At 53.5% G+C, this 113,809-nt stretch carries 110 protein-coding genes, 4 tRNA genes, 1 pseudogene and 1 riboswitch (2 of these 116 cut by a window edge); of the genes and pseudogenes, 92 read left to right on the top strand and 23 right to left on the bottom strand.

The window, feature by feature from the left end; genetic code table 11:
• Together CHB83_RS06925 and CHB83_RS06920 are read right to left on the bottom strand one after the other, a co-directional pair.
• Window positions 1-686, bottom strand: the 5' portion of a protein-coding gene (locus CHB83_RS06925) for a YncE family protein (RefSeq protein WP_045688419.1). 406 nt of this gene lie to the left of the window's left edge; the window shows 686 of its 1,092 coding nt (coding positions 1-686); its start codon is at window positions 684-686; the stop codon falls past the left edge of the window.
• A 31-nt stretch (window positions 687-717) separates the two neighbouring features.
• On the bottom strand, window positions 718-2,694 hold the full coding sequence (locus CHB83_RS06920; RefSeq protein ID WP_089332094.1) for a TonB-dependent receptor: 1,977 nt from the start codon (window positions 2,692-2,694) through the stop codon (window positions 718-720).
• 161 nt (window positions 2,695-2,855) lie between these two features.
• Window positions 2,856-3,082, bottom strand: a riboswitch (cobalamin riboswitch).
• Between the two features lie 102 nt (window positions 3,083-3,184).
• On the opposite strand from CHB83_RS06920, the gene CHB83_RS06915 reads away from it, so the two are divergent.
• A complete protein-coding gene (locus CHB83_RS06915) occupies window positions 3,185-3,784 on the top strand; it encodes a DNA-3-methyladenine glycosylase (RefSeq protein ID WP_089332093.1) in 600 nt (199 codons plus the stop codon).
• 69 nt (window positions 3,785-3,853) lie between these two features.
• Here CHB83_RS06915 and CHB83_RS06910 read toward each other — a convergent pair whose 3' ends face one another.
• Together CHB83_RS06910 and CHB83_RS06905 are read right to left on the bottom strand one after the other, a co-directional pair.
• Window positions 3,854-5,041 carry a class I SAM-dependent methyltransferase gene (locus CHB83_RS06910; RefSeq protein ID WP_089332092.1) on the bottom strand — a complete coding sequence of 396 codons (1,188 nt, stop codon included), beginning with the start codon at window positions 5,039-5,041 and terminating at the stop codon, window positions 3,854-3,856.
• A gap of 154 nt (window positions 5,042-5,195) precedes the next feature.
• Entirely contained in the window at window positions 5,196-5,822 is a 627-nt protein-coding gene (locus CHB83_RS06905; protein WP_143437022.1) for a hypothetical protein, read from the bottom strand.
• 165 nt (window positions 5,823-5,987) lie between these two features.
• Between CHB83_RS06905 and CHB83_RS06900 the strand changes: the two genes are divergently transcribed.
• Both CHB83_RS06900 and ahcY read left to right on the top strand, forming a co-directional pair.
• Window positions 5,988-6,707, top strand: a complete 720-nt coding sequence (locus CHB83_RS06900; RefSeq protein ID WP_089332091.1) for a DUF4397 domain-containing protein — start codon at window positions 5,988-5,990, stop codon at window positions 6,705-6,707.
• Window positions 6,708-6,857: 150 nt separating this feature from the next.
• Window positions 6,858-8,177 carry an adenosylhomocysteinase gene (gene ahcY, locus CHB83_RS06895; RefSeq protein ID WP_089332090.1) on the top strand — a complete coding sequence of 440 codons (1,320 nt, stop codon included), beginning with the start codon at window positions 6,858-6,860 and terminating at the stop codon, window positions 8,175-8,177.
• 128 nt (window positions 8,178-8,305) lie between these two features.
• On the opposite strand, the gene CHB83_RS06890 is transcribed toward ahcY, so the two are convergent.
• Together CHB83_RS06890 and CHB83_RS06885 are read right to left on the bottom strand one after the other, a co-directional pair.
• Window positions 8,306-9,349, bottom strand: coding sequence for an LLM class flavin-dependent oxidoreductase (locus CHB83_RS06890; protein ID WP_089332089.1), 1,044 nt, complete (start codon window positions 9,347-9,349; stop codon window positions 8,306-8,308).
• Between the two features lie 226 nt (window positions 9,350-9,575).
• Complete coding sequence (locus CHB83_RS06885; RefSeq protein WP_089332088.1) at window positions 9,576-10,448, bottom strand: SDR family oxidoreductase; 873 nt, start codon at window positions 10,446-10,448, stop codon at window positions 9,576-9,578.
• Between the two features lie 128 nt (window positions 10,449-10,576).
• On the opposite strand from CHB83_RS06885, the gene CHB83_RS06880 reads away from it, so the two are divergent.
• Genes CHB83_RS06880 through nadD form a run of 7 tightly spaced genes read left to right on the top strand, consistent with a single transcriptional unit; the run spans window position 10,577 to window position 15,967 of the window.
• Window positions 10,577-11,344, top strand: coding sequence for a glycosyltransferase family 2 protein (locus CHB83_RS06880; protein WP_089332087.1), 768 nt, complete (start codon window positions 10,577-10,579; stop codon window positions 11,342-11,344).
• Between the two features lie 51 nt (window positions 11,345-11,395).
• On the top strand, window positions 11,396-12,436 hold the full coding sequence (locus CHB83_RS06875; RefSeq protein WP_089332086.1) for a glycosyltransferase family 9 protein: 1,041 nt from the start codon (window positions 11,396-11,398) through the stop codon (window positions 12,434-12,436).
• Between the two features lie 16 nt (window positions 12,437-12,452).
• Window positions 12,453-13,775: an O-antigen ligase family protein gene (locus tag CHB83_RS24290; RefSeq protein ID WP_089332085.1), complete on the top strand. Its 1,323-nt coding sequence runs from the start codon at window positions 12,453-12,455 to the stop codon at window positions 13,773-13,775.
• Between the two features lie 59 nt (window positions 13,776-13,834).
• On the top strand, window positions 13,835-14,476 hold the full coding sequence (locus tag CHB83_RS06865; RefSeq protein WP_045688432.1) for a sigma-70 family RNA polymerase sigma factor: 642 nt from the start codon (window positions 13,835-13,837) through the stop codon (window positions 14,474-14,476).
• A 19-nt stretch (window positions 14,477-14,495) separates the two neighbouring features.
• Window positions 14,496-14,783: a hypothetical protein gene (locus tag CHB83_RS06860; protein WP_045688433.1), complete on the top strand. Its 288-nt coding sequence runs from the start codon at window positions 14,496-14,498 to the stop codon at window positions 14,781-14,783.
• A gap of 9 nt (window positions 14,784-14,792) precedes the next feature.
• A complete protein-coding gene (gene gmk, locus CHB83_RS06855; RefSeq protein WP_045688434.1) occupies window positions 14,793-15,377 on the top strand; it encodes a guanylate kinase in 585 nt (194 codons plus the stop codon).
• Window positions 15,374-15,967 (top strand): nicotinate (nicotinamide) nucleotide adenylyltransferase, encoded by a 594-nt coding sequence (nadD, locus tag CHB83_RS06850; RefSeq protein WP_089332083.1) that lies wholly within the window; start codon window positions 15,374-15,376, stop codon window positions 15,965-15,967. Before gmk ends, nadD begins: the two co-directional genes overlap by 4 nt.
• Before the next feature lie 75 nt (window positions 15,968-16,042).
• Here the strand turns inward: nadD and frr are convergent, their stop codons facing one another.
• The 3 genes from frr to CHB83_RS06835 form a co-directional block, all read right to left on the bottom strand.
• Window positions 16,043-16,606, bottom strand: a complete 564-nt coding sequence (frr, locus tag CHB83_RS06845; protein WP_045688436.1) for a ribosome recycling factor — start codon at window positions 16,604-16,606, stop codon at window positions 16,043-16,045.
• 111 nt (window positions 16,607-16,717) lie between these two features.
• Window positions 16,718-17,503, bottom strand: coding sequence for a UMP kinase (gene pyrH, locus CHB83_RS06840; RefSeq protein WP_045688437.1), 786 nt, complete (start codon window positions 17,501-17,503; stop codon window positions 16,718-16,720).
• A 96-nt stretch (window positions 17,504-17,599) separates the two neighbouring features.
• Window positions 17,600-18,103: a biotin/lipoyl-containing protein gene (locus CHB83_RS06835; protein ID WP_089332082.1), complete on the bottom strand. Its 504-nt coding sequence runs from the start codon at window positions 18,101-18,103 to the stop codon at window positions 17,600-17,602.
• A 99-nt stretch (window positions 18,104-18,202) separates the two neighbouring features.
• On the opposite strand from CHB83_RS06835, the gene CHB83_RS06830 reads away from it, so the two are divergent.
• The 53 genes and pseudogenes from CHB83_RS06830 (at window position 18,203) to CHB83_RS06570 (ending at window position 63,302) form a co-directional block, all read left to right on the top strand.
• Window positions 18,203-20,788 (top strand): M1 family metallopeptidase, encoded by a 2,586-nt coding sequence (locus CHB83_RS06830; protein WP_089332081.1) that lies wholly within the window; start codon window positions 18,203-18,205, stop codon window positions 20,786-20,788.
• A 254-nt stretch (window positions 20,789-21,042) separates the two neighbouring features.
• Window positions 21,043-21,125: transfer RNA gene (locus CHB83_RS06825), tRNA-Tyr, on the top strand.
• Between the two features lie 71 nt (window positions 21,126-21,196).
• A tRNA-Gly gene (locus CHB83_RS06820) sits at window positions 21,197-21,269 on the top strand.
• Between the two features lie 87 nt (window positions 21,270-21,356).
• Window positions 21,357-21,428: transfer RNA gene (locus CHB83_RS06815), tRNA-Thr, on the top strand.
• A gap of 168 nt (window positions 21,429-21,596) precedes the next feature.
• Window positions 21,597-22,784 carry an elongation factor Tu gene (gene tuf, locus CHB83_RS06810; protein WP_045688439.1) on the top strand — a complete coding sequence of 396 codons (1,188 nt, stop codon included), beginning with the start codon at window positions 21,597-21,599 and terminating at the stop codon, window positions 22,782-22,784.
• A gap of 128 nt (window positions 22,785-22,912) precedes the next feature.
• Window positions 22,913-22,986: transfer RNA gene (locus CHB83_RS06805), tRNA-Trp, on the top strand.
• 59 nt (window positions 22,987-23,045) lie between these two features.
• The gene (gene secE / locus CHB83_RS06800) at window positions 23,046-23,240 is read left to right on the top strand and encodes a preprotein translocase subunit SecE (protein ID WP_045688506.1); all 195 of its coding nucleotides are present in this window, start codon (window positions 23,046-23,048) and stop codon (window positions 23,238-23,240) included.
• A 21-nt stretch (window positions 23,241-23,261) separates the two neighbouring features.
• Window positions 23,262-23,828 (top strand): transcription termination/antitermination protein NusG, encoded by a 567-nt coding sequence (gene nusG, locus CHB83_RS06795; RefSeq protein WP_045688440.1) that lies wholly within the window; start codon window positions 23,262-23,264, stop codon window positions 23,826-23,828.
• 116 nt (window positions 23,829-23,944) lie between these two features.
• Window positions 23,945-24,388: a 50S ribosomal protein L11 gene (gene rplK, locus CHB83_RS06790; RefSeq protein WP_045688441.1), complete on the top strand. Its 444-nt coding sequence runs from the start codon at window positions 23,945-23,947 to the stop codon at window positions 24,386-24,388.
• Between the two features lie 20 nt (window positions 24,389-24,408).
• Window positions 24,409-25,104 (top strand): 50S ribosomal protein L1, encoded by a 696-nt coding sequence (gene rplA, locus CHB83_RS06785; RefSeq protein WP_045688442.1) that lies wholly within the window; start codon window positions 24,409-24,411, stop codon window positions 25,102-25,104.
• A gap of 20 nt (window positions 25,105-25,124) precedes the next feature.
• Entirely contained in the window at window positions 25,125-25,679 is a 555-nt protein-coding gene (gene rplJ, locus CHB83_RS06780) for a 50S ribosomal protein L10 (protein ID WP_045688443.1), read from the top strand.
• A 67-nt stretch (window positions 25,680-25,746) separates the two neighbouring features.
• On the top strand, window positions 25,747-26,127 hold the full coding sequence (gene rplL / locus CHB83_RS06775; RefSeq protein ID WP_045688444.1) for a 50S ribosomal protein L7/L12: 381 nt from the start codon (window positions 25,747-25,749) through the stop codon (window positions 26,125-26,127).
• A gap of 287 nt (window positions 26,128-26,414) precedes the next feature.
• Complete coding sequence (rpoB, locus tag CHB83_RS06770; protein ID WP_179225478.1) at window positions 26,415-30,290, top strand: DNA-directed RNA polymerase subunit beta; 3,876 nt, start codon at window positions 26,415-26,417, stop codon at window positions 30,288-30,290.
• 343 nt (window positions 30,291-30,633) lie between these two features.
• On the top strand, window positions 30,634-34,986 hold the full coding sequence (rpoC, locus tag CHB83_RS06765; protein ID WP_089332080.1) for a DNA-directed RNA polymerase subunit beta': 4,353 nt from the start codon (window positions 30,634-30,636) through the stop codon (window positions 34,984-34,986).
• A 116-nt stretch (window positions 34,987-35,102) separates the two neighbouring features.
• Window positions 35,103-35,447 carry a DUF3467 domain-containing protein gene (locus tag CHB83_RS06760; protein WP_045688445.1) on the top strand — a complete coding sequence of 115 codons (345 nt, stop codon included), beginning with the start codon at window positions 35,103-35,105 and terminating at the stop codon, window positions 35,445-35,447.
• 323 nt (window positions 35,448-35,770) lie between these two features.
• Window positions 35,771-36,199, top strand: a complete 429-nt coding sequence (gene rpsL, locus CHB83_RS06755) for a 30S ribosomal protein S12 (RefSeq protein ID WP_045688446.1) — start codon at window positions 35,771-35,773, stop codon at window positions 36,197-36,199.
• A gap of 85 nt (window positions 36,200-36,284) precedes the next feature.
• The gene (gene rpsG, locus CHB83_RS06750; RefSeq protein WP_045688447.1) at window positions 36,285-36,752 is read left to right on the top strand and encodes a 30S ribosomal protein S7; all 468 of its coding nucleotides are present in this window, start codon (window positions 36,285-36,287) and stop codon (window positions 36,750-36,752) included.
• 106 nt (window positions 36,753-36,858) lie between these two features.
• The gene (gene fusA / locus CHB83_RS06745) at window positions 36,859-39,000 is read left to right on the top strand and encodes an elongation factor G (RefSeq protein WP_045688448.1); all 2,142 of its coding nucleotides are present in this window, start codon (window positions 36,859-36,861) and stop codon (window positions 38,998-39,000) included.
• A 21-nt stretch (window positions 39,001-39,021) separates the two neighbouring features.
• Window positions 39,022-39,327, top strand: coding sequence for a 30S ribosomal protein S10 (rpsJ, locus tag CHB83_RS06740; protein WP_022822123.1), 306 nt, complete (start codon window positions 39,022-39,024; stop codon window positions 39,325-39,327).
• Window positions 39,328-39,544: 217 nt separating this feature from the next.
• Complete coding sequence (locus CHB83_RS06735) at window positions 39,545-40,783, top strand: O-antigen ligase family protein (RefSeq protein ID WP_179225472.1); 1,239 nt, start codon at window positions 39,545-39,547, stop codon at window positions 40,781-40,783.
• 258 nt (window positions 40,784-41,041) lie between these two features.
• Window positions 41,042-41,662: a 50S ribosomal protein L3 gene (rplC, locus tag CHB83_RS06730; protein ID WP_045688450.1), complete on the top strand. Its 621-nt coding sequence runs from the start codon at window positions 41,042-41,044 to the stop codon at window positions 41,660-41,662.
• Window positions 41,663-41,670: 8 nt separating this feature from the next.
• Window positions 41,671-42,309 (top strand): 50S ribosomal protein L4, encoded by a 639-nt coding sequence (gene rplD, locus CHB83_RS06725; RefSeq protein WP_045688451.1) that lies wholly within the window; start codon window positions 41,671-41,673, stop codon window positions 42,307-42,309.
• Entirely contained in the window at window positions 42,309-42,596 is a 288-nt protein-coding gene (rplW, locus tag CHB83_RS06720; protein WP_045688452.1) for a 50S ribosomal protein L23, read from the top strand. Before rplD ends, rplW begins: the two co-directional genes overlap by 1 nt.
• Window positions 42,597-42,635: 39 nt before the next feature.
• Window positions 42,636-43,463 (top strand): 50S ribosomal protein L2, encoded by an 828-nt coding sequence (gene rplB, locus CHB83_RS06715; RefSeq protein WP_089332078.1) that lies wholly within the window; start codon window positions 42,636-42,638, stop codon window positions 43,461-43,463.
• Between the two features lie 3 nt (window positions 43,464-43,466).
• Window positions 43,467-43,745, top strand: coding sequence for a 30S ribosomal protein S19 (gene rpsS / locus CHB83_RS06710; RefSeq protein WP_044003251.1), 279 nt, complete (start codon window positions 43,467-43,469; stop codon window positions 43,743-43,745).
• 1 nt (window position 43,746) lies between these two features.
• Entirely contained in the window at window positions 43,747-44,229 is a 483-nt protein-coding gene (rplV, locus tag CHB83_RS06705) for a 50S ribosomal protein L22 (protein WP_045688454.1), read from the top strand.
• A gap of 5 nt (window positions 44,230-44,234) precedes the next feature.
• Window positions 44,235-45,107: a 30S ribosomal protein S3 gene (gene rpsC, locus CHB83_RS06700; protein WP_089332077.1), complete on the top strand. Its 873-nt coding sequence runs from the start codon at window positions 44,235-44,237 to the stop codon at window positions 45,105-45,107.
• 39 nt (window positions 45,108-45,146) lie between these two features.
• Window positions 45,147-45,569, top strand: a complete 423-nt coding sequence (rplP, locus tag CHB83_RS06695; RefSeq protein ID WP_045688456.1) for a 50S ribosomal protein L16 — start codon at window positions 45,147-45,149, stop codon at window positions 45,567-45,569.
• 5 nt (window positions 45,570-45,574) lie between these two features.
• Complete coding sequence (rpmC, locus tag CHB83_RS06690) at window positions 45,575-45,787, top strand: 50S ribosomal protein L29 (protein ID WP_045688457.1); 213 nt, start codon at window positions 45,575-45,577, stop codon at window positions 45,785-45,787.
• 2 nt (window positions 45,788-45,789) lie between these two features.
• The gene (rpsQ, locus tag CHB83_RS06685; protein WP_045688458.1) at window positions 45,790-46,080 is read left to right on the top strand and encodes a 30S ribosomal protein S17; all 291 of its coding nucleotides are present in this window, start codon (window positions 45,790-45,792) and stop codon (window positions 46,078-46,080) included.
• 1 nt (window position 46,081) lies between these two features.
• Window positions 46,082-46,450, top strand: a complete 369-nt coding sequence (rplN, locus tag CHB83_RS06680; protein ID WP_045688459.1) for a 50S ribosomal protein L14 — start codon at window positions 46,082-46,084, stop codon at window positions 46,448-46,450.
• A 3-nt stretch (window positions 46,451-46,453) separates the two neighbouring features.
• Window positions 46,454-46,702, top strand: a pseudogene (gene rplX, locus CHB83_RS06675) (50S ribosomal protein L24); the annotation flags it as partial.
• Window positions 46,703-46,731: 29 nt separating this feature from the next.
• On the top strand, window positions 46,732-47,292 hold the full coding sequence (gene rplE / locus CHB83_RS06670; RefSeq protein ID WP_045688461.1) for a 50S ribosomal protein L5: 561 nt from the start codon (window positions 46,732-46,734) through the stop codon (window positions 47,290-47,292).
• Window positions 47,285-47,554 carry a 30S ribosomal protein S14 gene (rpsN, locus tag CHB83_RS06665; RefSeq protein ID WP_045688462.1) on the top strand — a complete coding sequence of 90 codons (270 nt, stop codon included), beginning with the start codon at window positions 47,285-47,287 and terminating at the stop codon, window positions 47,552-47,554. Before rplE ends, rpsN begins: the two co-directional genes overlap by 8 nt.
• Before the next feature lie 348 nt (window positions 47,555-47,902).
• Window positions 47,903-48,301, top strand: a complete 399-nt coding sequence (rpsH, locus tag CHB83_RS06660) for a 30S ribosomal protein S8 (RefSeq protein ID WP_045688463.1) — start codon at window positions 47,903-47,905, stop codon at window positions 48,299-48,301.
• 20 nt (window positions 48,302-48,321) lie between these two features.
• Entirely contained in the window at window positions 48,322-48,876 is a 555-nt protein-coding gene (rplF, locus tag CHB83_RS06655) for a 50S ribosomal protein L6 (RefSeq protein ID WP_045688464.1), read from the top strand.
• 9 nt (window positions 48,877-48,885) lie between these two features.
• Window positions 48,886-49,236: a 50S ribosomal protein L18 gene (gene rplR, locus CHB83_RS06650; protein ID WP_045688465.1), complete on the top strand. Its 351-nt coding sequence runs from the start codon at window positions 48,886-48,888 to the stop codon at window positions 49,234-49,236.
• A gap of 6 nt (window positions 49,237-49,242) precedes the next feature.
• A complete protein-coding gene (rpsE, locus tag CHB83_RS06645; RefSeq protein ID WP_236704977.1) occupies window positions 49,243-49,848 on the top strand; it encodes a 30S ribosomal protein S5 in 606 nt (201 codons plus the stop codon).
• 6 nt (window positions 49,849-49,854) lie between these two features.
• Complete coding sequence (rpmD, locus tag CHB83_RS06640) at window positions 49,855-50,034, top strand: 50S ribosomal protein L30 (RefSeq protein WP_089332076.1); 180 nt, start codon at window positions 49,855-49,857, stop codon at window positions 50,032-50,034.
• Between the two features lie 13 nt (window positions 50,035-50,047).
• On the top strand, window positions 50,048-50,491 hold the full coding sequence (rplO, locus tag CHB83_RS06635) for a 50S ribosomal protein L15 (protein WP_045688467.1): 444 nt from the start codon (window positions 50,048-50,050) through the stop codon (window positions 50,489-50,491).
• A gap of 13 nt (window positions 50,492-50,504) precedes the next feature.
• The gene (gene secY / locus CHB83_RS06630; RefSeq protein ID WP_089332075.1) at window positions 50,505-51,818 is read left to right on the top strand and encodes a preprotein translocase subunit SecY; all 1,314 of its coding nucleotides are present in this window, start codon (window positions 50,505-50,507) and stop codon (window positions 51,816-51,818) included.
• Between the two features lie 3 nt (window positions 51,819-51,821).
• Complete coding sequence (map, locus tag CHB83_RS06625; protein ID WP_045688469.1) at window positions 51,822-52,592, top strand: type I methionyl aminopeptidase; 771 nt, start codon at window positions 51,822-51,824, stop codon at window positions 52,590-52,592.
• Between the two features lie 4 nt (window positions 52,593-52,596).
• Window positions 52,597-52,815, top strand: a complete 219-nt coding sequence (infA, locus tag CHB83_RS06620; RefSeq protein WP_022822146.1) for a translation initiation factor IF-1 — start codon at window positions 52,597-52,599, stop codon at window positions 52,813-52,815.
• A 9-nt stretch (window positions 52,816-52,824) separates the two neighbouring features.
• Entirely contained in the window at window positions 52,825-52,941 is a 117-nt protein-coding gene (gene rpmJ, locus CHB83_RS06615; protein ID WP_045688470.1) for a 50S ribosomal protein L36, read from the top strand.
• Window positions 52,942-52,967: 26 nt separating this feature from the next.
• Window positions 52,968-53,345: a 30S ribosomal protein S13 gene (gene rpsM, locus CHB83_RS06610; protein ID WP_045688471.1), complete on the top strand. Its 378-nt coding sequence runs from the start codon at window positions 52,968-52,970 to the stop codon at window positions 53,343-53,345.
• A gap of 76 nt (window positions 53,346-53,421) precedes the next feature.
• Entirely contained in the window at window positions 53,422-53,814 is a 393-nt protein-coding gene (rpsK, locus tag CHB83_RS06605; RefSeq protein ID WP_045688472.1) for a 30S ribosomal protein S11, read from the top strand.
• A 128-nt stretch (window positions 53,815-53,942) separates the two neighbouring features.
• Window positions 53,943-54,548, top strand: a complete 606-nt coding sequence (rpsD, locus tag CHB83_RS06600) for a 30S ribosomal protein S4 (RefSeq protein ID WP_045688473.1) — start codon at window positions 53,943-53,945, stop codon at window positions 54,546-54,548.
• A 147-nt stretch (window positions 54,549-54,695) separates the two neighbouring features.
• Entirely contained in the window at window positions 54,696-55,685 is a 990-nt protein-coding gene (locus CHB83_RS06595; RefSeq protein WP_089332074.1) for a DNA-directed RNA polymerase subunit alpha, read from the top strand.
• Window positions 55,686-55,901: 216 nt separating this feature from the next.
• Window positions 55,902-56,483 (top strand): 50S ribosomal protein L17, encoded by a 582-nt coding sequence (gene rplQ, locus CHB83_RS06590; protein WP_045688475.1) that lies wholly within the window; start codon window positions 55,902-55,904, stop codon window positions 56,481-56,483.
• A gap of 309 nt (window positions 56,484-56,792) precedes the next feature.
• Window positions 56,793-58,064: a phosphopyruvate hydratase gene (eno, locus tag CHB83_RS06585; RefSeq protein WP_045688476.1), complete on the top strand. Its 1,272-nt coding sequence runs from the start codon at window positions 56,793-56,795 to the stop codon at window positions 58,062-58,064.
• A gap of 506 nt (window positions 58,065-58,570) precedes the next feature.
• On the top strand, window positions 58,571-62,170 hold the full coding sequence (locus CHB83_RS06580) for a CARDB domain-containing protein (RefSeq protein ID WP_179225471.1): 3,600 nt from the start codon (window positions 58,571-58,573) through the stop codon (window positions 62,168-62,170).
• 159 nt (window positions 62,171-62,329) lie between these two features.
• On the top strand, window positions 62,330-62,647 hold the full coding sequence (locus CHB83_RS06575) for an FtsB family cell division protein (protein WP_089332072.1): 318 nt from the start codon (window positions 62,330-62,332) through the stop codon (window positions 62,645-62,647).
• 151 nt (window positions 62,648-62,798) lie between these two features.
• Window positions 62,799-63,302 (top strand): hypothetical protein, encoded by a 504-nt coding sequence (locus CHB83_RS06570; protein ID WP_089332071.1) that lies wholly within the window; start codon window positions 62,799-62,801, stop codon window positions 63,300-63,302.
• A 50-nt stretch (window positions 63,303-63,352) separates the two neighbouring features.
• Here CHB83_RS06570 and CHB83_RS06565 read toward each other — a convergent pair whose 3' ends face one another.
• From CHB83_RS06565 to hscA, 4 genes are all read right to left on the bottom strand, one after another.
• Window positions 63,353-64,684 carry a RagB/SusD family nutrient uptake outer membrane protein gene (locus CHB83_RS06565; RefSeq protein ID WP_089332146.1) on the bottom strand — a complete coding sequence of 444 codons (1,332 nt, stop codon included), beginning with the start codon at window positions 64,682-64,684 and terminating at the stop codon, window positions 63,353-63,355.
• Window positions 64,685-64,710: 26 nt separating this feature from the next.
• Entirely contained in the window at window positions 64,711-67,764 is a 3,054-nt protein-coding gene (locus CHB83_RS06560; RefSeq protein WP_089332070.1) for a SusC/RagA family TonB-linked outer membrane protein, read from the bottom strand.
• 121 nt (window positions 67,765-67,885) lie between these two features.
• On the bottom strand, window positions 67,886-69,094 hold the full coding sequence (locus tag CHB83_RS06555; RefSeq protein ID WP_089332069.1) for an anhydro-N-acetylmuramic acid kinase: 1,209 nt from the start codon (window positions 69,092-69,094) through the stop codon (window positions 67,886-67,888).
• A gap of 206 nt (window positions 69,095-69,300) precedes the next feature.
• Entirely contained in the window at window positions 69,301-71,157 is a 1,857-nt protein-coding gene (hscA, locus tag CHB83_RS06550; RefSeq protein ID WP_089332068.1) for a Fe-S protein assembly chaperone HscA, read from the bottom strand.
• Between the two features lie 353 nt (window positions 71,158-71,510).
• Here hscA and CHB83_RS06545 point away from each other — a divergent pair, with 353 nt between their 5' ends.
• From CHB83_RS06545 to CHB83_RS06515, 7 genes are all read left to right on the top strand, one after another.
• On the top strand, window positions 71,511-72,389 hold the full coding sequence (locus tag CHB83_RS06545; RefSeq protein WP_089332067.1) for a murein L,D-transpeptidase catalytic domain family protein: 879 nt from the start codon (window positions 71,511-71,513) through the stop codon (window positions 72,387-72,389).
• A gap of 763 nt (window positions 72,390-73,152) precedes the next feature.
• Window positions 73,153-73,524, top strand: coding sequence for a hypothetical protein (locus tag CHB83_RS06540; RefSeq protein WP_089332066.1), 372 nt, complete (start codon window positions 73,153-73,155; stop codon window positions 73,522-73,524).
• Window positions 73,525-73,530: 6 nt separating this feature from the next.
• Window positions 73,531-74,121, top strand: a complete 591-nt coding sequence (locus tag CHB83_RS06535; RefSeq protein ID WP_045688483.1) for a YceI family protein — start codon at window positions 73,531-73,533, stop codon at window positions 74,119-74,121.
• 66 nt (window positions 74,122-74,187) lie between these two features.
• Complete coding sequence (locus tag CHB83_RS06530) at window positions 74,188-75,111, top strand: DUF5777 family beta-barrel protein (protein WP_055562438.1); 924 nt, start codon at window positions 74,188-74,190, stop codon at window positions 75,109-75,111.
• 40 nt (window positions 75,112-75,151) lie between these two features.
• The gene (locus CHB83_RS06525) at window positions 75,152-75,598 is read left to right on the top strand and encodes a CHRD domain-containing protein (RefSeq protein ID WP_052695195.1); all 447 of its coding nucleotides are present in this window, start codon (window positions 75,152-75,154) and stop codon (window positions 75,596-75,598) included.
• A gap of 34 nt (window positions 75,599-75,632) precedes the next feature.
• Window positions 75,633-76,076, top strand: a complete 444-nt coding sequence (locus CHB83_RS06520; RefSeq protein ID WP_089332065.1) for a heavy-metal-associated domain-containing protein — start codon at window positions 75,633-75,635, stop codon at window positions 76,074-76,076.
• Between the two features lie 78 nt (window positions 76,077-76,154).
• The gene (locus tag CHB83_RS06515; RefSeq protein ID WP_045688486.1) at window positions 76,155-76,649 is read left to right on the top strand and encodes a globin domain-containing protein; all 495 of its coding nucleotides are present in this window, start codon (window positions 76,155-76,157) and stop codon (window positions 76,647-76,649) included.
• A gap of 86 nt (window positions 76,650-76,735) precedes the next feature.
• On the opposite strand, the gene CHB83_RS06510 is transcribed toward CHB83_RS06515, so the two are convergent.
• Window positions 76,736-79,099: an alpha-amylase family glycosyl hydrolase gene (locus CHB83_RS06510; RefSeq protein ID WP_089332064.1), complete on the bottom strand. Its 2,364-nt coding sequence runs from the start codon at window positions 79,097-79,099 to the stop codon at window positions 76,736-76,738.
• Window positions 79,100-79,431: 332 nt separating this feature from the next.
• Between CHB83_RS06510 and CHB83_RS06505 the strand changes: the two genes are divergently transcribed.
• On the top strand, window positions 79,432-80,256 hold the full coding sequence (locus CHB83_RS06505) for a murein L,D-transpeptidase catalytic domain family protein (protein WP_089332063.1): 825 nt from the start codon (window positions 79,432-79,434) through the stop codon (window positions 80,254-80,256).
• Window positions 80,257-80,425: 169 nt separating this feature from the next.
• Here CHB83_RS06505 and CHB83_RS06500 read toward each other — a convergent pair whose 3' ends face one another.
• The 4 genes from CHB83_RS06500 to CHB83_RS06485 form a co-directional block, all read right to left on the bottom strand.
• A complete protein-coding gene (locus CHB83_RS06500) occupies window positions 80,426-81,493 on the bottom strand; it encodes an Ldh family oxidoreductase (protein ID WP_089332062.1) in 1,068 nt (355 codons plus the stop codon).
• A gap of 96 nt (window positions 81,494-81,589) precedes the next feature.
• Window positions 81,590-82,564 carry a transglutaminase family protein gene (locus CHB83_RS06495; RefSeq protein WP_045688490.1) on the bottom strand — a complete coding sequence of 325 codons (975 nt, stop codon included), beginning with the start codon at window positions 82,562-82,564 and terminating at the stop codon, window positions 81,590-81,592.
• A gap of 11 nt (window positions 82,565-82,575) precedes the next feature.
• Window positions 82,576-83,511 (bottom strand): alpha-E domain-containing protein, encoded by a 936-nt coding sequence (locus CHB83_RS06490; protein WP_045688491.1) that lies wholly within the window; start codon window positions 83,509-83,511, stop codon window positions 82,576-82,578.
• Window positions 83,512-83,598: 87 nt separating this feature from the next.
• Window positions 83,599-85,056, bottom strand: a complete 1,458-nt coding sequence (locus tag CHB83_RS06485) for a circularly permuted type 2 ATP-grasp protein (protein ID WP_089332061.1) — start codon at window positions 85,054-85,056, stop codon at window positions 83,599-83,601.
• Window positions 85,057-85,365: 309 nt separating this feature from the next.
• Between CHB83_RS06485 and CHB83_RS06480 the strand changes: the two genes are divergently transcribed.
• Window positions 85,366-86,463, top strand: coding sequence for a zinc-binding metallopeptidase family protein (locus CHB83_RS06480; RefSeq protein WP_089332060.1), 1,098 nt, complete (start codon window positions 85,366-85,368; stop codon window positions 86,461-86,463).
• Window positions 86,464-86,493: 30 nt separating this feature from the next.
• Here CHB83_RS06480 and CHB83_RS06475 read toward each other — a convergent pair whose 3' ends face one another.
• Together CHB83_RS06475 and CHB83_RS06470 are read right to left on the bottom strand one after the other, a co-directional pair.
• Window positions 86,494-87,447, bottom strand: a complete 954-nt coding sequence (locus CHB83_RS06475) for a Ppx/GppA phosphatase family protein (RefSeq protein ID WP_089332059.1) — start codon at window positions 87,445-87,447, stop codon at window positions 86,494-86,496.
• Window positions 87,448-87,576: 129 nt separating this feature from the next.
• Complete coding sequence (locus CHB83_RS06470; protein ID WP_089332058.1) at window positions 87,577-88,461, bottom strand: class I SAM-dependent methyltransferase; 885 nt, start codon at window positions 88,459-88,461, stop codon at window positions 87,577-87,579.
• A 100-nt stretch (window positions 88,462-88,561) separates the two neighbouring features.
• Here CHB83_RS06470 and CHB83_RS06465 point away from each other — a divergent pair, with 100 nt between their 5' ends.
• Both CHB83_RS06465 and dapF read left to right on the top strand, forming a co-directional pair.
• Complete coding sequence (locus CHB83_RS06465; RefSeq protein WP_089332057.1) at window positions 88,562-89,050, top strand: DinB family protein; 489 nt, start codon at window positions 88,562-88,564, stop codon at window positions 89,048-89,050.
• Window positions 89,051-89,121: 71 nt separating this feature from the next.
• A complete protein-coding gene (gene dapF, locus CHB83_RS06460; protein ID WP_089332056.1) occupies window positions 89,122-89,919 on the top strand; it encodes a diaminopimelate epimerase in 798 nt (265 codons plus the stop codon).
• A 94-nt stretch (window positions 89,920-90,013) separates the two neighbouring features.
• Here the strand turns inward: dapF and CHB83_RS06455 are convergent, their stop codons facing one another.
• Complete coding sequence (locus CHB83_RS06455; protein ID WP_089332055.1) at window positions 90,014-91,033, bottom strand: aldo/keto reductase; 1,020 nt, start codon at window positions 91,031-91,033, stop codon at window positions 90,014-90,016.
• 94 nt (window positions 91,034-91,127) lie between these two features.
• On the opposite strand from CHB83_RS06455, the gene CHB83_RS06450 reads away from it, so the two are divergent.
• The 13 genes from CHB83_RS06450 to CHB83_RS06395 all read left to right on the top strand — a co-directional run bounded on the left by CHB83_RS06450 (window position 91,128) and on the right by CHB83_RS06395 (window position 107,594).
• Window positions 91,128-91,643, top strand: coding sequence for a GNAT family N-acetyltransferase (locus CHB83_RS06450; RefSeq protein WP_045688497.1), 516 nt, complete (start codon window positions 91,128-91,130; stop codon window positions 91,641-91,643).
• A gap of 157 nt (window positions 91,644-91,800) precedes the next feature.
• Window positions 91,801-93,030 carry a glycosyltransferase family 1 protein gene (locus CHB83_RS06445; protein ID WP_143437021.1) on the top strand — a complete coding sequence of 410 codons (1,230 nt, stop codon included), beginning with the start codon at window positions 91,801-91,803 and terminating at the stop codon, window positions 93,028-93,030.
• Between the two features lie 61 nt (window positions 93,031-93,091).
• Window positions 93,092-94,276 (top strand): UDP-galactopyranose mutase, encoded by a 1,185-nt coding sequence (gene glf, locus CHB83_RS06440; protein ID WP_055562709.1) that lies wholly within the window; start codon window positions 93,092-93,094, stop codon window positions 94,274-94,276.
• A gap of 207 nt (window positions 94,277-94,483) precedes the next feature.
• On the top strand, window positions 94,484-95,767 hold the full coding sequence (locus tag CHB83_RS24070) for a family 1 glycosylhydrolase (protein ID WP_245855293.1): 1,284 nt from the start codon (window positions 94,484-94,486) through the stop codon (window positions 95,765-95,767).
• A gap of 3 nt (window positions 95,768-95,770) precedes the next feature.
• Complete coding sequence (locus CHB83_RS24065; RefSeq protein WP_245855292.1) at window positions 95,771-96,718, top strand: SDR family oxidoreductase; 948 nt, start codon at window positions 95,771-95,773, stop codon at window positions 96,716-96,718.
• 122 nt (window positions 96,719-96,840) lie between these two features.
• Window positions 96,841-97,887 (top strand): acyltransferase family protein, encoded by a 1,047-nt coding sequence (locus CHB83_RS06430; RefSeq protein WP_089332054.1) that lies wholly within the window; start codon window positions 96,841-96,843, stop codon window positions 97,885-97,887.
• Between the two features lie 154 nt (window positions 97,888-98,041).
• On the top strand, window positions 98,042-101,443 hold the full coding sequence (gene secA, locus CHB83_RS06425) for a preprotein translocase subunit SecA (RefSeq protein ID WP_045688499.1): 3,402 nt from the start codon (window positions 98,042-98,044) through the stop codon (window positions 101,441-101,443).
• Between the two features lie 162 nt (window positions 101,444-101,605).
• Window positions 101,606-102,277 (top strand): deoxyribose-phosphate aldolase, encoded by a 672-nt coding sequence (gene deoC, locus CHB83_RS06420; protein ID WP_045688500.1) that lies wholly within the window; start codon window positions 101,606-101,608, stop codon window positions 102,275-102,277.
• A complete protein-coding gene (locus CHB83_RS06415) occupies window positions 102,258-102,815 on the top strand; it encodes a hypothetical protein (RefSeq protein ID WP_089332053.1) in 558 nt (185 codons plus the stop codon). Before deoC ends, CHB83_RS06415 begins: the two co-directional genes overlap by 20 nt.
• 139 nt (window positions 102,816-102,954) lie before the next feature.
• Complete coding sequence (locus CHB83_RS06410) at window positions 102,955-104,154, top strand: M20 metallopeptidase family protein (protein ID WP_045688513.1); 1,200 nt, start codon at window positions 102,955-102,957, stop codon at window positions 104,152-104,154.
• A 33-nt stretch (window positions 104,155-104,187) separates the two neighbouring features.
• Window positions 104,188-105,006 carry a hypothetical protein gene (locus tag CHB83_RS06405; RefSeq protein ID WP_089332052.1) on the top strand — a complete coding sequence of 273 codons (819 nt, stop codon included), beginning with the start codon at window positions 104,188-104,190 and terminating at the stop codon, window positions 105,004-105,006.
• Between the two features lie 365 nt (window positions 105,007-105,371).
• Complete coding sequence (locus CHB83_RS06400; RefSeq protein WP_089332051.1) at window positions 105,372-105,815, top strand: Hsp20/alpha crystallin family protein; 444 nt, start codon at window positions 105,372-105,374, stop codon at window positions 105,813-105,815.
• A gap of 276 nt (window positions 105,816-106,091) precedes the next feature.
• The gene (locus CHB83_RS06395; RefSeq protein ID WP_045688307.1) at window positions 106,092-107,594 is read left to right on the top strand and encodes a Do family serine endopeptidase; all 1,503 of its coding nucleotides are present in this window, start codon (window positions 106,092-106,094) and stop codon (window positions 107,592-107,594) included.
• An 84-nt stretch (window positions 107,595-107,678) separates the two neighbouring features.
• Here CHB83_RS06395 and CHB83_RS06390 read toward each other — a convergent pair whose 3' ends face one another.
• A complete protein-coding gene (locus CHB83_RS06390; RefSeq protein WP_045688306.1) occupies window positions 107,679-108,086 on the bottom strand; it encodes a hypothetical protein in 408 nt (135 codons plus the stop codon).
• A gap of 307 nt (window positions 108,087-108,393) precedes the next feature.
• Here CHB83_RS06390 and amaB point away from each other — a divergent pair, with 307 nt between their 5' ends.
• A complete protein-coding gene (amaB, locus tag CHB83_RS06385; RefSeq protein WP_082455658.1) occupies window positions 108,394-109,992 on the top strand; it encodes an L-piperidine-6-carboxylate dehydrogenase in 1,599 nt (532 codons plus the stop codon).
• Window positions 109,993-110,123: 131 nt separating this feature from the next.
• On the opposite strand, the gene CHB83_RS06380 is transcribed toward amaB, so the two are convergent.
• The gene (locus tag CHB83_RS06380; RefSeq protein WP_089332050.1) at window positions 110,124-110,666 is read right to left on the bottom strand and encodes a hypothetical protein; all 543 of its coding nucleotides are present in this window, start codon (window positions 110,664-110,666) and stop codon (window positions 110,124-110,126) included.
• 207 nt (window positions 110,667-110,873) lie between these two features.
• Between CHB83_RS06380 and CHB83_RS06375 the strand changes: the two genes are divergently transcribed.
• From CHB83_RS06375 to CHB83_RS06360, 4 genes are all read left to right on the top strand, one after another.
• Window positions 110,874-111,437 carry an RNA polymerase sigma factor gene (locus CHB83_RS06375; protein ID WP_045688314.1) on the top strand — a complete coding sequence of 188 codons (564 nt, stop codon included), beginning with the start codon at window positions 110,874-110,876 and terminating at the stop codon, window positions 111,435-111,437.
• A 110-nt stretch (window positions 111,438-111,547) separates the two neighbouring features.
• Window positions 111,548-112,300 (top strand): hypothetical protein, encoded by a 753-nt coding sequence (locus tag CHB83_RS06370; RefSeq protein WP_045688304.1) that lies wholly within the window; start codon window positions 111,548-111,550, stop codon window positions 112,298-112,300.
• A gap of 2 nt (window positions 112,301-112,302) precedes the next feature.
• Window positions 112,303-113,556, top strand: coding sequence for a hypothetical protein (locus tag CHB83_RS06365; RefSeq protein ID WP_089332049.1), 1,254 nt, complete (start codon window positions 112,303-112,305; stop codon window positions 113,554-113,556).
• 79 nt (window positions 113,557-113,635) lie between these two features.
• Window positions 113,636-113,809 carry the start of a PPC domain-containing DNA-binding protein gene (locus CHB83_RS06360; protein WP_089332048.1) on the top strand. The gene runs 372 nt beyond the window's last position, so only the first 174 of its 546 coding nucleotides appear in the window; the start codon lies at window positions 113,636-113,638; its stop codon lies off the right edge, out of view.

Here is a 113,809-nt window from a genome sequence, read left to right as displayed (position 1 = left end):
AGCACCCAGATGGTGCCAGCCTGGTCTTGCACAAGGCTGCTCGGTCCGTCTTGTACTGTTATAGTAGCTTCTACCGCGTCGGTGCTGGGGTTGATAACGCTGACGGTATTCTCGTCGGAGTTAGCCACGTATACTTTGCCACCAGCTAGCAACAGCTGCTCGGGCTGGCGCCCAACGGCAATGGTCTTGGTAATGATGTTCGTGCGGGTGTCGAGGACTGAAACGCGCCCGGCGCCGCCTAGGCTCACCCACTCGCTGATATACACTTTATTGGTGGCCGCAGCCACAGCATAGCGCGGCTGTTCCAAGCCGTTTACGGTAGCTACCGAAGCAAACGTCTTCAGATTTACTACTTCTACTTTCTTGCTGTTGTTGAGTACGATATAGCCTTGCTCACCTACCACCAGCATAGACTGCACCACGTCACCCAGGTCGCGTTGGTTTACCGTATGAAATGTGCTGTTGTCGAGAAGGGTACGGCTGGATTTGCTGAATAAGCTTACTTCCCCGTTGGGGGTACCATATTGGCCTTCGTTCAGCACAAATACGTTGCTGCCGTCTTTGTTAAGGTTATACTTGGGGCTCGACTCATTGTCGTTCGAGTCGCAGCTGGCGAAAGCCAAGGCCCCGAAGCTAGCAACGAGAAGGGTAGTAAGTCGTGGGAAAGCGCGATATGCGTGTAGCATGAGAAAAAGGTTGAAAAAGAAAAAGTCGAGGTTAGTGCCAAGTCAGGCGCAGGCTAAGGCTGCCCCACCGTGGGGGCATAGCACGCGCTTCGTATACTTGGTACACGCGGTTGGTGAGGTTAAATCCCTGCGCCGCTACTAAGAGCCCAAAGGTTTGGCTGAGCTTGACGGAGTAGCCTAGGGTAGCATTCAGCAGGAGGTAGGCCGGCAAGTACTGCCCATTAGCCGAGTAGATATAGCGGTGACCAGTGTAGCGCAGAGCCGTTGTGAGTAGCCAGTTGTGCCAGGCATGATCAGTAGTGAAAGCAGCCGTGTGCAAAGGCACATAGGCGAGTTGTTTGCCCGGTGCTAGCTGGTCGGCGGCTTCTCCCTTTGTCTTCTCCGATTGTGTGAGGGCATAGCTGACACGGGCGTTGAGCCGGTAGTCTGCATGCTTCCAAACTGCCTGAGAACTGGCCTCTATGCCTTGCGCGCGCACTTGGCGTAGGTTGCGGGGCGTGGTGTAGCCGGTGCGTGGGTCAGAGGTCCATTCCACCCAGTTGTCTACCAGTTGATGATAAGCCGTCAGCTCAGAGGTCAGAGCCAGCGATGAGGTAGGAATAAAGGAGTGTTGCACCCCGCCTTCGTACCCATAGCCGCTTTCGGGCCGCAGGTTTGGGTCGCCTCCTTGGGGCCAGAACCGTTCGTTTAGGGTAGGGGCCCGGTAGCTGCGGGAAGTGCTGGCCTTGAGAGTAAGCTGCTGGACCGAGGTTTGCCACACTTGCCACTCAGCCCCCAGGGTAGGTGTGAGCGGCACCCGGCGGCCGGGGAGCACCGCCTGACGCACGTTAGCCGACAGATGCACGGTCGGGCGCGGGTCGTAGCGTAGCAGCACGTAGCCCGCGAAACGGTTTTCGGTTACTTCCCGTCGGTAAAGCTCCGGCGCCACGGCAAAATGCTGGGCTTCTACTCCTGCCCGCAGGCTGGCCCGGCTGCCAAAGTTTCGGGTATGGTCGGCTTGGGCCTGGGTGGTGCGCACCGTCGAGTTGCTAGTGGTGGCATCGTTGCGGTAGTTGAGTATATCCTCAAACCACGCCACGCGCACCCCAGTCTCATGACGGCTAGTTACGTGCCGGTAGCCAGCCAGCAGGCGGCGGCTTTTATCCTGCTCGCGTGCATGCGTATTGGCCGAGCCAATGGAAGGTTGAATTTGACGGTCGGCGTCTGTTAGCCACGCCGAAGCCTGCACTTCGCCTCGCTGGCCTACCCGCAACGTCACGTCCTGCGCTAGGCTCCATTGGCGTTGCGCGGCATTTTCCTGGCGGCGGCTTACCAGCCCCGTTATTTCACGGGTGGAATAGAGGAAGTCATTATCGGCTGTGCGGTAGGAAGCCGCCGTGCGTACGGCCAGGCGCTGGTTGCTAAAGCTTCCTTCTACACTACCTGCCCGCAGTCCAAAGCTGCCAGCATCTGACTGCACGGTGCCGCGCAAGCCTGCTCCCCACACCACCGGCGACGACAGAAGCACGGTGCCCCCTACTGCGCCCGTGCCGTAGGTAGCGCCTGCCGGGCCGTGTTGCACGTCGGCGCGGGTGTTGCCACTAAGGGGTAGAAGGGAAAAGTCGCTTTGGCCCAGGGTGGGCAGCATAACGTTGAAGCCATTCCACAACACTGCCGTGTGCTGAGCCGAAGTGCCACGAATGGAAATAGAAGCCAATTGTCCCGGTCCGTATTCCTTCAGGTACAAGGGGGTGCGGGCAGCCAATGCCTCGGCCAAGGTGCTACCCGTCGGGAGAATAGTAGTCGAATCGAGAACAGTAGTGACGCGGCTTCCCACGGCAAAGCGGCTTGGACGCACACCCTGTACCCGAACAGTGGGTAAGCTCTGAATAGAATCGGTGAGGCGGGCGGGAGCGCGCTGAGCCACTACTGTGCTACTCGCCAGCATGCTGCCGCTTAGCCATAGTAGGCACCACCCGGCCCGTAGTACGGTAGCCGTGGGTAGTTGTCCTGCGCAAAACTCAATCATCCGAACCAAAATTTCCGGGGTAGGAAACGTCAGTTCAAAACTTCAACCGTGGATTCCGAAACCGGAGCCCAAAGCCAAAGCCGAGGCCGAAAACAGAAAAATCAACTGCCCGCGGGGGGTAGCCACTGCATTCGTTCTCCGCCCTTCCTCCGAAGGCGCTGAACATGGGAATTGCAAAGGCAGGTCTCCTGGCTTGCTTCTGATGCGCCGCCTTCCCATTCCTCCAGTTTCTTTCAACTAGAAAGAAACCATCATCGAAACAGTGGCAGCTGAGGCGCACCAACTTCTGAAGCGTACAGTTGCGGGGACAGCTCCGGCTTCTAACCGGATTCCCTTTTCAGCCGCGCCCCACAATCGGGGTCTGGCCACCTCTACGTTAGCAAAGATACACAATGTCGCCTATGCTTCAAGCTAGTCCGTAGGTAGGAGTAGCTTTTGCCCTTGGGGCACGAGCTACCACCATCCATTACCGATTTGCTTAACTGCTCCCATGAAAATCCCCATAGAGTTCTACCGCCGCCCTGACCCCGTTCAGATTGCCCGCGACTTGCTAGGTAAGTATCTATTCACACGCATCGACGGGGTGCTTACGGGCGGTAGAATTGTTGAAACGGAAGCATACGCCCATATTAACGACCAAGCGTGTCATTCGCACTTGGGCCGCTACACGTCCCGCACTCAGGTGATGTATGAGCCTGGCGGAGTGGCTTACGCTTACCTTATTTACGGCCGTTACACCCTCTTTAACATTATCACCAACGAAGCCAGTAAAGCTGATGCTGTACTCATTCGGGGGCTGGAGCCTACGGAGGGTATTCCGGAAATGCTGCTGCGGCGGGGCGTGGCTTCTGTGCAGCGTAATCTGACGGGTGGGCCGGGGCTCCTGACCCAGGCGCTAGGCATCACTACTGCCCTCTATGGCACCAGCCTTACCAGCGACGTTGTGTGGCTGGAAGACCGAGGGGCTCCCGTACCTGACACTGAGATTAGAGCCTCTCCCCGAGTAGGAATAGACTACGCCGGTACCGACGCGGCCCTTCCGTGGCGCTTCCGAATTATAGGTAGCCCCTGGACGAGCCCTGCCAAATAAAAAATAGACTGGGTCGAGGTGCTGCCAGTAGGTAGCGCCTCGACCCAGTCTATAAAGTGATGATGCTGTTTACAGCTTCTCGCAAACCAGTGTCATCAGCTTTCCTTCCAGGTTGGTGGTAGCAAAGATGTACAACTCGCCGCCCTCCCGAATACCCGTGCGGTGCCGGAATTCGGCCACGGTATCAGGAAAGTTGCGGGTAGTTACGTGGGCGCGCACCTCCGGTCCTAAGTGGGTACGTAATGCTTGCGCGTCGTACCGCTCCACGGCCCGAATGCGGAAAATACGGCCGGGAAACTCGGGCCGGAGCGTGTCGGAGGTGTAGAGGTGGCTATGCTGGTGCAGCTTTAAAAGCTCGAAGGCAGTGCCTACACTACGGAAGCCACCTGCTTTCAGAATTGCTACGTTTGGTTCGTAGAGATACTGTTGGGGCTCAGCGTAGCGGGCAATGGCTCGGCCTTCGCGGGCCCGGTTCAGACGAAACTCCTGCTGCGTGCCATCCCGACGCAGGTTTATGGTGAAGCGCTCCGGGTCAACGGCTGGTTCGGCCCCGAGTTCGTAAAGCACTTCCTTGCACTCATTGTCAACGGCTACTACCCACAGGCGGCGCACCTGGCGCAATTCGTGCAGCGCTTGCTCAATATCAAGCATGGGCGACGTCTTGAGTAGCACGCTCCGGCTCTTGTGCAAGAGCAGTGGCAGCAAGCGTAGAACATCGGGCTCACAATCTTGCAGACGGAAAATCTTACGAGCGGCGGTGTCGCGACGAGCAGGGTCTAGGTACAGCCAATCAAAGGTGTCAGGAGTGCTCTTTAAAAACGCTACCGCATCCTCGGCGTGGCACTGCACATTCTGTATGCCCAGTTGCTCCAAGTTGTAGCGGACTACGTTTGCCAGCGCCGCGTTACGCTCCACATAGTGCACTTCGGGGATAGTGGCAGCAAAGTGCGCGGCATCTACGCCAAAGCCCCCAGTGAGGTCGGCCAGGCGCTGCCCCTGCACGAGGCTGGCTTTAAAGGCCGCCGTACGCGCCGAAGAGGCTTGCTCAACCGACAATGTTGGCGGAAAAATGAGGTCCGGATTATCGGCCCAGGTAGGCACTTTGGGGCGTGCCTTCTGGCGTGCCTGAATCTGCCGTACTAGGTCGGGTACGGGCAAGCCAGGATAGCGGCGAGCTTGCAGCGCCAGTTTAGCGGGGTCGTCGTGCAGATGCTCAACAACATATTGTCGAGCCGCTGCCGGCAGCGGGTATTCCATGTAGGTTTCCTACGAAAGTGCGTCGGCCCTGGTCAATGAACCACGGCGAAAATACTACCAAACGTAAGGAGGAATCCACCAAGTGCCTCGCGCCGGGCGAAGTACTTAGTGGATTCCTCCTTATTAGGTAGTGTAGTAGGAAACGCCGAATAGCCTAGCGTAGGTTCCAGGTTAGGGCAAGTAGCGGCTGGCCACTTGGTGCGGCGGCTATGCCCATAGCCGAAGGGCGCAGGCGCTGCAAGGCACCCATACGAGCGGCTGGCATACCAGCATTATACGCATCTACTGCCCGCTGGAAGTGCACGCTGGTGTTGCGTGTAATCAGCACATTACTCAGTAGGCTAGCCATGGCCACGCCGGCGGCTACCCTCTGCGTGCTGTTGAAATACTGCTGCTCTGAGTCCTTGGCTAATACTTGTTGCCCGTACACGCCAATGGCGCTAACGAACGTCAGGCGCTCGGCCAGAAACAACCATTTCTGCCGGCGGTACCGGTTCAGGTTATCCAAGGCTTCTTGGTTGCCAGCTAAGTAAGGACGGAGGCCCTGACCAAAGAAACCAGCATTCTGATACTCTTTCTCTGTAGTGCCTTGGCCGGTAGTGAAAAAGAAGTTTTTCTGAATTCCGTTGTGACCGCGCTCCTTATCCTCTGGGCTGAGTTGGATGGCGGTGGGCACCTGCTGAGCCCGAACGGCGCTACCCCCTAAGAGAAGCACAAATAACAAGGTAATCCGGCGTACGGCGGCGGAAAATGCAACGGCTGTCATATTATCAAAATGCATACAGTGCAAAGCTACTAGTCTGATTTGCCACTTACTAAGTGATCCACCGAGAAAAAAGTGCAATTCACCGAGAGAAAATTTTTCGACCCAACTCAACAAAAAGCAGTACCGCTTCGTTGAGCCGGCAACTTTCTGGACTTTTCCATTCCTAATTTTTTGCAGCCTATGAAAACCTTGGTTCCCCTGCTTCGCCGCGCTGCGTTGTTTGCGGCTCTGCCAGCCGCCGTGGCCTTCTCTTCCTGCTCCGATGACGATGATAGCCCGGCAACTCCCGATCAAGCTCGGATAATGGCTGTGCACGTAGCACCCAATGCCAACGTGAAAGTGTCAGTGCTGGCCGATGATGCCGCCATTAAAGAGTTGAACTACGGCGAGAGCACCGGCTACCAACCGCTTACTACCGGCAGCCGGGTGTTCAAGGTAAACGTGACGGGTACGACCACTACCGTGGCTACTACTACCCAAACTATCAGCAAGGACAAGAACTACTCCCTGTTTGCGTATAGTCCTTCCAATACCGCCAACTCCATAGGGCCACTGTGGGTAGAGGACGATTTGACGGCTCCCGCCAGCGGCAAAGCTAAAATCCGGGTAATGCACCTGGGCTTAGGTGCTGCATCTCCACTCACGCTGTATCGTACCGAATCTACGGGAACGGCTACGCTGCTGCTGCCTAATATCTCGTTCGGCAATGCTTCGGCATTCACTGAGATAGATGCCACAACCAGCAACCTGTACTTGGCTAATTCTAGCAATGTGCCTGTTATCCTGATTAACAGCAAGGCCCTGACGGCTGGTAAAATCTACACACTGCTCATTCGTGGCTCGGCATCGGGCCTGACTTCTGATCTGCAGATCAAAGCAGATTTCATTGAGAACAAATAAGCATTCTGATCTTGAGTGCATTACAACCCGCTCTGGCTCCGGCTAGGGCGGGTTGTGTGCTTTAGGGCGAGGGCTAATATCATGCAACAAGAGAGGAGAACAAATCACGTACCTTTGCAGTTGAAACACGACACGCATTCTTCTACCACTATGGTTGAGACTAAGACGACGGCCTACGTTCCGTACAAAGTAAAAGATATGAGCCTCGCCGAGTGGGGCCGCAAAGAAATCCGCTTGGCCGAGGCCGAGATGCCCGGTCTGATGGCCCTGCGCGAAGAGTACGGCGCTAGCAAGCCTTTGAAAGGTGCGCGCATTGCTGGCTGCTTGCACATGACGATTCAAACGGCAGTGCTCATTGAAACCCTCATTGAGCTGGGCGCTGATGTTACCTGGTCGTCGTGTAACATCTTTTCTACCCAAGACCACGCGGCGGCCGCTATTGCGGCGGCTGGTATTCCCGTATATGCTTGGAAAGGCATGAATGAGGAAGAGTTCAACTGGTGCATTGAGCAGACACTGTTCTTCGGTGAGAAGCGCGAGCCCCTGAACATGATTCTGGACGACGGTGGCGACCTGACCAACATGGTGCTGAACCAGTTCCCCGAGTTGGCAGCAGGCATCAAGGGCATTTCGGAGGAAACGACCACGGGTGTTCTGCGTCTTCTGGAGCGCGTGAAAGCCAGTACCTTACCCATGCCTGCTTTCAACATCAACGATTCTGTAACGAAGTCGAAGTTCGACAACAAGTACGGCTGCAAAGAGTCGGCCGTAGATGCTATTCGCCGCGCCACCGACGTGATGATGGCTGGCAAGATTGCCGTAGTAGCTGGCTACGGCGACGTAGGAAAGGGTACTGCTGCTTCGTTGCGTGGTGCTGGCGCCCGCGTTATCGTAACGGAAATTGACCCCATCTGCGCCCTGCAAGCTGCCATGGACGGCTACGCAGTGAAGAAGATGGAAAATGCTATCAAGGAAGCTGACATCGTAGTAACCGCTACCGGCAACTGCGACATCATCACCGAAAGCGCCTTCCGTGCCCTCAAGGACAAGGCTATTGTCTGCAACATCGGTCACTTCGACGATGAGATTGACATGGCGTGGTTAAACAAAAACTACGGCCACACCAAGGATACCGTGAAGCCTCAGGTTGACCTCTACAACATCGACGGTAAAGAGGTAATTATCCTTGCCGAGGGTCGTTTGGTAAACTTGGGCTGCGCCACTGGTCATCCCTCATTCGTGATGTCGAACTCGTTCACCAACCAGACGCTAGCGCAGCTAGAGCTGTGGCAAAACGCCGATAAGTACGAAAACAAAGTGTACACCTTGCCCAAGCACCTCGATGAGAAGGTAGCTCGCCTGCACCTCGCCAAAATTGGCGTTGAGTTGGATGAGTTGAAGCCGAAGCAAGCAGAGTACATCGGCGTAACGGTAGAAGGCCCCTTCAAATCGGACCTGTACCGCTATTAAGCAATTTTAAAATATTGCATAGAAAAGCCCGCCCGGCATTGCGCCAGGCGGGCTTTTCTTTTAGTCGGTGCTAGCTGTAGCGGAAACTATGCCGCCTTGCATTGGGTATGGTATAGCTAAGCAGAGTGCTACACTACTGCCACCCCAATAGCAGCTCGCACGGCGGGCGCTACTTCCTGCCCGAAAAGCTCAATGGCACGCAGTACGCTCTGGTGCGAAATACCTTCAATCACTAGTTGGGCTAGAAACCGGGTATTGTTGAACAGTCTTTTCTGGTACAGCAGCTTATCGATAATATCCTGGGGGCTACCCACCAGCAAAGGCCCTTCGGGCCCACACAGGTAGTCGAACTGCCGGCGCGACATTGGTGACCAGCCCCGTTCGCGGCCAATACGGTTCATAAGCTGCGAGTAAGGTGGAAAAAACTCGTCGGCTGCCTGCTTAGCTGTTTCAGCCACGTGGAAATGGCAGTTGATGGCTAGTTGTAGTTGAGCAGCATCGTGGCCCGCTTGGCCATAGGTCTGGCGGTAAAGGTCGGTGAAGGACACATACTGGGCCGGGGCGCCGCCTAATATGGCAATGGTAAGCGGTAGACCTAGCTGGGCGGCTCGCACTACCGAAGCAGGAGTGCCACCAACACCAATCCATACGGGCAGCTTGTCTTGCACCGGGCGAGGGTACACACCTTTGCCAGCAATACTGGGGCGGTGCTTGCCTTGCCAGTTAATTACCTCTTCTGAGTTGACTTTCAAAAGCAGATTGAGCTTCTCCACAAACAGGGCATCGTAGTCCTGCAGGTTGTAACCAAATAGTGGAAACGACTCGATAAAAGACCCACGGCCCGCCAGAATCTCAGCCCGGCCTCCAGAAATCAAGTCGACGGTGGCAAAGTTCTGGAACGTTCGCACGGGGTCGGCCGAACTGAGTACCGTAACGGCACTCGACAAGCGGATGCGCTTCGTAACGGCCGCCGCCGCACCCAGTATTACCTCCGGGGAGGAGATGATAAAGTCGGGGCGGTGGTGCTCACCCAAGGCAAGTACATCTAACCCTACCTCGTCGGCAAGTTTGGCCATGGCCAGCAGTTCTTGCATGCGGGTGGCCGCTGCTTGGTCGCGCCCAGCTACGTGTGCGGGAGCTACTTCGCCAAAGGAGCTAATACCTAGTTCCATGAAATCAAGTAAACCAGTTGAATAAGTGGAGGAAGCACCAAGGTCACAAATTGTTTCAGAAATAGCACGGGTGCTTCTCGTAGATATGAACTCCGAGTTACTCTACAAGTACAACTAGCGCCACAGCAGTCAAGCATTGATAAACAGTGCTGTATCCCTGAAACTACAGCCCTACCATGCCGATGGATCCGTAGCAGGCTGCCACGCGCTTATCAGAGTTCAAGCGCTAGTGTTGAAAAAAGTTATGTTGCACGAGGCGCTCGGTTTCCTGCCACAGCGCCTGAGCATTCTCTGGCGTATTGAATGAGTGCTTTACGGCCTTGGCTTGCTTCTTCTCAAAGTAGCCGCCGCTGATTTCGGCGCCAATGGGTTCGGAGGCTAGAAAGATACTAGTAGCTGCACCTTGCTCTACCGATAGCATAAAGGGCCGGAAGAGCTGAGTGAGCGTGGAAAGCCAGCCGCTGGAACTGTCGCCGAAGTTGCTGGCTACAGCGCCGGGGTGTACCGCATTAACGGTTACGTTGCGTATGCCACGTGCGCGCATCTGCCGAGCTAGCTCCTGAGTGAACATGATATTGTAAAGCTTGGTGTTGCTATATACCCGCAACGGGCTATACTGGCGCTCCGACTGAAAATCGTTCAGATCAGGCTTGGCAAACCGGTAGGCTTCGGAAGCTACGTTTACGATGCGGCCTGCTGAGCTCTTTTGAAGCTCGTCCAGTAATAGGCTTGTAAGGAGAAATGGGCCGAGATGGTTGGTTGCGACGCCCATTTCATAGCCGTCGGCTGATACGTTGCGGGACTGACCAAATAGCAAACCCGCATTGTTCACCAGCACATCGAGGCGGGGATACGTGCGCTGAAAGGCTTCGGCGGCATGGTGCACCTGTTTCAAGTCGGAGAGGTCACAGAGCAGCACGCCTACCAGGTCATGGCCTGCGGCAGCTACTATTTCCCGGCGGGTAGCTTCCGCCTTTTCTGCGTTGCGTGCTAGCAGCACCACGTAGGCGCCTTGCTTGGCCAGTTCAAGCGCAGTGACTTTACCGATACCCGATGTGGCACCCGTAACAAGGATAATTTGGTCTTTTAGGTTGGGCATAGGAGCGCGCAAAAAGGTGACAATTGATAAGTACCTATACGCAGGCAAACGCGTGAAGCTGAACTTTACTTGAAGTGGCCGAGCAGCTTTGAACTGACTGCGCCGCCAAAATCCGGATATTTGTCCCTATGCGTGCCGTTCCACTATCTGTTGTTATCATCACCTTCAACGAAGAAGCTAACATTGCTCGTTGCCTGGAAGCCGTGCGCGGCATAGCAGACGAGGTAGTAGTGATAGACAGTTTCTCTACCGACCGCACCGTGGAAATCTGCCGGGAACATGGAGCCCAGGTAGTGCAGCATGCTTTTGCAGGATACGTCCAGCAGAAAAACTTTGCTACCGCCCAAGCCCAGCATGACTATGTTCTTCAACTAGATGCTGACGAAGTGCTGACGGAGGAACTTCGCCAGAGCATCTTGGCGGCTAAGCAAAATTGGCGGGGTAGCGGCTATACAATGGCTCGCCTTACCAACTATTGCGGTACGTGGGTTCGCCACGGCGGCTGGTACCCCGACCGTAAGTTGCGTCTCTACGACCGGCGTCAGGGCCAATGGATGGGTCTGCTCCTGCACGAGCGGTATGAGGTGTCGTCGGGGGAGCCTGTTGGGATGTTGGCGGGTGATGCCTTGCACTACTCTTACAACTCAGTGGAGCAGCACGTGGCGCAACTCAACCGCTTCACAAGTATTGCTGCCGAGGAACTGTGGATACGGGGCAAGCGCAATGTATCCCTCTTTCAACTGGTGGTGAAGCCTTGGTGGAAGTTCGTTCATGGGTACTTCTTTCGGCTGGGTATGCTCGATGGTTTTGCAGGCCTTAGCATTGCTACCATTTCAGCCTGGGGCGTTTTCCTGAAATTTGCCAAGCTAAAAACCAAAAACAGCGGGGCAAAATAATGTCAAAGCCTGCTCCTCCTACCTATTAGTATCTGCTACCCCAGCCTTTGCATGAAAACCTTCCTTGTAAGTCGTACCGATGCTATTGGCGACGTAGTTCTGACATTGCCCGTGTGCGGGCAACTCAAGCAGCTATTTCCGGAATGCCACGTGGTATTGCTAGGGCGCACATACACGCAAGCCGTAGCTGAAGCCTGCCCGTGGGTAGACGCTTTTCTGAATTACGACGAGCTCAAGCAGCTAGCAGCCAAGGACCAAGTAGAAGCCGTTCGTGCCGTTCAGGCAGATGTAGTACTGCACATTTTTCCTAACAAGCACATTGCGCAGCTAGCTCAGCAGGCTGGTATAGCCTTGCGTATTGGCACCCGCAACCGGTGGTTTCACTGGCTAACTTGTAATCGTTTGATAAGTCTGAGCCGGAAGAACTCTCCTTTGCACGAAGCGCAACTGAATATGTCGTTGCTTCAACCCTTGGGAGCCCCCAAAGGAATGACGTTGTCTGAGGTAGCGCGCTTGGTGCAGCTACTTCCTACCGTTCCAGTACCTCCCAGCATACAAGTACCACTTGCCACCCAACAGCTAGGGCAACTGCGCGTAATCTTGCATCCCCGCAGCCGAGGCAGCGCGCGGGAGTGGGGGCTACCCAACTTTGGCGAATTGGCAAAGCTTCTGCACCAAGCAGGACATTATGTTTTTGTTACAGGCACGGCTGCTGAAGGGGAGGAACTGCGCGAGTGGTTACAGGAGTATCAGCCCTACATAGCCGCCGATCTAACCGGTAAGCTCAGCTTGCCAGAACTCCTAGCTTTTATTGCCACTACCGACGGGCTAGTGGCGGGTAGCACGGGCCCCTTGCACTTGGCAGCAGCATTGGGCCGTTATGCGTTAGGCCTCTATCCACCCATCCGTCCTATGCACCCCGGCCGTTGGGCCCCGCTAGGTCCCCACGCCGAGTATATAGTCTTCGACAAACCGGGGTGTGAGGACTGCCGATCGGAGCCGGCTGCTTGTTCGTGTATGAAAGCCTTGTCGCCCGTACTCGCTTTTACCCAGATTCAAGGCTGGCAGCCGTTGCCTTCGGTCGCCTCCTGATCTACTTGCTCGCGTAATGGCCTTCACCACATCGTTCCTACATCCTACTGGTTTTCAATCTCGCTGGCGGCACTGGTGGGCTAGCGGAAAGCTTTCCCAGTATTTGCTTTTGCTAGCTAGTGTGGCAGGCGTAACGGGTCTGCTTGCCTCCCGGGCCCTGGTAGCATTGTGCCCAATTGTAGGTGTACTAGCCGCTGCCACTAATCCACAAATACGCCGCACCCTCCCTCAGTGGATACGCCTACAAAGCGTTTGGGCGCCCGCGTTGCTATATGCAGTGCTCTTGGTAAGTTGTCTGTATACCGATGATTGGCCTGTCTGGCGGCATGAGGTATACCGGCAGCTGCCTTGGTTGGCCGTGCCCTTCACCTTTGCCGTGGCCGCACCGCTAAGTGAGCGGCAGCGCTGCGCAGTGGGATCTTTGTATGTAGTTGGTACTGCCCTGGTCGGAATGGCAACGTTGGGAGTATATTTTCTCGACGCTGCCGCCGCAAATGTTGCTTTCGGGTTAGGTCAGAGTTTACCCTCCGTAACAGGTATATTTCATATTCACTTTGGGCTGATGCTTGCCTTAGCGGCCTTTTTAGGGCTTTTGCTTCGGCGCAATTCCTATACCCCGCCGCCTGTACGTTGGGCGTTGGTAGTATCAGTTATACTAGCAGTTCTCACGCTTCATCTGTTAGCTTACCGTACGGGATTATTAGCCTTCTACGTCATGCTAGTAGTAGAAGCAGTCCGGCTACTATTGCGACGGCGTGTCCTCGGCGGAGTAGCGTTACTGTGCGCGCTGAGTGTTGTTCCCTGGCTAGCGTATCAAACCCTGGAACCAGTGCAGCAGCGCATGCACGCTACCATTTGGGACGTTCAACAGTTTCAGCAAGAACATGATATCAACCAGTATTCCTTGTCGCGGCGCTTTGCGGCATGGAAAACAGCCGTCATCGTTGCGCAGCAGCATCCGTGGCTAGGCGTGGGCCCGGCCGATGCCTATCAGGCCATGATGCGTCAGTACGAATGGCAGAGCTTCGGCCTCGAACCCGAGAACCGCGTGATGGTTCACAATCAGTATTTACACCAGCTTGTGGCCGCCGGTGTGGTAGGCTTGAGCCTATGGTTGCTGGTACTCTTTGGGCCTTTAATGAAACCCGCCCTGCGGCAGAATGCGTACGTGTATCGGTTCCTGTTGATACAGGCCACTGCTATGCTGGTAGATTCTCTTCTTCAGTTGCAGATTGGGTTCAACCTTTTCGTGTTTTTCTACGGCTTCCTAGTGGTAGCCAACGAGCGCCGCGCTGCTTGTACCTCAGTGGGCAAACCTTCCGTTTGTCCCACGGTATAAAGCATATATTTGTCTGTCAGCGGTATTCTTTTATTATTCAGCCGCAATTTTTTCCGTCCATGAGCGACTCTCCCGAACGGGTTCCGAAACTGAGCAAAGAAGAAAAAGATCGGCGTTTCCAGGCCGAACTCATGCCTGTGCTCGATCCACTGTACAACTTCGCCTTCCGGCTTACGCTTGATGAAGATGATGCAAATGACTTAGTACAGGAAACTTATCTGAAAGCATATCGCTTCTTTGAGTACTTCGAGCCGGGAACAAACGCCAAAGCGTGGCTGTTTCGCATCCTGAAAAATTCGTTCATCAACGATTTCCGCAAGAAAAGTAAGCAGCCAGCTAAGGTTGACTACAGCGAAATCGAAGGGTACTACAACTCGGAAGATGTAGAGGCCGACGGCGACGCCGGCAGCACATCAACCGATATGCGGCAGCAGGCCGTGCGCGACCTCATCGGCGACGAAGTGGCCAGCGCTTTGAACTCGCTGCCGGTGGATTTCCGCACGGTTATTATCCTCTGCGACCTGGAAGGTTTCACGTATGAGGAAATGGCAAAAGTGCTGGATATCCCTATCGGGACGGTGCGCTCTCGCTTGCACCGGGCACGTAATTTCTTGAAGGACAAATTGGAAAAATACGCCAAATCAATGGGCTATGGCTCAGAGAATGGCGACGATGACCTAGCGCTAGACGAAAATGAATAACTCACTGCCAACCCCCATTATGAAAGCTACCTCTACAAAGCAAACCAACCAGAGCGAGGCCGCCACGTCCGGACCCGACTGTGAACGTGTGAATACAATCCTTGATCAAATCATTGTTGGGCAGGAGCCCACGGCAGAAGACGAAGATTACTTCGTAAACCACGCCGAAGATTGCTCTCCTTGCTTCGATAGCATTGACAAGCAGCGTCTATTTGTTGACTTTTTGTCGCAGCATGTAGGCCGTAAGGGTGTGCCTTCTTCGCTGTCAAACACAATTCTTGCTCGCGTTAAGGCAGAAATGGCCTAATTTTACCCCATGCAGGGTAAAATCATCGCTTTCTCGGCTCCTTCGGGAGCTGGTAAAACCACTATTGTCCACCGGTTGCTTGAGCGCATACCGGAGCTAAGCTTCTCGATATCAGCGTGTACACGTGATAAGCGTGGGCGCACAGAAGCTAACGGTAAGGACTACTACTTCATCTCCGTTCAGGAATTTCAGGAGAAAATCCGCCAAGATGCTTTTGTGGAGTGGGAAGAAGTATACGAAGGTGCGTTTTATGGTACGCTCAAATCTGAAATTGAGCGCATCTGGGAAGGTGGTGAACATGCTGTTCTCGACGTTGACGTTAAAGGAGGCCTCAGCATAAAGGAGTTTTACAAAGAGCGGGCACTAGCCATTTTTGTAAAGCCACCTTCGCTAGAAGTCCTAGAGCAACGCCTACGTAACCGAGCAACTGATTCCGCCGCTAGTATTTCAGCACGCATCTATAAGGCAAACTTCGAACTTACCTTCGAAGACCGCTTTGATGTGACTATTGTCAATGATGATTTAGACAAGGCCATTGACCAGGCTGAAAAACTAGTACGTGACTTTATTGCCCCCGAGCCAGCCGTTGTGTGAGTACGCCGTCTAATGCCGTCAAAATAGGTTTACTGTTTGGTTCATTCAACCCGATCCATACAGGACACCTAATCTTGGCTAACTTCATGGCTACTCATACTGATTTAGACGCAGTATGGCTAGTTGTATCGCCGCAGAGTCCCTTCAAAGTAGGGCATGAGCTCCTAGCTGAGGAACATCGCTATGAGCTTGTGCGGCTAGCTATTGAGGGAAATGCGCAGCTACGAGCACTCGATATAGAGTTTCGGATGCCTAAGCCTAGTTACACAATCGATACGCTTGATGAGTTGCGGCGCCAGCATCCAGCGCATCATTTTGTATTGCTGATGGGCGAAGACAACCTTCCCGGTTTACCTAAGTGGAAGGAAGCTGAGCGTATTCTGGCTGAACACGAAGTGTACGTATATCCAAGGCCGGACGTAGCTGCCACAGATGTGTATAGGCGCCCGGGAGTGAAAGTTGTAGAAGCTCCTTTGTTAGACATTTCAGCCACGTTTATTCGTGATTGTGTGCGCGCTGGCAAGTCTATCCGCTATTTAGTGCCTGAAACTGTTGAAGCTCGCATTCTGCAAGCTGACTACTGGCACTAAGTATACATTAACTAAAAAAGCCCCCTCGCCTGACTATGCAAGCAAGGGGGCTTTTTTAGTTAAGTAGGCTACAAATCAGATGGTCATAATTTCTGATTCCTTCTTGCTTAGCAAGTCATCAACACGGCTGATGTAGCTATCTGTTGCCTTTTGCACTTTCGCTTCAGCATCTTTGATAGCATCTTCAGAAGCGCCTTCTTTAAGCAGTTTGCGAAGGGCATCATTCACATCCTTGCGAATGCCGCGAATGCGCACTTTGCCGCTTTCTGATTCGTTTTTAGCCTGCTTTACCAGCTCCCGCCGACGTTCTTCTGTCATAGCAGGAATGTTCAAGCGTACCCCTTCAGCATCTGACTGAGGATTAAGGCCTAGGTCACTATTCTTAATGGCCTTAGCAATTTCGCTGATCATGTTTTTCTCCCATGGCTTAATGAACAACGTACGAGCATCGGGAGCTGCAACGTTGGCCACCTGACCAATAGGAGTGGGGGTACCATAATAGTCAACTCGCAGTGAGTCGAGCATAGCTGGTGATGCCTTACCTGCCCGAATTCGTGTCATCTCTACGCCAGTGTGTTGCAGGGCTTTTCCCATTGACTCTTCGGCCTCGTCCAGGTAAAACTTTATTTCTTCGTCCATTGTGTGAAAGGAAAGAATTAGAGATAAGATCTGTAAGCAGAAGGGAAGCTGTCGATTAGCGCTGTGCAATGTATTCTGCTTGACGCTCCTTCTACCTCCTGATCAGGTGATTTAGTTAGTTAGAGGATGCTCGGTAGTAGGCTGTAAGCTGCTATGCTTAGCATCAAGCGTAGCGCTAGTGGTAGAACCGAGCATACTTACGCGAGTACCTACTGTTTCTCCCTCGATAAGACGTTGCAAGTTGCCTTCCTTGTTCATATCAAATACGATGATAGGAAGGTTGTTTTCCTTGCACAGGGTAAAGGCTGTCATGTCCATTACGTTGAGGTTCTTCTCCATTACCTCGTCGAACGTGATTTCGGAGTAGCGAACAGCCGTTGGGTCTTTTTCTGGATCGGCAGTGTAGATGCCATCTACCCGCGTACCCTTCAGCACTACGTCTGCTTCAATCTCGATAGCGCGTAGTGAAGCAGCAGAGTCGGTAGTGAAGTAAGGAGAGCCAATGCCTGCTCCGAAAATAACTACTCGTCCTTTCTCCAAGTGACGTAATGCCCGGCGTCGGATGTACGGCTCACATACGCGCTGAATTGTAACACCCGAGAGCAACCGGGTAGGAATGCCCAACTTTTCTAGTGCGCTTTGCAGCGCCATGGAGTTAATTACAGTTGCCAACATACCCATGTAGTCGCCCTGTACGCGGTCTAGGCCAAAAGCTTCGGCCTGCACACCACGGAAAATGTTGCCGCCCCCAATAACGACGGCAACCTGCGTGCCCGTCGCAGCTACAGCTTTGATTTCTTCAGCGTATTGCATCAGGCGCTCGGCATCAATGCCGTACTGTTGCTGACCCATTAGGGCCTCGCCGCTTAGTTTCAGCAGGATTCTGTTGTATTTCAAAGTACGGGGGGTTAAGCGTAAGACGCGTTTATACTTGGTGAGAGTAGGCAAGCTACTAGAAATAGAGAGCAGAAGGATACGTACGCGAAAAGTGGGTTAGCTGAACTGAATCAACACTTGGCCCTTATTCACGTTGTCGCGCAAGCCAACTTTGATGCCCGTCACGGTACCGTCGCCAGGTGCTTTCAGAATGTTCTCCATTTTCATGGCCTCCAGCACTAGCAACGGGTCGCCCTTCTGTACACTTTGTCCAGGTTCAACCCGAATAGCGACAATCAGACCTGGCATTGGTGCTTTCAGCTCATTTACTTTGCTGACTGCCGCATTGCTCATACCCAGCTTATCAAGAAGCAAATCGAAGCGGTCTTTAGCTTGCAGCTCTAGGCGCTGTCCGTTAAGCTGCAGTACAAACGCTTTAGTAGCATAGTCAGCAGAAACTAGCTCCGCAGAATAAGACCGGCCCTCATGTAGCAAATGGTAACGCCCGTTTCCAAGAGGAATTAGGTCCCAAGTGAATGGTTGCCCATTCACAGTAATAGGTCCTCCAGAAGTGTAATCGATGTCCCAGAGTTGATCGGGGCTGGTGCGTACTTGTAGCATGTAAGGAGGGCGAAAGTGGGGCGGAAATGGGCATAAAGATAGGTCAAATCTGAAATAAATTCGGAACTTGACCCTTCATTCCCCCTATTGCCTTTCAGCATGAAATACCCGGTTCTTGGCATTATTGGCCTACTTCTGACTTGCCACATGGTGGCACCGGCTCAGGCAGTAAAGCCAGCCAAACCTGCTGCAACTCGCAAGAAAGTATCAGCTCCTGCTGAAGCTGCTACAACAACTTTGCCGGCACCCGCTCCTGTACCCAACTGGTTGCCCCCTACAGCTCCCGTTCAGCCAGCAGCTACTATTGTACATGATTTGCTTGATACGAAGCTGGATGTGCGGTTTGATTGGGCCAAGCAGTGGTTACTAGGTAGCGCGCTCCTCACCGTGCGCCCTCACTTCTACCCACAAACTCAACTAGTGCTCGATGCCAAAGGCTTCGACGTGAGGAGTGTGGAAATGGTAGCTAATGGTAAGAAGGGTAAAGACCTTAAATTCAGCTACGACAAGAAAAAGCTTACAATTACCCTCGACCGATCTTACACGCGTACTGAGCAGTACCAGGTACGAGTGCAGTATACAGCAAAACCAAACGAGCTACCTAAAGGCGGTGGTAGTGAGGCTATTACCGATGATAAAGGGCTTTACTTTATTAATCCTTTGGGCACGGAGAAAGGTAAGCCACGTCAGGTCTGGACCCAGGGAGAGACAGAAGGAAGTTCCTGCTGGTTTCCAACCATTGATAAGCCTAACCAGCGCATGACGCAGGAAATCAGCATTACAGTGGAAAACGGGTTAAAAACTCTTTCCAATGGCTTGCTTATTTCCACCAAGCGAAATCCAGATGGCACCCGTACCGATGTATGGAAGCAGAGCCTACCGGCTGCGCCGTACCTTACGATGCTTGCCGTTGGCACTTTCTCTGTAATTACGGATACGTGGCGTGGCAAGCCAATTGAGTACTACGTTGACCCAGAGTTCCAGCACACGGCCAAACAAGTTTTTGGCAACACCCCCGAGATGCTGGAATTTTATTCTAAAAAACTTGGCGTAGAGTTTCCGTGGGAGAAATACAGCCAGGTGGCTGTACACGACTTTGTGTCGGGGGCTATGGAGAATACCACCGCTACTACTATCCAACAGCAGCTAGTGCAGTTCTCAAACCGGGAACTGCCAGATATAGGTTACGAGTCGGAAGCAGTCATTACGCATGAGCTTTTCCATCAGTGGTTTGGCGACTATGTCACTACAGAATCATGGTCGAATTTGCCTTTAAACGAATCCTTCGCCGACTATTCTGAACTGCTGTGGGCCGAGTATAAATACGGTGCTGATGCCGCTGCATTTGTCCAGCAAACAAAGCTGAACAACTACTTGCAAGAGGCTCAAACGAAGCGTGAGCCGTTGATCCGGTATCAATACTTGAACCGGGAGGACATGTTCGACCGACACTCCTACGACAAAGGAGGACGAGTTTTGCATATGCTACGCAAGTACGTGGGCGATGAAGCCTTTTTCGTGGCCCTCAATCGCTACCTCACTCAAAACAAGTTTGCCTCCACCGAAATTGCCAAGCTGCGGATAGCATTTGAGGAAACGACAGGGGAGGACCTGATGTGGTTCTTTGACCAGTGGTTTATGCAGCGGGGCCACCCTGAACTGCGTATTACCCACAGCTACGAAAACGGTCAAGTTGCGCTCCGGGTGCAGCAAGCGCAGGATACCTTGTTTCAGCCAGTTTACCGTTTGCCAGTCACGGTTACCACGTGGTCTGGAAACCAGGCTACTGATCATCGGATTATCGTCACCAAAGCCAATCAGACGTTTCGCTTGCCCATAGCGCAGCGTCCTAGCCTAGTGAAGTTTGATAGCGAAGGTATTCTGCTAGCCGAGCTCGATGAGCAACGCACGCAAGATGAGCTTATCTTCCAGTTTAATCACGCCCGTAACTATTTACAGAAATACGAAGCTATTGAGGGCTTACGTAGTAAGTCTGGTGATCTGGTTGTTAGCGCTGTATTGCGCAGTGCATTAAACGACAACTTCTGGGCGGTTCGGCAAGTCGCGGCTGCAGGGTTACGTCGTTACAAGGGTCCCGAAGGTTCTGCAGTTCGCAAGGATCTAGAACGAGTAGCTATCAATGAAAAGGATAATCGAGTACGCGCTACTGCTATTACTACTCTGTCTTCATTTGCAAATGAGGATTTCAGCAGCGTGTACTCAGCGGCGCTTAAAGACAGTTCTTACCTAGTAGTGGGAGCCGCAGTAGATGCCTTAGCTAAAGCGCCAACAATAGGCACTCGTGAGCAAATTAATGGGCTACAAGAAACGCGAAATGCCTCTCTGCTTACCGCTTTAGCGAATTACTATGGATTGAATGGGACGGCTGACCACTACCAATGGTTTTTACGACGCAGTCAAGATGCCCCCGCCGAGGTGTTATATACACTGCTAGAGAACTTCGGCGTGCTTATGCAGCGTATGCCTCCCATTGAGCGCGAGAAAGGTATTGCACGTCTCGAAACACTAGCTAGAACTCACCCCATATATTACGTACGACTAGGTGCGTACAAGGGCTTGAACGAGTTATCGAGTAGTATGCCTGCTTTAAAAACCACCCTCCGAGATATACGGACCAAGGAAAAAGACCAACGGTTAACCTCGATATACAGCCTCATTCAATAGACAACAGAAATTTTTTTTAGTTGTGGCCTTTCGAATCAATTCGCACGCTTATCCTAGATAGTCAAGTGGTTGTCGCCCTAATGAGCAGCGGCTGAATTAGGGTAGGAAGAAAAAAAACAAAACCTTTTTCGCTGAGGGCTTGACTTACGTCAGAAAGCCTCTAATTTTGCAACTCCAATCGACACACCACCGACACTTAGTCTTCGGGAAGTAGATGGGAATACTCTTCGCAATCGGCGCCAGAGGTAATAATTGGGGGGATTCCAGAGCGGCCAAATGGGACGGACTGTAACTCCGTTGTCTTACGACTTCGAAGGTTCGAATCCTTCTCCCCCCACAGTAGTGAAATAGTAAAACGATGAGCCTTTGAAGTAATTCATGGTTCATTGTTTTACTAGTTTACCGTACGCGGGAGTAGCTCAGTTGGTAGAGCGGCAGCCTTCCAAGCTGCAGGTCGCGGGTTCGAACCTCGTCTCCCGCTCGATGCTTAAGTCTGGCAACGAGAAATAGAGTAATCGCCCAAGTGGCAAATGTTCTTCTCCTGTCGTACCTTTGCCGCATCAAATAAGCCGTTTTAGCTCAGTGGTAGAGCACTTCCTTGGTAAGGAAGAGGTCATGGGTTCAAATCCCATAAATGGCTCAGAATTACGAGTACCAACGGGGCAGCGCGACTGCACCGTTTGGAAACTGTCAGCAAAGTGAAGCGACGTGCAGTCCCGACTAAACGGAGCTGTGTTTCGCTTTCTTACTGTATAGTCTAGTCGCGTTTCCCCCTCTTTACCTCAAAATTCCTCTTAATCTCTTTACAATGGCTAAAGAAAATTTTGACCGGTCCAAGCCGCACGTAAACATCGGCACGATTGGTCACGTGGACCACGGCAAAACCACCCTTACTGCTGCCATCACCACGGTTCTGGCTAACAAAGGTCTGGCTGCCAAGCGCGACTTCTCTTCGATTGACAATGCTCCCGAAGAAAAAGAGCGTGGTATTACCATCAATACCGCTCACGTAGAATACGCTACCGAAAACCGTCACTACGCTCACGTTGACTGCCCTGGTCACGCTGACTACGTGAAGAACATGGTAACGGGTGCTGCTCAGATGGACGGTGCTATCCTTGTGGTAGCTGCTACCGACGGCCCAATGCCCCAGACTCGTGAGCACATCCTGCTCGCTCGTCAGGTAGGTGTACCTCAGCTAGTAGTGTTCATGAACAAAGTGGACATGGTGGATGACCCCGAGCTGCTTGAGCTTGTGGAAATGGAAATTCGTGAACTGCTCTCGTTCTACGACTTCGACGGCGACAACATTCCAGTTATTCAGGGTTCGGCTCTGGGTGGCCTGAACGGCGATGCTAACTGGGTTCCCAAGATTGAGGAACTGATGGCAGCTGTTGACAGCTACATTCCAATTCCTGCTCGTCTGACTGACCTGCCCTTCCTGATGCCAGTAGAGGACGTGTTCTCTATCACGGGTCGTGGTACGGTAGCAACCGGCCGTATCGAGCGTGGTATCATCAACTCGGGTGAGCAAGTTGAAATCCTCGGTATGGGTGCTGAGAACCTCAAGTCGACCGTAACTGGCGTTGAGATGTTCCGCAAAATCCTTGACCGTGGTGAAGCTGGTGACAACGTAGGTCTGCTACTCCGCGGTATTGAAAAAGAAGCCATCCGTCGTGGTATGGTTATTTGCAAGCCCGGTTCCGTTAAGCCTCACACTAAGTTCAAGGCTGAGGTGTACGTACTGTCGAAAGAGGAAGGTGGTCGTCACACTCCGTTCTTCAACAACTACCGCCCCCAGTTCTATTTCCGTACCACCGACGTTACCGGCATCATCTCGCTGGGCGAAGGTGTGGAAATGGTAATGCCTGGTGACAACGTAACTATCTCGGTTGAGCTAATCAACTCGGTAGCTATGGAAAAAGGTCTGCGTTTCGCTATCCGTGAGGGTGGTCGTACCGTAGGTGCTGGTCAGGTTACTGAAATCACTGACTAATTTTTTCCTAGATTCTAGGTAATCAACACAATCCGCCTCTGATTTTTTCGGGGGCGGATTTGTTTTGTTTAAAGAGTTTCCTACATTTGCAGTCCCAATCCAGCACCTTGAAGGCTTGGGACGCATACACGGGCGTAGTTCAAGGGTAGAATAGAGGTCTCCAAAACCTTTGATGGGAGTTCGAATCTCTCCGCCCGTGCCACCAAGAATAACGGCTGCTTCGGCAGCCGTCCTCTTAATCACCTAACTGGTGCCGGTATCATGAGCAAATTGTCTAACTATTTCCGCGAGACGTCTGAGGAGATGCGCTACAAAGTAACGTGGCCATCCATTGAAGAATTGCAGAAAAGTGCCGGCTTGGTATTGCTAGGCTCTTTGTTGTTTGCAGCCGTAGTTGGGTTGATGGATGTTGCCTTTAGCAAGAGCTTGGAAGCATTTTACACTTCGTTCCGTTAATCGGTAGAACACACGACAACAATGGGCGAATTGAAATGGTACGTGGTCCGTTCGGTTAGCGGACAAGAGAAGAAAGCAAAGACTTACCTGGAAACTGAAATTGGTCGTCATGGCCTGTCAGAATTGGTACCACAAGTGCTGATACCAGTAGAAAAAGTTTTCGAAATGCGCAACGGTAAGAAGCGCGTTCGTGAACGGAATCTGTACCCTGGCTACATTATCATTCATGCTGATCTTACTCATGGTGAGGTTGATCACATTATCACTAGCACTCCTGGTGTAATTGGTTTTCTCAGCGACAAAGAGGGTAAGGCAGCTAGTCAAAACACGAAGCCAGTACCGTTGCATATCTCAGAGGTAAACCGCATTCTCGGGATTGTGGATGAGGCTGAAGAGCAAACTGCAACACTGGAAACCCCATTTGTAGTAGGGGAGCTAGTGAAGATCGTAGATGGAGGCTTTGCTGGAATGTCAGGTACTGTGTCGGAGGTGTTTGAGGAGCGTAAGAAGCTGAACGTTATCGTGAAAATTTTCGGCCGTAGCACTCCTATGGAGCTAAGCTATACTCAAGTCGAGAAGGAAGCGTAACCCATACAAAACGTCACCGATTATCCGCTCCGGGTCGGTGGTGCTTCCACTTAGGAGCAATCAAAAACTGAGGACGCTGCGTGTTACGATGCAGAGTCCGAAGCCCTTCAAACCAAATGGCCAAGGAAATTAGAGGTTATCTGAAGCTTCAGATAAAGGGAGGCGCCGCGAACCCCGCGCCGCCGGTTGGACCTGCACTTGGTAGCAAAGGCCTTAACATCATGGAGTTTTGCAAGCAGTTTAATGCTCGCACCCAGGATAAGGCCGGCCAAGTTTGTCCTGTACTCATCACCATGTACACCGATAAGTCGTTTGACTTCGTGGTGAAGACCCCTCCAGTTCCGGTATTGCTCATGGATGCTGCAAAGCTTCAGAGCGGCTCAAAAGAGCCTAACCGTAACAAAGTAGGGTCAGTATCATGGGACCAAGTGCGTACCATTGCCGAGACGAAAATGCCTGACCTCAACGCCTTCAAGGTTGAGTCAGCTATGAAGCAGGTAGCTGGTACGGCTCGCAGCATGGGCATCACCATCTCGGGTACTTCTCCCTTTGCTGAATAATTTAACAACGGAGAAGACACATGGCACAAATTAGCAAAAAGCGCAAGGAAGCCCTTGCTAAGCACGACCTAACCGAAATTCGGACCTTGGTGGAAGCTGCTAAAGTGGTAAAGGATATCACCTATACCAAGTTTGACGCTTCAGTTGACATCGACGTTCGCTTGGGTGTAGACCCACGCAAAGCTGACCAAATGGTTCGTGGCGTGGCTACACTGCCTCACGGCACCGGTAAGACTGTTCGTGTACTAGCCCTTGTAACCCCAGACAAAGAAGCCGAAGCTACCGCAGCTGGTGCTGATTATGTTGGTCTCGACGACTATATCTCGAAAATCGAAAAGGGTTGGACTGATATTGACGTAATCATCACGATGCCATCTGTTATGGCTAAGGTTGGTCGCTTAGGTCGTGTACTAGGTCCTCGTGGCCTGATGCCCAACCCTAAGTCTGGTACTGTAACCACTGATGTAGCCAAAGCTGTACAGGAAGTGAAAGCTGGTAAAATCGACTTCAAAGTTGATAAAACCGGTATCATTCACTGCTCAGTTGGTAAAGTGTCCTTTGACGAGCAAAAGCTTGCTGAAAATGCCATCGAAGTTATCCAGACGCTCCAGCGTTTGAAGCCTTCTTCGGCAAAAGGGACCTACATCAAGAGCATCACGCTTTCGAGCACGATGTCTCCTGCTGTTCCAGTTGACACGCAAGTAACTTCCGCCTAAGTTTTAATCAACACGACGATATGATCCGGGAAGACAAACAAGCCCTCGTCGACGAGTTGAGCGAGAAGTTTCAATCGCACAACGCGTTCTACATTGCCGATGCTTCGGGAATGTCGGTGGCGAAAATCAACGAATTCCGTCGCCTGTGCTTTACCCGCGGCATGGAGTTCAAAGTATACAAGAATACGTTCATTCGTAAAGCTCTCGACACCCTTGGTGGCGATACCGCTGAAATGGATGCAGCGTTGAAAGGACAGTCAGGCATTCTTTTCTCGAAAGAGTCAGGTAATGCTCCTGCTAAACTGCTCCAAGAGTTCTATAAAGCCCAGGCATATGGTAAAGGTGTTGAGCCTAAGCCTGCCTTGAAAGGTGCTTATGTAGACGCTAGTATCTATGTAGGTGCCAACCAGCTAGAGACACTCAGCACTATCAAAGGCAAAAACGAGCTTATCGGTGAAGTTATCGGTCTGCTCCAATCGCCAGCCAAGAACGTTATCTCTGCTCTATCGAGCGGTGGCAACATCCTTGCTGGTCTTATCAAAACGCTTTCCGAAAAAGAAGAGGTTGCAGGCTAACCGCTGCTCATCTTTTTCACTTTCAATTTCCAAAGTTCAACAACCCCCTTTTTAACAATCTACAGAAATGGCAGATTTGAAAGCATTCGCCGAGCAGCTCGTTAGCCTGACGGTAAAAGAAGTAAACGAACTGGCTACTATCCTGAAAGACGAGTATGGCATTGAGCCTGCCGCTGCTGCTCCCGTAATGGTAGCTGGTGGTGCTGGCGCTGGTGCTGCTGAAGCCGCTGAGGAGAAGACCTCGTTCGACGTAATCCTGAAGGCTGCTGGTGGCCAGAAGCTGGCTGTTGTGAAGCTGGTAAAAGACCTGACCGGCCTGGGCCTGAAAGAAGCCAAAGAACTGGTTGACGGTGCTCCTAAGCCCCTGAAAGAAGGTGTTGCTAAAGACGAAGCTGAGTCGCTGAAGAAGCAACTGGAAGAGGCTGGCGCTGAAGTAGAAGTTAAGTAATTTCTGCTGCCTGCTCGTAAAACCAGCAAATAAGGAGAGGCCTGGCAACTAAGCCAGGTCTTTTCCTGTTTGTAGGCAACAAACTAGTCGGAAGTTCGATTGCACGCCGCTTTGCGGCTTTTCGTGCCTACGGACGCCAGAAGCGCAAGGTTCTGCTTTGCGCTTTCGTGCGCCAAAAACTTTCGTTTTACCCAGGTGCCTAGTTCTGCTAGCTGCTTGGGTTGGATTCTCTCAGTATCCATTTCCTAACCCCACATACATTGGCTACACCGAAAGCACAGACAGGCTTGCAAAAACTGCAAGCGGCTGACGAGCGGATCAACTTCGCCAAGATTAAAAAGGTTATTGAGTACCCGGATTTCCTAGACGTGCAGGTTCGCTCGTTCATGGATTTCTTCCAATTGGAGACGGCTGCCGAGAACCGTACCCATGAAGGCCTGTTTCAAGTATTCGCCGAGAACTTTCCGATTTCGGATTCGCGCGAAAACTTTGTTCTGGAATTCATTGACTACCACGTCGACCCGCCAAAGTACTCAGTTGACGAGTGCATCGACCGGGGCTTGACCTACTCGGTACCCCTGAAGGCTAAGTTGCGCCTGATCTGCAATGATACGGACAACGAGGACTTCGAGACCATTGAGCAGGAGGTTTTCTTAGGGAATATTCCCTATATGACCGAAAAAGGCTCATTCGTAATCAACGGGGCAGAGCGCGTTATCGTTTCGCAGCTGCACCGCTCACCTGGTGTGTTCTTTGCGCAAAGCAAGCATACCAATGGTACTAAGCTGTATTCAGCTCGTATCATCCCGTTCAAAGGTTCGTGGATCGAATTTGCCACGGACGTGAACAACGTGATGTACGCCTACATCGACCGGAAGAAGAAATTTCCGGTTACTACACTGCTCCGTGCTATTGGCTACGGTACCGATAAAGACATTCTAGACTTGTTCGGACTGTCGGAAGAGGTGAAGGCTGATAAGAAAACACTCAAGAAGGCTGTAGGTCGCAAACTAGCTGCCCGTGTGCTCCGCACTTGGACGGAAGACTTTGTGGACGAGGACACCGGTGAAGTGGTGTCCATTGACCGGAATGAAGTTCTGTTGGAGCGCGATTCTACGATCGAGGAGGAAGACATTGACGTTATTCTTAACGCTGGTGCTAAGTCGGTAATTCTGCATCGTGAAAACGTAAACATTGCTGACTATGCAATTATTTACAACACGCTGCAAAAGGACAACTCCAACTCGGAGAAAGAAGCCGTTGAGCAAATCTATCGTCAACTCCGTAATACGGAAGCTCCTGACGAAGAAACTGCTCGTGACATCATCCAAAAGCTATTCTTCTCGGATAAGCGCTACGATCTTGGTGACGTAGGCCGCTACCGTATCAATAAGAAATTGGGTATTGACACGAACTGGGAGGCCCGCGTGCTAACCAATGAGGACATCGTCCTCATCGTGAAATACTTGATTGGTCTGATTAACTCAAAGGCCATTGTCGATGACATTGACCACTTGAGCAACCGTCGTGTGCGCACGGTAGGTGAGCAGCTTTATGCCCAGTTCGGCGTAGGCTTGGCCCGTATGGCGCGTACTATTAAGGAGCGCATGAACGTGCGTGACAACGAGGACTTCAAGCCAGTTGATTTGATCAACGCGCGTACGTTGTCGAGCGTGATTAACTCGTTCTTCGGTACGAACCAGCTTTCGCAGTTCATGGACCAGACGAATCCCCTAGCTGAGGTGACGCACAAGCGTCGCGTATCGGCACTAGGGCCAGGAGGTCTTTCGCGGGAGCGTGCTGGTTTCGAAGTACGTGACGTTCATTACACGCACTATGGTCGTCTGTGCACTATCGAAACGCCGGAAGGACCAAACATCGGTCTGATTTCGTCGTTGTGTGTGCACGCTCGCGTAAACTCAATGGGCTTCATTGAAACTCCCTACCGCACCGTAGATAACGGTAAGGTAGATACTACGGAGAACGTGAAGTATCTAACGGCTGAGGAAGAAGATACCCACCACATCGCACAGGCTAATGCTCGTATCGATGAGGATGGTAATTTTATTAACGACTTGGTAAAAGGTCGTTTTGAAGGTGACTTCCCAGTAGTAGGCCCAACGGAGTATAGCTACATGGACGTAGCTCCGAACCAGATTGTATCAGTTGCCGCCTCGCTTATTCCGTTCTTGGAGCACGATGACGCCAACCGTGCCCTGATGGGTTCGAACATGCAACGCCAGGCGGTGCCGCTGTTGAAAGCGGAAGCTCCCATCGTGGGTACTGGTTTGGAAGGCCGCGTAGCTATTGACTCTCGTACCTTGGTGGTAGCCGAGGGTAACGGTGTTATTGATTACGTAGATGCCAACAAGATCGTAGTTAAATACGACCTGACGGAAGACGATATTCTTGTAAGCTTCGACGCTGAAAAGATTTCGTACGATCTGATCAAATTCCGTCGTACCAACCAGGATACTTGCATTAACCTGACTCCTTTGGTGAAGAAGGGTGAGCGGGTAACTAAAGGGCAACCTTTGTGCGAGGGCTACGGCACAAACAAAGGTGAACTAGCTCTTGGCCGCAACATGCAGGTAGCCTTCATGCCATGGCAGGGCTACAACTTCGAGGATGCTATTGTAATCTCGGAGCGCGTTGTTCGCGACGACATCTTTACCTCAATCCACATTGAGGAATTCGAACTAGAGGTGCGCGAGACCAAGCGTGGTGAAGAAGAGTTGACGTCAGAAATTCCAAACGTGAGCGAAGAAGCCGTGCGTAACCTCGACGACAACGGTATCATCCGTTTGGGTGCTGAGGTTCGTGAAGGTGATATTCTGATCGGTAAGATTACACCGAAGGGTGAAACTGACCCGACCCCGGAAGAGAAGCTGCTCCGCGCCATCTTTGGTGACAAAGCTGGCGACGTGAAAGATGCCTCGCTTAAGGCGCCACCATCATTGAACGGGGTAGTTATCGGCACTAAGCTGTTCTCTCGTCCTAAGAAAGACAAAAACCTACGGGCCAAGTCAAAGAAGGAAGTAGAAGAACTGAAAGAGTCGTACGCTCGTGAGTTGCGCGGCATCAAAGCTGTGATGATCGACAAGCTGGTAGAATTGCTGGAAGGCAAGACCTCGCAGGGCGTGAAGCACAAGTTTGGTGACGAAATCCTGACCAAGGGGGCCAAATTCGGTAAGAAGAACATCACGGATGCTCTCTTCCCCGAGAAGAACCCTTACAAGGATGAAAGCAATTATGCCGTGCCAGAAGAGGTGAATATGTTCAAAGACCTCATTCTGGAGAACTGGACTGCCGATGCAAAAGTGAATGGCATGTTAACGGAGTTGGTGAAGAACTACACCAAGAAGCGTAACACCATAACTGCTCGCTTCAAGCGTGACCGGTTTACCCTGGAAGTAGGTGACGAACTTCCTGCTGGTATTGTGCAGCTAGCCAAAGTATACATTGCCAAGAAGCGTAAGCTGAAGGTAGGTGATAAGATGGCAGGTCGTCACGGTAACAAAGGGGTAGTAGCCCGCATTGTGCGCGATGAGGATATGCCTTTCCTGCCCGACGGTACGCCAATGGACATCGTGCTTAACCCGCTAGGTGTACCAAGCCGTATGAACATCGGCCAGATCTACGAGACCGTACTCGGCTGGGCTGGCTTGAAGTTGGGCCGTACCTACGCTACGCCCATTTTCGACGGTGCTACCGAAGAGGAGGTATCGCGCGAATTAACAGAAGCTGGTCTACCACACTTCGGCCGTGCTTACCTGCACGACGGTCTTACCGGTCAGCGTTTCGACCAGCCGGTAACCGTTGGGGTAATTTACATGCTGAAGCTGGGTCACTTGGTTGATGATAAGATGCACGCCCGCTCCATCGGACCGTACTCGCTCATCACCCAGCAGCCGCTTGGTGGTAAGGCCCAGTTCGGTGGTCAGCGCTTCGGCGAAATGGAAGTATGGGCTCTGGAGGCCTTCGGTGCTTCCAACGTCCTCCAGGAAATCCTGACTGTGAAGTCGGATGACGTGGTAGGCCGTGCCAAAGCGTACGAAGCCATTGTGAAAGGTGACGTACTGCCCAAGCCGAATATCCCCGAGTCATTCAACGTACTCATTCACGAGCTACGTGGTCTGGCCCTGGAAATCACGCTTGACTAAGGTTTGAAAATGGTGGCTGCTGATGCGCGAGTGTTGGCAGCCACTTTTCAAGTCTTCTGATATAGCATACCCGCGGTTCGGGAAACCGATAACATCCTCTGCTGGCGTCGTTCCGAGATATGGTCAGAACGGCAAACAGGCCTAGCAGAAGTTGGCCGCACCTTGATTCAGTCTTCTGAGTCACCAGATTACCAGACCTGGCGAAAACCTACTGCGCGGCGTACCTATCCGACCCACAGAGCACTTTTCGCAGAGTCGAACTGTTATGTTCTCTCCGACCATTCTTAAGACTGGCGGAACCAACGAACAGATAAAAGCCACCAGCTAACAACAGCTACTCTACATGGCGTTTGCAAAAAACAAAAAACTGGTACAGGACTTCTCGAAAGTTACCATTTCGCTGGCCTCGCCCGAATCCATTCTGGAGCGGTCGAACGGTGAAGTTGTAAAGCCCGAGACGATTAACTACCGGACGTACAAGCCCGAGATGGGTGGCTTGTTCTGCGAGCGGATTTTCGGTCCCGTAAAGGACTGGGAATGCCACTGCGGTAAATACAAGCGCATCCGGTACAAAGGCATTATCTGCGACCGTTGCGGCGTAGAGGTGACCGAGAAGAAAGTACGTCGGGAGCGGATGGGCCACATCGAACTGGTGGTGCCTGTTGCGCACATCTGGTACTTCAAGTCCCTGCCCAACAAAATCGGCTATCTGCTGGGCCTGCCCACTAAGAAGCTCGACCAGATTATCTATTACGAGCGCTACGTAGTAGTGCAGCCGGGTGTGCTGGCCGAAGAAGGCGTACAGCAACTCGACTTCCTAACTGAAGATGAATACCTTGACATCATCGACAAGCTCCCCCGGGAGAATCAGATGCTGCCAAATGAGGATCCAAATAAATTCATCGCCCGTATGGGTGCTGATGCTCTACAGCTATTGTTGGAGCGCATCAACCTCGACGAGCTATCGTACTCGCTGCGTGACTCTGCTGCGCACGAGACGTCGCAGCAGCGTAAGGCTGAAGCATTAAAGCGTCTGCGGGTTGTGGAAGCTTTCCGCGACGCCGCTACCCGAGTGGAGAATAAGCCTGAGTGGATGGTAATCCGCATGGTGCCGGTTATTCCCCCGGAACTGCGCCCCCTCGTGCCGTTGGATGGTGGCCGTTTTGCTACTTCTGACTTGAACGACCTGTACCGTCGCGTAATTATCCGTAACAACCGCCTCAAGCGCCTGATCGAAATTAAGGCTCCTGAAGTGATTCTGCGGAACGAGAAGCGCATGCTGCAGGAAGCAGTAGATTCGCTGTTCGACAACTCACGTAAGGTTAACGCCGTGCGTGCAGAAGGTAACCGCGCGCTGAAGTCGCTGTCTGATATGCTGAAAGGCAAGCAGGGCCGCTTCCGTCAGAACCTGCTCGGTAAGCGTGTTGACTACTCTGGCCGTTCGGTTATTGTAGTAGGCCCTGAGCTGAAGCTGCACGAATGCGGTCTGCCCAAGAACATGGCAGCCGAGCTGTTCAAGCCATTCATCATCCGTAAGCTCATCGAGCGCGGTATTGTGAAGACGGTGAAATCGGCTAAGAAAATCGTTGACCGCAAGGACGCCGTAGTATGGGACATTCTGGAAAACGTGCTGAAAGGCCACCCAGTGCTCCTGAACCGTGCTCCTACGCTGCACCGCTTGGGTATTCAGGCGTTCCAGCCCCGCCTCATCGAGGGTAAAGCTATTCAGCTGCACCCGCTGGTGTGTACGGCTTTCAACGCTGACTTTGACGGTGACCAGATGGCTGTGCACGTTCCCCTGGGACCGGCCGCCATCCTAGAAGCCTCTATGCTGATGCTGGCGTCGCACAACATCCTGAACCCCGCCAACGGCGCGCCCATCGCGGTACCGTCGCAGGACATGGTTCTTGGCCTGTACTACGTAACCAAAGGCAAGCGCAGCACCGAAGACGAGCAGATCCAGGGCGAAGGCCGCATGTTCTACTCGGACGAGGAGGTGGTTATTGCTATCAACGAAGGTCAGCTTTCGAAGCACGCTTATATTAAGGTGCGCACGAAGGTTCGTGACGAGGAAGATAACCTTGTAACGAAGATTATTGAGACAGTGGCTGGCCGCGTGCTGTTCAACCAGCTCGTACCTGAGGAAGTAGGTTTCGTAGATGAGTTGCTGACCAAGAAGAAGCTGCAGCAGATCATCTCGATGGTGTTCAAGCGTACGGGCATGGCCCGCACGGCGCAGTTCCTCGACGACATTAAGACGCTGGGCTTCCAGTCGGCTTATAAAGGTGGTCTGTCGATGGGTCTGGGTGATATCAACATCCCGAAAGAGAAAGACGCTCTAATTGCCCAAGCCCAAGCTGATGTAGCTGCCGTAACGCAGAACTATCAGATGGGTCTGATTACGGACAACGAGCGCTACAACCAGGTTATCGACATCTGGACCCGCATCAACAACCAAATCACTGAAACCCTCATGGGTCGCCTCGAAAAGGAGAACCAGGGCTTCAACTCGATTTACATGATGATGCACTCCGGTGCCCGTGGTTCGCGCGAGCAGATTCGTCAGCTCGGCGGTATGCGTGGTCTGATGGCTAAGCCACAAAAGTCATTGCAAGGTTCGGTTGGTGAAATTATCGAAAACCCGATTCTGTCTAACTTCAAAGAAGGCCTAGACGTAATTGAGTACTTCATCTCTACCCACGGTGCCCGTAAGGGTCTTGCTGACACTGCACTGAAAACGGCCGACGCCGGCTACCTGACTCGCCGTTTGGTAGACGTTTCGCAGGACGTAATCGTAAACGAAACTGACTGCGGCACGCTACGTGGCATCGAGACCTTCGCCTTGAAGGATAACGAAGATGTAGTAGAGCCGCTGGCTGAGCGCATCCTGGGTCGAGTAGCTGTACACGACATCATTGATCCGCTCACGGACGAAGTAATTCTGCCGGCTGGTGAGGAAATCACGGAGGATATCACGCGCCGCGTAGATGCTACTAGCATCGAGTCGGTAGAGATTCGTTCGGTATTGACTTGCGAATCGAAGCGTGGTATCTGCGCCAAATGCTACGGCCGTAACCTGTCGTCGGGCCGCATGGTACAAAAGGGCGAGGCTGTGGGCGTAATTGCTGCTCAGTCTATCGGTGAACCCGGTACCCAGTTGACCTTGCGTACCTTCCACGTAGGTGGTACTGCCTCAAACATTGCCGTAGAGGCTAGCCTTCGCGCCAAGTTCAATGGTGTGATTGAGTTCGAAGACATCCGGACCGTAGAAACTGCCAACGCCGATGGCGAGCCAGTGAAAGTGGTGATGGGTCGCTCGGGCGAGATTCGCATCGTGGAAAAAGGCACTGGCAAGGTGTTCATCTCGAACCACGTGCCGTACGGTTCGTTCTTGTTGGTTGAAGAAGGCCAAGAGGTAGAGAAAGGCCAAGAACTGAACAACTGGGACCCTTACAACGCCGTTATTTTGGCTGAGTTTGATGGTACCGTTCAGTACGACGCTATTACTGAAGGTATCACTTACCGTGAGGAATCGGACGAACAGACCGGTCACCGCGAGAAAGTGATTATCGAATCGAAGGCTAAGGATCAGAACCCTGCTATCATTGTTCGCCCCGGCAAGAAAGGTGACCTGGAAGGCTCCAAAGGCTACTCTATTCCAGTCGGCTCGCACTTGAACGTGGAGAACGGTGAGAAGATCAAGGCTGGTCAAATTCTGGCTAAGATTCCGCGTGCCGTGGGTAAAACTCGCGACATCACCGGTGGTCTACCTCGCGTTACCGAACTCTTCGAAGCGCGTAACCCATCGAACCCAGCTGTTGTAGCTGAAATCGACGGTGTAGTAACCTATGGTACGGTGAAGCGTGGTAACCGTGAAATCTTCGTGGAGTCGAAAGACGGCGTGAAGAAGAAGTACATGGTGCCGCTGTCAAAGCACATTCTTGTGCAGGACAATGACTTCATCCGGGCTGGTGCGCCGCTTTCAGATGGTGCTATCACCCCAACGGATATTCTGAACATTCAGGGTCCAGGTGCAGTGCAGGAATACCTCGTGAATGAAATTCAGGAAGTATACCGCTTGCAGGGTGTGAAAATCAATGATAAGCACATTGAGGTGGTAGTTCGCCAGATGATGCAGAAAGTGGTTATCCTTGATGCCGGTGACACAACCTTCCTTGAGCACCAGGTAATCGACAAGATTATCTTCATGGAAGAGAATGATACCATCATCGATATGAAGGTGGTAACCAACGCGGGTGATTCTACGAACTTGAAGCCCGGCCAGATTGTAACAGCTCGTCGCTTGCGTGATGAGAACAGCAGCCTGCGCCGCCGCGACCTTGCTCTCGTAGAAGTGCGCGAAGCCCAGCCTGCCGTATCACGGCCCACGCTGCAAGGCATCACGCAAGCTTCGCTGGGCACTCAGTCGTTCATCTCGGCCGCATCCTTCCAGGAGACGACCAAGGTACTGTCCGAAGCCGCCATCCGTGGTAAGGCCGACGAACTGCTGGGTCTGAAAGAGAACGTAATCGTTGGTCACCTCATTCCAGCTGGTACCGGTCTGCGCGAGTACACTCGCCAGATCGTAGGCTCGAAGGAGGAACTGGAAGCTGCTCAAGCCGCTAAGTCCGACGACGTAGTAGCTCCTACCAAGCGTACTGCACGCGCCTCACGCCGTGAGTCAGTTTCGGAGTAACATCCGGAGCATATAGTAAATAAGGAAAGCCGGCCAGAGAAATACTGGTCGGCTTTTTCTTTTATCCGTACTTGTCATTTCACGCCGCTGGTCCAGCGTCTTCAACTTTCATCTACATGGCCCAACAACATCAACCGGAAACCGACGCCAACGTTCCTCAAGATTCAAATGCTATCAATATTGAGTTGACCGAAGAAATAGCCGAGGGCGAATACGCTAACCTTGCCATGATTGCACATAGCAGTAGTGAATTCGTGGTCGACTTCATTCGCTTAATGCCAGGGCTACCGAAGGCAAAGGTGAAAGCTCGCATTGTGTTGACACCCGAGCATGCAAAGCGTTTGCAGGCCGCCTTAGCTGAAAATATTGAGCGTTACGAGCAAGCTCATGGTGCTATCAAGCATCAGCAAGACGGGCCTATGTACCCAATGGGGTTCGGTGGTAAAGTGGGGGAGGCGTAATTCTAGAAATAGTACAGTAAGTAAAGCGGCTTTTATCGGAAAGATAGGAGCCGCTTCTTTGTTTTATCTAATTATACGGGAATGAGTAACGTAACTAAATTGAATGTGGAGAGATTATGTGCTAGTAATAGTATGGAAGAAGGGGAAACGAATACGTTCTGAATCGTGTAGTTGACCCTAGAAGTAGCTTTTTGAGGTGCTAAAATGCCCGTATGATTTCTCTAAAATTAACTATTTCAACCTGTTTGCTATTTCGAGGCAACTTCTATACCTTTGCAAGCCTAATTTTTGGAGAGAACCCTCCTAGACAAAACATTCCGTAGATGCCTACCATCAACCAGTTAGTACGAAAAGGCCGCGAGAAGCTGACGACGAAGTCGAAGTCGCCGGCTCTTGACTCGTGCCCGCAGCGCCGTGGCGTTTGCACCCGTGTGTACACCACCACGCCTAAGAAGCCGAACTCGGCTATGCGTAAAGTTGCCCGTGTGCGCCTCACCAATGGCAAAGAAGTTAACGCCTACATCCCTGGTGAAGGCCACAACCTGCAGGAGCACAGCATCGTGCTGATCCGTGGTGGCCGTGTGAAAGACCTTCCCGGTGTACGTTACCACATCATCCGTGGCGCTCTTGACACTGCCGGTGTAAACGGCCGTCTGCAGCGTCGTTCGAAGTACGGCGCTAAGCGTCCGAAGCCAGGCCAAGCTGCCGCAGCAGGCAAAGGTGGCAAACCAGCACCCGGCAAGAAAAAGTAATTGAACGAGTGAGGTAGTGCCCAGTGCCGGATAGCACATGGTTCTTATCCCACTGCTCACTGCCGTAACACTCATTTCTACACCCATGAGAAAGTCAAAACCAAAAAAGCGCATCCTCCTGCCGGACCCCAAGTTCAAGGAGACGCTAGTGACCCGCTTCGTTAACTACATGATGTACGACGGGAAGAAAAACCTGGCCTACGGTATTTTCTACGATGCCTGCGAACTGGTTGAGCAGCGCACCAAAGAGAGCGGCCTGGAAATGTGGCGTAAAGCCCTGAACAATGTAATGCCAACTGTAGAAGTGAAGAGCCGCCGTGTTGGTGGTGCTACCTTCCAGGTGCCTACTGAAGTTCGCCCAGATCGTCGCATTGCTGTTGGCTCGAAGTGGCTGATTCAATATGCTCGTCGTCGTGGTGAGAAAACCATGAAAGACAAGTTGGCTGGCGAAATCATTGCTGCCGCCAAAGGTGAAGGTGCTGCCGTGAAGAAAAAGGACGACACGCACCGGATGGCAGAAGCCAACAAGGCCTTCTCGCACTTCCGCTTCTAATCAGACCTAGCAGGGACTTTAGAAGTTGTGGGCTTAGGGAATGAGAAAAATAATTTTCGCGTTCTACAAGCTCAACTGCTGAATTCCCTACGTCACAAAAAAAGCAATGGCTGTTAATAAAGATCTGCAATACCTCCGGAACATCGGGATTATGGCGCACATCGACGCTGGTAAGACCACCACGTCGGAGCGTATTCTCTACTACACCGGTAAAACCCACAAAATCGGGGAAGTGCACGAAGGTGCTGCCACGATGGACTGGATGGAGCAGGAGCAGGAGCGTGGTATCACTATCACGTCGGCTGCTACTACTACCTTCTGGAATTACCCAACTGTACAGGGTGATCCTACCCCAGAGACTAAGCAATATAAAATCAACCTGATTGATACTCCCGGCCACGTAGACTTCACCGTAGAGGTGGAGCGCTCTTTGCGTGTTCTGGACGGTGCCGTAGCGTTGTTCTGCGCCGTATCGGGTGTAGAGCCACAGTCGGAGACTGTATGGCGTCAGGCTGACAAGTACAAAGTGCCACGCATCTGCTTCGTCAACAAGATGGACCGTGCTGGTGCTGACTTCTTCAAAGCTGTTAACGAGATCAAGGATAAGCTAGGCGCTACTCCCGTGCCACTGCAAATTCCAATCGGCGCTGAAGACACCTTCAAAGGCGTAGTTGACCTGCTCACTGGCAAAGCCATTGTGTGGGACGACGAGACCCAGGGTAAGACCTACAAGGAAATCCCAGTTCCCGAAGATCTGGTGGATACGGTAGCCGAATGGCGTGAGAAGCTCGTAGAAAGCGTTGCTGAATACGACGACACGTTGATGGAGAAGTTCTTTGATGATCCAGACTCCATTACCCGCGAAGAAATGATGGTGGTAATCCGCAAAGCGGTTATCGACATGAAGTTCTCGCCCGTAATGTGCGGTTCGGCTTTCAAGAACAAAGGTGTGCAGTCGATGCTGGATGCTGTTATGGCTTACTTGCCATCACCTCTGGACATGCCTGCTGTAGTTGGTACCAATCCTGACACCGGCGAAGAAATCGAGCGTCACCCCGATAACGACGAGCCCTTCACTGCTCTGGCGTTCAAAATTGCTACTGACCCCTTCGTAGGTCGTTTGTGCTTCTTCCGCTGCTACAGCGGTCAGTTGGATGCTGGTTCGTACGTGCACAACAACCGTACTAACAAGAAAGAGCGTATCTCGCGCCTGATGCAGATGCACTCGAACAAGCAGAATCCGATCGACAAAATCCAAGCTGGTGACATTGCTGCCGGTGTGGGTTTCAAAGACATTAAAACCGGTGACACGCTGACCGACGAGAAGTCGCGCGTAGTACTTGAGTCGATGTCGTTCCCTGAGCCTGTTATCGGTTACGCCATTGAGCCTAAAACTCAGGCTGACGTTGACAAGATGGGTATGGCTATTGCCAAGCTGGTAGAAGAAGATCCTACGCTGGTAGTTCAGACTGACCCTGAAACGGGCCAGACCGTACTGAAAGGTATGGGTGAGCTTCACCTAGAAATCATCATCGACCGTATGCGTCGTGAGTTCAAGGTGGAGATTAACCAGGGTGCTCCCCAGGTAGCCTACAAAGAGGTGTTGACTAAAACCGTTGAGCACCGCGAAACCTATAAGAAGCAGACAGGTGGTCGTGGTAAGTTCGGTGATATCGTATTCGAACTCGGTCCGAAGCTGACTGATCCGGAGAAACCCGGTTTGGAGTTCGTAAACGACATTACGGGTGGTGTTATTCCTCGTGAATTCATCGCTCCGGTTCAGAAAGGCTTCGAAGAAGCTATGAAGAACGGTCCGCTGGCTGGCTTCCCCATTGAAGGCATGCGCGTTCGTTTATACTTCGGTTCTTACCACGATGTTGACTCGGACGCTCTGTCGTTCGAACTCGCCGCCCGTGGTGGTTTCCGCGAAGCTGGTAAGCAGGCTGGTCCGAAATTGCTTGAGCCTATTATGGCTGTAGAGGTAGTTTCGCCAGATGAGTACACGGGTTCGGTAACCGGTGACTTGAACCGTCGTCGTGGCATCATGAAGGGCATGGATACCAAAGGTGGTGCTAACGTTATCAAAGCTGATGTTCCTCTGTCGGAACTGTTCGGCTACGTGACGTCGCTGCGTACTATCTCTTCGGGCCGCGCTTCAGCTTCGCTGACGTTCTCGCACTACGATCAGGTGCCTAACAACCTTGCTGAAGCAATCATTGCCAAGCAAAAGGGCAACGCCATCCGCTAATACCGCTTTCATTCAATAGACATGAACCAGAAGATTCGCATCAAACTCAAATCCTACGACCACAACTTGGTGGACAAATCGTCGGAGAAGATTGTGAAGGCGGTGAAGGCTACGGGCGCTATCGTAAGCGGCCCCATTCCATTGCCGACCGACAAAGAAAAATTCACCGTACTTCGTTCGCCCCACGTGAACAAGAAGTCACGTGAGCAATTTCAGCTTTGCACTTACAAGCGCCTCGTAGATATCTACTCGACTTCGTCGAAGACGGTAGATGCTCTGATGAAGCTTGAATTGCCAAGCGGCGTAGACGTTGAAATTAAAGTCTGAGGACTGCTTTTCAGCTTAGATAAAACAAAACACCCCACTGGTTCTGCGGAACCGGTGGGGTGTTTTGTTTTTTATCGGTGCAACTTGTGGCACGGAAGTGAGGCTCTACCGTACTGTTGTGTATAGTAGCAACGTTGGCTGAGTAACACGCCTCCAATGCACCGCATTTGTTTTCATGTTTTCCTCCTTGTCAGTTCTCTTGCCATTACCCAGATTAATGATGATTGCCGTTTTTTTCTGCGGCTGCATCATTGCGGGGCTGTTTACCACTCCTTTTTTCCGTGTGCTACCTAGCATCGGTATGGTCGGAACCTTGATTACAGGATTACTCTGCTATGGGCTGCACCGTGCCTCGTACCAACGCGCCCCCTGGACTATATATGGATCGTTTGTACTGGTATTTGGTATCCATCTAGCTTCTGGTCTTGTTACTAGTACCGCTAACTGGTCAGCGTATGAGCGGGATGTAGTGCTACAATTGCCCTTTCTGTCGTTACCATTCGCTTTTTGGCTACTGCCTCCGCTTCCAACTCGATACTTACAGTTGCTATGGCTCTGGTTGTTGGGTCTTACCCTGTTGGGGTCATTGGTAAGCACAGGAAATTACTTACTGCACACCCAAGAAATTAACGAGTCTTATCTGCGCTCTAAAGTGATGCCCACAGAGCCAGATCATATTCGCTTTAGTCTTATCGTAACGTTAGCAGTGGTAGCCGGCTCTCTGCTTCTCATGCACCACAATGTAGGGCCACGCTTACGCCCCTGGGTGCTAGGCGCAGTAATATGGTTGGCCTTATATCAGCATATGCTTGCTGTGCGTAGCGGCCTACTCACGTTGTACGTGTTAGGGGGGATTACTTGCTTGTGGCTACTGATACGTCATCGTGATTATTTACGAGCTCTGCAAGTAGCGGCAGTAATGCTTGTTCTACCTATAGTAAGCTATATCTGCTTCCCTACGTTCCAAAATAAGTATGCCAATACCCGTGAAGATGTTGGTCGTGTAGAGCACACCGAGTCGGCCAACAACTACTCCTTAGTAGGACGTGTGTACTCGTATCGAGTAGCAGCAATGGTTATCAAAGAAAATTTCTTGTTAGGTGTAGGCAAGGCTGACATGGAGCAAGAAATGGCAGCGCATTACCAAAAGGAATTCCCAAATATTCGTCAAGAAGCCTACATACTACCACATAATCAATATTTATACTCTGCAGTTGCCTTTGGTATTATAGGGGTGTTACTCTTCATTATTGGGTTTTATTATGCTGGCATCAGCATTTGGCCACGCTACGCTCCCCTCCTAGCGGCACACTATCTCATTGTTACCTTGTCCTTCTTGGTTGAGTACACCTTAGAGACACAAGTAGGGGTAGCTTTTTCGCTGTTCTTCCTCCTCTTAGCCCTGGAGGGAAGTAAGCCGGTAAGCCAGCCTGAGGCTGAATGGCGCCCAGCATGATTAATAAACCGGGCGAACACGTCTATTTAGATGCCAAACGCAGCTATAGAATAACAGTAGGGTAGGAGGGTGATAGGTCACATGTGCAAAGGAATTGAGAATCAGCAAGTGAGTAGGGAGTGGCGCTAACTATGTGGTTCTGAAAATATTTTAGAACGGTAGTAGATTATCAGTCAACAATTTCCTAGCTTTGCACTCCATTTCCGAAAACGCCACTTGGGCGTTTTCAACTGTGTCTTTTTCTAAAACCCCAATCGAATGCCTGGCATCATCGGTAAAAAAATCGGTATGACAAGCCTCTTCACTCCGGACGGGAAGAACATTCCCTGCACGCTCATCGAGGCGGGTCCGTGCGTAGTGACGCAGGTTAAGACCATCGAAACGGACGGCTACACTGCCATCCAGCTCGGCTACGGCGAGAAGAAGGCGAAGAACACCACCAAAGCATTGGCTGGTCACTTCGCTAAAGCCGGAACCACCCCCAAGAAAAAACTCGTTGAGTTCCGTACCGACGAGGTAGCTAATTATACTGCTGGCAGCGAAATTGACGCTACCCTCTTCGAGGAAGGTGAATTCGTTGACGTAGTGGGCACCTCAAAAGGTAAAGGTTTCCAAGGCGTTGTAAAGCGCTACAATTTTGCTGGTGTAGGTGGCCAAACGCACGGCCAGCACAACCGTGGCCGTCACCCCGGTTCTATCGGTGCTTGCTCATGGCCTTCGCGCGTATTCAAAGGAATGCGCATGGGTGGCCGCATGGGTAACGACCGTGTGAAAGTGCAGAACCTGAAGGTAATGCGCATTGTAGCCGACAAGAACCTCATCGTGGTGAGCGGCTCGGTTCCCGGTGCCAAGAACTCTTTCGTGGTCCTGGAAAAATAACCTAGCAAATGGAACTGTCAGTATATAACATCAAAGGCGAAGACACCGGCCGTAAGGTTACTCTGTCTGACGCCATCTTCGGTCTGGAACCGAACGAGCACGTGATGTATCTCGACGTGAAGCAGTACTTGGCTAACCAGCGCCAAGGCACGCACAAGTCGAAGCAGCGCAACGAAGTGCACGGCACTACCAAAAAACTGAAGAAGCAAAAGGGCACCGGCGGTGCTCGTGCCGGCTCTATGAAGTCGGGTGTATTCGTAGGTGGTGGCCGTATGTTCGGTCCTCAGCCCCGCGATTATGGCTTCAAGCTGAACAAAAAGACCAAGCGTCTTGCTCGTCTGTCGGCTCTTTCGAGCTTGGCTAAAGATGGCAAAGTAGCCTTGGTAGAGAACATCACGCTGTCGGCCCCCAAGACTAAGGAGTTCTTGAATATCCTGAACGGTCTGAAGCTGAACAACGGCAAAAAGACCCTGCTGGTAACCGGCTCGGTTGATAAAAATGTAGTGCTTTCGGCTCGTAACATTCAGAAAGTAAGCGTAGCTACTCCAGTAGCATTGAACACGCACGACTTGCTGAATACCGACACGCTGCTGCTGTCGGAGGATGGCCTGACGGCATTGGAACAACTCTATACCACTGCTGAGTAATGAGCATCCTGAAGAAGCCCATCGTGACCGAGAAGGCCACGGGTTTGAACGAAAAAGGCCAGTATGCCTTTGAAGTTGCGCGCGACGCGAACAAGGTTCAAATCAAAAAAGAGATTGAGCAACTGTACGGTGTAACGGTAACGGGCATTAGCACGATCCGCACCTACGGTAAGCTGAAGTCTAAGTTCACGAAAGGTGGCAGCGTATCGGGCCGTCGTCCGAACGGCAAAAAGGCCGTTGTTACCGTGAAAGAAGGCGACGTTATCGACTTCTACAGCGGCCTGTAAGCCCGCCTTTCCGCAAAGAGCATTTTCTAAGCTAGAGTAATGGCACTCAAAAAACTAAGACCAACATCACCGGGTCAGCGCTTCCGCATAGCCCCGGCCTTCGACGAGATTACCACGTCGACGCCGGAGAAGTCGCTGTTGGCACCCATGAAAAACTCCGGTGGCCGCAACAACTCAGGCAAAATGTCTAACCGCTACATTGGTGGTGGGCATAAAGCCAAGTATCGTCTTATCGACTTCAAGCGCGACAAAGCTGGTGTTCCAGCTACGGTGAAGACGATTGAGTACGACCCAAACCGTACGGCTCGCATCGCACTGCTGAACTATGCCGATGGTGAAAAGCGTTACATCATTGCTCCCGCCGGTGTTACCGTAGGGGCAACTGTAGTGTCGGGTACGGGTGTGGCCCCTGAAGTAGGCAATGCTCTCCCTCTGCGCGAGATTCCGCTAGGTACTATTGTACACAACATCGAGCTGATGCCCGGTGGTGGTGCTGCTATGGCCCGTTCCGCTGGTACATATGCTCAGCTAGTAGCTCGCGAAGACAAATACGCCACGTTGAAACTACCTTCTGGTGAAATGCGCATGGTACTCGTTACCTGCATGGCTACTGTTGGTACCGTATCGAATGGTGACCATATGAACGTACGTCTCGGCAAAGCTGGTCGTCACCGTTGGTTAGGTCGTCGTCCGCGCGTTCGTGGTGTTGCAATGAACCCAGTCGATCACCCCATGGGTGGTGGCGAAGGCAAATCGTCGGGTGGTCACCCACGTAGCCGTAACGGTATCTTCTCGAAAGGTCAGAAGACCCGGAACAAGAACAAGTACTCCGAGCAGCTCATCGTTAACCGCAAAGGCAAGAAGTAAGCAATGGCACGTTCACTAAAAAAAGGGCCGTACATTGACTTCCGGCTCGAGAAGAAAGTAACGGCAATGGATGAGTCCGGCAAAAAATCGGTGGTGAAGACTTGGTCGCGCCGCTCGATGATTTCTCCGGATTTCGTTGGCCACACCTTCGCCGTTCATAACGGCAATAAGTTCATCCCGGTATATGTAACGGAAAACATGGTAGGCCACAAACTCGGTGAGTTTGCTCCGACCCGTAACTTCCGTGGTCACATTGCCAAGAAAGATAAAGGCAAGCGCTAAGATGGAAGCAGTAGCTAAACTCCGCAATGTGCCCACCTCGCCGCGCAAGATGCGCTTGGTGGCCAACCTAGTACGCGGTCAGAAAGTGACGCGTGCTCTCGGCCTGCTGAAATTCGAGGCTAACTCTGGTGCTGCTCGCGTTGAGAAGCTGCTCTTGTCGGCCTTGGCTAACTGGCAGCAGAAAAACGAAGACGAACGCATTGAAGATGCTAATCTTTACATCAAAGAGATTTTCGTAGATGAAGGTCGTCAGCTGAAGCGTTTGCGTCCGGCTCCTCAGGGCCGTGGTCACCGCATCCGCAAGCGTAGCAACCACGTGACGCTGATTATTGACTCAAAAGTTGAGCCGCTAGGTAGCAAAGCTGCTGCTAAGCAGGCTGCTGAGAGTAAGCCTTCCGCTGAGGTAATAAACGAAGCTCCTAAGAAGACTCGTCGCAGCTCAGCTAAGAAATCTAACGAAACCACGGCAGAAGCCACCGCATAAGCACTATGGGACAGAAAGTAAATCCGGTTGGCTTCCGTCTGGGCGTCATCAAAGGATGGGACTCGAACTGGTACGGCGGCAAGGATTTTGCCGACAAATTGGTTGAGGACGAAAAAATCCGCAAATACATTAATGCTCGTATTCCGAAAGGTGGCATCAGCCGCATTGTAATCGAGCGTACGCTGAAGCGCGTAACCATTACGATCAACACGGCTCGTCCAGGCGTGGTAATCGGTAAAGGTGGTGCTGAGGTTGATAAGATTAAGGACGAACTGAAGCAAATAACTGGCAAAGACGTTCAGATCAACATCTTTGAAATTAAGCGTCCAGAACTAGATGCCAAGCTGGTAGGTGAGAGCATTGCTCAGCAATTGCAAGCTCGCATCTCCTTCCGTCGCGCTATGAAAATGGCCATTCAAGCTGCTCTGCGCGTTGGTGCCGAAGGCATCAAGATTCAGTGTGGTGGTCGTCTAGGTGGTGCTGAAATTGCTCGTTCTGAGCAATACAAAGAAGGCCGTACTCCGTTACATACCTTGCGTGCTGATATCGACTATGCTTTATCAGAGGCACAGACGGTATATGGCAAAATTGGTATCAAAGTGTGGGTTATGCGTGGTGAAGTATTCGGCAAGCCGGATCTTTCTCCAAACCAACAGCCTGCTGGTGGTCAAGGTGGCGAAAGCCGTGGCAACGACCGTGGCCCACGTGGTGAGCGTGGTGAGCGTGGTGGTGACCGTGGACCACGTCGCGACCGTAACGACCGTGGTGGCGAAGGCCGCGGCGGTGATAACCGTGGTGGTCAAGGTGGTGGACAGCGTCGCGGTGGCGGCGGTGGCCAGAACCGTGGCGGCCAAGGCGGTGGTGCTCCCCGTCGCTAGCCTTTTTCTTTTCTCTCGAATTTCAATTCAAGATAACTCATGTTACAACCGAAAAGGACCAAGTATCGCAAGATGCAAAAGGGTCGCGTGCATGGCTTAGCCCACCGCGGCAGCTCCATTGACTTCGGTTCGTTCGCTATCAAGTCGCTGGAACAGGCTTGGATTACGGCTCGCCAGATTGAGGCTGCCCGTATTGCCATGACCCGCGCCATGAAACGCGAAGGTCAAGTATGGATCCGTATTTTCCCTGATAAGCCAATTACCAAGAAGCCTGCTGAGGTTCGTATGGGTAAGGGTAAGGGTTCCCCAGAATACTGGGTAGCTGTAGTAAAGCCTGGTACCATTTTGTTCGAATCTGACGGTGTTTCATTAGAGGTAGCGCAGGAGTCGCTACGCTTGGCCGCACAGAAGCTGCCAGTGCGTACCTCGTTTGTTGTTCGTCGCGACTATCAAGAAGCTTAAACAAGATGAAGAACGCCGAAATCCGCGCCCTCTCTTCAGAGGACCTACAAAACCAAATTAAGACGGAGCAAACTAACGGTCAGAACATGCGCTTTGCCCATGCCATCTCTCCCTTAGAAAACCCTATTCGTCTGAAGCAAGCCCGCAAAAATGTCGCCCGTCTGCTGACCGAGTTGAAGCGTCGCGAGAACGAGCAGGCAACTAACTCTGCTAACTAACGATGGCAAGCAACGAAGAACAGCAGGTAACGACCGCAACCGAGCGGAACCTGCGTAAAGAAATCATCGGCCGCGTTTCCTCTACTAAGATGGATAAGTCTATCACGGTAGTTGTGGAAAGCAAAATGAAACACCCCATCTACGGTAAGTTCGTTACTAAGTCGACCAAATTTATGGCTCACGACGAGAATAACGAATGTGGCGAAGGCGACACGGTGCGCATAATGAGCACTCGTCCGTTGAGCAAGAACAAACGCTGGAGATTGGTAGAAATCGTAGAACGCGCCAAGTAAGATGATACAGCAAGAATCCCGTCTGACCGTCGCTGATAACAGCGGCGCCAAAGAAGTTCTATGCATTCGTGTCCTCGGTGGCACGGGCAAGAAATACGCTAGTGTAGGTGACAAAATTGTAGTAGCAATTAAGTCAGCTATTCCTTCTGGCAACGCTAAGAAAGGCGCTGTATCGAAGGCAGTAGTAGTGCGTACGAAGAAGGAAATCCGTCGTAAAGATGGTTCGTACATCCGCTTCGACGACAACGCTGCTGTATTGCTCAACAATAATGACGAGCCCCGCGGCACCCGTATCTTCGGCCCTGTGGCCCGCGAATTGCGTGAAAAGCAGTTCATGAAGATTGTTTCGCTGGCTCCTGAAGTTCTCTAAGCAATGGCAACGAAAACGAAAGCAACGCCCGCGAAACTGCACGTAAAAACTGGTGACACCGTTTTGGTGATTGCCGGCGACGAAAAAGGCAAAACCGGTGTTATCAAATCGGTGAACCGTTCGACGCAGCGTGTTATCGTGGAAGGCCTAAACCTGGTAACCAAGCACAACAAACCAAGTGCTAAAAACCCCCAGGGCGGCATCACCAAAATCGAGTCACCGATTCACGTGAGCAACGTGAAGCGTGCGGATTCGACGAACGCCTAATCCGCTCTACGACCATGGCTCGACTGAAAGATAAATATCAAAAAGAAGTAGTACCTGCGCTCCAGGAGAAATTCCAGTTCAAGAGCATTATGCAGGTGCCACGTATCACCAAGATCTGCATTAACCGTGGTATTGGTGCTGCTGTTGCCGATAAAAAATTGGTAGATAACGGAGTAGACGAACTGACGGTAATTACTGGTCAGAAAGCTGTTCCAACCATCGCCAAACGTTCGGTATCGAACTTCAAATTACGTGAAGGTATGCCAATTGGCGCCCGTGTAACGTTGCGTGGTGAGCAGATGTACGAATTCCTCGACCGTCTGCTTACCGTAGCACTACCACGTGTGCGTGACTTCAAAGGCATCAATGACAAAGGCTTTGATGGCCGCGGTAACTATACCTTGGGCATTAAAGAGCAAATCATCTTCCCGGAAATTTCTATCGACAAGATTAAGTCGATTGCCGGTATGGATATTACCTTCGTAACGACGGCCGAAAACGATGAGCAGAGCTACGAGCTCCTCAAAGCTTTTGGTATGCCGTTCGCTAACGCCAAGAAACAGAACAATGGCTAAGGAATCAATTAAAGCCCGTGAGCGGAAGCGTATCGCTACCGTTGCCCGTTACGCTGAAAAGCGCAAGGCCCTGAAAGCTGCTGGCGATTACGAAGGTCTGGACAAACTGCCCAAGAATGCTTCGCCAGTTCGTCTACACAACCGTGACAAAATCGACGGACGCCCTCGTGGCTATATGCGCAAATTTGGCATCAGCCGTGTGCGTTTCCGCGAAATGGCTCTCGCTGGTAAAATCCCCGGCGTAACCAAGTCAAGCTGGTAGAAACTAGCCTGGACTGTTCAACTGAAATTGCCAAGTTGGTTCTTCTTAGAAGTTCCAGCTTGGCAATTTTGATTATATGTTGACCTAAGAAAACGAAGGAGCATATCTAAAAGCTTATCTAGTAATAGAGTAAGTGTCGCAAAAGATATATATCTTTGCACCCCTGAAAGCCCTAGGGCCGTGGAGGACGCTCCACACATTTGGCAGGTCGCCGAAAGAAACCATTGGCCGAGCTGTGAAAAGCCGAGCCGAGTAGTCTTAACCGAAAGTTTCGTTGCCTCTTTTCGTGGCGGTGAAATTTTCATATCTTTGCGGCTCCCTAAAAATGGGTGCCTCTTTTCTAAAGAAATGAATACAGATCCAATTGCCGACTACCTGACCCGGGTGCGCAATGCCATCAAGGCAAACCACCGGGTAGTAGAAATCCCGGCCAGCAACATCAAAAAGGAGATTACGAAAGTGCTCTATAAAAAGGGCTACATTCAGAGCTACCGTTTTGATGATGCCGCTGTACAAGGCACGATTAAAATCGCGCTGAAATACAATCCGGCTACCAAGAAGCCTGCCATCACGAAGCTAGAGCGCATTAGCACGCCGGGTCTACGTCAGTATGCCCACGTTGAAAACCTGCCCCGCGTACTGAGCGGTTTGGGTATTGCGATTCTGTCGACGTCGAAAGGCGTAATGACGGAGAAAGAGGCGAAAGCCGAGAACGTGGGCGGCGAAGTGCTGTGCTACGTCTACTAATCTGAAAGGAAAACGAGACTATGTCACGCATTGGTAAACTGCCCATCAGCCTGCCCGCCAACGTGCAGATTGAAGTGAGCAACGAAAATACGGTTACCGTGAAGGGCCCAAAAGGTACTCTGACGGTTCCAGTTGACCGCGACATTACTGTAGCAACCGAAGACGGTCAGCTGGTAGTAACCCGCCCCACTGAGCAGAAGCGACACAAGGCCATGCACGGCCTTTACCGTTCCTTGTTAAACAATGCTGTAAGCGGTGTTAGTAACGGTTTGGAAGAGAAGTTGGAGCTAGTAGGTGTAGGTTACAAAGCTTCAATGGCTGGTACTACCCTTGAGTTGTCTTTGGGCTACTCGCACAATATCTTCCTAGCTCTGCCTAAGGAAGTAACTGCAACGGCTGTAACTGAGAAGGGTAAGAACCCAATCGTTACACTGACTAGCATTGATAAGCAATTGCTAGGTCAGGTGGCCGCCAAGATTCGCTCACTGCGCAAAGTTGAGCCTTACAAAGGCAAAGGTGTGCGCTTCGTGGGTGAGCAGATTCGTCGTAAGGCTGGTAAAACGGCTTCGAAATAATATCACACCATGGCTTTCGATAAAGCAACTAGAAGAAAACGGATCCAGCGCATCATCCGCACTAAGGTCGCTGGCACGTCCGAGCGTCCGCGTCTGTCAGTCTTTCGTAGCAACACGGGCATCTACGCCCAGATTATTGATGACACGAATGGTCACACGCTGGCGTCTGCTTCCTCGAAGCACGTTTCGGTGGAAGGGGGCAACGGAGTAGCTCTCGCCGCCGCAGTAGGCAAGGAAATTGCCTCCCGTGCTCAGGCAAAAGGAATTTCGAAAGTGGTATTTGACCGTTCCGGTTACCTCTACCACGGCCGCGTAAAATCATTGGCAGAAGGAGCTCGCGAAGGCGGCCTCAATTTCTAACTCATCATGGCAGAATTTAACAACGGCAACCGTGGTGGTGGCAATGACCGAGGCGGTAACGACCGTCGGGGTGGTGGCAATGACCGTCGCGGCAACGACCGTAACAACGAGCAGCAGTCGCGTACTGGCGATTCTGATCTGAAAGAAAAGGTGGTTGCTATCAACCGCGTAGCCAAAGTAGTAAAAGGTGGCCGCCGCTTTAGCTTCTCGGCTATTGTAGTAGTGGGTGACGGTAATGGTACTGTAGGTTATGGCCTCGGGAAAGCCAACGAAGTTACTGATGCTATTGCCAAGGGCATTGATGATGCCAAGAAGAACCTAGTGAAAGTGCCTCTGTACAAGCACACGGTTCCTCACCTGATGGAAGGCAAATACTCTGGTGGTTATGTATTAGTACAGCCAGCTGCTGCCGGTACAGGTGTAATTGCAGGTGGTGCTATGCGTGCTGTATTTGAAAGCGCTGGTATCAAAGATGTACTAGCTAAGTCGAAGGGTTCGTCGAACCCCCACAACGTAGTAAAGGCTACCTTCGATGCCCTGCTGAAAATGCGCGACCCATTGCAAATTGCACAGGCTCGTGGCATCACCCTCTCTCAAGTTTTTAACGGCTAAGAGCAGATGGCACAGATCCAGATTAAACTCGTCAAGAGCATTATTGACCGCCCAGAGCGTCAAAAGCGCACTGTGAAGGCCCTTGGCCTTGGCAAAGTAGGCAGCACAAAGGCTGTTGAAAACACCCCCCAGGTAGCTGGTATGGTGAATGCCGTGAAGCACCTGTTGGAAGTAACCGAACTCTAGGAATCTCCCGAAAATGAATCTCAGCAATCTCAAACCCGCTGTTGGCTCTACCCGCAATGAAAAGCGTGTAGGTCGTGGTACGGGTTCCGGCCGTGGCGGTACATCTACGCGCGGTCATAAAGGTGCCAAGTCCCGTTCGGGTTACTCCAAAAAGTCGGGCTTCGAAGGTGGTCAAATGCCCCTGCAGCGTCGCGTACCAAAGTTCGGTTTCAAGAACATTAATCGCGTCGAATACAAAGCTGTTAACCTTGATGTATTGGCTAGCCTGACTGAAGGTGATGTTACTACTCTAGATAGCGCTTTCTTTGTAAACGCTGGTTTAGCATCTAAAAATGCTAAAATCAAAGTTCTAGGTCGTGGTGAAATCACGAAAGCTCTAGAAGTACACGCCCATGCTTTTTCGAAGTCGGCTATTGAAGCTATCGAAAAGGCTGGTGGCAAAGCTGTGACGCTGTAGCGCCAACGAAGCAATGAAAAAACTTATCGAACAGATAAAGAATGTTTTTGCGATTGAAGATCTGCGTATGCGGATCTTCAATACGCTTTTTTTCATTGCCATCTATCGGCTAGGATCCTATGTGGTACTGCCAGGCGTTGATCCAACGCGGTTGAAAGAAGGCGCCTCCGGAGTATTAGGTATCCTAGATACTTTGCTTGGAGGAGCATTCAGCCACGCGTCGATTTTCGCGTTGGGTATTATGCCTTACATCTCTGCCTCTATTGTATTGCAACTGCTAACTATTGCGGTTCCTTACTTTCAGAAACTGCAGAAGGAAGGGGAGTCTGGTCGTAAGAAAATCAATCAATACACTCGCATTCTCACAATTCCCATCGTTGCATTGCAATCGGTAGGTTTTATTGCGACGATCAATGCGGAGGCAATCATCAATCCAGGTCTATTTTTTACAGTTTCTACTGCCGTCATCGTAACAGCAGGAACACTGTTCTGTATGTGGCTTGGTGAGAAAATTACTGACAAAGGAATTGGTAATGGTATCTCCATGATCATTATGATCGGGATAGTATCACGCCTACCTGGTGCGCTTATTGGAGAGGCACAAGCTCGTACGATGCGCGGTTCGCTAATATTCTTAATCGAGTTAGCGGTGCTCTTCTTGGTAGTGATGGCCGTTATCATTCTTACGCAAGCTGTTCGTCAGATTCCGGTTCAGTACGCCAAGCAAGTAGGTGGAGCCGCTACCCTAAGCGCTCAGCGGCAATACATTCCTATGAAAGTGAATGCTGCCGGTGTAATGCCTATCATCTTTGCTCAGTCTTTGATGTTTGTGCCTGCTATTGCAGCATCAGCTTGGAATAAAAATAGTGAAGCTGCCGGCCTTATTGGCACATGGTTTCAGCCTAACCATTGGGTATACAATGTGGTGTTTGGGCTACTAATCATCATATTCACCTACTTCTATACTGCAATTAGCGTCAACCCAAATCAAATTGCGGACGACCTAAAGCGGAGTGGTGGTTTTATTCCTGGTGTCAAGCCTGGTCGTGATACTTCAGAATATATTGACGAAGTATTAACCCGCATTACATTACCTGGTGCAGTTGCTCTTGCTGTTATAGCTATCCTGCCTTCACTAGCTACAGTAGCCGGCGTTACTCGGCCCTTTGCACAATTTTATGGTGGTACTTCTCTGATCATTATGGTAGGAGTAGTGCTTGATACCATGAACCAAATGAAGAGCTATTTACTCATGCGTCACTATGATGGCATGATGAAGACTGGCAAGGTACGTGGTCGTTCACAGAACATTGCCCTCGCTTCGTAAGAAATGATTTTTTACAAAACCGAGGAGGAAATAGAACTCATGCGAGCCAGTGCGAAAGTACTGGCTCAGGCTCATGGTGAAGTAGCCAGTCTGATCCGGGAAGGAGTTACAACGCGCCTGCTAGATAAACGCGCGGAGGAATTCATCCGCGACAATGGTGGACAGCCTTCATTCAAAGGCTACAATGGGTTCGAATACAGCTTGTGTATTTCTCCAAACTCAGTAGTTGTACACGGTTTCCCAGGTGACTACACCCTAAAGAGTGGCGATATTGTCTCTATAGACTGTGGCGTACTACTCAATGGTTACCATGCTGACAGTGCTTATACCCATCCAGTAGGAGAGGTAGCACCAGAGGTACTAACCTTGTTAGAGGAAACAAAAAAATCGTTGTACCTCGGTATTGAGCAAGCAATAGCAGGTAACCGCATGGGTGACGTGAGCTACGCTATTCAAAACCACGTTGAGAAATTGGGGTATGGAGTAGTTCGGGAACTTGTCGGTCATGGAATTGGTAAGAAACTGCACGAGCGGCCTGAGGTTCCAAACTACGGTAAACGTGGAGCGGGAGTGAAGCTGCAGACGGGGTTGGCTCTTGCCATTGAACCGATGGTGAACCTGGGTACGAAAAGCGTCATCCAAGAAAAAGACGGTTGGACTATTCGAACCAAGGACTTAAAGCCCTCGGCTCACTTTGAGCACACTGTCATAGTACGCAAAGACAAGGCAGAAATTCTGACCTCGTTTGAATACATAGAAAAAGCCTTACAGTAGCCTCATGGCAAAACAAACTTCCATTGAGCAGGACGGAGTCATCCTGGAAGCCCTTTCCAATGCCATGTTCCGCGTGGAGCTGGAAAATGGTCACCAACTGATTGCCCATATCTCGGGCAAGATGCGGATGCACTACATCAAGATTCTGCCGGGAGATAAGGTGAAGCTGGAAATGTCGCCCTACGACTTGTCGAAAGGCCGAATCGTTTACCGTTACAAATAACCCGACGACATGAAAGTTAAAGCGTCCGTCAAGAAGCGTAGCGTTGATTGCAAAATCATCCGCCGCAAAGGCAAGCTCTACGTGATTAACAAGAAGAACCCCCGCTATAAGCAGCGTCAGGGGTAGTAGCACCAGACTTTTTACAAAAGCACATGGCTCGTATTGCAGGGGTAGATATCCCAGACAACAAGCGCGGTGAAATCGCGCTGACCTACATTTTCGGCATTGGCCGTCCTTCTGCTCAGCAGATCCTCACTAAAGCAGGCGTTGACCTGAACAAGAAAGTGAAAGATTGGACTGAAGCTGAAGCCGGTGAAATCCGCGGCGTGATTGCCGCCGAGTATAAGACCGAGGGTGTGCTGCGCTCTGAAGTGCAGCTGAACATTAAGCGCCTGATGGACATCGGTTGCTACCGGGGTCTGCGTCACCGCAAAGGTCTGCCAGTTCGTGGTCAGCGTACCAAGAACAACTCCCGTACCCGCAAGGGCAAACGGAAGACCGTTGCTGGCAAGAAGAAGGCTACTAAATAATCTGTAGCGGGAATCGAAGCTTAGCCCTTAGTAAAGAATAGGCTTCAACACCTTCCGCAGTTTTTGCGATAACCAAATGGCACAAAAAAGAAAAGACAAAGCCAAGAAGCGCGTTGTCGTTGTTGAGGCCGTAGGCCAAGTTCACATCAAAGCTTCGTTCAACAACATCATCATTTCCATTACCAACAACAACGGACAGGTTATTTCCTGGGCCTCTGCTGGTAAAATGGGCTTCCGAGGTTCTAAAAAGAACACCCCTTATGCAGCTCAGATGGCTGCTACGGATTGCGGCAAAGTGGCTCACGACCTGGGCATGCGCAAAGCCGAAGTATTCGTAAAGGGGCCGGGTGCTGGCCGCGAGTCGGCTATTCGTACGCTGGGTAACGTGGGTATTGAGGTAACGACCATTAAGGACGTAACGCCGCTGCCCCACAACGGCTGCCGTCCTCCCAAACGTCGTCGCGTTTGATTTAGCGAACAGGCCTGTACTGCAGGCCACCGGTGTCGGGTTTCTGATGCGCCTTTTCACCCCTGCGAGGTGCGCTTCCGAAGTCCGACACGCGCGGTTCAACCCCCTCAAAACTCAACAAACCTGAAATGGCACGTTATACTGGTCCAAAAACCAAAATTGCCCGCCGCTTTGGTGAGCCGATTTTCGGCCCGAGCAAGGCGCTCACTAAAAAAGCATATCCTCCCGGCCAGCATGGCCGTGGCCGCCGTAAGAAGCAGTCAGAATACGCTGTCCAGTTGATGGAGAAGCAGAAGGTAAAGTACCTCTACGGCGTATTGGAAAAACAATTCGAGAACCTGTTCCATAAGGCTGCTACGATGCCCGGCATCACCGGTGACAACCTGCTCGGCCTACTGGAGTCGCGTCTTGACAACACGGTATACCGTTTCGGTATTGCTCCTACGCGCCGTGCCGCTCGTCAATTGGTTCTGCACAAGCACATCACAGTAAACGGCGAGGTAGTAAACATTGCTTCCTATAAGCTTCGTGCTGGTGACGTTGTTGCAGTACGTGAAAAGTCAAAGTCTCTCGAAGCCATTACTACGAGCCTGAGCGCTCGTAACGCCCGCGCCTTCTCATGGTTGGAGTGGGACGGCAAGGAGTTGGTAGGCAAATTCATCAGCGTACCCTCGCGCGACCTGATTCCTGAGAAAATCACGGAACAGCTCATCGTCGAGCTTTACTCGAAGTAATATGGGAACGGCCCGGCATTCCGGGCCGTTTTCCTGCTTCGACTTTTTTCCTTGTTATAAATGGATCTGGGTAGCAGGCAGTAAGAAAACGGGCCAAATTGGTCATCTTCTTGCTTCCTGCTATTCATTACTTCAAACGCCCCACTTATGTCAATCTTAGCTTTTCAAATGCCGGAGAAGGTCGTGATGGAGAAATCTGACGACTTCTACGGAACGTTTGAATTTAAACCGCTGGAGAAAGGCTACGGCGTCACGATCGGCAACGCTCTGCGCCGCATCCTGCTGTCGTCGCTGGAGGGCTACGCCATCACGTCGGTTCGCACCAGCAGCGTTCTGCACGAGTTCATGACCATCGAAGGGGTGATTGAGGACATGTCCGAAATCATTCTGAACTTGAAGCAAGTGCGCTTCAGGAAGGTCAGCGACGCCATTGAGGATAAAATCACGGTTCGTATTAAGGGCCAAGATTCGTTCACGGCGGGCGAAATCAACAAATTCACCAACGGCTTCCAGGTGTTAAATCCTGAGTTGGTGATCTGCAACGTAGACCCAGCTACCGAGTTGGAGTTTGAGTTTACGATTCAGAAAGGCCGTGGCTATGTTCCTGCAGAGGAAAACAAGCCAGCTGACCAAGTATTCGGTCAGATTGCCATTGATGCCATCTTCACGCCTATCAAAAACGTGAAGTATAGCATTGAAAATACGCGTGTGGAGCAAAAGACCGACTATGAGAAGCTTGTTATCGAGATTCACACAGACGGTTCAATTCACCCGGAGGATGCGCTGAAAGGCGCTGCTAATATCCTGATTCAACACTTCATGCTGTTCTCGGACAGCACCATGACCTTCGAAACGGCTAAGGCTGAAGAGGAGGAGACGGTAGATGAGGAAACCTTACACATGCGTAAGGTGCTCAAGACGCCTCTAGCAGATATGGATTTGAGTGTACGTGCTTACAACTGCCTCAAGGCCGCTGACATCAAAACCCTCGGTGACTTGGTGCAGCTTGATATGGCTGACATGATGAAGTTCCGCAACTTCGGTAAGAAGTCGCTAACTGAATTGGAGAACCTCGTTGAGGAGAAAGGTCTGACCTTCGGGATGGACTTAGGAAAATACAAGCTCGACGAAGAGTAGTGTCTCCCGTGGAAATGTGCTGAATGTGAAGTATGTGGGTGACACATATTCACTTCAGCACATTTTTTATGTCTAGGTATTCCATACCTTTGCACTCCTTTTTACACTTCTTTAACTAGTGAGCCCCAAGGGGCGACGGTTCTAATGTGAAGGTGGCCTTACTTTGGTCTCTTCCGCCGTGGTCGTCGTTCGCAAGCTCACTCATTTTTCTTTTTTATGCGTCACGGTAAAACCATCAACCACCTCGGCCGTACGGCCTCGCACCGCAATGCCATGCTTTCGAACATGGCTTCGTCTTTGATTCTGCACAAGCGTGTAACGACGACGGTTGCTAAAGCAAAAGCTCTGCGCAAGTTTGTTGAGCCTCTGCTAACTAAGTCGAAGAACGATACGACCCATTCTCGCCGTCTGGTGTTCTCGGTGCTGGAAAGCAAGGAGGCCCTGAAAGAATTGTTCGGTACGGTATCGAGCAAGATTGCAACCCGCCCTGGTGGATACACCCGCATTATCAAGCTGAGCGCTAACCGTCTTGGTGATAACGCTGAAATGTGTGTAATCGAACTGGTTGACTTCAACGAGACTCTGCTGGAGGCCAAGAATGTGGGCGAAGCCAAGGCTACTACCACTCGTCGTTCGCGCCGCAGTGGCAGCAAGAAGGCTGATGCTACCGTAGGTGGCGAAGCTGTAGCTCCTGCTGCAGTTGTAGAAACTTCGGCTCCCGAAGATACCGCTACAACTACTGTGCAGGAAGGTGAAACGCGCGATGAGGCTAAAGCAGCCGACGAAGCAGCTTCCTAAGCTACTCGCATTCCAACAAAAAAGGGACGTACCGTATGGTGCGTCCCTTTTTTGTTGCCTTAGGGTTAAGCGTCAAAAACTCACTAGCTGTAGTATTGCGGTTGGTATACTCCATCCTGTATGAGTTGAAAATACATGCTTAGTCCGTAGGAAAGAATGCAGCTTATGCTGCGTATTGGCATCTTGTGAAATCAGTATGGGGTAAAAGTAGCAATTGAGTACCTTGCCGCCCCATTGCAACCACTCGCAGAGCGGAAAAAGCGTGTGGCACTCTCAGATTCCCTTTCTTCATCCTCATAGTTGTAACCCATGAGCACTATCACCGAAATTCACGCCCGTCAGATATTTGATTCGCGCGGCAACCCCACCGTTGAAGTGGATGTAACCACCGAGAATGGTACAGTAGGTCGTGCCGCTGTGCCTTCAGGAGCTTCTACCGGCAAACACGAAGCTGTAGAACTGCGCGACGACGATAAGTCGAAGTACATGGGCAAAGGTGTGCTAAAGGCGGTGGACAACGTGAACAGCAAGATTGCTGAAGAACTGATCGGCTTCTCAGTATTCGAGCAAGGGTTGCTCGATAAGATCATGTTGGAACTGGACGGTACGCCTAACAAGGCCAACCTGGGTGCCAACGCTATCTTGGGAGCATCCCTTGCCATTGCCCGTGCCGCCGCCGCTGAGGCTGGTATGCCTCTCTACCGCTACGTAGGTGGTGTAAACGCTACCACGCTGCCCGTACCCATGATGAACATCTTGAACGGTGGTTCGCATGCTGACAATAGCATCGATTTCCAAGAGTTCATGATCATGCCCGTAGGTGCGCCTTCTTTCTCCGAAGCACTGCGCTGGGGTACCGAAATCTTCCACCACCTCAAGAACGTACTTAAAAAGCAAGGCTTAAGCACAAACGTAGGCGACGAAGGTGGTTTTGCACCCAACATCAAATCTAACGAAGACGCTATCAAGGTAGTGCTGCAGGCCATTGAAACGGCTGGCTACAAGCCTGGGGATGACGTAATGATTGCTATGGATGCAGCAGCTTCCGAATTCTACGAGGACGGCCACTACCACTTCAAGAAAAGCACTGGCGACAAGCTGACTTCGTCGGAGATGGTAGCGTATTGGACTGACTGGACCAAGAAATACCCCATCATCAGCATCGAAGATGGTATGGATGAGGATGACTGGACCGGCTGGAAAAACCTGACCAACAGCATCGGCTCGACGACGCAATTGGTAGGTGACGACTTGTTCGTGACGAACGTGAACCGTTTGCAGCGGGGTATTGACGAGCAGATTGCCAATGCCATCCTTATCAAGGTAAACCAGATTGGTACGCTCACGGAAACGATTGACGCCATTAACTTGGGCCGTCGCAACGGCTACAAGAGCATTATGAGCCACCGCTCGGGCGAGACGGAGGACAACACCATTTCTGACTTAGCCGTGGCTCTGAATACTGGTCAGATCAAGACTGGATCTGCCTCACGTTCTGACCGTATGGCGAAATACAACCAGTTGCTTCGTATCGAGGAAGAACTAGGCGAAACTGCTTATTTCCCCGGTAAGAAGATGTAGTGCCGCATAAGCACTTCTTTGAAAAAGATAAAGCAGCCAGTTCCTAGGGGACTGGCTGCTTTGCTTTATATTTGAGCCGTGCTATGTGTGTTTCAGTGTCAAAACCTTGTTACAGAGTCTTCGTCGCTAGTTTTTGACTCATCAACTTATGTATAGTAAGATCAAGTAGGCCATAGGTCAACCCGTAAAAGGAAGTTAACTATTTAAGTGTATTAAATAAATGCAAAATATTTGCTTGTAAATCCTGCTTACAGGTAGGCTGCTACTTTATCTTCTCTCAGCTTGCTGCTTCGAGAGCTTATTAAACTAGAAATACTGCTAAGACTAGCCATTCACTAGCAAAAGATGCCCGGCAAGATCTATATAACCCTTGCTGCCCCGGTCCTTTATGAAAGGCTCTTGCCTCGTGCGCTTTCTTCCTCTTCTCATTTTATATCTACCCTATGGTAAACGCTTACGCTTTCTTCCGACGCACTGCAGTCGGAGTAGGGTGTTGGTTGGTTGCAATGTTGTGCTGTCTGCAGTCGGCTGTTGCGCAAACGTATACTCTGCCCGCCTCTGGCACTGCCGCCTACACCACGTGTAGTGGTGTGCTGTATGACGATGGGGGGCCTTCTAACCCCTATTCGCCCAGCGCCAATGGTACTGTAACGCTTACCCCCGCTACAGCGGGCAACAAGATTCGCTTGCAGTTCAACCAGTTCTTCATGGAATCGGGCTACGACCGGCTGACTATCTACGATGGCTCAACTACGAGTGCTCCGGTAATTGGAACATATGACTACCAGAATCCTGGAACAGTGTATGCTACTAATAGTGCTGGTACCCTTACGCTACGCTTCACAAGTGACAGCTATAGTCAGTACAGTGGCTTTGCCGCAGATATTGCTTGCGTGACTACGGTGCCACAAGCCGACTTAGCCGTTCAGGGCGCTTCGGTGCAGCCTCTATCGGTGGTGCCTGGTACAAGCTTGTCGGTAAACTGCACAGTATATAACCTGTCTGCCGCCACGGCGCAGGGTAGTAGTGTGGGCTATTATCTCTCCTCCGATCCTATTCTGGATGCGAACGATCAACTAATCGGTAGCTCGGTAGGCAATACGCTGGCAGGAAACCAGTCATCCTACCGTACCAATTCTCTGACCTTGCCCGCTAGCACGCCCACCGGTAGCTACTATGTGCTATTTGTGGCCGACTACCAGAATGTGGTTTCGGAAAGCAACGAAGCAAACAACGTAGCCAGTGTTTCGGTAAGCATAGTGCCGCCCGTGACCGACTTAGTTATTCAGCAAGCTTACATAAGCACAACTTCTACTGCTCCCGGCAACGTGCTTGGGCTTAGCTGCAACATCGTCAACCAGGGCAACATCACGGCAAATTTTAGTAGCGTTGGGTTCTACCTCTCAACCAACACGACCCTTGATGCGAACGACCAACTACTGGCATCGGCTTTTGGTAGCCAACTATCACCTAGCTACTCGCAGTATCGTACGGTCTCAACCAACGTGCCGCCGGGTACGGCTCCTGGTGCTTATTACATTCTGTTTGTGGCCGACTACCAAGGGGTAGTACCCGAGTCTATCGAGACTAACAACATTACGGCCGCATCTATTGCCGTAGTGCCTCCCAGCGTTGACCTAGTCGTATCACAGGCTCAGTTGAGCTTGACTACCGTAATGGTGGGCAGTGCTGCCAGCATCTCAACAACAGCCTACGTGAGCAACCAAGGTAATACCTCGGCGGCGGCCAGCAACCTAGGTATTTACCTGTCTACGGATGGTACGCTCAGCGCGAATGATCAACTGCTAACGACCGGACAAATCTCGGGACTGAGCGCCGCGGAGCGCTACTATTCCTATGGCCAGTTTGCGCTACCAAGCACTTTAGCGGCCGGTACGTACTATGTTTTGTTTGCTGCTGACTATCAAAACCAGGTAGGCGAAACCGATGAGACGAATAACGTGCGGAGCGTAATGCTTACCGTGGTGACGCCGAGTATAGACCTGACTACAACCCAGCCTTCTGCTACGCCTACCAATGTCGCTCCCGGCAACAGCTTCTCTGTTTCTAGCTATGCTTCCAACCAGGGAAACACACTAGCCTCGTCCTTTAGTACCGGTTATTATCTCTCGGCTAATAGTACGCTTGATGCAACAGATGTGCTTATCGGCTCCTCTACAGTAAGTTCTGTGTACGCCAGTGGGTATGCCAACGTGTATGGTAACGCAACTATCCCAGTGGGCACGCCTACGGGTAGCTACTATATCCTGTTCGTGACGGACTACCTAAACCAGATAACGGAAACCAACGAGACGAACAACGTCACGGCGCTCCCGCTGACGGTGGTACCCGCTGGTATAGATTTCGTTATTAGCCAACCTTCGCTCTCACGCAGCAGTGCTGGTGCTAATACGGTGCTAACCGCTTACGCTACTATCTACAATCAGGGCACCACTACTGCGGCCTACAGTAGCATCGGTTTCTACCTGTCTACCAATACCACATTCGATGCATCTGACGTGCTCTTGACCTCTGTAGCAAGTGGATCACTGGGGCCCAACGGCTACGTTAGCCGGTCTGCAACGTTCACGATTCCGTCGACTGTGACGGCAGGCAGCTACTACGTACTGTATGTAGCCGATCACCAAGCCCAAGTGGCGGAAACCAATGAGACAAATAACGTTTCGGCCGTTCCACTACTCGTAACGGCGCCCTTCAACGGGGTAGTGGTACCCTTCTCGGGCACAAATACTATTACTACCTGCAGCAGCACCGTGTACGATCATGCTGGCAATGACCCCTACTACGACGGTGCGAATGGGGCGCTCGTTATCAACCCTGGTACCGTGGGAGCAAAGGTGCAATTGGTCTTCCAGTCGTTTAGCGTAGAAAGCTGCTGCGACCGTCTCACAATTTACGATGGACCGAACACACAGTCGCCGGTACTCGGGTACTACTCATACAACCCTGGTACCGTAACGGCAACTAGTACGAACACCACTGGGGCCTTAACCCTGCATTTTACTAGTGACGGCAGCGTTACCGGTTCAGGTTTTGAGGCTTCGGTATTGTGCGTAAACGGCACGAACACGGGTTTACAGCCTGATTTCGTTCCGTCGCAGCCAACTGTTGGCACAACTGCCGTAGCTGCTGGTAGCTCTCTGAGCGTAAGCACGCAGCTGCGCAACCAAGGTACTGGCGCTGCTGCTAGCAGCCCACTTGGGTACTACCTCTCTACAAACACCACCTTTGAGTCGACTGACCTGCTGATTGGTAGCAACAATGGAAGTGCTGTGTTGAGTGGCCAATCGTACGTCCGTAGTGGGCAGTACACGATTCCAGCAAGCATTGCTCCCGGTACGTACTACCTGCTGCACGTAGCTGATCCGCAAAACACGGTTCTTGAGAGCGATGAGACTAACAACGTGGTGAGCAACGCCCTCACCGTGACGAGTGCGCTGCCCGACCTGCTGATTGCCCAGCCCAGCCTGTCGGCAAGTAGTGCGCTGCCGGGAGGCACCGTCAACGCAACGTGCTTATTGATTAACCAGGGTGATGCAATGGCTGCTAGTAGCACAATTGGGTACTACTTGTCGACCGATGCGACCTGGGGCAGCGGCGACGTGCTCCTGACCAGCGGGGCCGTAAGCAGCGTCACGAGTGGAGCAGTAGCCAGTGCGGCAGCTTCCTTGCGAATTCCGGCCGGTACGCCTGCGGGCAGTTACTACGTTCTATTTGTGGCCGACCATTTGGCGGCAGTAAGCGAAGGCGTCGAAGGCAACAATGTCAACTTCAGACCGCTAAGCGTGACTATCGTGCAAAGCAGCCGCGACGAGCAGCTCGCTGGTCTGACGCTGGCGGTGTATCCTAACCCAACCACGGCTAGCACCGGCTTGAAAGTAGCAGTAGGTGGCGACAGCAAAGGGAAAACGGTGCTGCTAGGTCTATATAACGCTCTTGGTCAGCGGGTAGCCCAACAGCAAGTAAAGCTTACCGGCACCCCTGATCCGATTACGTTTGATACCAGCGGGCTAAGCCGTGGCGTGTATATGTTGCGCGTAACCGGCGCCGATCTGAACGCGACACGGCGGGTAGTAATTGAATAAGACAGCCTGAGGGAGCTTTCGGTATATCTGCAAAGCACCTTTGTTACCAACGGCGGTGGTAAGAAGCTTTTTAAAGCGCTTCTGCCACCGCCGTTGTGCGTTTGTGCTCACCCGGAATGCGAGTGTGCCGCGTAGCAAGCATTGCTGTATATTTGAGGTATGAGCTTATCTGATGCGTTTGACCGGGTGCCGCGCTTCTTGCGCAGCTTTTACTTTTTGACTGGGCTGTGCTTCCTGGTCTGGATGTTCGTGTTCGATGCGAATGACTTCGTCAAACAGTACGACATGTACGCCAAGTGGAAAGAGCTGCAAACCGACAAGGAATACTATCTGCGCGAAATCGACAAGGTAAAAAACGACCGTGCCGAACTACTCAGCAGCTCTGAACTGCTAGAGAAGTTTGCCCGCGAGAAGTATATCATGAAGCGGCCAGGTGAGGATGTGTTTGTGCTGGTACCTCAGCAAGAAAAAGAATAAAGGCCTTAGCCCATCAGGTAGGCCTACCCCCAACACAGGGCATCACTTGCCAAGTACGGCCTACGGGTGGTAGTGCGCGTAAGAGTAGGCTGTGGGAACCGCCAGTGGCAGGTGGCCGTTGTGGCATACAGGCTGTAGCCCCTGTCTTCCTATGCAGGTTACTTACGTACCCATTTTGCTCCTAGGTGGCTGGAGCCTCCTGAGCAACCTCACAGGCCGGCCTGCTAGTGCAGGGCGGTTACCTAGCGCCACCCTAACTGCGCCGCCCCACCAGCAATCGGAAGCCCAAGCGCCGGCCTTAACTCAAGTGCAGGTAGCCCGCGGGTTTTTGCTGGCCATGACCCATGGACAATGGGCTACCGCCTACGGCCAGCTAGCTCCCGAAGTACGGGCTGGTGTATCTGCCGAGCAGTTTCGGATTGCGGCTCAGCCCCTGTATCAGCAGGCACAGCGCTATGGCTCGGCTATCAGTCTCTATAAATTAGGCTACCGGCTGCGCGATGCGCAAACGCCGCAGCCCTTCGTTGCCTTTTCTTTCAAAGCGGATACCCTGCAAGCTTATCCTCACTTCCAACTCGACGTCACGTTTCGCGATTCTACTGCCCGGCAGGTGTTAGGATTTGGCTTGGTACCACTAGCCGCCCCAGTAAAATAAAAGGCCCCCGCTCGTCATGTGATTAGGGGCCTTTCGCGTGTAAGTTTAGATTAGATGGCAGGGTCAGCAGGAGTATTGGGGTTGTTAACGCGCTCTTGCTGGGGGTAGGGGTAGAAATTGCGGGTCCGCTCAGCAAAGCTGGTTGGCGGTGCTGGCCGCCCAAACCGGCGACTGTCTTCCAAGCGCAAGCCGGACAAATACAGCTCCACGCTGCGCTGCTTGTACACTTCCAGCAGCAGGTCGTTTACGGTTACGGGGCCACTGTAGGCTGCTAAACCAGCATGAACACCCCACGGGTCACCGGTGGTCTGCGTGCGCACCGCATTGATGTCTGCCAAAGCAGCCGTGAGGTTAGGGGCCGTGGCTCGCAGGTTTGCCTCCGCTCGGATCAGGCGCATCTCATCGGGTAGGTAGGCTGGTATTTCACTGGTTAAGGAAGTGAAGAAGCCGCCTAAGGTGCGGAGGCTATCGGTGCCGCTCGTAATGCGCGGACCCGTGAGGTAGAAAGCACGGCGCCGGTCGGTTGCTTCTACGAAACCTGCGGGCAGGCCAAAGTTGCCTCGCGGAGCGAAATTACGCGTAACAGTAACCGCCTGATAAATGGGATTTGGATTGAGCGAATTGTACGTGAAAGCAGAGCGCACCGTCAGCGACACCAGGGTGGCCGCTGCAAGAGCCGCCGCATAGTTGCCCGCCATCAGGTTGATACGGGCCCGGTAGGCCTGCACCGTGTTGGGTAGGTTGAAGCTAGTACCAGTTACTTGAGTTGTGAATTCAGCCGACGGCGCAGTGGTTGCCAGCTCCTGTGCCGCTAGGTCTAGCAGGCGTACGGCTTCGGCCAGAAGTTGCTGGCGGGATACAAACGAAGCGCGGTTAGTGGCATCAGTAACTACAGGGCCTTGCTCGAAACCAGTAGCTAGTTCGGCCAGCGCAGCGGCATTAAACAAGTAGGCGTGCGCCAATACGCCACTCCGGGCCCCGGCATCAGCGCCAAGCACCCCCGGAGCCGCTTCAATAAGCTGGCGTGCAATTTCAATGACGCGGTAGGGCCGGGCATACAGGGCCGAAGTATTGCCATTGTTAGGCGTGAGGCCAGTGCCGCCAGCTTCCAGCTCCACTACGTTGATGAATGTGGAAATACCCTTTACCTCGCGGGCAGTAGTACCAGTAGTCAGAAGAAGGGGCTCTAGGGCCGACACGGAGTACTGCTGCCGTAGCCCGATGCTGAGGGCAAATATGCCTTCACGGGTAGAGAGCGTCTGGACGTCGGTGGCCGCGTTGGGGTTTACCACGTCAATATTGCAGGCGCTGGTAGCTAGTAGAAGGGTACCGAAGAGGGCACGCCACGCCGTCCGGCGCCACGTGCAAAATGAAACGTTCATATCACTAGCGAAGAAAAGACCAACCATTAGAAGGATGCATTCAGGCCCACCGATACGGAGCGCGGAATGGGTACTTCCACAAAATCGAAGCCGCGCACGGCGTTGCTCTGGCCTGCTGCGTTTACTTCAGGGTCATAGCCCGAGTAGTCCGTAAACACGAGCAGATTACGGCCAGCCAGGGAAAGACGCAGGTCGCGCATACCCAGAAACTTGGGCGTGAGTAAGTAACTAGCCGAGGCCTCGCGCAGCTTTACAAAGGAGCCGTCTTCAATCCAGTTCTCGAAGATAGCAAACAGGGCAGTGCTGGTTCCCTTGGGTACTTCGCCGCGTAGTTCGGGCTCGTAGCCCGCCAGGGAGCCGTACAAATCCCGGTCGCCTACGCGCTTAGTGAAGTTGAATACATCAAAGTTCTGCTGGGTATCGAACTGTAGGCGTAGCGTTAGGCGGTTGTTGAGCAGGCTCACCTCGTTGATAAGAGACGCCACGTACTGCGGGTTAGGGTTGCCAATGACCTTGTTTAGAATAGTGCCGGAGGGCTGTCCATCGGCGGCGCGCTGGGGCGTGTTGGGCTGCCCATTAGTGCCTTGGATTCCTCGCTCGCGCTGGGGCAGGCCGGCCGGCGTGAGCAGCAGCGACCCATCGGGGTTGCGGGCAAAATACGTGCTGTAGTAGGTGCCCAGGGGCTGGCCTTCTACTGCCGCTACCTGCCCAAAGCCTTCGGCGAAAGTGAGCAGACCACCTGGAATGTCTGTAATGCGGTTGCGGTTGTGCGTGAAGGTGCCCGTGATGTTCCAGCGCACGGCGGGCGTCTGCACCGGCGTAGCGCGCACCAGCACCTCAATGCCCCGGTTGGTCATGTTGCCGATGTTTTCGAAGCGGCTGCTGAAGCCCGAGCTAAAGGCTAGGTCGCGCTGGAGCAGCAGGTCGTACACGCGCTTGTCAAAGTAGGAAACCTCGAAGCCCAGGCGGTCCTTGAGCAAGCTGGCATCAAAACCAAATTCAAACTCCGCCTGCCGCTCCGGGCCCAGGTCATTGTTGCCGCGCAGGGTGGCGGGCACCAGCCCTGGCAGTGTGCCCAGGGTAGAGGCATTATAGTTCGTGAACCGCTGGTAGGCGCCAATGCCCGTTTGGTTGCCCGTTTGGCCGTAGGAAGCCCGTAGTTTCAGTTGGGGTATGGCCTGGCTAAGGGCACCATCTTTCCAGAAGCTTTCCTCAGAAATAACGTAGGAGCCGCTCACCTTAGGGTAGAACTGCGTCCGGTTGCTGGGGCCAAATACCGATGAGGCATCAACCCGCGCCGCGCCAGTAAGAAACAAACGGTTGCCCAGCCCGAACGTTTGCTGCACAAAAGCACCCCGAATAACGCGCTCCTGCCGGGCTTCGGCTGGTACAATGGTGCCGCTGATAATCTCAATGAGTGGCGCCAGCTGGGTGGCCAGCAGACCCGTACTCACGGCTTGGTCGTATTGCAAGGTACCGCCGGCGGTGGTGGTGCTGGTTAGCCACTCGGCTAGGTCGCGGCGGTAGCTCAGGGTAAGGTCCTGGTTGACGAGGTAGGCGGTGCGGTCGGCGCGGCGGGAGTAGCCAGCGCCGTAGGAGGGCGTGGTGTTGCCCGGCGGAATGAAAGCCGTGCCTACCTGGGTGCTGGCGTCGTAGCCCAGCACATAGTCAATGGTGAAGCCGGCAAAGGGGGTAAAGTTCAACTGAGCATCGCCAATAAAACGGGAAGTCTGCTGCTGAAACTTAAAGCGGTTGATAGCTTCCAGAGGGTTCGTGCGCAGCACAATGGCTTGCGGAGAAGTGCTGGGGTAGCGCCCGGTAGCGGCATCGCGCTGGGGGTTGATGTAGTTGTTGGCGAAGATGAAGCCAGTAAGCGCCCCGTATGCCTCGTTGATACCACCGTTGGGGATTTCGTGGCTGCGGCTGAGCGTGTAGTTGGCCCCAACACTCAGGTTTACTTTGCTGCCTAGAGCCTGCTGCAGGCGCACGCGCCCCCCGCCCCGGTTAAAATCGGTGTTGTCTACAATGCCCTGATTGCGGAAATAATTACCGGAGGCGAAGTACTTGGTAGTCGTAGTACCACCCGTTACCGACACGTAGTTGTCGGTGCCTACGGCCGTGCGGAAGATGTCATCCTGGTAGTTGTACCGCGTTACAGCCTCCTGGGTCCGGTTCGCGTTGTCGGTGAGGTTGACGTAACGGAAGGGGTAGTCGTTGTAGTCGAGTTTCTTGCGCAGCTGCGACACCAAAAGCTGAGACGAAACCGTTACCTGAGTTTTGCCTTCTTTGCCGCGCTTGGTGAAAATCTGTACTACCCCGTTGGACGCCCGGGAACCATAAATGGCAGCTGCGGCGGCACCCTTAATCACCTCAATGCGCTCCACATCATTGGGGCTGATGTCAACCAAGCGGTTTTGGGCGTAGCCGCCCAGGTCCAGCAGCTGGGGCGAATCATTGTTGACAATCACGCCGTCCACGATGTAGAGCGGATCGGAGGAGCCTGCTACCGTACTAACTCCGCGCAGGCGTACCGAGATGCCGCCCGCGGGGTTACCGGAATTCTGGTTGATCTGCACACCCGCAAACTTGCCTTGCAGCGCTTGGTCTATCTGGGTAGGCACCGTAGCGCGTAGCTCGTCGCCACTCACCGTAGCAATGGTGTTGCCGAGCTGTTTCTTGCTAGTAGCCACCGAAATGCCCGTTACTACTACATCATTTAGCTGTACCAAGTCGTCTCGCAGGGATACTTCCGGCACTACCACGGTCGTCTCGCTGCCCAAAACCACTTGGCGGCGCTGGGGAGTGTAGCCCACGGAGCTGATTTCAAGCTGGTAAGTGCCTGCGCTGACCGTAGCCGTTAGCTCATAAGTACCCTCGCTAGTAGAGCTAGCGCCGAGCACTGTGTTTAGTAAGCGCACCGTAGCACCAGGCAGCGCCTCAGCCCGGGCATCGGTCACGCGGCCGCGAATGGTGTAACGGGTATTCTGAGCCGCAGCAGGTAGGCCTAGCCCCAGCAGCAGGAGCAAGACTACCCACTGCCAGCGGCCCCGACGCCCGATAAGGGAGTAGGCATGTGGCATAGACAAAGAGGATAGGAAGTGAAAAAAGAACGGCTCACTACCCTGCCTTAAGGCTTGGGCAGCAAGCCACTAAACATAGCGAAAAGAAGAGCTATTTGTATTTCTGCTATCCGTGTCCTGCTTATCCGGGCAAAGAAATCTTGCCCATGCTCACGGCCGGTACCCGCTGGCGGCCTGCTCCTAAGCTTACGGGTTGCCCTGCTACTGCCTCATTTGCCAGGAGCGCAAACAGGATAGCTTCCTTGGCATCGGGCAGGACACCGAGCTGCTGAGTGGTAGCGAAGCGGCAGGCCGGCAGCTGGCGGCGCAATGCTGCTTGTAAAGCCGGATTGTGGGCCCCTCCGCCACTGGCGTACACGGCCAAGGCTGGCTCGGACCCGAATACTTGCCGGGCGGCTTGGGCTACGCCCACGGCGCTTAGTTCTGTGAGGGTTGCTAGGGTATCAGCTAGGCCCAGGGTTAAGGTGTCACTGCGCTCTTGAGCTGACCGCAAGTAAGCTGGCCCGAATAGCTCCGGGCCGGTAGTTTTGGGTAGGGGAGCGGCGAAGAACGGGTGTGCTAGCAGCTCGGTTAGCAAACCTGCGTGCACCTGGCCCGCGCTAGCCAGGCGGCCATCTTCATCATAGGCTAGCATGGGGTGGTGGGCCCGTACTGTGGCATCCAGTAGCGTGTTGCCAGGGCCGGTGTCGGTACTGAATGCTGCGCTGGCATCTTGACCTGCACGAGGTAAGTACGTGAAGTTGGCGATACCTCCCAAGTTAAGCAGGAGGCGTTCTTCTTCCGTGCTACTCAGGAGCAGGTAGTCACCGTAGGCAGCTAATGGGGCTCCTTCACCGCCCGCAGCAATATGTTTTTGCCGGAAGTCGCTGAGGGTAATGATACCAGTGCGCACCGACACGTGGTCACCATCGCCAAGCTGCAAGGTAGCGTTGAGCGGAAAATCGGGGTGTTGGTGCTGGTGTTGAGGGGCGTGGTACACCGTTTGGCCATGGCTCGCTACTAGGTCTACTGCCGCTGGCGCTACCTGCCACTCCTGTAGGCATTGCAGAATCATGTCGCCGTGGAGTAGGCCCAGCCAGGGGTGAAGCAGGGTAAGGTATTCTAGGCTTACCTGTCCACCCGCAAATACTTCCCGAATACGGCGGCGCACCTCATTTGAGTAGGGCACAGTAGCGAAATGCTCCAACTCCAGCCTAGTAGCAGTACCGTGGCCGTGGAGGCGGCACAAGGCCACATCCAGCCCATCTAGTGATGTGCCCGACATCAGCCCCACTATGCGGCGGCTCGGTTGCTGAGCCATGCTATACAAGCGAGTGAGGTAGCTATTCATGAGGTGTTTTGTGCTGTTTACTACCTATTGCAGAGGTCCCAAATAAGGAGAAACATTTTTTGTACTCTTTATTGCTCAAAAGGTGCCTTTGCGCTGCATATAGGCAGTTTTGTAAGTGGCACTTATTGCGGTGCTCACGTGGTAAAGAAAACAAAAAAGCCCCGCTCTGAAAGGCGGGGCTCTTCAATATACTGCGGTAGGGTAAGCTACAGAATTTTCTTTCCAGCCATAGCTTGGCTGATGCTGATGTTCATTACGCGTTCGGCAAAGGGGCGCGTAAGCTCTTCCAGCTCGTCTACCGCTTTTAGAATGGTGTCCTTGTCTTGCGTAGTAAGGGCCTGCTTCAGCTTATCAACGCCCGCAGTGGTCTGCGTGATTTCCTCGGGGGTGAGGTGCTGCCCATTTTTCGCCACGAAGCGCTCCACTTGGTAAAGCATTTGTTCGGCCACAGTACGAGCCTCGATTACCATGCGGGCCGATACGTCCTCGCGGGCGTGGGTAAGCGAATCCATGAGCATCTGCTCCACCTGCTCATCGGTGAGGCCGTACTGGGGTTTTATTTCTACCTCCTGGCGCGTGTTGGAGCGCAGCTCAATGGCTTCTACCTTCAGAATACCGTCGGCATTCAGGATGAAGTTTACGTCTACCTTGGGTAAGCCGGCGGGCATGGCCGGAATACCCCGCAGGTCAAACTCGGCCAACTTGCGGTTTTCCTTCACCAGGTCCCGCTCGCCTTGGTACACCGATATTTTCAGGTTTACCTGTCCGTCCACGGAGGTCGTGTACTGACGGCCGGCCTTAGTGGGGATTTTCGAATTGCGCGGAATAATGGGGTCCATCAGCCCGCCTAGGGTTTCAATACCCAGGGTAAGCGGCGTTACATCCAGCAGTAGCACGTCGCGGCGGTTGCCCGCCAGAATGTCGGCCTGAATGGCGGCGCCCAAGGCCACCACTTCGTCTGGGTTCAGCGTGTTGTTGGCCGGCTGCTGGAAAAACGCCGATACCGAATCGTACACCAAAGGCACGCGGGTAGAGCCCCCTACTAACAGCACGGCGTCGAGGTCCTTCTGGGTGAGCTTGGCATCGGCCAAGGCTTGGCGGCACGATGCAATGGTGCGGTCTACCAATGGCTGCACAAGCTCGTTGAACTTGGCCTTTGTTAGTGGCAGCCGAGTGTCACCGAAAGCAGCCTCAAACGAGTCGTTGGTGCTGAGGTGACGCTTAGCCTGCTCGGCCAGTAGGCGCAACTGCTGCTGGGCTTCGGCGTTCTGGAACAGCACGGTAGCCAACTGATACTCGCCAGCCCAGTGGTTGATAATGGCGCGGTCGAGGTCATCGCCCCCCAGGTAGGTGTCGCCGTTGGTGCTCAGAACCTCAAAAATGCCCTGCTGAATGCGCAGAATGCTGATGTCGAAAGTACCGCCGCCCAAGTCGTACACGGCCACAGTCTTTTCCTCATCGGGCGAAAGGCCAATGCCGTAAGCCAGCGCGGCTGCCGTGGGCTCGTTCACGATGCGCAACACCTCCAAGCCAGCCAGGCGGCCGGCGTCGCGGGTGGCTTGGCGCTGGGAGTCGTTGAAGTAGGCCGGTACTGTAATAACGGCCTTATTCACGGGCGTTTTCAGAGCGTGCTCGGCGCGGGCGCGCAGTTCCTTCAAAATCTCGGCCGACAACTCAATGGGGGAGTAGAACTTCTCGCCTACCCGAATTTTCACCAGGCCCTCGGAGTTGTCGTCGATTACCTTGTAGCCCAGGTCGGCAGCATGCGTGCCCAAGTCCTGGTAGCTTTTGCCCAGCAGACGCTTCACCGAGTAGATGGTGTTTTGCGGGTCAGTAAGCAGATACTCCCGAGCTTCGGTACCTACAATAGGATCTTGGCCGGCCGGGAAGTGTACAATAGAGGGCACAATAGTACCACGCCCCTGGTCATTAATAGCCAAGGGGTGGCGAGTATCGGGGTGAATGTAGGCCACCAAAGAATTGGTAGTGCCCAAATCAATGCCTACAATGATTTCTTCCTGCTGGAGGCTTCCGGTGGAAAGATTGATTGCGACTTTAGCCATAGATGAAGAACGCGCCAGAGCGCGCAGACAAAGCGAATTAGGAAGGAGAGAGCCGCTATAACAGCTAGCCGGTCCGAAAGGCACAAAAGTAGCGAAGAAAAGTGCCCTCGGTGTCGGGCGGGCAAAGTGTTGAGGCTCGGCAGTTGTGCCAGGCGCTGGAGCCATTACTTCCAGGGGCGGTGCTACCCGCTACTATCCTTGCCAGATTTCAGGGCCCTGCGCTGGTTTTGGCGCGGCACTTCACCCATTGCGCTATGTGCTAAGGTGGCCTGTTGCGTGGGGTACATATACCGTTTTTTTGTTTTAGGCCTCTTAAATGCTGATTTTGGTCCGGCGAATGGTGCTGCCTACGTATGAAATATAAGTATTACTCTTCTGTGGGTATCTGGCGTCGATGGATGGGAGGGATACTTGCGAGTATGTTGCTGGCCGGTCTGAGTAACTGCCAATCATCGGCAGGCGAGGCCATTGCGGAGCAACAATCGGCTGTGCTGAGCGCCCGAGCTACTACCACCGATTCAGCCGTGGCGGTTGTGGAAGCTAGTCTGCCCGATTCTCTCCGCCTGACACCCATAGCGCCGCTGCCCAAGCTTCCCGACTCTGTTCGCCGGGCTGTGCAAAACCTCTACGCGCAGTTGGGGCCTGAAGCGGCGGGACTACGCCTGCCAGTGTTAGAGCGCGCTTGCGTAGGCTACCTTAATTTACGCCAAACGGGACGCGTGAGTCACCCTGGCGTGCTGGCTGTGGCTGATATGGACCTGCCTTCCTCTGAAAAACGACTCTGGGTGCTCGACCTAAACAAAGGCGAGGTACTGCAGCACAGCCACGTGGCGCACGGCCGCGGCTCGGGCCACTTACGGGCTGAGCACTTTTCCAACGTGATGAAATCGGCATGTACGGCGCTGGGCTTCTACCGCACGCAGGATACTTACCAGGGTAAGCACGGCCTTTCTCGCCGTCTCCGTGGCCTCGATGTTGGACAAAATGATAATGCCCTGCGTCGGTACGTGGTGCTGCACGCCGCCGACTACGTGAGTAAGCAGCACGTACAGCGCTACGGGCAGGCCGGGTACAGCCGGGGCTGCCCCGCCCTGCCGCCTGATCTATATCGCGCCATCATCCATGCCGTGGGGGAGGGAGGATGCCTCTACCTCAGCGGCCCCGGCCTGGAATCGAAGTGGCTAGATGGCGCCGTAGCTGCTCGGCAGTTCGCGACGCAGGGTTGGAAATAACTTTCTTATTTACTCATGTGGTCTCAATTGGATAACGATTCTAATTGGGTCTAATGCGGTATTTAGACTATTCGGTGAGAAGGCGTTGATTGGGAATGTTATTCGTAGCTAGTCAAGATTGTAAAAATCCTCACGTGCTGGATGTATATACATATTATATAAGTAGTTGCGTTTATTTTAATATAATAAGTTATAAAAATAATTAGAATAGTTAAAAATATGAATTAAACGGTTAATCGTGGTACGTACATACTTTATCGGGTGATTTATACTGTTCAGCTAAAAGGCAACTATCGTTTGATACTTTGGAATGTAAACCCTGTAGTTTTGAGTAGCATAATGGGATTAATATTCCCATTATGATCAAAATCGGCAAGTCGTTCCTTTGTTGCTTACGCAAGGCAGTAGGCAGCGAATGTGGCTGGAATCCACGCAAATTGGTAACAGACTTGGTTTTCAACAGATGCTTGCTCCCGTAACTACCACTCACTACATCAGCAGTGCGCAATCCAGTTTTGTCCAATAATGGGACAGATAGTACCACGCTCATAGTATCTGCGTCCATCTCCCAATAAGCTATTACCAACAAGCCTGCCTCCGGGCAAAAGATTGAGGCTGCTCCACGAGCCGTATTGCTGACAATCTACTTTTTCTGAGTTCTCGGGCTATGCTGGTATAGCCTCTCTGCACCTTATATCCTTTACACGAGTAAGCCCGCGCTATCCCAAAAGCTTGTGCTACTCTTCTCCTGCACATCCATTCAATGATTAAACTCTCTACTGTTTTGAGTGCGCTGCTGATGCTCTTTCTCAGCAGCTGCGCCTACGATAAGGCAGATGAAATAGCAGGCCCCAAGGTGCCATGTACTACTCCCGAGGTAGTTTCCTATAGCGCTTCCATCTCGCCTCTGCTAACCCAAAACTGTCGTAGCTGCCACAATTCGGTGCTCGTGACGGGTAGCGTCAACCTGGAAGACTTTTCTGTAATCCAGAAGTACATCCGCTCAGGCGAGCTGATGGGAAATGTAAAGCACCTGCCTGGCTATAATCCCATGCCGCAGGGAGGTAAGAAGCTGTCGGACTGTGATATTGAGCTGTTGCAAAAATGGGTAGATGCTGGCGCACCTAACAACTAAGGTAGGATGCACAGCTTGGTTCACTACCTCCGTTTACCCCTCTGTGGCCTGTTGCTTGTTATTGGAGGTATCTCCACCAGCCAGGCGCAGGGCAAATACATGACCCAAAAGGGAACGGTCAGCTTCTTTTCTAGTAGCATCCTGGAAGATATAGAAGCTCATACTGAGCAGGCTGCCGCAGTGGTAGATCTGCAAAGTCACCAAATAGCCTTTGTAATCCCCATCAAGTCGTTCCAGTTCAAGCGCACCCTCATGCAGGAGCACTTCAACGAGAACTACATGGAATCTGACCAGTTGCCAAAGTCAACCTTCAAGGGAAAAATACTAGACCTGGATGCCGCCGCCTTAGCTAAAGGCCAGTCGCAACGGGTGACAGTGGAGGGCGACTTGACGATTCATGGCATAACTAAGCACATGACCGTTGCCGGAGCTCTAGAGCAGCAAAAAGGCACACTCATGGTGAATGCCTATTTCAGCGTGGCTCCCGCCGATTATGGCATTGAGATTCCCCTGCTAGTACGTGAGAATATTGCCAAAATAGTAGGCATCAAGGTGGTGATGACGTGCGAGGCAGTATCACAGCTCACGGTTAAATAAATCCTGTTACGTGCAAGTAGCGCCGCTTTTTCGGCCCTTGTTACTGTCCGCTTTTGCTTTCTTTCTATGCAAACAATTTTTCCTCACTACCGAGGCTGGTTGGCCTCTTTCCTCGTGTTTCTGCTGGCTACCTGGGCCGCACCGGCCTGGGCTCAGGATGACCTGCTTGGGCAGCTGGAAAACCAGAAAACGCCCGTCACTACCCCAGAACCCGTAACGGCTACCTTCAAAAGCACCCGCCTGATTAGCGGCCACACGGTAGAAACGCCGGGCCAAGGGACTATGGTGTTTTTGATTTCGCACCGCTTTGGCACAATCAATAGTGGCGCCTATAACTTCTTCGGGCTCGATCAGGCTTCCATTCGCTTGGGCTTGGAGTATGCCCTCACGAATAAGCTAGAAATAGGTATTGGGCGTAGCTCCATCGAGAAAACGCTGGATGGCTTTGTGAAATACCGCGCCATCCGCCAAACGACAGGTAGCAAAATAATGCCGGTAAGCCTTACGCTGTTTGCCAGCTCGGCCATGAATATGCTGCGCGACGACCGGTCGTGGTATACGGTGCCGCGGCGCCTTACCTACTCTTACCAGGCCCTGATTGCGCGTAAGTTCAGCCCCAACCTGTCGTTGCAGCTGATGCCGACGCTGATTCACCGCAACTTGGTGCAGGACAATACGCAGTCGAATGACGTGTATGCCATTGGGGTTGGCGGCCGCCAGAAACTCACTAAGCGCACCTCCATCAACGCTGAGTACTACTACCTGGTACCAGGCACTATGCCCACTGGCGTGCGCAATGCCCTAGCGCTGGGCTTCGATATCGAAACCGGAGGACACATTTTTCAGCTGCACGTGACCAACTCGCAGGGTATGATTGAGAACCACTTTGTAGCCAATACCCGCGGCAACTTCTTTAACGGCGACATCTACTTCGGTTTCAACGTGAACCGCAACTTCACTATTCGGCCGAAAGAAGGCTTCCGCAAGTAGGCAGGCCCTTATCTCTACTATTCACCTCAACTTCTGACGCATGAACTTGAAAATTACTGCGCTTTGCCTACTTCTGACTGGTTCTGCCGCTATGGTGGCTTGCAAGAAGGAGGATGCAACTACCGCCTCCACTACCGATGCCGTGCAACTCACTGCCACTCTGGACGGCAAGCAGGAGGTAGGCCCTAACAACTCTACGGCTACCGGTGCCATGACTGGTAGTTACAACAAATCTACCCGGGTGCTAACCTATAGTGTCACCTACCAGGGCATTGCTCCAACCATGGGGCATATCCATCGGGGGGCAGCTGGCACTACTGGCGACCCCTTCCTGGCTTTCCAGAACGTCGCCTCTTCGCCTATCACCGGCACTTCCACGCTTTCAGAGGCTGATGCGGCCTTGCTGCTGGGTGGCCAAACCTACGTGAACCTGCACACTACCGCCTATCCAGGTGGTGAAATCCGGGGTAAAGTCACGCTGAAGTAGGTACGCCTCATCCTAGGCGCTTACTCGGGGCATTATGTTATTCAGTACTGTGAAAGGCAAACGTTTTCTACAAGCCAGCCTACTTCTGCTGGTGTTGCTGCTCATCTGGGGAAGCTGGGAGGAACCGGCGCTTCATCAGTATGTGCAGCCCGTAACTATACTTCAGTTGCAGGTTGAAGGATTACATACGCCTGCTCAGGTAGCCACCTCGCAGCAGGTAGCAGCTGTGCCGGGGGTAGCGGCGTGCGTTATCAACGCCCATACGCAGGTTGCTACCGTGCTTTTCCATGAAGCCGATGTTTCGGAGCAAGAGATAGAGCGAGTACTGTCGGTGGGTGGGGCTTTCCGGGTGACGCGCCCGATTACAGTGGCCCAGGCTCCTTCTGGCCGTCAGTGCCCGGTGCCCGCTAGCTACCTAGAAACCCTGGACCGGATTCGGTTCGCGTTCAATTTGCGGCGTCTTTTTATTACCGTCTGACCAACTCATACCGGCACTCGACTTCCTTTCGGCTTACATCATTACCTATTCTCTTTTCATTCACTCACCCTTTACCCTATGCACCTACCTCGACTCAACTTTGCTGCGGCATTGCTCCTGAGCAGCACGCTATTTTTCACTACAGCTTGCGGCTCGAAAGAAGATGAGCCAAAGCCAGAGCCCACCCTATACGAGCGGATGGGCGGCCTCAAAGGGGTAGAAGGATTCGTTGACGTGCTGATGGCTAACGTAGCGGCCGAAGCTAGTGCGCAAAATTCTTCTATGCTACGCACCCATACTCCTTTGCTCACCGACCCCGACAAGCCTGCCCGTTTGGCCCGCTTGCGTAACAACTTCATCAACCAAATAGGCGAAGCTACCGGCGGCCCACTGAAGTACACCGGCATGACCATGCTCTCGGCTCACAAAGGCATGATGATTACCGAGAAAGAGTGGTCGGTATGGCGCCAAGCTGCTGATGCCTCTATGGCCGCCAATAACCTCGGGGCCAAGGAAAAAGCAGAAATAGCTAAGATTTTGGATGATATGAAAGATGCAACGGTAGGTCATTAAGCCGACTTATCAGTAGCATGCCTAGAAAAAAGCCCCGCTGAAATATTTCAGCGGGGCTTTTCTATAAGCTGCAAAACGAGCTAGGTTTATTTTACTACTACCTTACGGCTCAGGCCCAGCTCGGGTACATGCAGTTGGTATACGCCCGCCGGTAGGGGCCTGCCGATAGTTAGGCGTTGCTCGGTAGAGCCGGGATAGAGGCGCACGCGCTGCTCATGCACCCGGCGGCCCGTGAGGTCTAGCAGGCACAACGTGGCCGTTACATCCCGCGGTAACTGGAGCACTACATCAATGCGGTCGGCGCTGGTGGGGTTCGGATACACGGTGAGGTCGGTGCCCGTTACCTCGGCTTGTCGGGTGGCCGTAACGGTGCTTTCGCGCAGGGCCGTCGTGCTCAGCACGTCAGGTGCGGTGTACGTGGCTTTAATGAAAGCGCGCTGTGCAGGGTTGGTTGCTACAGCGTTTTTGGCGCGAAGCGTAATCCAACCGGTGGCTGTGGGAGTATAGGTAGCGGTGAGCGTGCCAGTGCCGGTTTTGCTGCTGAGCACGGTGCCGCTGGCATTCACCAGTTCTACAGCCAAGCTGCGGGTAGCATCCGTCGGAAAGAGGTTGTAGGTCACTGCCTTGCCAGAAGCTACGTAAATGCGGCCTGCCGTGCGGTAGGCTGTGGAGGAAGCTGGCAGTTGCCCGCCCTGCTTCAACGATGAAGCGTGCGAATCACCCAAGTCATCGGCTAGTTCCCACTCTTGGGTAGTAGCCAGGGCCGGGCGGGTGTAGTTAGTGCCGGTGCCCGTAGGTGCCCACACCGAGTAGCCCCGGCGCCCTCCGGCAGCTGTGCCGTTGCACGGTGGGGTATTAATTGTTACAGTTTGTGCGCTGCTCACCGTCACGGTGGCCGTGCCGTTGGCTCCCGAATAGTCTTTCAGCACGGTGCCCGCTGGAAAGTCGCAGGAAACCGTGTTGTTCTGCCAAGCCGAGAAATTGTCGTTGATGCCAACGATGGCCTTAGTGCTGCGCTCAATCACTAGGTGGTCGGCAGCTTGGTAGCGCACCTTATAAGCACCGTCCTTAAAGCGTAGATTTTGGTGGCACCAGATTAGGTTATTCAGATCATCCCGTACGGGTAGGTCGGTAGTGCTGGTGGGTTGGTGCGAATACCGTTTGCTGGTGCTGCCTACGTTAAAGAGGTCTTCAAAGAAAATTTGCGGAGACCCATCTACCACCAGTGCGGCCGCATACGCCGCCGACAACCGCGGGTCGAACGGGTCGATGTGGGGTGCTAGCTCCGAGCCGGTATTCCAGCCGGTATAGTTGCCGTTGGCATCGGTAGTAGGGCGGAAGGTATCGTGGTTATTCACGAAGGGCACTGTGCGATGCACATACTGCCCATTGATTTGCATCACCCGCGCGCCCTGCTGGTAGCCGGGCAAGGAGCCCAGGTCGAAGTTGCCGCCCCCGCTAATGATGTTGTAAAGGCCATTGCGCAGGGAGAAATCGAAGGTGCCGGCGCGGTTCTGCACGTTGGCCACCCATCCGTCCATCTGGCTGCCAGAGCCAACCCACTCGCCTACGGCATACATGGTAGCGCCGCCAGAGGCCCAGCCCGCGTTGCTTTGCAAATTGTACAGGAAATCCTCGGAGGCAAAATCTGGGAAATGCTTTACGGCATCCATGCGTACGCCGTCGAAGCCTTCCTGCTTCTTGTACCACACCAGCCAGTCGCGCACGCCATTGCGCATGTAGTCGGCGCCTTGGGTAGGGTTGAAGGTAGCGTTGGAGCTTTGGCCGTAGGAGCCATTATAGTAGCTCACATCGGGTCCGAAAAATACAGCATTCCAGTCGCCGGAAGTGGAGTTGTTGCCGGGGTTGGGGTTGAAGTTCTGCCAATTCTTGGCAAAGCGGCCGTTGCGAGCTAAGTAGTTGGGGGCATCCTCCGCAGTAGCCGGCCTGCTGTAGCTCACATAGCGGAAGTTTTTGTAGCGGCTGGTGGAGCCGTCCTCCCACGCCGCCGGGTCTTGGCCGCCCGCCCCCGATTGAGAGCCGGCCCCATCGTTATGGTTCAGCACAATGTCCTGCACCACCTCAATGCCATTGGCGTGCAGCACGGCCACGGCGCGTAGTAGTTCATCCTTGGTGCCTAGGCGCGTGGCCAGGAAGCCCTTCTGGTATTTATCGCCCAGGTCGTAGTTGTCGAAGGGCGAATAGCCGTTGCCTTGGTTGCCATTCTTGATGCTCGGCGGTAGCCATACCGCGTCAATGCCCATGGCTTTCAGGCGCGGAGCCAGTAGGGCAATATAATTGGCCCAGCCATTGGGGTAATTTGAATTCCAGTAGTCCCACCAATATCCTTGGAGAACAACCTTTTGCGCTTGAGCGGGCTGGCCGCCCAGTACAAGCAAAGCTGCCGCAGCAAGCGTTAGCTTGCGCAGCCAATTTGTAGAAATGTGCATGTGGGAATTGGGAAAACTGGGGTGAAAAAGAAAGGTAGACAGAGCGGAGACAAGGCCGAAAGGAAGCTTCGGCACAGAACGGATGCAGCTAAAATAGAAGGTAAAAGGGCAAGGGCTGCTGCTTTCACACGTTTTATATTTCCGTCGGTAGGTTTGCTGCCATCCCGGGCAAGCAGCCCAGGGAATTTATTAAGTGGTAGCTATGTTCTATAGGCTGAGTAATCGTTGCCTGTGGGCGCATCTGTTGTTTGGATGCGTGCGTATAGGATACTCAACACCATAGGCTTTCTGCGTGCAGAAAGCCGCCAACCACCGAAAAACACCCCAAGTCGATGGAAAATCAGAGTGTCGTTCGTCGTCAGCGCTTGAAGCGCCGCGCCCGTCGGGCCCTGCGCCGGATGTTACCGTTCGTGGCCTCGTTGTTCTTGGCTACTCCGCTGGCATCACCCGTGACAAAGTCGCGGGCCGCTACTCCTGGGTCCGAGGTTCGGATGCCATCGGCTCCCGTTACCCCGATTGCACAGTTCGATCAGCGTATGCATGACCTCTACCGCGACTTGCAGGTAGAGCAGCAGGGACTGCGCTACGAGGTGTTCGAAAAGGCTATGACTGGCTATCTTAACCTAGAGCAGGCTGGGAAGCTAGGCGAAAAACAACTGCTGACGGTAGTTGACTTTGGTCTGCCTTCCACTGAAAAGCGCTTGTGGGTACTCGATATTGCTGCTAAGCAAGTGAAGTTCCACACGCTAGTAGCGCACGGCCACAATTCGGGCGAAAACATGGCGACCAACTTCTCCAATGAGAATGAGTCGAACATGAGCAGCTTGGGCTTTTATGTTACTCAAGGTGAGTATGTAGGCAAGCACGGACGTTCGTTGAAGCTCGCGGGCCTGGACGAAGGGTATAACACCAACGCCCAGATGCGTTCAGTAGTAATGCACGGCGCCGACTACGTGAGCGAGGACTTTATTCGTCAGTACGGCCGTTTGGGTCGTAGCCTGGGTTGCCCTGCTCTACCCATGGACCAGAAAGACGCCATCATTGAAACCGTAGGCGGTAATACTTGCCTGTTCCTCAACGGCCCCGATGCTACTTACTCTTCTAAGTATCTTAACCAGGACGTGGCTATGAATACCCTCATCGGCAGCAATAGCTAACCCCCTCAATTAGTTGCTGTTCCAGTGATAATGAAACGTCACTAGCCAATAGCATTGCAAAACGCCATCTCAGGTATAGCTGCACATTCGCGCTATACTTAGGATGGCGTTTTGCAATGCTAGGCTGTGGTACAACAGAATAAGTGGGAGCTTATTCTGTTGAGGCAGCTTATAGCTTCATGCCAAACTTAGCGCCCACTGATTCCAGATCTTGTAGCACGGGTTCGAGGAGCGGAATGCCTTCGAGGAGCCGAACTACGGACATTTCGCGCTCTGGGTCGCCCGGAATAAGGACGTGCTGACCTTCCGTGGCACGTGCTTCCCGGAAGGTAGTAATCCAGTTATCCATATGGGCCTTGAACTCGGTAGCGGGCCGGAAGGCATCTACGCGCATGGCCCCGAAGAAGTGGCCTAATCCCTGTCCAACAGGGTTCTCGGAAGGCTGCAAGAAGGCTACGAAGGGCGGCACCCAGGGGCCATAGTTAGCACCGCTCAGCACTGCCGAGAAGATGTCCACTACTGCTCCCAGGCCATAGCCCTTGTGGGAGCCCGTAGCACCGCCCAGGGGCAGCAAAGCCCCTCCGTTCTTCACGGCATTGGGGTCCGTAGATCCCAGGCCTTCGGCTGTTTGGGCCCATCCTTCGGGAATAGGGATGTTCTTCCGCTGGGCTATTTCGAGCTTGCCATTTGCCGCAGTAGTCGTTGCCATGTCGAGCACGAAATCAGGCTGGTTGCCAGCGGGAACGGCCACGGCAATGGGGTTGGTACCCAGCAGGCGCTCTAAGGAATACGTAGGCGCCACCAGCGGCGAAGCATTCGTCATGGCGATGCCAATCATGTCGTGGGCCAATGCCTTCATGGCATGGTAGCCAGCAATGCCGAAATGGTTGGAGTTCTTCACCGACACCCAGCCCGTGCCTACCTGTCGCGCCTTTTCCATGGCTACCTGCATGGCCTTAGGGCCTACTACTAAGCCTAGTCCACCATCGCCATCTACCACAGCCGTGCTAGGCGTTTCGTACGTGACGCCTACCCGGGGCGTAGCGTTGATGCGGCCCGCTTCCCACAGGCGCACATACCCGATAAGGCGTGCTACCCCGTGGGAGTCAATGCCACGCAGGTCAGCGGAAAGTAAAGTTTCAGTGGCTAGGGTAGCATCTTCCTCCGGGCAGCCCATGCCACGGAAAACCGATTCGGCGAAGGCAAAAAGCTGGGTGTAAGGTATGGTAGTCGTCATGAGGTAAAGTAGAAGGCGTGTGAGGTAGCCTACCCCTGGGGCAAAGCCATAGAGGGTAGACTGCATTTCGCCCCAAACTTACGTTTACCGTCGCTCTTACTGCTGCTGTTGTTGCTGTTGCTGTTCCCAGGTCACGTACTTGCGATAGGAGTTCACGGGCACAATAGGCACCTTGGCTTCCTGCACATACACGGGCTCTTCAAAGAGAGGCTCCTGGGTGTCGGCTTCTCCGTTTTCAATGTGCACCGATACGGTGAGGGTATGAGCGCCGGTACCTTTGTACGTGCCTTTGATAGGAGTGCAGTCGGAAAAGTGGCGGCCCAGGGCCATGCGTACATGGCCGTCGTTCACAATGCAGTTGTTGGTGGGGTCTAGGCCCAGCCAACCATAGAATGGAATGTAGGCTTCAACCCACGCATGAGTAGCGCCCGTACCGCGCATGCCTTCCTGCTTGGGGCACACGTAGCCGCTCACGTAGCGGGCCGGAATGCCCGTGAGGCGTAGCATATACAGCAGCATGTGGGCAAAATCCTGGCACACACCAGCTCGTAGCCGCCAGATTTCCTCCGTGGGAGTTTCCACGTTGGTCACGCCTTGCTCGTACTGGAAATGGTCGTACACGTACTCCGACAGCACCAGGGCGTTTTTCAGTGGCTTCTCATGCTGGTCGGTTACGCTCTGCAATACTTCATAAATCTCCTGCTGAAGTGGGGAAGGGTCGGGCGTCAGAAAGTCGATGAAAGCCGCATCCTGGTGCAAGGAAGCTAGGTGGTGCCACTGCTGCTCGGCCGCTTCCTCGTCCATGGGAAATTGAATGGGGGAGGTAATAACTTCCAGGTTCGATTCAATCAGTAACTCATTGTGAGGCTTAATGATGGTAAATACCCCAATCTTGTTGCCAAAGTAGTCAGTGAAAAATGCAAGCTCCGGATCGGATGATACCACTACTTCGTGGCGCTTCACTTCTAGACGCTCATCTTCCAGCGGGTAAATCATGAGCTGGTTGGCGCAGTCGATAACCGGGGCAGCGTAGGTGTAGCGCGTAAGATGCTTGATGGTGTAGGAAGGCATAGCTGTTAGCGTTAGCTGTGGCCGAAATAGTAGGTATTCAGTGCCGCCGAAATATCGAGCAGCTCGGCCCGCGTTTGGCGCAAAAACTGGTCGAGTTGGGCGCTGTCATCCGTGTTCAGGGTACTGTACGCCACGCTGTTCTTCGCCTTGCCAATGAGAAAGTGCACCTTGCTGTAGCTTTCGGGCGGGCTTTTGTCCTTCAGCCGTTCGCAGTGGCGCATTAGCTGGCGCAGGCTGTACGCCAGCGAGTGCGGAAAGTCGGTCTCGTACACAATCATTTGCAGGGCATTAGTTGGGGTAAGAACGCCCTTGTAGGTTTTGGCGTACAGCTCGTGTCCGTACAGGCCGTACAGCACGTGGCGCAACTCCGGCGCGCCCATTGGGTAGTGGTGCTCTACTACGAAGTGACTAAGGTTGAGGCGCAGCACATCAGTGGTTTGCAGAGCCCGCTCCAAAAACTTACCCAGGCTCAAAAACACGTAGCCTTCATCGCGCGGCATAGTGTGCTGCACAGTGCCCGCAAACAGCATTCCTTGCTTCACCAGCACATCCAGGCCCGAAACAGGGTCTTCGGAGGTGGCTTGCTGCACTAGCTCGGCCTGGCGAATAGTGTGGTAGTACTCGTTTAGGCTCTGCCACACTTCCTTAGTAATGTGGTCCTGCACAGCCCGAGCATTTTCGCGGGCCTGCATAATGTTATTGTAGGCTGACACGCCGTTGGCCTTATCGAAAACCAGATGGGTAAGCACGCGGCTGGTGTCCTGAAGCGCGGTGCGGATTTCCTCCGGGGTAAGGTCGCCGAAGGTGTGTAGCAGTGGCTCCCAGCCTCGGTAGTGGGGTTCTTCCTGGGAGAAAATGTAGCTCGTGCGAATCACCTGCAACATGGCTTGCGTGCGCTCCATGTAACGAGCCAGCCAATAAATAGTGTCAGCAACGCGACTCAGCATAAAGGGAAAATCAAATAGTGAAACGGGGATTGTGGCGCGTACCCACCGGTACGCAGCAGCTAGTCGGGCAGGGGAGAGCGACTTGCTTTAGCTTGCTTCCGGCCCTAGCACCCACGTGTCTTTGCTGCCTCCGCCTTGGGAAGAGTTTACAACCAAGGAGCCTTCCCGCAGAGCTACCCGCGTGAGGCCACCGGGTACAATGTCGATGCCGGAAGGGCCGTACAGAGCAAAGGGACGCAGGTCAACGCGGCGGGGTTGGAGCACCCCGTCGATGTAACAGGGGGTAGAGGAAAGGCTGATAATGGGCTGGGCAATAAAGCTGCGCGGGTCTTGTAAGATGGCGGCCTTGAACTCGTTCATTTCCTGCTCCGTGGCGCTGCTGCCAATCAGCATCCCGTACCCGCCTGACTCATTGGTACGCTTCACCACCATGCGGTCCATGTTGTCGAACACCAGTTGGCGCTTGTCCGCGTCGGCGAGTTGGTAGGTGGGCACGTTCTTGAGAATAGGCTCCTCGTTGAGGTAGTACCGGATCATGTCGGGCACGTAGCTGTACACTGCTTTGTCGTCGGCCACGCCGTTGCCCATGGCATTCACAATGGCTACGTTGCCCTTGCGGTACGCCCAGTACAGCCCCGATACGCCCAAGGCACTATCGGGCCGGAACGTAAGAGGGTCAATAAATTCGTCATCCACGCGGCGGTAGATAACATCCACGCGGGTGAGCCCCTGGGTGGTTTTCATGTACACAAAGTGGTTGTGCACCATCAGGTCGCGGCTTTCCACCAGCCGAATACCCATCAGGCGGGCCAGGGTGCTGTGCTCGAAGTAGGCGGAGTTGTAAATGCCCGGTGACAGTAGCACGACGGTCGCCTCGCTAGCCTGCCGGCTGCCCAGGGCCAGCAAGTTGCGGAAAAGTAAGTCGGGGTAGTCTTTCACGGGCTGCACATTGTTTCTGGGCAGCAGGTCAGGAAAAATACGGTAAGTGATGCTCCGGTTTTCAAGCATGTACGACACGCCCGAAGGCGTACGCAAGTTGTCCTCCAGCACGTAAAACTCCCCGTCGTGGTCCCGAATCAAATCAACCCCCGCAATGTGGGTGTAGATGTCGTGGGGTACGTGCACGTTAATCATCTGCCGCAAAAACTGCGGGCATGAGTACACCAGCGCGGCAGGTACAATGCCATCTTTTAGAATAAACTGCTGGTGGTAGATATCCTTGAGGAAGATATTCAGGGCCTTCAGCCGCTGCTTAATTCCCGCCTCAATGCGCGTCCATTCCGCGTGGTTGATGATGCGAGGAATGATGTCGAAGGGAAAAATCTTCTCTAGCCCCTCGCCGCTGCTGTACACCGTGAACGTTACGCCCTGGCTGAGAAAAAGCTTTTTGGCTAGCTCTACCTTCCTGGTCATTTCAGGACCCGCCAAGTTGGCAATGGCTGATACAAAGTGCCGATACTCGGGCCGGATGCCTTCGGCCAGAAACATCTCGTCCCACACATTGGGCTGCTCCCGGTAGGAATGGAGTAAGGAATTTTGCTGCATATAACGAAGTAGAAGCACAACGGGAAGCTGCTTTCAACCAGACCCCTTTAAGCAGAGGCATGTTTGCTAATGGGGGTGGTTTTGAAAGCAGTCGGAATAGTTCTTGACGTAAGAAACCATGAAATGGCCTAAATCCCGTAGGGGTAACTTCAAATAAGTATGTGTTTTTGTAAAAAGCACCTCTAAAATGAAGGTGCAGTAAGTCTATAGGAGCAAGGTTTTCCTGGCATCAGCCTAGAATAGCCACGCCGGTAGTATCCGTAGCCTAACCTTAGCCGTAGAGGCAACAGTATCTCCGCCAGCGCCTGTATGAAGCTATTTACGTGTACCCACTGCGGCCAACTGCTGTACTTTGAAAACAGCCAGTGTGAGAAGTGCCATTATCCCCTGGGCTTCGAGCCGAAACAACTGCAGCTGTTTCCATTGGTGGCGGAGGCAGATGGGCGCACCTACCGCTTGTTCGGCACCACTCAGCCCAACGCGCCTACCTACACGTACTGCCGCAACCATGCCGATGGGGTGTGCAACTGGCTAGTTCCAGCGGAGAGTGCTACCCAATTCTGCACCGCGTGTGCCCTCAACCGCACTATTCCTAACCTGAGTGAGCCCGAACACCGCCTGCGCTGGTGGAAGCTGGAAATAGCCAAGCACCGCCTGGTGTACAGCTTGCTGCGCATGGGCCTGCCGGTGGTAAGTAAATTTGAGGACCCGGAGCATGGCTTGCAGTTCGACTTCCTGGCCGATGCCAGCCAGGATGGTGGCCAGAAGGTCATGACCGGGCACGACAATGGCCTTATTACTATCAATATTGCGGAGGCCGACGACATTGAGCGGGAAATGGCGCGCAAGTCGATGGCCGAGGTGTACCGCACGCTGCTGGGGCATTTTCGCCACGAGGTAGGCCACTACTACTGGGACCAACTCATCGACAATACGCCCCACCTGACAGAATTTCGGGCGCTGTTTGGGGATGAGCAGGATGACTACGGGCAGGCCCTCCAACGCCACTATGACCAAGGTGCCCCCAACGACTGGTCCCAGCATTTCATTAGCTCCTATGCCAGTAGCCACCCCTGGGAAGACTGGGCCGAAACCTGGGCGCACTACCTCCACATCCTCGATACCTTGCAAACAGCTCACGCCTTTGGGCTGAGTGTAAACCCCGCGGCGGCGCCCGCCGAACTAGGCTTGCAAGCGGCCATTACCGAGGAGCCCTACGAAATATCCGACTTCAACCGCATCATGCAGCTGTGGCTACCCCTCACGTTCACCATGAACAGCCTCAACCGGAGCATGGGCCAACCCGACCCGTACCCGTTCATCATCATGCCGGAGGTAGTAGACAAAATGGCCTTTATTCACAAAGTCTGCCAGCAAGCCGGTAGCAGCGCCAAAGCTGCCTGCTAGCCTTTATGCATTGAGTCCAGCAGACGAAGCCTAGCCGAGCATCTCGGCTAGCAAACCTTCCTTCAGGGCGTAGGCTGAGGTTTGGATGTGGGTGATACCGGTGGTGGTCAGCACAAAATCAATCAGCACGGACGCGACTACTAGCATGTCGGCGCGCATGGGCAGAATGCCGGGAATAGCTGCCCGCTGCTCATGGGTTAAGCTCAGAAGCTGCTGGTAGCTGCGCTGAAAGCTGCTGAGGGCAAGCTCCGTGCGGGGTGGTAGCTCGGCTTCGGTGCGCAACTGCCCCAGTTGCATATCAGCTAGACTATCAAAGCTGCCCGAGGCTCCTACCAGGCCCACGGGCCGGTATTGCTGCACGGCCGCGGCCAGAGGAGCCAGCATGGTGCGCAGGTACTCCTGCTCGGCGGCTACGGCCGAAGCTGGAAACAAGCCGCTGGGCTCGGGGAAAAACTTGTCGAGAAGGCGTTGAGCACCTATTTCAAAGCTTTGCTTCCAGAAGATGGTATCCTCATCGGCAATAATAAACTCTACAGAGCCGCCCCCAATATCCACAAGGAGGTGAGGCTGGCTACCCAAGGGTACCGCCCAGCGCACACCCTTGGCAATGAGCTCCGCCTCCCGGTCACCCGCAATAACTTCTACTCGAATGCCGGTTTGCTCGAAAATAGCTTGCGCCAAGGCCGGGCCGTTGCGGGTTACGCGCATGGCGCTAGTGGCCGTAGCACGCACGTCCGTTACTTGATGCAGCTCAATTTCCTCCTTGAACCCAACGAGCGTGTGCAAGGCCCGCTCGAAAGCTGCCGGCGCAATTTCTCCTTTACTGATGCCTCCCTCACCCAAGCGCACGCCCACTTTAGTACGCAACAGCGTTACGGGTTGCTGGTGGCTGGGCTCCGGGAGCTCCACAATCAGCAAGTGGAACGTATTCGTGCCCATGTCGATGAGGGCCAAGCGCCGGTGACGGGGGAGGGGATGCTGCATTATAAGAGGAAGAGAGTAGATGCGTTGCGCAGTATACTGATGGACCTGGCCTGCCAAGGTAAGGCACATTCAGCCGCGGCCGACGCCGCCCAGGCTAGCTACCCGATGGGAAGTAGCGCGGCCTGTGTATTACGTAGCAAACCGGCAGAATGTGCCCAGAGGAAGCTTGCGGGCCGCTTTGTCGTGCAAGTAGATTTCCCCAATTTCCCGCGTCTGACGAGCCTCTGGGAAGATTTCATGCACTAGGTTTTCCAGAATTAGGGCCGAGAAGCCTAGGGAGTACAGGTTGATGAGGAAAAAGTGGTCCTGGGGGTCTAGTAGCTCCTTGCAAAGCTTCAGCATCTCGTTCAGCTCGTCTTCCAGCTGCCATTTCTCCCCGTTGGGACCACGGCCGTAGGCGGGAGGATCGAGGATAAGGCCTTGGTACTTACTGCCCCGTTTTACTTCCCGGCGCACGTACTTCATAGCGTCTTCTACCAGCCACCGGACGCCATCCAGGCCGGACGCTTCCATATTGTCGCGGGCCCAGAAGTTCACCTGCTTCACCGAGTCGAGGTGGGTAACATCGGCCCCCGCGGCGCGGGCAGCTAGGGTAGCGGCGCCGGTGTAAGCAAACAAGTTGAGCACCCGGGGTTGTGCGGCGCGGCGCTTGCGGGTTTGCTGGTAAATGAACTGCCAGTTGGGGTCCTGCTCTGGGAACAGGCCCACGTGCTTGAACGACGACATACCCAGCCGAAACCGCAGCTTCAAGCCGTCGGGTCGCTCGTAGCCGATAATCCACTGCTCCGGCGTGCCGGCTTTGATTTTCCACTGCCCGCGCTCCTGGCTACCCTTCTCCCGGGTAAAGGTGGCGTTGGCCCGTTGCCACTCCGAAGCGGGTAGGTGGGGGTCCCAGATGGCCTGGGGTTCAGGGCGGGCGAGAATGTGCTTACCGAAGCGTTCCAGCTTTTCGAAGTTGCCGGCGTCGATTAGTTCGTAGTCGGCCCAAGGGCTGGTGGTGAGGAACGTGTACATAGAGCTACCTTTACGCTGCCCAGTAGGGCAGGCTGGCAAAGGTACGGCATGATGCAGTTCCGGTCAGTATAGGATACGGATAGGCAGCAGACTTTCGCAGATGCACGAAATAGAGCGAATTCTTGACCAGTTACAGCGAGCCTTCGATGGAGAGGCCTGGGCGGGCCCGTCCTTGCAGGCAACCTTGGCGGGCATTACTGCTGCTCAGGCCGCTGCCTACCCCCTGGCTGGGGCGCACAGCATCTGGGAAATTGTGCTGCATCTGGAAACCTGGCTGCACATTGTGTGTCGGCGCTTAGAAACTGCCACGCTACTAGGCCCAACTGACGCCGAGAACTGGCCGGCCCCGCCGGCTTTGCCTAATGAGGAGGCCTGGCGAGCAACGCAGGATTATCTACGCCAAGCCCACGACCAGTTGCGGGCCGTAATAGGCAACCTGCAGGATACCGACCTTACCCGCCGCGGCACTTCTCCCGGCAATATTCCGGATAGCACTTCCAACTCTTGGTACGTCATGCTCCAGGGAGTAATCCAGCATACGTATTATCATACCGGGCAAATAGCACTCCTGCGGAAAGCTTTTGCCTGAAAATTTGTTCGGCTACCTCGGATAATTGTCCCATGAGGCGAGCTCCCCCTTTTGCTTTCTACTTTTATAGAATGAACACGCTTACTTTCTTCAAATACCAAGGCACCGGCAACGACTTTGTAATGGTGGATGATCGAGCACAACAGTTCGATGAAACCAATCACCAGCTGGTGCGCTTCCTCTGCGACCGGCGTCGGGGTATTGGTGCCGATGGCCTCATTCTGCTCCGCAACCACGCGCAGTACGATTTTGAGATGGTTTACTTTAACGCCGACGGCTATTTGGGCTCCATGTGCGGCAACGGCGGACGCTGCACCGTGGCCTTTGCCAAGCAGCTCGGCGTAATTGACACGCAAACCCACTTTCTGGCCGCCGATGGTCCGCATGAAGCCCGCGTGGAGGCTGACGGCATCGTGCACCTGCGCATGCAGGACGTACTAGGCCAGCAGGAAATAGAAGAGCATAGCGTATTTCTGAATACGGGTTCGCCCCATCTGGTACAGTTTCAGCCCGCCAGCACCCTTGCCGAGCTGAACGTGTTTGCTGAGGGCCGGGCCATCCGATACAACGAGCAGTTTCGGGAGAAAGGCACCAACGTCAACTTTGTGGAGGCGCCTGCCACTCCCGATCTGCCCTGGCAAGTGCGAACCTATGAGCGGGGCGTTGAAGACGAAACCCTCAGCTGCGGCACCGGAGTGACGGCCGTAGCCCTGGCCGCTAGCAAGCGGGGCGCTACTAGCCCCGTGCACCTGCGCACCCCCGGCGGCGACCTGCGCGTCACGTTCGAAGCCCAGCCCGACGACTCCTTTACCAACGTTTACCTCATTGGCCCCGCTACGCGCGTTTTTGAGGGCACTATATCGGTATAAGCACAAGCGGTTAGCCCCGCGTGTACACACAACGGCCCCGAGGAAGAGGTAATAGCTTCCTCGGGGCCGCTGTGTGTTACTTCAGTGTTACTTTTTAAGGCTGCCGGTCGCCCTTGGTGAAGTCCAGCATCCAGCCGGGGTATTCGGGCGCAAGTTTGCTAACCTCGTCTAGCTGCTGCAACTCTTCGGGTGTCAGGTGCACATCTACAGCCTTGAGGTTGTCTTCTAGCTGGTCCATTTTCTTGGCTCCAATGATAACACTAGTGACTACGGGCTGGTGCAGTAGCCACGCCAGCGCCACCTGCGCTACTGACACACCTTTGCTATCGGCCAGGGGGCGCAGTGCGTCTACAATATCGAGGCCCTTTTCCTTGTTTACCGGCGGGAAGTCAAAGCTAGCGCGGCGGGCACCTTCCTCACTTTCGTTTTCGCGGGTGTATTTGCCACTCAGGAAGCCGCTAGCCAAGGGGCTCCACACCATCAGGCCCACCTTCTGATCTTGCAGAAGAGGCACCAGTTCGCGCTCCAAGTCGCGGCCCGCTATAGTGTAGTACGCCTGCAATGATACGTACTTCTCTATGTGGTTGTAGGTGGAGTAGCTCAAGGCTTTCATGAGTTGCCAGGCTGCTACATTGCTGGCACCGATGTAGCGCACTTTACCGCTGCGCACCAAGTCGTCGAGGGCACGCAGGGTTTCTTCCAGCGGGGTAAGTGGATCGTAGCTGTGGGTCTGGTAGAGGTCAATGTAGTCGGTTTTGAGGCGGCGCAGGCTGTCCTCTACCTGCTGGAAGATGTGCTTGCGCGTAAGCCCTGCGTCGTTGGGGCCTTCGCCCATTTTGCCGCGTACCTTGGTGGCCAGTACTATATCGTGCCGGGAAATGCCAAGGTTGTGAATAGCCTGACCAGTCAGCTCCTCCGAAAGCCCTTCGGAATACACGTTAGCTGTGTCTATGAAGTTAACGCCGGCATCTACGGCCCGCTTTATTTGCTCGTCTACTGCTTGTTGATCCAAAGAGCCCATGGCCGCAGCCCAGCCTTTACCACCATACGTCATCGTACCTAGGTACAATTCTGATACTTTCAGGCCCGTATTGCCCAATAGGTTGTATTTCATGAGGGAAGAATTGGATAGTGTATGCTTTCCAAACTACCGCGTACAACGAATGTTAATGTAAAATTTGGGCCACTCGTAGTGCTACCTCCTTCGTATGCTGTCCTCCGAACGTATTTTTTTGCGCCCTTTAGAAGCTGAGGACTTAGATTTTCTCTATGCCCTAGAAAATGACCCTAGCATCTGGGGTGTTTCGGATACGCTAGCCCCAGTATCGCGTCATTTGCTGCGTCAGTACCTGGATAATGCCTCTGCCGACGTTTATGCGGTGCGCCAGTTACGCCTTGTAATTTGTGAAAATGCAACCGGCACCTCTGTTGGTACATTGGATATTTTTGAGGTAGATCCAATGCATCAGCGGGCAGGCGTAGGAATTACCATTCTGCAAGCGTTTCGGCAGCAAGGCTTTGCCAAGACGGCTTTGGAATTGCTAGTGCCTTATGCCCGCGAAGTACTTCGCCTGCATCAGATATATTGTACTATCGGAATATCAAATAGACCTAGTCAGCACTTGTTTACTAGTGTTGGGTTTCAGCTTGTCGGAACACGAAAAGAGTGGCTCCGTACCGAAAGTGGGTGGGAGGATGTTGTAGAAATGCAATTAATGCTGTAAATTGTCGCAGTTATGTGGTTAGCAACGCTAGTTACGTACTCTGGGCTAGCTCGTCTATATCCTTTTATTTACGACAGCGTATAGCCAGATTACCGAGCGCACACGGGGGGTATTTCACCAGTATTGTGCCGTTCGATTTACTTCATATTTTTCTTCTATGCCGCTGAATCAGTCAGCGGAGCCGCCTTTGCGCGCCTCCACCATCGCACCTGCCGACCCTGTTACCTACGCCTTGCCCGATCTAGTGTGCTTCGCACACTTGCACTGGGACTTTGTGTGGCAACGTCCTCAGCATTTGCTTTCCCGCTTTGCCCAACATGGCCGGGTGTTTTACGTGGAAGATGCGTTTTATCACCCCGACGATCTGATTGAACCGCACATTGAAGTAAAAGAGCGGCAAAATGGCTTGAAAGTGGTGGTAGTGCATCTGCCAGCCCGCCTGCGTGGTAACGAAGATGCCGCCGACCAAGCCCAGAACGATGTGCTGCGCCAGTTTTTTGCTGAGCAGAACATTCAGCAATACATTTTCTGGTACTACACGCCAATGGCCATTGCCAAGTCGCGTGGCTTCACGCCGGCTCTTACCATCTACGACTGCATGGATGAGCTGGCCGCTTTCAAGTTTGCTCCTCCAGCCCTGCGTGAGCGGGAGCAGGAGCTTTTCAAGAAAGCCGATTACGTCTTCACGGGTGGGCACACGCTTTACGAAGCCAAAAGCCAGCAGCACCCCGATGCGCACCCCTTCCCCAGCAGCATCGACAAAGCTCACTTTGGCCAAGCTCGCCAGGAAATGGCCGAGCCCGCCGACCAAGCCGGTATTGCGCATCCGCGTGTTGGTTTCTTCGGCGTGGTAGATGAGCGTTTGGATATTGAACTGCTGGGCCAATTAGCCGAGGCTCACCCCGAGTGGCAATTTGTCATCATTGGGCCGGTAGTGAAAATCGACCCCGCCACGCTGCCCCGGCCGGCAAACATTCACTACCTCGGTGGCAAAGATTACCAGGAGCTGCCGGCCTACCTCCACGGCTGGGACGTAGCTACCCTACTCTTTGCTGATAACGAAAGCACCAAATTTATCTCGCCCACCAAAACGCCGGAGTACTTGGCTGCCGGCCGTCCGGTAGTGAGCACGCCCATCCGCGACGTGGTGCGCCCCTATGGCGACCTGAACTTAGTACAGATTGCCGCTACCGCCGACGAGTTCGGCCGTGCTATTGCTAAAGCCCTTACCCAAACGCAGGATGCCGACTGGCGCCAGCGTACGGACGAGTACTTGGAAACCATCAGCTGGGACCTAACCTGGGAACAGATGGTGGCCCTGATGCAGAAAAAACTTACTGCCTCCCGCTCCGCCGGTACTGCCCACGCGGCAACTACCGCTGTATAGTCCGCTTTTATTGTAACGCTGCCCGTCACCCCCCTCATTCATTCCCAAACACCTCTTCGTTATGTTCGACTATCTCATCGTAGGAGCCGGTTTCGCCGGTAGCGTGCTGGCCGAGCGCCTCGCAACGCGTTCCAACAAAAAGGTCCTGGTGGTGGACAAGCGCAACCACATTGCCGGCAACGCTTACGACCACTACAACGAGGAAGGCATCCTGGTCCACAAGTACGGGCCCCACATCTTCCACACCAACTCGAAAGACGTATTCGAGTACCTATCCAACTTCACCGATTGGCGCCCTTACGAGCACCGCGTACTAGCTTCCGTAGACGGTCAGCTGGTGCCCATGCCCATCAACCTGGATACCATTAACAAACTCTATGGGTTGTCGCTCAACAGCTTCGAGGTAGAGCAATTCCTGGAGTCGTTGGCCGAGCAAGTGCCCGTTATTAAAACGTCGGAAGACGTAGTAGTTAGCAAGGTAGGACGAGAACTGTACGAGAAATTTTTCCGCAATTACACCCGTAAACAGTGGGGGATGGACCCCTCAGAGCTAGACAAATCGGTGACCTCCCGTGTACCCACGCGCACCAACCGCGACGACCGGTACTTCACGGACACCTATCAAGCTATGCCGCTGCACGGCTACACCCGCATGTTTGAGCGCATGTTGGATCACCCCAACATCAAGGTGATGCTCAATACTGATTACCACGACATCGTAGATTTCATTCCGTTCAAGGAAATGATCTTCTCGGGTCCGGTAGATGAGTACTTCGACTTCAAGTATGGCAAGCTGCCTTACCGCTCGTTGGAGTTCAAGCACGAGACCCTGAACACGGAGAACTACCTCGCGGCTCCGGTAGTAAACTACCCCAACGACAACCTGTACACGCGTATCACGGAGTTTAAGGCCCTCACCGGTCAGAAGCACCCCAAAACGTCTATCGTGTATGAGTATCCCAAGGCCGAGGGCGACCCCTACTACCCCGTACCACGCCTCGAAAACGCCGAATTGTACAACAAGTACAAGAAGCTGGCCGACGAGACGCCAAACGTACACTTCGTAGGCCGCTTAGCTACCTACAAGTACTACAACATGGACCAGGTAGTGGCGCAGGCTCTTACTCTGTACAAGAAGCTCACTGAGAAGTCAGAGGAGGTACAGAAGGCTACTGTGAAGCCCACCATCACGGGCTCGGCAGCTATCCTGGATAAGCTGGTACCCCGCGACCCAGCGAAAGAGTAACGGTGGGGCATTCTAGCTTAGCTAGGGCTTGCCCACCGCATATACGTCTGGTACTGTCATTCTGTGCTTGCACAAGCCATTCACATGGTCATGGTGTAAGCGCAGAGTGACAGTGCTGTTTTCTGGCAGGGGCAACTGAACACTATGCCTCGAGCCTGAGAGCAGGAAACTGCTTTCCAACTGGTCATTCACTTAAGATTTGTGCCGATGAGACCTGTTGAAATGTGGGGCGGAATAGAGTGCAGTATTTGCCGGGTTGGCGACGACTACTCTGATCAAGTAAACCGCAGCGGACACCGCACCCGCCTCGAAGACCTAGACCGCATTGCCGAGCTGGGCATCCGTAAATTGCGCTACCCAGTTCTGTGGGAACAAGTGGCCCCGCAGAGCCTCAACCACCCCAACTGGAGTTGGCCCGATGAGCGCCTAAACCGCTTGCGGGAGTTGAACGTGGACCCAATAGTAGGGCTGGTACACCACGGCAGCGGCCCGCGCTACACGGCCCTCCACCTCGATACCTTCGACACAGGACTAGCCCGGTTTGCGCGTATGGTAGCCGAGCGCTATCCCTGGGTAGAACATTATACCCCCATCAACGAGCCCCTTACTACAGCTCGTTTCAGTGGCCTCTATGGCCTGTGGTATCCCCACCACTCCGACGACCATACATTTGTGCGCATTCTGCTCAATGAGGTGCGCGCCACCAAACGGGCCATGCAAGCCATCAGACAGGTAAACCCAGCCGCAAAGCTGGTGCAAACGGAAGACCTAGGAAAAACGCACAGCACGCCCGCTTTAGCCCACCAGGCAGATTTCGAAAACCACCGGCGCTGGCTAACCTACGACCTGCTCTGCGGCCTTGTCACGCGGGAGCACCCGCTTTGGGAGTACTTGCGCGCAAGCGGGGCTTCTGTTGATGAGCTGCTGGAATTTACCGACGACGTGCTGCCCCCCGATGTTCTGGGCATCAACCATTACATCACGAGTGAGCGGTTTTTGGATGACCAAACCGAACACTACGCCCTCGACGATAGTCGGCCTTATGTGGATGTAGAAGCCGTGCGCGTGCGCCCCGTGCAGCTTGATGGGCTAGCTACCCTGGCCCAAGAAGCGTGGGACCGGTATAGCATTCCGCTTGCCATTACGGAGTCTCACTTGGCCTGCACGCGTGAAGAACAAATGCGCTGGCTGTACCAAACCTGGCAAACCTGCACCCAACTACGCGAACAAGGCCTGGATATGCGGGCTATGACCGTGTGGTCGTTGCTAGGCGCTTTCGATTGGAATAGTCTCCTTACCCAAAATCAGGGTTACTATGAGAGCGGCGTATTTGATGTACGCAGTGGTGAGGCCCGGCCCACGGCTCTTTTCAACCTAGTGCGCAGCTTGGCCACGACGGGCGACTTTGCTCATCCCGTGCTCCAAGACCCAGGCTGGTGGCACCGCGATACGCGCTACCTCTACCAGCATCATGCGCACCTAACGCACTAAGCTATGATCCAACCTACTCCTGCACCATTCACCGTTCCAAACCATTCTGCCGAATTGGCGGGCACCCGACCCCGGCCGCTGCTGATTGCTGGTGCTCATGGCACCTTAGGACGGGCATTTCAGCAAATTGCTGCCATTCGCGGACTAGAAACAGTGGCTCTCAGTCGTGCTAAGCTGAACATTGCTGACCCCGCTTCCGTGGAGCGTGCCCTAGAGCGCTATCAGCCCTGGGCCGTGGTGAATGCCGCCGGTTATGTGCGCGTAGACGATGCTGAAACCGATTACGCCCATTGCTACCGCGAAAACACCACCGGACCGGCCATTCTGGCTGCGGCCTGTGCCCGTCTACAAGTGCCGCTGCTGACCTTTTCTTCCGATCTGGTATTCGACGGTCAGCAAACGACGCCATACCTGGAAACCGACGCGCCCCGGCCCCTAAATGTGTATGGCATTAGCAAGCAGCTAGCCGAACGGGAAGTGCTGACTGACTACCCTCACGCCTTAATTGTGCGGACCAGTGCCTTTTTCGGGCCTTGGGATGAGTACAACTTCGTGCACCAGGTGCTGCAAGCGGCGCGTGCAGGCCAGCCCTTCGAGGCGGCTTCCGACGTAGTGATATCACCTACCTACGTGCCCGATTTGGTGAATACGGCTTTAGATCTACTTCTTGATGAGGAAAGTGGTATTTGGCACCTAGCCAATAGCGGCTCTTGCACGTGGGCTGAATTTGCGTGCCAGATAGCTCGTATGGCGGGCTTCGACCCAAGTTTCATTGTAGCGCGGCCCTCCGTTGATTTTCCTTGGCTGGCTACTCGCCCTTTATACAGCGCCTTAGGTAGCGTACACGGCTCACTCTTGCCTTCAATAGAAAGCGGGCTGGAACGCTATTTAGCCGAGGTCGCAACCAGTGTTACGACGGGTACTAATGAGATTGTAGCGGCGGCTTCTTAGCCGGATAAGGCTGCGTATGCTGCGCCCTGCGTGCGCCCTGCTCTGTAGGGCGCACGCAGGGCGCACTAGCAAGTGGGAGAGGGGTAGTATTTTGCCGGCTAGTATCCCTACTTTGGCAAGTAATGCGCAATAATTTCGATGCCGTACGATTGGGCTTGGCTTTGACGGTGGTGTTTTGCCATTTGGCAGTGCTATCCGAGGTAGCGGTCTTCCAACCCTTTCTACGCTTTCTATCGGCTGACTTTGCGGTGAAAGGGTTCTTCGTTATCAGTGGCTGCCTCGTAACCCGCAGCTACCTTCGCAGCCAGTCGGGGTGGGATTATGCCGAGAAACGCGTACGCCGTATTTACCCTGCCTACGCCGTTACCATTGGGCTGGCCTGGCTGATTGGCATGGTAGCTACCCGCCTATCAGTAGCCAATTATATTAATCAACCGGCTGCCTATAAGTACCTAGCGGCCAACGCCGCGTTCCTGAACTTTCTGCAGCCCACCTTGCCGGGGGTATTTGAGCAGCATGCCGTACCCGCTCTCAACGCTTCCCTGTGGACTATCAAAGTAGAACTGTGCCTCTACTGCTGCGTGCCGCTACTGGTAGGGCTATTTCGGCGCATCGGCGCCTATCCTACTGCTATTTTAGCCTTTTGCGTAGCGTTGTTGTGGGAAGAAGCGTTGCCCCACGTACCACATATCACGCCCCGCATGGTGACTGAGCTTGCCCGGCAGTTTCCAGGTGTCATCCACTTTTTTACGTTGGGTGCTGTGTTCACCATGGTAGAGCACAAACTAGGGCCAAAGCTGGGCTGGATTGCTCTTGTCTCTTGCGTAGCCTTTTTCTTGCTACGACATCATCGTACAGGCTCACTTATCGAGCCTTTAAGTTATGCTTCCAGTGTGTTGTTCGCGGCCACAGGGCTACCACTACAGATCAGTGCAGGCCGCTGGGGCGATTTATCGTACGGCACGTACTTAGTACACTTTCCTATCATTCAGCTCTTTATTCACCTAGGAGTGTTTCAGTGGAATCCGTGGCTGGGGCTTGCGGCGTTGCTGCTGATAATACTTGGGGCTGCCTTTGTGCTATGGCACGTAGTAGAAAAACCACTATTGAAGCGAAATTCGCACTACGTTGCAGCTAAAATAGTTAACTACGAAAAGGGGCGGTCCTAGCCAAGTCCTTTACTTCGTGACGGGACGTGCTGCTTACTGAACCGGATTTGCAAAAATCGGTCAGATTGGCGGGGCGTACGGGAATGGGGCGGTTTTGGCTAGAAATCTTGTAAATTTGAGGTGCGCCCCGGCGTTTCAATTAAGGTAAACCAGCATGTTTGATTTTCTAGGCAAGACCGTCGCCAAGATCTTCGGTTCCAAGTCGGACCGTGACCTGAAGGAGATAGTCCCGTATGTGGCGCTCGTAAACGCCGAATATGCCAACTTGGCACAGCTCAGCGACGACGAGCTACGCGCCCGCACCGATGAGGTCCGCGCCCGCATTGACGCCCACCTCAAAAACCTGGACGACCAGATTGGTGCCCTGCATCAGCGCGTGAATGATGATGCTACGCTAGACGCCATTCAGAAGGAGCAGATCTTCGACCAGATCGACACCCTTGAGAAACAGCGGAACAAAGAGTTGGAGGTAGTCCTGATGCAGGTATTGCCCGTGGCCTTTGCTATCTGCAAAGACACGGCCCGTCGCTACACCGAAAACGGCCAGCTAGTTGTAACTGCCACCGATTATGACCGTGACTACGCCCGTCGTAAGTCCAACGTGCGCATCGAGGGCGACAAGGCCATCTGGAGCAATAAGTGGACGGCCGCTGGCGCCGAAATCACCTGGGATATGGTACACTACGATGTACAAATCATTGGTGGCGTGGTGTTGCATCAGGGTAAAATTTCGGAAATGGCCACGGGTGAGGGTAAGACCCTGGTATCTACTCTACCAGCCTTCCTCAATGCACTGGCTCGCCGGGGTGTGCACTTGGTTACGGTAAACGACTACCTCGCCAAACGTGACTCAGAGTGGAATGCGCCGCTGTTCGAGTTCCACGGCATCACGGTAGACTGTATTGATAAGCACCAGCCGAACACGGACGCCCGCCGCAAGGCCTACCTGGCCGACATTACCTACGGTACCAACAACGAGTTTGGCTTCGACTACCTACGTGACAACATGGCGCGCGACCCGGAAGAGCTAGTGCAGCGCAAGCACCACTACGCCATGGTCGACGAAGTGGACTCCGTACTGATTGACGACGCCCGAACTCCGCTTATTATTTCCGGTCCTGTTCCTCGCGGCGACGTGCACGAGTTCTACCAACTCAAGCCCCGCATTCAGCGCCTTGTAGAGGAGCAGAAAAAGCAGGTGCAGAACTACCTGGTAGAAGCGCGCAAACTCATCAAGGAAGGCAAAGACGGCTCGAAAGAAGGCGAAGGCGGCTTGGCCCTGTTCCGGGCTTACCGTGGCCTGCCCAAGAGCAAACCCCTCATCAAGTTCCTGTCGGAAACCGGCATGCGCGCCGTACTGCAGAAAACGGAGAATTTCTACCTGCAGGACAACCAGCGCCAGATGCCCAAGGCGGATGAGCCGCTGTTCTTCACTATTGATGAGAAGAACAACCAGATTGAGCTGACGGAAAAAGGTATTGACTTGATTACGGGTCAGGGGGAAGACCACAACTTCTTCATCATGCCAGATATTGGCACTGAGCTGGCCAATATTGAGAAAGACCCAGCCCTTTCGGGCGAGGAAAAGCTGCATACCAAAGAGCAGCTGATGGACGACTTCCAGGTGAAATCGGAGCGCATCCATACCATCAACCAGCTGCTGAAAGCATACACCCTGTTTGAGCGTGACGACCAGTACATCCTGTCCGACGACGGCAAGGTGAAGATTGTGGACGAGCAGACCGGCCGTGTAATGGAAGGCCGCCGCTACTCCGACGGTTTGCACCAAGCCATTGAGGCCAAGGAAAACGTGCGGGTAGAAGATGCTACGCAGACCTATGCTACCGTAACGCTGCAGAACTACTTCCGCATGTACCACAAGTTGGGCGGCATGACGGGTACGGCCGAAACAGAAGCGGGCGAGTTCTGGGAGATTTATAAGCTTGACGTGGTAGTAATTCCTACCAACCGTGGCATCTCCCGCAAAGACGAGCACGATAAGGTGTATAAGACGGTGCGCGAGAAGTATAATGCCGTGGCCGAAGAGATTCAAACGCTAGTGCAGGCCGGCCGCCCCGTGCTGGTAGGTACTACCTCGGTTGAAATTTCGGAGCTGGTAAGCCGCATGCTCAAGCTGCGTGGCATTCCCCACCAAGTGCTGAACGCCAAGCAAAACCAGCGCGAAGCTGAAATTGTAGCGGCTGCTGGCTATCCTGGCACCGTAACTATTGCTACCAACATGGCTGGCCGTGGTACCGACATTAAGTTGCGCGGTACGGCCAAAGAAGCGGGAGGCTTGGCCATTATTGGTACGGAGCGTCATGAGTCGCGCCGCGTTGACCGCCAGTTGCGTGGTCGTGCCGGCCGCCAGGGCGACCCAGGCTCTTCCCAGTTCTTCGTGAGCTTGGAGGATAACCTGATGCGTCTGTTCGGCTCAGACCGTATTGCTAAGCTGATGGACCGCATGGGTCTGGAAGAAGGCGAGGTAATTCAGCACTCAATGATTACCTCATCCATTGAGCGCGCCCAGAAGAAAGTTGAAGAAAACAACTTCGGCATCCGGAAGCGCCTGCTCGAGTACGACGATGTGATGAATGCCCAGCGGGAAGTGGTGTACAAGCGCCGCCGCAACGCCCTGCATGGCGAGCGTCTGGAGCTGGACATCTGGAATATGATTTACGATGTTTGCGAAGACATCGTAATCGGCCACAAAGGCAACAACGACTACGAAGACTTCAAGCTGGCCATCATCCGCGTATTCGGTTACGATACGCATCTGACGGCTCAGGACCTGAGCGGTATGCAAGCTGCCCAGCTCACGCAGAAGCTGTACGATGAGGCTCTGGGATACTACCAAAGCAAGAACGATTTCATCAGTGGTAACTCCATGCCGTTGATTAATGACTTGCTTAGCCAGAACGCGCCGTACGAGAACATTGCCATTCCCTTCACCGATGGTCGTAAGCAGATTCAGGCTATTGCCAACCTGCGCCGTGCGCAGGCTACCGGTGGTCACGACGTGATTCGCGGCATGGAGAAGGTAGTGGTACTCTCCGTGATTGACGAAGCCTGGACCAAGCACCTGCGCGCCATGGACGACCTGAAGCAGGTAGTGCAGAACGCCGTGTACGAGCAGAAGGACCCGCTCTTGGTATACAAGTTCGAATCGTTTGAGCTGTTCAAGCAGATGATCAGCAAGGTGAATGAGGACACTATCCAGTTCTTGTTCCGTGCCGACGTACCCATGCAGCCGGGCCAGGAAGGCTACGACGAGCCTGAGTACTTCACGGAAGACGAGCTTCCCGTAATGCCACCTACCCCCAAGCTGAAGGCCGAGAAGGAAGTTTCCTCCGTGTCGTTGGGTGCGGGTCCCGAGGATCTACAGCAAGACGGCGCGCAAGTAATGGAGCGGCAGCAGCCTGCTCGCTCTCAGAAAGTTGCCAACCGCAACGAGAAGGTAAGCGTGCAGTACATGGACGGCCGCATCTTGCGTGACGTGAAGTTCAAGCAGGTAGAAGATGACCTGCTTAACGACCGGGCCGTACTAATTGATTAGTAGGTTGTTATCGGTGGTAAACTGCTTGGTTGCCCGGCTGTATAGCTAAGCTGCTGGGTATTCTGCCAACCCTATTCGGGCCGCGTTTCTACTTCAGAAACGCGGCCCGTTTGTTGTAGAGCGGAGCCGACGCTTCGCATTTCACCTCTCTATCTTTGCCTTGTGAACCTAGCTTCTACCATTGACCATACTCTGCTAAGGCCGGATGCTACGCCGGATCAAATTATTCAGCTCTGCCAAGAGGCAGCTACTCACCAATTTGCCAGCGTATGTGTACCACCATGTTACGTACGCCTCGCCACCGAGCAGCTTGCCAATACAGGCGTGCCAGTATGCACGGTTATTGGGTTCCCGTTAGGATATTCTCTTGCCAAGGTGAAGTTCTTTGAGGCGCACCAGGCCCTGCTGGAAGGTGCTACTGAATTAGATATGGTTATCAATGTGGGTGCCTTGAAAGCAGGCAGGTATGAAGAGGTAGAGGAAGAAATTGGCCAGCTGACGGAGTTGTGCCACTTGCGCGGTGCCTTGCTAAAGGTCATTATAGAAACTGCCCTGCTTTCCGACGAAGAAATTGTGACGGCCTGCCGCTTGTGTGAGGAAGCTGGTGCCGACTTCGTAAAGACCTCTACGGGGTTTGCAGGCAGAGGAGCCTCCGTGAGTGACATTGTGCTCATGCGTCGTTCATTACCAACTCACATCCGTATCAAAGCATCGGGCGGTATTCGTACCCGTATTGCGGCTTTGGCTCTGGTAGCCGCCGGTGCCGACCGAATTGGGTCATCCAATAGCTTGGCTTTGCTGAAAGAAGATTCTCATGAAACACCCGCTACATAACGTGCTGCTGTTATCTACATTTTTTGCGTTGGGAGCGTGTGCAAGCTCGGGGCCCGTCGCCCCTACGGCCACCGCCCCCGATACTACCCGCCGACCCGGGGCAACCCAAGTTGCCACGTTGCCGGCCGAAGACCTGAGCCGCTACCGCCCAGCGTTTGCCGCGCCCAAAGCACCTGCCGTTGTTCCTACTACGACTACCCGGCCCGTCACACCGATCAACCAAGTTAACGCGCAGATTGAGCAGCGCTTACGAGACCAGGCTTTCACTAATCAGAACGTGAAATACGCCCAGGGCTACCGCATCTTGGCCTACGTGGGGCTGGAGCGTGAGCAGGCCATGGCTATCCGCCGGGCTGTTATTAGCCGCTACCCCGAGGAAACGGACTACCTTGGTTTCAAGCAGCCTATTTACCGGCTTTGGATTGGGGATTACCTCACTCGCCTCGAAGCAGAGCAAGCCATGTCGCGTATTCGTCCGCTGGCGCCCAAAGCACAGCTAGAGGGCGCGCAAATCGTCATCAACAAGACGGCGTTCTAGCTTTGCTGCTGCCTAGCTTTAGTTGCGAGCAGCTTGCCCTGCTTTTTAGTGCTGCTTTGCTAGACTATCTGGCAGTTTGGTGCCTCTCACCTTCTTTCTTCCGAACTATACCCTGACGCCTCGGCGGCGCGCTACTACCATGCAACATCTCATATCCCGTATCAAGGTTTTGGCCGCAGAGGCCGCCGCTGAGACTATAGCGCTGCGTGAACACCTGCATGCCAACCCGGAACTGTCGTTCAAGGAAGAGAAGACGGTAGCTTTCGTGACGGAGCAGTTACACAAACTGGGCCTCCCTACTCAGCCCATTGCGGGTACTGGTGTAGTTGCTCTCATTGAAGGACGCAACCCTGCGTCGCGCACGGTTGCCCTACGTGCTGATATGGATGCGCTACCTATTACGGAGCAGAATGAAGTGCCCTACAAGTCGGTAAATCCTGGCGTGATGCACGCCTGCGGCCACGACGTACACACATCTTCTCTACTGGGCACAGCTCGTATCCTAACTCAGCTGCGCAATGAATTCGAAGGCACCGTAAAGCTTATGTTTCAGCCGGGCGAAGAGTTGCTACCGGGTGGTGCCTCCTTAATGATTAAGGAAGGCGTATTGGAAAACCCTGCGCCTGCCAGCGTGCTAGGGCAGCACGTATTTCCGCGCCTGCCGGCTGGTAAAATTGGGCTGCGCGCGGGGCGGTACATGGCTAGCACCGATGAGTTGTACCTGACGGTGCGCGGGAAAGGTGGCCACGGCGCCATGCCCGAGCAGAACCTTGACCCCGTGGTAGTGGCCGCCCACATTATTGTGGCCGCCCAGCAGATTGTAAGCCGCCGGGCCAATCCAAAGCTGCCTTCCGTGCTATCATTCGGGAAGGTCATTGCCCAAGGTGCCACCAACGTCATTCCGAATGAGGTGTACATTGAAGGCACCTTCCGCACGCTCAACGAAGAATGGCGCAACGAAGCGCATCAGCACCTGCGCCGCCTGTGTGAAGGTTTGGCCGAAAGCATGGGCGCCAGTTGCGAGCTAGAAATTCGCCGAGGCTACCCGTATCTGGAGAACGAGCCCGCCCTAACGGCCCGGACAGAGCAAGCAGCAGTAGAATACTTAGGGCGCGACAACGTGGTAGAACTGGACCAGTGGATGGCTGCTGAGGACTTTGCTTACTTCTCGCAGGCTGCCAGTGCTTGCTTCTACCGCCTGGGTACGGCCGCCGCCGACGGTAGCGAGCGGCACACCTCCTCCGTACATACCCCTACCTTCGATATTGATACGAAAGCCTTGGAAACCGGTCCCGGCCTTATGGCTTGGCTTACTTTGCGTGAATTAGCTGCCAACTAAGCTGTTCGTATTCTATTTCCTCTTGCCCTGCCCATGCGTGCCGCGTTTTATCCCGTTTTGTTTGTTCTGCTGTTAGTCAGCTCCGCTGTTAGCGCGCAGCGCCGTTCTGTTAGGAATACAGTTGTAATTCCGGAGTTGCAAGCAGAATGGGCGCTGAAGGATGCTGACTATTTTCTGGTAGCTCTGAACGTCGTAGGTAATAGCAATGGCGACAACTCGTTTACCGGCGGGCAGCTACGCCTAGGATACGAGCATTTCTGGAACGAACGGTGGAGTGGCGGAGCCACAGTGCGTTTATTGCGTGCGAACGTGCAGAACTACGGCGACTTCTTTGCGCAGGATGGCAACGTCATCCCCGGCGTGTTCCTGCGTCATGCTGGCAAGATTGGCTCCGTCAACTTTGGGCAGCGGCTGGGGGTAGAGTATGGGATATCTACCAATAACTACCTCGCAGTTGCGCGCAACCGTGCACTGACCCGCCTGCGCCTCGACGTAGATCGGACAATAGCTCTAGGCGAAAACGTGTCCCTACGGCCCCGGATAGCCTATGAAGCCGCAGCGTACTTGCGCCTTCAGCGTGACGAAAACGAGCGTGAGGAACGCGTTATCGATTTTGGCAACCTGCGCGGGGAAGTGGGTGTCCGCTTGTCGCCCCGCGTAGATATCACGCCGTGGGTAGCGGCCCAAACGTACTACGCCAACTTTGTGCCCCAGTACGATCCGATTACTGGGGAGGAAGTGTACGGTGGCCGTACCAATGTCATCGTGCCAGTAATAGGGCTTGATGCGCGTTTTACCTTATTCCATGAGGGTGGCGCCGCAGAGCGACGGCAGTTACCTTCGCAGCACTAACAAATTCCGAGATACAACTAGGTGCGCCTACTACCTCCCAGGGGGTAGTAGGCGCACCTAGTTGTATCTCGGAATTATTGTCCCTTTGGGTCATTTCATTGCCACTAGCAAAAGCATATCTACAGATTGTATATATTTGATGTCATTATGTCGTATATATTATTCGTTTAAAAAGGACGTTTTTACACTTTAAAGCAGCTTTTATGGTCCTTATTGAATGTATCTGGTTGAGCTAATTTTCAACAATGATGACATAAAGGCATATGCTTGAAGCATAAGGAAGGTTGGTACAGAATTTATAGATATGGGGTGTGCCTGCTAGGGCACGGTTGATTACTTAACCACTCCAAACTCTACTTTACACCATGGCCACGCTGCTGTATAACAACCTTCCTTCTCTTCGTCCTTCACGCGCTTTCAACTCTGTGCTCAATGAAATGCTGCGTGATACGCTACCCTCACAAAAAGCTCCGGCTGATAGCTTCCTGCCACAAGCCGATATCGTAGAATCGCCAGAGGGCTTCGAGCTACACTTGATGCTGCCCGGCGTAGCGAAGGAAAATGTGAAAATTGATTTTCAAGACGGTAAGTTGACCGTGAGCGGTGAGCGGAAAGCACCGGAGGTAATTGAAAACGGCCCCCGCTTCCGCCGTGTAGAATCCGGGTACGGCACCTTCTCACGCACGTTCCAACTCCCTGAAAACGTAGATGTAACGGCTATTGAGGCTCAGCTAGTTGATGGCGTGCTACGTCTTAACTTGCCCTTCGACAGCAAGAAGGTGACTAAGCACCAGATTGAGGTGCGCTAAGCGCCAATATTTCTGCAAAAAAGGCATCCATCCGGGTGCCTTTTTTCTTGGTACGCGTGTTGTATAGATACCGTATACAGGAGTGGTGGCAGAGGAGCTAGCCCAATAGAATCAGAAAATTCTACCAACGGGTTATTTTCATCCACCAACGGGCATGCAACTGAATACGCCTTGCGGATATCTTGCGTTAGTAAGACCTAGGCTCATGCATTGCTCATGATTCTGTAGTATTTTCAAACCAGACTTCTTCCTTATCACACCTCTTTTCTAATACCCATGCAAGCAAAACAAATGATGCTCGGCCTGCTCGGTTCCGCCATTCTCGGTGGTGGCGTAGCGGTAGGTGGGTACAAGCTGCTCGAGCCAGAGCGTGGTACTGCTCCTCAAGCTGTTGCGGCTGACCCCAATGTGCGTTATACCAGTGAACTGCGCAGCAGCACGTACACGGTGCCCGAAGGCCTGAACTTTACGGCTGCTGCGGCATCAGTAACGCCTGCTGTTGTGCACGTAATGACCGAGTATGCGCCCAGAATGAACGAAAGCAGCGCGGCCCGGATGGACCCTTTCCTGCGCCAGTTCTTCGGGGACGATCTTGAGCAATACCATGGCCGCTCGCAAGGCCCGCAGCAGGGCTCCGGCTCGGGCGTTATCATTGCTGCCAATGGCTACATCGTCACGAATAACCACGTGATTGACAAGGCCGATAAAATTGAAGTTGTTCTCGACGACAAGCGCAAGTATAAGGCTGAGCTAGTAGGCACTGACCCCAATACCGATTTGGCTTTGCTGAAAGTGAAGGCTGATAACTTACCCTTCGTGCGGTACGGCAACTCCGACAACGTGAAGATTGGCGAGTGGGTGTTGGCTGTAGGCAACCCCTTCAACCTGAATTCTACCGTAACGGCTGGTATCATCTCGGCCAAAGGACGTAACATCAACATCCTGCGGGATCGGGAAGGAATGGGCGTAGAGTCATTCCTGCAAACCGACGCCGTGGTAAACCCTGGTAACTCGGGTGGCGCTCTGGTAAACCTCAACGGTGACCTAATCGGCATCAACTCGGCTATTGCTTCTCAAACAGGCTCGTTCGTGGGCTATTCGTTCGCGGTGCCTTCCAGCATTGTGAGCAAGGTAGTAGACGACTTGCTAAAGTATAAAGTGGTGCAGCGGGCTCTGCTAGGCGTGCGCATCCGGGAAGTAGATGCTCAGCTTGCCTCGGAAAAGAAGCTAAACACTCTGAATGGCGTGTACGTGATGGGTCTCGACAAGAATACATCGGCTGCTGATGCTGGTATTCAGGAGGGCGACGTTATCACGGAAATTAATGGTGTGAAGGTGAATACCTCTTCTCAGTTGCAGGAGCAAGTAGCCCGCTTCCGTCCTGGCGACAAGATTAAAGTGACCTACTTGCGTGGTAGCGACAGCCGCACTACGACGGCCACGCTGCGCAACTCCACAGGCACCACCGACATCATTCGGGAGGAAGTGGCCTCGACGGTGAAGTACGAAGGAGCTACGTTGGCCCCCGTGGCTCGTCAGGAGCTGCACAAGCTAGGTATTGAGGGAGGCGCTAAGATCAACAACATCAAGGACTCCAACTTCCGCCAGACGGGTATTGCTGATGGTTTCATCATCACCCGCATTGATAAAAACAAAGTGACAAAGCCTCAGGATGTACAACGGTATCTAGAGGCTGCCAAGGAAAACGAAGGTGCTCTAGTAGAAGGAGTGTATCCTGACGGCCGCAAAGCCTACTACCCAATTGGGCAATCTGAGTAATCTGGCTTTTTGCTGCTCGTAAAAAAGGCCCTTCGCTACCATGGCGAAGGGCCTTTTTTCATGGGTTTGATTTGAGCAGTGTGCTTAGCTTAAAAGCCACTCCATGGCAGGACCTTCCTCAATGAAGAGGCGCAGTTGATAAGCCCGTTCTTCAGAGGTGCCATAGCGAATGTACTGCTGCTGTACTGAGTCCGACTCATAAATGGCTAAGCGCACCGGCGAGCAATGCACAGCAATCCGAAAAGGGGGGACTGCTACGTGAGCAACCTCAGGGTAAAATATGTGCGTCGACCACCAGCCAAACTCCGGATCAAGCTGGTCGCGTCGTCGCACATCCAGCAGCCACCGCCAGAGGCCGTGTTGTTGGGCCGCTGCCAGTAGGGCTGCGTAGTGACGCTGCAGCTGGGGCGTAGGCGCATCTTCGGCCCAACGCGCTATTAGAACGCCTAAATCGGGGCGCGGGGTAAGCGAAAAGCTGGAGTCGGACGACATGGTGGGAATGTCAGGGAGGGCTACTAATATACATGCCTGAGACAAAGAACTGGTACTACCGACTTCTAGAAAAGCCAGCCAGTTACTAGCAACCTAGCCAGCAGTTAGTCAGGGTAGGAGAAAGGTAGCTGTCCGGAGTAGCTCCATAACAGGCAAGAAGGGAATACCAGCACGGATTGGGGCGGAGTTGGCCCCGCCTGGCACAGGTTATCAGATCTGAGCCCAGCTAGCCCCGGCCTATTTTAGTAGCTTTGCTCAGATGGGTTTTCCATCCTCTTCTAGTGTTCCACCCAACCTCCATATACCCATGAAACTAGCTGCTGAAGAAGCTGCCGCTACCGGCACCGATGTACAGGAACATGACCACCACGGTATTCAGCAAGTATTGCAGGAACTAGGAGTAGAAGCCCGTAATGCTGCTTGGAGCACGGGCCTACGCTGGGGTAGCAGCACTGCCGAAAACGCCCGCCCCATTCACTCGCCTACCGATGGTCGCCTAATTGGCTTCGTAACCTTTGCTACAGCTGCCGACTATGACCAAGTAGTGAAAACGGCCCAAGAAGCATTCAAAGCTTGGCGCCTAGTACCCGCGCCCAAACGGGGCGACATTGTGCGACAAATCGGCAATAAGCTCCGCCAATACAAGGAGCCCCTGGGCAAGTTAGTGAGCTACGAGATGGGCAAAATTCTGCAAGAAGGCCTGGGCGAAGTACAGGAGATGATTGACATCTGCGACTTTGCTGTGGGGCTCTCGCGCCAGCTCACGGGCTATACCATGCACTCGGAGCGGCCCGCCCACCGCATGTATGAGCAGTACCACCCCCTGGGCGTGGTAGGCATTATCTCCGCCTTCAACTTTCCAGTGGCCGTGTGGAGCTGGAACGCCATGTTGGCTGCTGTGTGCGGCGACGTGTGCATTTGGAAGCCCTCCGAGAAAACCCCGCTGGTGGCCGTAGCCGTGCAGCACATTCTGAAGGAAGTACTACTGGAGAATGATCTGCCGGAAGGAATCTTCAACCTAGTTATTGGTGATGCCGAGATTGGCGCCGCAATGGCTGCCGATGCGCGCGTGCCGTTGGTGTCAGCTACGGGTAGCACCCGCATGGGTAAGAAGGTAGGCGAGGTAGTGGGTGGCCGCTTGGGTCGTGCACTGCTGGAACTAGGCGGCAACAATGCCATCATCCTTACCGAGCACGCCGACCTGGACATGGCCATGCGTGCCGTGGTATTTGGTGCCGTAGGTACAGCTGGGCAGCGCTGCACCACCACGCGCCGCCTCATCATTCACGAGAGCATTTTTGAGGATGTAAAAGCGCGCCTATTGAAAATTTACCCCAACCTGCCCATCGGTCATCCCCTTCAGGAGGGTAACCTGGTAGGCCCCCTTATCGACAAAGCGGCGGTAGAAGGCTTTACGAAAGCCCTGGAAGCAGTGCAACAAGAAGGGGGTACCTTACTTACGGGCGGCGAAGTGCTGGAAGGCGCTGGCTACGAAACCGGTACGTACGTGAAGCCCGCGCTGGTAGAAGCCCGCAACGAGTACCACACGGTGCAGGAAGAAACCTTCGCACCCATTCTCTATCTCATCAAATACAGCGGTGGGGTAGAAGAGGCCATTGCCGTGCAAAACGGAGTGCGGCAAGGTTTGTCGTCGAGCATTTTCTCTCTGAACATGCGCGAAACAGAAACCTACCTCAGCCATGCCGGCTCCGACTGTGGTATTGCCAACGTGAATATTGGTACGAGTGGGGCAGAGATTGGCGGAGCTTTCGGCGGTGAAAAAGAAACCGGTGGCGGCCGTGAGTCCGGCTCCGATGCTTGGCGCATTTATATGCGCCGCCAGACCAACACCATCAACTACAGCACCCAGTTGCCGCTGGCCCAGGGTATTAAGTTTGATGTCTGAGTAACGTTAACGTACGCTGCTCTACAACACAACGGCCTACCTGGTACTACCGGGTAGGCCGTTTTCGTGCGGCAATTATTCATTAAGATAAGAGTTGAGGAGCGAATATTCCCGCGCCCTTACAACTACCGTCAGCTACTGTGTCGGATGTCGCCGTGCCCCTTATATAGCAGTACACCGTTGTAATAAAGCACATAATACAGCCGGTACAGTTCATGGGGGCGCAGACCAATTTTTGTGTAGTCTAGGCTATACGTCAGGGCATCGGAAATGTCGCTTGGGCCTAGCCGCAGCAACACCTGATACGTTCGGTCTACTAGTACGGCGCTCAGAGAATACTTCACAGCCGGACTTCCGTAGCTTCTTTCAAGTTGTAATAGCCAATTTGCCTGGCCCGTTAGGGCCGGATTGGGATATGCGTAAGTATAAGAAACACGTGTTGGCTGTTGCGCCCCATTTAGATCAAATGTTAGGTCCGGAAATAGTGCCCGCTCTTGTTCATTCCAAGTGGCATCCGAGGTCCAGTCGGTTGGATCTTGTGAACCGGCCACTCGGCCGTCGGCGGCGCGTAGGGAAATGCCGGCGCCAGCACCAAAGTCAATAGTGGGGGAAGAGTCTTTCTTTTTGCAAGAAACTAAGCACCAAAGAACTATTAGAAAAGCTAGATTCTTCATGGTTGGGAGCAAACAATAGAATAGGCATAATAACTGCCGCAAAATACATTGTGGGTTTGTTAGGCACAAAGCAGTTGGCAGTGCAACCTTACTAGCTTGCTTCTGTCCTTCACCTGCTTACTACATAGCACCCGCCGTTTTTAGCCCGGAAAGTTGGATATTTACGATTCACCTATTTCCGAATCTCCGCCAACCCAGACGCAACCTATGGAGGCCTTCGCATATACTGACATCAACGCCCCGCTAGTCGAGCGGTGCCGCTTAGGCGACCGACGGGCCCAGGCTGAGATTTACAAGCGCTATTCCAAAGCCATGTTCAACGCCTCCTTGCGAATCACCGGCGACTATGCCGAGGCGGAGGACGTGCTACAGGAGTCTTTTCTAAGCGCCTTTCGGGAACTACATAGCTACAAAGGCGATTCTTCGTTTGGCTCCTGGCTTAAGCGCATCGTTATCAACAAGAGCATCAACTGCCTGCGCAATCGGCGTCTGCAACTGGTGCCCTTAGCCGACCAGCACGATGCTGCCGACCATGACGACACCCACCAATCCTTAGACCCCGAGGACCTTTCCTGGCGAGCCGATGTAGTGCGGCGTTGCGTGCAGGAACTCCCCGACGGCTACCGCGTAGTGCTAAGCCTCTACCTCTTGGAAGGCTACGACCACGCTGAGATTGCCAGTATTTTACATATCACCGAATCCACCTCAAAGTCGCAGTACAGCCGGGCCCGCCGCAAACTATTGGAATTGGCCCGCCAGCACGGCCTCTAATTACGTACTCGACCTGACCCCATAGTGCTATTCTGTTGGCTGCCTGCACCGCCCACCCCCAACTTGACGGTGCGGCCACCTTACTGGAATATTGCGAACGACCACCTGACATGAACGAGAAGAAAACCGGACTGGAAGCCTTTGTGGAACGCCACCGCGCCGACTTCGACGCGTTTGAGCCGCGCCCCAACCTGTGGGACGACATCGAACTTGAGCTAGATACCCCTACCGCAACGGCAGACGACGTCGCGCCCCTGCGCATTGTACGCTTAGATGCTGGTATTCCAGTAGCCGAAGTGCCCGCTCCGCAGGCTCCGGCTGCTCCTGTTACGGCTGAGGTGCGCGCCGCACGCCCGTACGGTATTGCTGCTGCCGTAGCCGCACTAGCCTTGCTAGGAGGCTGGTTCTGGCAACAGCAGCACAGTGCGCCAAGCATCTGGATGCGCAGTACGGCCGCCCCAGTAGCCACGGCCGCTCCAAGTGCCCGCACGTATGATGGCGTAGCGGCCACTGCGGCTGCAGCCAGCCCTGAGCAACGCTTGGCAGGTACAGTGCAGCGCATGGAGAGCTACTATGCTACCCAGATTACTGAGCGCCAGCAGGAGCTCCAAGCACTTGATGCCGAAACTAAAGCCGCACCGCGTGCTGACTGGCAGCAGGAGTTGACCGCGTTGGATTCAACTTACCAGCAGTTGAAAACGGAGCTGTACCGTAACCCGGAGCCCGATGTGGTCTTGGAAGCTATGAACCGCAACCTGCAGATTCGTTTGGACTTACTGACCCAGCAGCTGCGCACCCGGGAGCGGATTCGGGACTACCACAGCCAGCCCTATATGGTAGCTGAAACCCGCCGCACGCCTTGAGTATGCGGTTTTCTAAACTTGACACTTCCGTAGAAGTATTTCTGCGGCGTACTCTTCCCGTGGTGGGCTGGCTGCTCGGGGTGCCTGTGGCTATGGCGCAGGTAGTGCCCGTGCCAGCTAGCAACGCAGCGGTGCAGTACTACCAAGGAACTGAAGGCGCTAGCACTGTTGTGCCCCAGGGAACCCCTGCCGATGGACGCCAAGGTAGCACGGCGCAAGGCCCTCAGGAAGAAGCCACTACCCCGGCAGTAGAGAAGGTTCGTAAGCTGAGCCGCACGTTTGTAGCCAATGGCCGGCCTTTCTTCCTGGATACGCGCTACGGGCGCGTGCAAGTGAACGTGTGGAACCGCAACGAGGTACGCACCGACGTTGACATCATTACGCGGGCCGATAGTGAGGAGAAGGCTCAGCAGCTCCAGGACATGATTCAGGTGCAACTGCTAGACTACGATGCCGCTACCGGCGCCATTGCGGCCAAGTCGCGCTTTGGCGCAATGCCCCGGGAATGCTGGAGCCGGACCAAGCTATACGAGGTAAACTACACCGTTTGGCTACCGAAAAATACCCCGCTACACCTCAACAATACATTCGGCGAAATCAGCCTGACCGGCGACATAAGCGGCCCTGCTGAGCTGGCAATTGAGTACGGGAGTCTGCGCACGGGCCGCTTGGAAGGGGCGCGCAACGTGCTGCGCATAAGCAACGGGCAATGTGCCGTTCCGTTTGCGCACAAGGTGAGCATTGATGCTTCGTATTCCAAGGTTCGCCTGACAACTGGCGAAACCGTGGACCTGAACAACAACTACTCCGACATTGATATTGGCACCGTGCAGGACCTGACGGTGCACAGCAAGTACGGCGACGTAGCGCTGGGTACGGTTCGTAACCTGCGCGGCACTTCGGGCTACTCCAAGTTCAGCATCGATAAGCTCAGCAACCAGCTGAACATGACGGTGCAGTATTGCCCAAATTTTGAAGTGCGCAACACGGGGAAAAACTTCAGCCAGATTAATCTGCAGGGAGGCTACAGCACATTTTTACTCAACTTCCCCGACGGCGCAGCCTTTAACTTTGATGTAAATACAGACCACGGCAAACTCCTGGTTGATAAGCGGCTGGTGAAGGTGGAGTCAGAGGAAAACAGTCCTTCCTCTACCGATATGCAGGGCAGCTTTGGGGTAGTGCCCACCCGGCGTCCGGGCGGTGGTAACGTCAACATTAAGGTGCGCTACGGCAACGTCAGCTTCAATAAGTAAGCGCCAACGGCCTAAGTAAGGGGTAGAACGTAGACTCGGCTTCAGCAGCCGTCTGTGTTCTACCCCTTACCTTTTCCACATGATTCGATATTTACTCTTGGGGCTGCTAGGGTTGGTGCCGCTGGCTAGTGCCGCCCAAACTCATTCAGTTGCTATGTCTACTCCCGTTGCTTTGTCGTCGCCACTTCGTACCTATGCCTTGCGCTTGCGCCCCGGCGCGGACCTACGCCAGCAGCTGTTAGCCTTCACCCAG

The sequence above is a fragment of the Hymenobacter mucosus genome (assembly GCF_900188255.1).
GTDB lineage: Bacteria > Bacteroidota > Bacteroidia > Cytophagales > Hymenobacteraceae > Hymenobacter > Hymenobacter mucosus.
Note: the sequence above shows the minus strand (reverse complement) of the source record. Positions and strands in the feature narration are given on the sequence as shown.

Excerpts from the sequence above, each read along its gene's own strand:
- CHB83_RS06920 (WP_089332094.1), bottom strand. The coding sequence starts at position 2,694 with ATGATTGAGTTTTGCGCAGGACAACTACCCACGGCTACCGTACTACGG.
- CHB83_RS06915 (WP_089332093.1), top strand. The coding sequence starts at position 3,185 with ATGAAAATCCCCATAGAGTTCTACCGCCGCCCTGACCCCGTTCAGATT.
- CHB83_RS06910 (WP_089332092.1), bottom strand. The coding sequence starts at position 5,041 with ATGGAATACCCGCTGCCGGCAGCGGCTCGACAATATGTTGTTGAGCAT.
- CHB83_RS06905 (WP_143437022.1), bottom strand. The coding sequence starts at position 5,822 with ATGCATTTTGATAATATGACAGCCGTTGCATTTTCCGCCGCCGTACGC.
- CHB83_RS06900 (WP_089332091.1), top strand. The coding sequence starts at position 5,988 with ATGAAAACCTTGGTTCCCCTGCTTCGCCGCGCTGCGTTGTTTGCGGCT.
- ahcY (WP_089332090.1), top strand. The coding sequence starts at position 6,858 with ATGGTTGAGACTAAGACGACGGCCTACGTTCCGTACAAAGTAAAAGAT.
- CHB83_RS06890 (WP_089332089.1), bottom strand. The coding sequence starts at position 9,349 with ATGGAACTAGGTATTAGCTCCTTTGGCGAAGTAGCTCCCGCACACGTA.
- CHB83_RS06885 (WP_089332088.1), bottom strand. The coding sequence starts at position 10,448 with ATGCCCAACCTAAAAGACCAAATTATCCTTGTTACGGGTGCCACATCG.
- CHB83_RS06880 (WP_089332087.1), top strand. The coding sequence starts at position 10,577 with ATGCGTGCCGTTCCACTATCTGTTGTTATCATCACCTTCAACGAAGAA.
- CHB83_RS06875 (WP_089332086.1), top strand. The coding sequence starts at position 11,396 with ATGAAAACCTTCCTTGTAAGTCGTACCGATGCTATTGGCGACGTAGTT.
- CHB83_RS24290 (WP_089332085.1), top strand. The coding sequence starts at position 12,453 with ATGGCCTTCACCACATCGTTCCTACATCCTACTGGTTTTCAATCTCGC.
- CHB83_RS06865 (WP_045688432.1), top strand. The coding sequence starts at position 13,835 with ATGAGCGACTCTCCCGAACGGGTTCCGAAACTGAGCAAAGAAGAAAAA.
- CHB83_RS06860 (WP_045688433.1), top strand. The coding sequence starts at position 14,496 with ATGAAAGCTACCTCTACAAAGCAAACCAACCAGAGCGAGGCCGCCACG.
- gmk (WP_045688434.1), top strand. The coding sequence starts at position 14,793 with ATGCAGGGTAAAATCATCGCTTTCTCGGCTCCTTCGGGAGCTGGTAAA.
- frr (WP_045688436.1), bottom strand. The coding sequence starts at position 16,606 with ATGGACGAAGAAATAAAGTTTTACCTGGACGAGGCCGAAGAGTCAATG.
- CHB83_RS06835 (WP_089332082.1), bottom strand. The coding sequence starts at position 18,103 with ATGCTACAAGTACGCACCAGCCCCGATCAACTCTGGGACATCGATTAC.
- CHB83_RS06830 (WP_089332081.1), top strand. The coding sequence starts at position 18,203 with ATGAAATACCCGGTTCTTGGCATTATTGGCCTACTTCTGACTTGCCAC.
- tuf (WP_045688439.1), top strand. The coding sequence starts at position 21,597 with ATGGCTAAAGAAAATTTTGACCGGTCCAAGCCGCACGTAAACATCGGC.
- secE (WP_045688506.1), top strand. The coding sequence starts at position 23,046 with ATGAGCAAATTGTCTAACTATTTCCGCGAGACGTCTGAGGAGATGCGC.
- nusG (WP_045688440.1), top strand. The coding sequence starts at position 23,262 with ATGGGCGAATTGAAATGGTACGTGGTCCGTTCGGTTAGCGGACAAGAG.
- rplK (WP_045688441.1), top strand. The coding sequence starts at position 23,945 with ATGGCCAAGGAAATTAGAGGTTATCTGAAGCTTCAGATAAAGGGAGGC.
- rplA (WP_045688442.1), top strand. The coding sequence starts at position 24,409 with ATGGCACAAATTAGCAAAAAGCGCAAGGAAGCCCTTGCTAAGCACGAC.
- rplJ (WP_045688443.1), top strand. The coding sequence starts at position 25,125 with ATGATCCGGGAAGACAAACAAGCCCTCGTCGACGAGTTGAGCGAGAAG.
- rplL (WP_045688444.1), top strand. The coding sequence starts at position 25,747 with ATGGCAGATTTGAAAGCATTCGCCGAGCAGCTCGTTAGCCTGACGGTA.
- rpoC (WP_089332080.1), top strand. The coding sequence starts at position 30,634 with ATGGCGTTTGCAAAAAACAAAAAACTGGTACAGGACTTCTCGAAAGTT.
- CHB83_RS06760 (WP_045688445.1), top strand. The coding sequence starts at position 35,103 with ATGGCCCAACAACATCAACCGGAAACCGACGCCAACGTTCCTCAAGAT.
- rpsL (WP_045688446.1), top strand. The coding sequence starts at position 35,771 with ATGCCTACCATCAACCAGTTAGTACGAAAAGGCCGCGAGAAGCTGACG.
- rpsG (WP_045688447.1), top strand. The coding sequence starts at position 36,285 with ATGAGAAAGTCAAAACCAAAAAAGCGCATCCTCCTGCCGGACCCCAAG.
- fusA (WP_045688448.1), top strand. The coding sequence starts at position 36,859 with ATGGCTGTTAATAAAGATCTGCAATACCTCCGGAACATCGGGATTATG.
- rpsJ (WP_022822123.1), top strand. The coding sequence starts at position 39,022 with ATGAACCAGAAGATTCGCATCAAACTCAAATCCTACGACCACAACTTG.
- CHB83_RS06735 (WP_179225472.1), top strand. The coding sequence starts at position 39,545 with ATGATGATTGCCGTTTTTTTCTGCGGCTGCATCATTGCGGGGCTGTTT.
- rplC (WP_045688450.1), top strand. The coding sequence starts at position 41,042 with ATGCCTGGCATCATCGGTAAAAAAATCGGTATGACAAGCCTCTTCACT.
- rplD (WP_045688451.1), top strand. The coding sequence starts at position 41,671 with ATGGAACTGTCAGTATATAACATCAAAGGCGAAGACACCGGCCGTAAG.
- rplW (WP_045688452.1), top strand. The coding sequence starts at position 42,309 with ATGAGCATCCTGAAGAAGCCCATCGTGACCGAGAAGGCCACGGGTTTG.
- rplB (WP_089332078.1), top strand. The coding sequence starts at position 42,636 with ATGGCACTCAAAAAACTAAGACCAACATCACCGGGTCAGCGCTTCCGC.
- rpsS (WP_044003251.1), top strand. The coding sequence starts at position 43,467 with ATGGCACGTTCACTAAAAAAAGGGCCGTACATTGACTTCCGGCTCGAG.
- rplV (WP_045688454.1), top strand. The coding sequence starts at position 43,747 with ATGGAAGCAGTAGCTAAACTCCGCAATGTGCCCACCTCGCCGCGCAAG.
- rpsC (WP_089332077.1), top strand. The coding sequence starts at position 44,235 with ATGGGACAGAAAGTAAATCCGGTTGGCTTCCGTCTGGGCGTCATCAAA.
- rplP (WP_045688456.1), top strand. The coding sequence starts at position 45,147 with ATGTTACAACCGAAAAGGACCAAGTATCGCAAGATGCAAAAGGGTCGC.
- rpmC (WP_045688457.1), top strand. The coding sequence starts at position 45,575 with ATGAAGAACGCCGAAATCCGCGCCCTCTCTTCAGAGGACCTACAAAAC.
- rpsQ (WP_045688458.1), top strand. The coding sequence starts at position 45,790 with ATGGCAAGCAACGAAGAACAGCAGGTAACGACCGCAACCGAGCGGAAC.
- rplN (WP_045688459.1), top strand. The coding sequence starts at position 46,082 with ATGATACAGCAAGAATCCCGTCTGACCGTCGCTGATAACAGCGGCGCC.
- rplE (WP_045688461.1), top strand. The coding sequence starts at position 46,732 with ATGGCTCGACTGAAAGATAAATATCAAAAAGAAGTAGTACCTGCGCTC.
- rpsN (WP_045688462.1), top strand. The coding sequence starts at position 47,285 with ATGGCTAAGGAATCAATTAAAGCCCGTGAGCGGAAGCGTATCGCTACC.
- rpsH (WP_045688463.1), top strand. The coding sequence starts at position 47,903 with ATGAATACAGATCCAATTGCCGACTACCTGACCCGGGTGCGCAATGCC.
- rplF (WP_045688464.1), top strand. The coding sequence starts at position 48,322 with ATGTCACGCATTGGTAAACTGCCCATCAGCCTGCCCGCCAACGTGCAG.
- rplR (WP_045688465.1), top strand. The coding sequence starts at position 48,886 with ATGGCTTTCGATAAAGCAACTAGAAGAAAACGGATCCAGCGCATCATC.
- rpsE (WP_236704977.1), top strand. The coding sequence starts at position 49,243 with ATGGCAGAATTTAACAACGGCAACCGTGGTGGTGGCAATGACCGAGGC.
- rpmD (WP_089332076.1), top strand. The coding sequence starts at position 49,855 with ATGGCACAGATCCAGATTAAACTCGTCAAGAGCATTATTGACCGCCCA.
- rplO (WP_045688467.1), top strand. The coding sequence starts at position 50,048 with ATGAATCTCAGCAATCTCAAACCCGCTGTTGGCTCTACCCGCAATGAA.
- secY (WP_089332075.1), top strand. The coding sequence starts at position 50,505 with ATGAAAAAACTTATCGAACAGATAAAGAATGTTTTTGCGATTGAAGAT.
- map (WP_045688469.1), top strand. The coding sequence starts at position 51,822 with ATGATTTTTTACAAAACCGAGGAGGAAATAGAACTCATGCGAGCCAGT.
- infA (WP_022822146.1), top strand. The coding sequence starts at position 52,597 with ATGGCAAAACAAACTTCCATTGAGCAGGACGGAGTCATCCTGGAAGCC.
- rpmJ (WP_045688470.1), top strand. The coding sequence starts at position 52,825 with ATGAAAGTTAAAGCGTCCGTCAAGAAGCGTAGCGTTGATTGCAAAATC.
- rpsM (WP_045688471.1), top strand. The coding sequence starts at position 52,968 with ATGGCTCGTATTGCAGGGGTAGATATCCCAGACAACAAGCGCGGTGAA.
- rpsK (WP_045688472.1), top strand. The coding sequence starts at position 53,422 with ATGGCACAAAAAAGAAAAGACAAAGCCAAGAAGCGCGTTGTCGTTGTT.
- rpsD (WP_045688473.1), top strand. The coding sequence starts at position 53,943 with ATGGCACGTTATACTGGTCCAAAAACCAAAATTGCCCGCCGCTTTGGT.
- CHB83_RS06595 (WP_089332074.1), top strand. The coding sequence starts at position 54,696 with ATGTCAATCTTAGCTTTTCAAATGCCGGAGAAGGTCGTGATGGAGAAA.
- rplQ (WP_045688475.1), top strand. The coding sequence starts at position 55,902 with ATGCGTCACGGTAAAACCATCAACCACCTCGGCCGTACGGCCTCGCAC.
- eno (WP_045688476.1), top strand. The coding sequence starts at position 56,793 with ATGAGCACTATCACCGAAATTCACGCCCGTCAGATATTTGATTCGCGC.
- CHB83_RS06580 (WP_179225471.1), top strand. The coding sequence starts at position 58,571 with ATGTTGTGCTGTCTGCAGTCGGCTGTTGCGCAAACGTATACTCTGCCC.
- CHB83_RS06575 (WP_089332072.1), top strand. The coding sequence starts at position 62,330 with ATGAGCTTATCTGATGCGTTTGACCGGGTGCCGCGCTTCTTGCGCAGC.
- CHB83_RS06570 (WP_089332071.1), top strand. The coding sequence starts at position 62,799 with ATGCAGGTTACTTACGTACCCATTTTGCTCCTAGGTGGCTGGAGCCTC.
- CHB83_RS06565 (WP_089332146.1), bottom strand. The coding sequence starts at position 64,684 with ATGAACGTTTCATTTTGCACGTGGCGCCGGACGGCGTGGCGTGCCCTC.
- CHB83_RS06560 (WP_089332070.1), bottom strand. The coding sequence starts at position 67,764 with ATGCCACATGCCTACTCCCTTATCGGGCGTCGGGGCCGCTGGCAGTGG.
- CHB83_RS06555 (WP_089332069.1), bottom strand. The coding sequence starts at position 69,094 with ATGAATAGCTACCTCACTCGCTTGTATAGCATGGCTCAGCAACCGAGC.
- hscA (WP_089332068.1), bottom strand. The coding sequence starts at position 71,157 with ATGGCTAAAGTCGCAATCAATCTTTCCACCGGAAGCCTCCAGCAGGAA.
- CHB83_RS06545 (WP_089332067.1), top strand. The coding sequence starts at position 71,511 with ATGAAATATAAGTATTACTCTTCTGTGGGTATCTGGCGTCGATGGATG.
- CHB83_RS06540 (WP_089332066.1), top strand. The coding sequence starts at position 73,153 with ATGATTAAACTCTCTACTGTTTTGAGTGCGCTGCTGATGCTCTTTCTC.
- CHB83_RS06535 (WP_045688483.1), top strand. The coding sequence starts at position 73,531 with ATGCACAGCTTGGTTCACTACCTCCGTTTACCCCTCTGTGGCCTGTTG.
- CHB83_RS06530 (WP_055562438.1), top strand. The coding sequence starts at position 74,188 with ATGCAAACAATTTTTCCTCACTACCGAGGCTGGTTGGCCTCTTTCCTC.
- CHB83_RS06525 (WP_052695195.1), top strand. The coding sequence starts at position 75,152 with ATGAACTTGAAAATTACTGCGCTTTGCCTACTTCTGACTGGTTCTGCC.
- CHB83_RS06520 (WP_089332065.1), top strand. The coding sequence starts at position 75,633 with ATGTTATTCAGTACTGTGAAAGGCAAACGTTTTCTACAAGCCAGCCTA.
- CHB83_RS06515 (WP_045688486.1), top strand. The coding sequence starts at position 76,155 with ATGCACCTACCTCGACTCAACTTTGCTGCGGCATTGCTCCTGAGCAGC.
- CHB83_RS06510 (WP_089332064.1), bottom strand. The coding sequence starts at position 79,099 with ATGCACATTTCTACAAATTGGCTGCGCAAGCTAACGCTTGCTGCGGCA.
- CHB83_RS06505 (WP_089332063.1), top strand. The coding sequence starts at position 79,432 with ATGGAAAATCAGAGTGTCGTTCGTCGTCAGCGCTTGAAGCGCCGCGCC.
- CHB83_RS06500 (WP_089332062.1), bottom strand. The coding sequence starts at position 81,493 with ATGACGACTACCATACCTTACACCCAGCTTTTTGCCTTCGCCGAATCG.
- CHB83_RS06495 (WP_045688490.1), bottom strand. The coding sequence starts at position 82,564 with ATGCCTTCCTACACCATCAAGCATCTTACGCGCTACACCTACGCTGCC.
- CHB83_RS06490 (WP_045688491.1), bottom strand. The coding sequence starts at position 83,511 with ATGCTGAGTCGCGTTGCTGACACTATTTATTGGCTGGCTCGTTACATG.
- CHB83_RS06485 (WP_089332061.1), bottom strand. The coding sequence starts at position 85,056 with ATGCAGCAAAATTCCTTACTCCATTCCTACCGGGAGCAGCCCAATGTG.
- CHB83_RS06480 (WP_089332060.1), top strand. The coding sequence starts at position 85,366 with ATGAAGCTATTTACGTGTACCCACTGCGGCCAACTGCTGTACTTTGAA.
- CHB83_RS06475 (WP_089332059.1), bottom strand. The coding sequence starts at position 87,447 with ATGCAGCATCCCCTCCCCCGTCACCGGCGCTTGGCCCTCATCGACATG.
- CHB83_RS06470 (WP_089332058.1), bottom strand. The coding sequence starts at position 88,461 with ATGTACACGTTCCTCACCACCAGCCCTTGGGCCGACTACGAACTAATC.
- CHB83_RS06465 (WP_089332057.1), top strand. The coding sequence starts at position 88,562 with ATGCACGAAATAGAGCGAATTCTTGACCAGTTACAGCGAGCCTTCGAT.
- dapF (WP_089332056.1), top strand. The coding sequence starts at position 89,122 with ATGAACACGCTTACTTTCTTCAAATACCAAGGCACCGGCAACGACTTT.
- CHB83_RS06455 (WP_089332055.1), bottom strand. The coding sequence starts at position 91,033 with ATGAAATACAACCTATTGGGCAATACGGGCCTGAAAGTATCAGAATTG.
- CHB83_RS06450 (WP_045688497.1), top strand. The coding sequence starts at position 91,128 with ATGCTGTCCTCCGAACGTATTTTTTTGCGCCCTTTAGAAGCTGAGGAC.
- CHB83_RS06445 (WP_143437021.1), top strand. The coding sequence starts at position 91,801 with ATGCCGCTGAATCAGTCAGCGGAGCCGCCTTTGCGCGCCTCCACCATC.
- glf (WP_055562709.1), top strand. The coding sequence starts at position 93,092 with ATGTTCGACTATCTCATCGTAGGAGCCGGTTTCGCCGGTAGCGTGCTG.
- CHB83_RS24070 (WP_245855293.1), top strand. The coding sequence starts at position 94,484 with ATGAGACCTGTTGAAATGTGGGGCGGAATAGAGTGCAGTATTTGCCGG.
- CHB83_RS24065 (WP_245855292.1), top strand. The coding sequence starts at position 95,771 with ATGATCCAACCTACTCCTGCACCATTCACCGTTCCAAACCATTCTGCC.
- CHB83_RS06430 (WP_089332054.1), top strand. The coding sequence starts at position 96,841 with ATGCGCAATAATTTCGATGCCGTACGATTGGGCTTGGCTTTGACGGTG.
- secA (WP_045688499.1), top strand. The coding sequence starts at position 98,042 with ATGTTTGATTTTCTAGGCAAGACCGTCGCCAAGATCTTCGGTTCCAAG.
- CHB83_RS06415 (WP_089332053.1), top strand. The coding sequence starts at position 102,258 with ATGAAACACCCGCTACATAACGTGCTGCTGTTATCTACATTTTTTGCG.
- CHB83_RS06410 (WP_045688513.1), top strand. The coding sequence starts at position 102,955 with ATGCAACATCTCATATCCCGTATCAAGGTTTTGGCCGCAGAGGCCGCC.
- CHB83_RS06405 (WP_089332052.1), top strand. The coding sequence starts at position 104,188 with ATGCGTGCCGCGTTTTATCCCGTTTTGTTTGTTCTGCTGTTAGTCAGC.
- CHB83_RS06400 (WP_089332051.1), top strand. The coding sequence starts at position 105,372 with ATGGCCACGCTGCTGTATAACAACCTTCCTTCTCTTCGTCCTTCACGC.
- CHB83_RS06395 (WP_045688307.1), top strand. The coding sequence starts at position 106,092 with ATGCAAGCAAAACAAATGATGCTCGGCCTGCTCGGTTCCGCCATTCTC.
- CHB83_RS06390 (WP_045688306.1), bottom strand. The coding sequence starts at position 108,086 with ATGTCGTCCGACTCCAGCTTTTCGCTTACCCCGCGCCCCGATTTAGGC.
- amaB (WP_082455658.1), top strand. The coding sequence starts at position 108,394 with ATGAAACTAGCTGCTGAAGAAGCTGCCGCTACCGGCACCGATGTACAG.
- CHB83_RS06380 (WP_089332050.1), bottom strand. The coding sequence starts at position 110,666 with ATGAAGAATCTAGCTTTTCTAATAGTTCTTTGGTGCTTAGTTTCTTGC.
- CHB83_RS06375 (WP_045688314.1), top strand. The coding sequence starts at position 110,874 with ATGGAGGCCTTCGCATATACTGACATCAACGCCCCGCTAGTCGAGCGG.
- CHB83_RS06370 (WP_045688304.1), top strand. The coding sequence starts at position 111,548 with ATGAACGAGAAGAAAACCGGACTGGAAGCCTTTGTGGAACGCCACCGC.
- CHB83_RS06365 (WP_089332049.1), top strand. The coding sequence starts at position 112,303 with ATGCGGTTTTCTAAACTTGACACTTCCGTAGAAGTATTTCTGCGGCGT.